The 115,343-nt window shown below is 34.3% G+C and carries 121 protein-coding genes and 1 other RNA gene (2 of these 122 cut by a window edge); 49 read left to right on the top strand and 73 right to left on the bottom strand.

What is annotated here, in order from left to right:
• A protein-coding gene (gene priA / locus ACJJVT_RS06585) for a primosomal protein N' (RefSeq protein ID WP_405397380.1) crosses the window boundary here: on the top strand, nt 1-738 show its final stretch. The gene continues 1,719 nt to the left of window position 1, outside the view; 738 of the gene's 2,457 nt are visible here — the last part of the coding sequence; its start codon lies off the left edge, out of view; it ends in the stop codon at nt 736-738.
• 55 nt (nt 739-793) lie between these two features.
• On the opposite strand, the gene ACJJVT_RS06580 is transcribed toward priA, so the two are convergent.
• Nucleotides 794-1,486, bottom strand: a complete 693-nt coding sequence (locus ACJJVT_RS06580) for a LytTR family DNA-binding domain-containing protein (protein ID WP_027067302.1) — start codon at nt 1,484-1,486, stop codon at nt 794-796.
• A gap of 230 nt (nt 1,487-1,716) precedes the next feature.
• Between ACJJVT_RS06580 and rpsF the strand changes: the two genes are divergently transcribed.
• The 8 genes from rpsF (at nt 1,717) to ACJJVT_RS06540 (ending at nt 9,457) form a co-directional block, all read left to right on the top strand.
• Nucleotides 1,717-2,058: a 30S ribosomal protein S6 gene (gene rpsF, locus ACJJVT_RS06575; protein WP_027067301.1), complete on the top strand. Its 342-nt coding sequence runs from the start codon at nt 1,717-1,719 to the stop codon at nt 2,056-2,058.
• Between the two features lie 5 nt (nt 2,059-2,063).
• The gene (gene rpsR / locus ACJJVT_RS06570; protein WP_027067300.1) at nt 2,064-2,360 is read left to right on the top strand and encodes a 30S ribosomal protein S18; all 297 of its coding nucleotides are present in this window, start codon (nt 2,064-2,066) and stop codon (nt 2,358-2,360) included.
• Between the two features lie 13 nt (nt 2,361-2,373).
• A complete protein-coding gene (gene rplI / locus ACJJVT_RS06565) occupies nt 2,374-2,826 on the top strand; it encodes a 50S ribosomal protein L9 (RefSeq protein WP_299799969.1) in 453 nt (150 codons plus the stop codon).
• Nucleotides 2,827-2,930: 104 nt separating this feature from the next.
• The gene (locus tag ACJJVT_RS06560) at nt 2,931-6,038 is read left to right on the top strand and encodes a carboxypeptidase regulatory-like domain-containing protein (RefSeq protein WP_405397377.1); all 3,108 of its coding nucleotides are present in this window, start codon (nt 2,931-2,933) and stop codon (nt 6,036-6,038) included.
• Nucleotides 6,039-6,099: 61 nt separating this feature from the next.
• Nucleotides 6,100-6,576, top strand: coding sequence for a DUF6495 family protein (locus ACJJVT_RS06555; RefSeq protein ID WP_405397376.1), 477 nt, complete (start codon nt 6,100-6,102; stop codon nt 6,574-6,576).
• Nucleotides 6,577-6,658: 82 nt separating this feature from the next.
• Nucleotides 6,659-8,038 (top strand): histidine--tRNA ligase, encoded by a 1,380-nt coding sequence (gene hisS, locus ACJJVT_RS06550; protein WP_405397375.1) that lies wholly within the window; start codon nt 6,659-6,661, stop codon nt 8,036-8,038.
• A 136-nt stretch (nt 8,039-8,174) separates the two neighbouring features.
• The gene (locus tag ACJJVT_RS06545) at nt 8,175-8,945 is read left to right on the top strand and encodes an SDR family NAD(P)-dependent oxidoreductase (protein WP_405397373.1); all 771 of its coding nucleotides are present in this window, start codon (nt 8,175-8,177) and stop codon (nt 8,943-8,945) included.
• 77 nt (nt 8,946-9,022) lie between these two features.
• Nucleotides 9,023-9,457: an RbsD/FucU domain-containing protein gene (locus ACJJVT_RS06540; RefSeq protein WP_405397371.1), complete on the top strand. Its 435-nt coding sequence runs from the start codon at nt 9,023-9,025 to the stop codon at nt 9,455-9,457.
• A 32-nt stretch (nt 9,458-9,489) separates the two neighbouring features.
• Here the strand turns inward: ACJJVT_RS06540 and ACJJVT_RS06535 are convergent, their stop codons facing one another.
• On the bottom strand, nt 9,490-10,044 hold the full coding sequence (locus ACJJVT_RS06535; RefSeq protein WP_405397369.1) for an NUDIX domain-containing protein: 555 nt from the start codon (nt 10,042-10,044) through the stop codon (nt 9,490-9,492).
• A 42-nt stretch (nt 10,045-10,086) separates the two neighbouring features.
• Nucleotides 10,087-11,175 carry a M42 family metallopeptidase gene (locus ACJJVT_RS06530; protein ID WP_405397367.1) on the bottom strand — a complete coding sequence of 363 codons (1,089 nt, stop codon included), beginning with the start codon at nt 11,173-11,175 and terminating at the stop codon, nt 10,087-10,089.
• 104 nt (nt 11,176-11,279) lie between these two features.
• On the opposite strand from ACJJVT_RS06530, the gene ACJJVT_RS06525 reads away from it, so the two are divergent.
• On the top strand, nt 11,280-11,972 hold the full coding sequence (locus ACJJVT_RS06525; protein ID WP_405397366.1) for a DUF4294 domain-containing protein: 693 nt from the start codon (nt 11,280-11,282) through the stop codon (nt 11,970-11,972).
• Here ACJJVT_RS06525 and ACJJVT_RS06520 read toward each other — a convergent pair.
• The 10 genes from ACJJVT_RS06520 to ACJJVT_RS06475 all read right to left on the bottom strand — a co-directional run bounded on the left by ACJJVT_RS06520 (nt 11,969) and on the right by ACJJVT_RS06475 (nt 23,873).
• The gene (locus tag ACJJVT_RS06520) at nt 11,969-12,208 is read right to left on the bottom strand and encodes a DUF6095 family protein (RefSeq protein ID WP_405397364.1); all 240 of its coding nucleotides are present in this window, start codon (nt 12,206-12,208) and stop codon (nt 11,969-11,971) included. The genes ACJJVT_RS06525 and ACJJVT_RS06520 overlap by 4 nt on opposite strands.
• Nucleotides 12,195-13,115, bottom strand: coding sequence for a DUF4249 family protein (locus tag ACJJVT_RS06515; RefSeq protein WP_405397362.1), 921 nt, complete (start codon nt 13,113-13,115; stop codon nt 12,195-12,197). The genes ACJJVT_RS06520 and ACJJVT_RS06515 overlap by 14 nt, the downstream gene beginning before the upstream one ends.
• A 3-nt stretch (nt 13,116-13,118) precedes the next feature.
• On the bottom strand, nt 13,119-15,518 hold the full coding sequence (locus ACJJVT_RS06510) for a TonB-dependent receptor (protein WP_405397361.1): 2,400 nt from the start codon (nt 15,516-15,518) through the stop codon (nt 13,119-13,121).
• 114 nt (nt 15,519-15,632) lie between these two features.
• Complete coding sequence (locus ACJJVT_RS06505) at nt 15,633-17,849, bottom strand: NADP-dependent isocitrate dehydrogenase (RefSeq protein ID WP_405397359.1); 2,217 nt, start codon at nt 17,847-17,849, stop codon at nt 15,633-15,635.
• Between the two features lie 643 nt (nt 17,850-18,492).
• Entirely contained in the window at nt 18,493-18,843 is a 351-nt protein-coding gene (rplS, locus tag ACJJVT_RS06500; protein WP_027067287.1) for a 50S ribosomal protein L19, read from the bottom strand.
• Nucleotides 18,844-18,979: 136 nt separating this feature from the next.
• A complete protein-coding gene (gene trmD, locus ACJJVT_RS06495; RefSeq protein WP_405397539.1) occupies nt 18,980-19,654 on the bottom strand; it encodes a tRNA (guanosine(37)-N1)-methyltransferase TrmD in 675 nt (224 codons plus the stop codon).
• Between the two features lie 17 nt (nt 19,655-19,671).
• Entirely contained in the window at nt 19,672-20,115 is a 444-nt protein-coding gene (locus ACJJVT_RS06490) for a GNAT family N-acetyltransferase (RefSeq protein ID WP_405397358.1), read from the bottom strand.
• A gap of 32 nt (nt 20,116-20,147) precedes the next feature.
• Nucleotides 20,148-20,771: a tRNA (guanine-N1)-methyltransferase gene (locus ACJJVT_RS06485; RefSeq protein WP_405397356.1), complete on the bottom strand. Its 624-nt coding sequence runs from the start codon at nt 20,769-20,771 to the stop codon at nt 20,148-20,150.
• A 145-nt stretch (nt 20,772-20,916) separates the two neighbouring features.
• Nucleotides 20,917-22,365, bottom strand: a complete 1,449-nt coding sequence (locus ACJJVT_RS06480; protein WP_405397354.1) for a glyceraldehyde-3-phosphate dehydrogenase — start codon at nt 22,363-22,365, stop codon at nt 20,917-20,919.
• Between the two features lie 116 nt (nt 22,366-22,481).
• The gene (locus ACJJVT_RS06475) at nt 22,482-23,873 is read right to left on the bottom strand and encodes a S1C family serine protease (protein ID WP_405397352.1); all 1,392 of its coding nucleotides are present in this window, start codon (nt 23,871-23,873) and stop codon (nt 22,482-22,484) included.
• A gap of 127 nt (nt 23,874-24,000) precedes the next feature.
• Here ACJJVT_RS06475 and dapF point away from each other — a divergent pair, with 127 nt between their 5' ends.
• The 4 genes from dapF to ACJJVT_RS06455 all read left to right on the top strand — a co-directional run bounded on the left by dapF (nt 24,001) and on the right by ACJJVT_RS06455 (nt 27,115).
• Entirely contained in the window at nt 24,001-24,777 is a 777-nt protein-coding gene (gene dapF, locus ACJJVT_RS06470; RefSeq protein WP_405397350.1) for a diaminopimelate epimerase, read from the top strand.
• Nucleotides 24,771-25,295, top strand: coding sequence for a GNAT family N-acetyltransferase (locus ACJJVT_RS06465; protein WP_405397348.1), 525 nt, complete (start codon nt 24,771-24,773; stop codon nt 25,293-25,295). Before dapF ends, ACJJVT_RS06465 begins: the two co-directional genes overlap by 7 nt.
• Complete coding sequence (gene mltG, locus ACJJVT_RS06460; RefSeq protein WP_405397346.1) at nt 25,295-26,338, top strand: endolytic transglycosylase MltG; 1,044 nt, start codon at nt 25,295-25,297, stop codon at nt 26,336-26,338. The genes ACJJVT_RS06465 and mltG overlap by 1 nt, the downstream gene beginning before the upstream one ends.
• Before the next feature lie 147 nt (nt 26,339-26,485).
• Complete coding sequence (locus ACJJVT_RS06455; RefSeq protein WP_405397345.1) at nt 26,486-27,115, top strand: hypothetical protein; 630 nt, start codon at nt 26,486-26,488, stop codon at nt 27,113-27,115.
• A 55-nt stretch (nt 27,116-27,170) separates the two neighbouring features.
• Here the strand turns inward: ACJJVT_RS06455 and ACJJVT_RS06450 are convergent, their stop codons facing one another.
• Genes ACJJVT_RS06450 through dnaA form a run of 3 tightly spaced genes read right to left on the bottom strand, consistent with a single transcriptional unit; the run spans nt 27,171 to nt 29,783 of the window.
• Nucleotides 27,171-27,893 carry an SAM-dependent methyltransferase gene (locus ACJJVT_RS06450; protein ID WP_405397344.1) on the bottom strand — a complete coding sequence of 241 codons (723 nt, stop codon included), beginning with the start codon at nt 27,891-27,893 and terminating at the stop codon, nt 27,171-27,173.
• Nucleotides 27,894-28,346, bottom strand: coding sequence for a low molecular weight protein-tyrosine-phosphatase (locus tag ACJJVT_RS06445; protein WP_405397342.1), 453 nt, complete (start codon nt 28,344-28,346; stop codon nt 27,894-27,896).
• Nucleotides 28,347-28,358: 12 nt separating this feature from the next.
• Nucleotides 28,359-29,783, bottom strand: a complete 1,425-nt coding sequence (dnaA, locus tag ACJJVT_RS06440) for a chromosomal replication initiator protein DnaA (RefSeq protein WP_073244787.1) — start codon at nt 29,781-29,783, stop codon at nt 28,359-28,361.
• A 202-nt stretch (nt 29,784-29,985) separates the two neighbouring features.
• On the opposite strand from dnaA, the gene ACJJVT_RS06435 reads away from it, so the two are divergent.
• Nucleotides 29,986-30,384: an acyl-CoA thioesterase gene (locus ACJJVT_RS06435; RefSeq protein WP_405397339.1), complete on the top strand. Its 399-nt coding sequence runs from the start codon at nt 29,986-29,988 to the stop codon at nt 30,382-30,384.
• Between the two features lie 3 nt (nt 30,385-30,387).
• Here ACJJVT_RS06435 and ACJJVT_RS06430 read toward each other — a convergent pair whose 3' ends face one another.
• The 4 genes from ACJJVT_RS06430 to ribD are packed head-to-tail and all read right to left on the bottom strand — an operon-like array spanning nt 30,388 to nt 33,594.
• Nucleotides 30,388-30,990 carry an IMPACT family protein gene (locus ACJJVT_RS06430; RefSeq protein ID WP_405397338.1) on the bottom strand — a complete coding sequence of 201 codons (603 nt, stop codon included), beginning with the start codon at nt 30,988-30,990 and terminating at the stop codon, nt 30,388-30,390.
• A gap of 17 nt (nt 30,991-31,007) precedes the next feature.
• Nucleotides 31,008-31,892: an EamA family transporter gene (locus ACJJVT_RS06425; RefSeq protein ID WP_405397337.1), complete on the bottom strand. Its 885-nt coding sequence runs from the start codon at nt 31,890-31,892 to the stop codon at nt 31,008-31,010.
• Nucleotides 31,893-32,495, bottom strand: coding sequence for an HAD family hydrolase (locus tag ACJJVT_RS06420; RefSeq protein WP_405397335.1), 603 nt, complete (start codon nt 32,493-32,495; stop codon nt 31,893-31,895).
• A complete protein-coding gene (ribD, locus tag ACJJVT_RS06415) occupies nt 32,488-33,594 on the bottom strand; it encodes a bifunctional diaminohydroxyphosphoribosylaminopyrimidine deaminase/5-amino-6-(5-phosphoribosylamino)uracil reductase RibD (protein WP_405397334.1) in 1,107 nt (368 codons plus the stop codon). The genes ACJJVT_RS06420 and ribD overlap by 8 nt, the downstream gene beginning before the upstream one ends.
• Before the next feature lie 77 nt (nt 33,595-33,671).
• On the opposite strand from ribD, the gene ACJJVT_RS06410 reads away from it, so the two are divergent.
• From ACJJVT_RS06410 to ACJJVT_RS06385, 6 genes are read left to right on the top strand one after another with little or no spacing between them, the layout of a single operon-like run.
• On the top strand, nt 33,672-34,157 hold the full coding sequence (locus ACJJVT_RS06410) for a GNAT family N-acetyltransferase (RefSeq protein WP_405397333.1): 486 nt from the start codon (nt 33,672-33,674) through the stop codon (nt 34,155-34,157).
• 2 nt (nt 34,158-34,159) lie between these two features.
• Nucleotides 34,160-35,029: a peptide chain release factor N(5)-glutamine methyltransferase gene (prmC, locus tag ACJJVT_RS06405; protein ID WP_405397331.1), complete on the top strand. Its 870-nt coding sequence runs from the start codon at nt 34,160-34,162 to the stop codon at nt 35,027-35,029.
• Nucleotides 35,026-35,607 (top strand): TIGR00730 family Rossman fold protein, encoded by a 582-nt coding sequence (locus ACJJVT_RS06400; RefSeq protein ID WP_396634262.1) that lies wholly within the window; start codon nt 35,026-35,028, stop codon nt 35,605-35,607. Before prmC ends, ACJJVT_RS06400 begins: the two co-directional genes overlap by 4 nt.
• A gap of 5 nt (nt 35,608-35,612) precedes the next feature.
• Nucleotides 35,613-37,604, top strand: a complete 1,992-nt coding sequence (gene ligA / locus ACJJVT_RS06395; protein ID WP_405397330.1) for an NAD-dependent DNA ligase LigA — start codon at nt 35,613-35,615, stop codon at nt 37,602-37,604.
• A gap of 6 nt (nt 37,605-37,610) precedes the next feature.
• Nucleotides 37,611-38,849, top strand: a complete 1,239-nt coding sequence (locus ACJJVT_RS06390; RefSeq protein WP_405397328.1) for a cation:proton antiporter — start codon at nt 37,611-37,613, stop codon at nt 38,847-38,849.
• Nucleotides 38,846-39,145, top strand: a complete 300-nt coding sequence (locus tag ACJJVT_RS06385) for a hypothetical protein (protein WP_405397327.1) — start codon at nt 38,846-38,848, stop codon at nt 39,143-39,145. The genes ACJJVT_RS06390 and ACJJVT_RS06385 overlap by 4 nt, the downstream gene beginning before the upstream one ends.
• 8 nt (nt 39,146-39,153) lie before the next feature.
• Here ACJJVT_RS06385 and ACJJVT_RS06380 read toward each other — a convergent pair whose 3' ends face one another.
• The 14 genes from ACJJVT_RS06380 to ACJJVT_RS06315 form a co-directional block, all read right to left on the bottom strand.
• On the bottom strand, nt 39,154-39,579 hold the full coding sequence (locus ACJJVT_RS06380; RefSeq protein WP_405397326.1) for a hypothetical protein: 426 nt from the start codon (nt 39,577-39,579) through the stop codon (nt 39,154-39,156).
• A gap of 150 nt (nt 39,580-39,729) precedes the next feature.
• Nucleotides 39,730-40,632, bottom strand: a complete 903-nt coding sequence (locus ACJJVT_RS06375) for a helix-turn-helix domain-containing protein (RefSeq protein WP_405397324.1) — start codon at nt 40,630-40,632, stop codon at nt 39,730-39,732.
• Nucleotides 40,633-41,152: 520 nt separating this feature from the next.
• Nucleotides 41,153-42,289: a hypothetical protein gene (locus ACJJVT_RS06370; protein WP_405397323.1), complete on the bottom strand. Its 1,137-nt coding sequence runs from the start codon at nt 42,287-42,289 to the stop codon at nt 41,153-41,155.
• A gap of 254 nt (nt 42,290-42,543) precedes the next feature.
• Entirely contained in the window at nt 42,544-43,065 is a 522-nt protein-coding gene (locus ACJJVT_RS06365) for a DUF4269 domain-containing protein (protein ID WP_405397322.1), read from the bottom strand.
• 88 nt (nt 43,066-43,153) lie between these two features.
• Nucleotides 43,154-43,768: a fumarylacetoacetate hydrolase family protein gene (locus ACJJVT_RS06360; protein ID WP_405397320.1), complete on the bottom strand. Its 615-nt coding sequence runs from the start codon at nt 43,766-43,768 to the stop codon at nt 43,154-43,156.
• A 126-nt stretch (nt 43,769-43,894) separates the two neighbouring features.
• Nucleotides 43,895-44,740 carry a class D beta-lactamase gene (gene blaOXA, locus ACJJVT_RS06355; protein WP_405397319.1) on the bottom strand — a complete coding sequence of 282 codons (846 nt, stop codon included), beginning with the start codon at nt 44,738-44,740 and terminating at the stop codon, nt 43,895-43,897.
• A gap of 54 nt (nt 44,741-44,794) precedes the next feature.
• The gene (locus tag ACJJVT_RS06350; protein ID WP_405397318.1) at nt 44,795-46,045 is read right to left on the bottom strand and encodes a hypothetical protein; all 1,251 of its coding nucleotides are present in this window, start codon (nt 46,043-46,045) and stop codon (nt 44,795-44,797) included.
• Nucleotides 46,046-46,147: 102 nt separating this feature from the next.
• The gene (locus ACJJVT_RS06345; protein ID WP_166638576.1) at nt 46,148-46,288 is read right to left on the bottom strand and encodes a hypothetical protein; all 141 of its coding nucleotides are present in this window, start codon (nt 46,286-46,288) and stop codon (nt 46,148-46,150) included.
• A gap of 187 nt (nt 46,289-46,475) precedes the next feature.
• The gene (locus ACJJVT_RS06340) at nt 46,476-47,009 is read right to left on the bottom strand and encodes a hypothetical protein (RefSeq protein ID WP_405397316.1); all 534 of its coding nucleotides are present in this window, start codon (nt 47,007-47,009) and stop codon (nt 46,476-46,478) included.
• A gap of 270 nt (nt 47,010-47,279) precedes the next feature.
• On the bottom strand, nt 47,280-47,645 hold the full coding sequence (locus ACJJVT_RS06335) for a hypothetical protein (protein ID WP_405397315.1): 366 nt from the start codon (nt 47,643-47,645) through the stop codon (nt 47,280-47,282).
• 6 nt (nt 47,646-47,651) lie between these two features.
• A complete protein-coding gene (locus ACJJVT_RS06330; RefSeq protein ID WP_405397314.1) occupies nt 47,652-47,945 on the bottom strand; it encodes a hypothetical protein in 294 nt (97 codons plus the stop codon).
• Nucleotides 47,946-48,423: 478 nt separating this feature from the next.
• Entirely contained in the window at nt 48,424-48,873 is a 450-nt protein-coding gene (locus ACJJVT_RS06325; protein ID WP_405397313.1) for a GNAT family N-acetyltransferase, read from the bottom strand.
• A gap of 14 nt (nt 48,874-48,887) precedes the next feature.
• Entirely contained in the window at nt 48,888-49,793 is a 906-nt protein-coding gene (locus ACJJVT_RS06320) for a bifunctional metallophosphatase/5'-nucleotidase (protein WP_405397312.1), read from the bottom strand.
• 1 nt (nt 49,794) lies between these two features.
• Nucleotides 49,795-50,580, bottom strand: coding sequence for a 5'-nucleotidase C-terminal domain-containing protein (locus tag ACJJVT_RS06315; protein ID WP_405397311.1), 786 nt, complete (start codon nt 50,578-50,580; stop codon nt 49,795-49,797).
• Nucleotides 50,581-50,625: 45 nt separating this feature from the next.
• Between ACJJVT_RS06315 and ACJJVT_RS06310 the strand changes: the two genes are divergently transcribed.
• The 13 genes from ACJJVT_RS06310 to ACJJVT_RS06250 all read left to right on the top strand — a co-directional run bounded on the left by ACJJVT_RS06310 (nt 50,626) and on the right by ACJJVT_RS06250 (nt 63,127).
• Nucleotides 50,626-51,159 (top strand): DUF6913 domain-containing protein, encoded by a 534-nt coding sequence (locus tag ACJJVT_RS06310; protein WP_073244764.1) that lies wholly within the window; start codon nt 50,626-50,628, stop codon nt 51,157-51,159.
• Between the two features lie 2 nt (nt 51,160-51,161).
• The gene (gene dapA / locus ACJJVT_RS06305) at nt 51,162-52,052 is read left to right on the top strand and encodes a 4-hydroxy-tetrahydrodipicolinate synthase (protein WP_405397310.1); all 891 of its coding nucleotides are present in this window, start codon (nt 51,162-51,164) and stop codon (nt 52,050-52,052) included.
• Between the two features lie 119 nt (nt 52,053-52,171).
• Complete coding sequence (locus ACJJVT_RS06300) at nt 52,172-52,999, top strand: outer membrane protein assembly factor BamD (RefSeq protein ID WP_405397309.1); 828 nt, start codon at nt 52,172-52,174, stop codon at nt 52,997-52,999.
• Nucleotides 53,000-53,016: 17 nt separating this feature from the next.
• On the top strand, nt 53,017-53,343 hold the full coding sequence (locus tag ACJJVT_RS06295) for a DNA-directed RNA polymerase subunit omega (RefSeq protein ID WP_133672899.1): 327 nt from the start codon (nt 53,017-53,019) through the stop codon (nt 53,341-53,343).
• A 5-nt stretch (nt 53,344-53,348) separates the two neighbouring features.
• Nucleotides 53,349-54,554 (top strand): bifunctional phosphopantothenoylcysteine decarboxylase/phosphopantothenate--cysteine ligase CoaBC, encoded by a 1,206-nt coding sequence (gene coaBC, locus ACJJVT_RS06290; RefSeq protein ID WP_405397308.1) that lies wholly within the window; start codon nt 53,349-53,351, stop codon nt 54,552-54,554.
• Nucleotides 54,547-55,440, top strand: coding sequence for a DUF4835 family protein (locus ACJJVT_RS06285; protein ID WP_405397538.1), 894 nt, complete (start codon nt 54,547-54,549; stop codon nt 55,438-55,440). Before coaBC ends, ACJJVT_RS06285 begins: the two co-directional genes overlap by 8 nt.
• Before the next feature lie 55 nt (nt 55,441-55,495).
• Nucleotides 55,496-57,163: a DNA repair protein RecN gene (recN, locus tag ACJJVT_RS06280; protein WP_405397307.1), complete on the top strand. Its 1,668-nt coding sequence runs from the start codon at nt 55,496-55,498 to the stop codon at nt 57,161-57,163.
• Between the two features lie 161 nt (nt 57,164-57,324).
• Nucleotides 57,325-58,131, top strand: a complete 807-nt coding sequence (locus ACJJVT_RS06275) for an enoyl-ACP reductase (protein WP_133672896.1) — start codon at nt 57,325-57,327, stop codon at nt 58,129-58,131.
• A gap of 55 nt (nt 58,132-58,186) precedes the next feature.
• Nucleotides 58,187-59,194, top strand: a complete 1,008-nt coding sequence (locus ACJJVT_RS06270) for a glycosyltransferase (protein ID WP_405397306.1) — start codon at nt 58,187-58,189, stop codon at nt 59,192-59,194.
• Nucleotides 59,194-60,159: a hypothetical protein gene (locus ACJJVT_RS06265; RefSeq protein ID WP_405397305.1), complete on the top strand. Its 966-nt coding sequence runs from the start codon at nt 59,194-59,196 to the stop codon at nt 60,157-60,159. The genes ACJJVT_RS06270 and ACJJVT_RS06265 overlap by 1 nt, the downstream gene beginning before the upstream one ends.
• Nucleotides 60,156-60,740 carry a dephospho-CoA kinase gene (coaE, locus tag ACJJVT_RS06260; protein WP_405397304.1) on the top strand — a complete coding sequence of 195 codons (585 nt, stop codon included), beginning with the start codon at nt 60,156-60,158 and terminating at the stop codon, nt 60,738-60,740. The genes ACJJVT_RS06265 and coaE overlap by 4 nt, the downstream gene beginning before the upstream one ends.
• Nucleotides 60,741-60,823: 83 nt before the next feature.
• Complete coding sequence (locus tag ACJJVT_RS06255) at nt 60,824-62,407, top strand: sensor histidine kinase (protein ID WP_405397302.1); 1,584 nt, start codon at nt 60,824-60,826, stop codon at nt 62,405-62,407.
• A 6-nt stretch (nt 62,408-62,413) separates the two neighbouring features.
• Nucleotides 62,414-63,127 (top strand): response regulator transcription factor, encoded by a 714-nt coding sequence (locus tag ACJJVT_RS06250; protein WP_299799918.1) that lies wholly within the window; start codon nt 62,414-62,416, stop codon nt 63,125-63,127.
• Nucleotides 63,128-63,180: 53 nt separating this feature from the next.
• On the opposite strand, the gene ACJJVT_RS06245 is transcribed toward ACJJVT_RS06250, so the two are convergent.
• The 7 genes from ACJJVT_RS06245 to ACJJVT_RS06215 are packed head-to-tail and all read right to left on the bottom strand — an operon-like array spanning nt 63,181 to nt 69,384.
• Nucleotides 63,181-63,669 carry a gluconokinase gene (locus ACJJVT_RS06245; RefSeq protein ID WP_405397300.1) on the bottom strand — a complete coding sequence of 163 codons (489 nt, stop codon included), beginning with the start codon at nt 63,667-63,669 and terminating at the stop codon, nt 63,181-63,183.
• Entirely contained in the window at nt 63,662-64,582 is a 921-nt protein-coding gene (miaA, locus tag ACJJVT_RS06240; protein WP_405397298.1) for a tRNA (adenosine(37)-N6)-dimethylallyltransferase MiaA, read from the bottom strand. Before miaA ends, ACJJVT_RS06245 begins: the two co-directional genes overlap by 8 nt.
• The gene (locus ACJJVT_RS06235) at nt 64,575-65,435 is read right to left on the bottom strand and encodes an ion transporter (protein WP_405397297.1); all 861 of its coding nucleotides are present in this window, start codon (nt 65,433-65,435) and stop codon (nt 64,575-64,577) included. Before ACJJVT_RS06235 ends, miaA begins: the two co-directional genes overlap by 8 nt.
• 1 nt (nt 65,436) lies before the next feature.
• Nucleotides 65,437-66,804, bottom strand: coding sequence for an exonuclease domain-containing protein (locus ACJJVT_RS06230; RefSeq protein ID WP_405397295.1), 1,368 nt, complete (start codon nt 66,802-66,804; stop codon nt 65,437-65,439).
• Nucleotides 66,805-66,844: 40 nt separating this feature from the next.
• Nucleotides 66,845-67,498 (bottom strand): YggS family pyridoxal phosphate-dependent enzyme, encoded by a 654-nt coding sequence (locus ACJJVT_RS06225; RefSeq protein ID WP_405397294.1) that lies wholly within the window; start codon nt 67,496-67,498, stop codon nt 66,845-66,847.
• A gap of 24 nt (nt 67,499-67,522) precedes the next feature.
• The gene (locus tag ACJJVT_RS06220) at nt 67,523-68,413 is read right to left on the bottom strand and encodes a 3-hydroxybutyryl-CoA dehydrogenase (protein WP_405397292.1); all 891 of its coding nucleotides are present in this window, start codon (nt 68,411-68,413) and stop codon (nt 67,523-67,525) included.
• Nucleotides 68,410-69,384, bottom strand: coding sequence for a Gfo/Idh/MocA family protein (locus ACJJVT_RS06215; RefSeq protein WP_405397536.1), 975 nt, complete (start codon nt 69,382-69,384; stop codon nt 68,410-68,412). Before ACJJVT_RS06215 ends, ACJJVT_RS06220 begins: the two co-directional genes overlap by 4 nt.
• Nucleotides 69,385-69,530: 146 nt before the next feature.
• On the opposite strand from ACJJVT_RS06215, the gene ACJJVT_RS06210 reads away from it, so the two are divergent.
• Complete coding sequence (locus ACJJVT_RS06210) at nt 69,531-70,172, top strand: protein-L-isoaspartate(D-aspartate) O-methyltransferase (protein WP_405397291.1); 642 nt, start codon at nt 69,531-69,533, stop codon at nt 70,170-70,172.
• Here ACJJVT_RS06210 and smpB read toward each other — a convergent pair.
• Nucleotides 70,169-70,630 (bottom strand): SsrA-binding protein SmpB, encoded by a 462-nt coding sequence (gene smpB, locus ACJJVT_RS06205; protein WP_299317527.1) that lies wholly within the window; start codon nt 70,628-70,630, stop codon nt 70,169-70,171. The genes ACJJVT_RS06210 and smpB overlap by 4 nt on opposite strands.
• Nucleotides 70,631-70,710: 80 nt before the next feature.
• Nucleotides 70,711-71,253, bottom strand: a complete 543-nt coding sequence (locus ACJJVT_RS06200; protein ID WP_405397289.1) for a SixA phosphatase family protein — start codon at nt 71,251-71,253, stop codon at nt 70,711-70,713.
• A gap of 84 nt (nt 71,254-71,337) precedes the next feature.
• On the opposite strand from ACJJVT_RS06200, the gene ACJJVT_RS06195 reads away from it, so the two are divergent.
• Entirely contained in the window at nt 71,338-72,975 is a 1,638-nt protein-coding gene (locus ACJJVT_RS06195; protein WP_405397287.1) for a PorP/SprF family type IX secretion system membrane protein, read from the top strand.
• A gap of 57 nt (nt 72,976-73,032) precedes the next feature.
• Here ACJJVT_RS06195 and ACJJVT_RS06190 read toward each other — a convergent pair whose 3' ends face one another.
• Together ACJJVT_RS06190 and clpB are read right to left on the bottom strand one after the other, a co-directional pair.
• On the bottom strand, nt 73,033-73,626 hold the full coding sequence (locus ACJJVT_RS06190) for a TetR family transcriptional regulator C-terminal domain-containing protein (protein ID WP_405397286.1): 594 nt from the start codon (nt 73,624-73,626) through the stop codon (nt 73,033-73,035).
• A gap of 111 nt (nt 73,627-73,737) precedes the next feature.
• Nucleotides 73,738-76,338: an ATP-dependent chaperone ClpB gene (gene clpB / locus ACJJVT_RS06185; protein ID WP_405397284.1), complete on the bottom strand. Its 2,601-nt coding sequence runs from the start codon at nt 76,336-76,338 to the stop codon at nt 73,738-73,740.
• 158 nt (nt 76,339-76,496) lie between these two features.
• Here clpB and ytxJ point away from each other — a divergent pair, with 158 nt between their 5' ends.
• Nucleotides 76,497-76,892, top strand: coding sequence for a bacillithiol system redox-active protein YtxJ (gene ytxJ, locus ACJJVT_RS06180; protein WP_405397283.1), 396 nt, complete (start codon nt 76,497-76,499; stop codon nt 76,890-76,892).
• A 29-nt stretch (nt 76,893-76,921) separates the two neighbouring features.
• Here ytxJ and ACJJVT_RS06175 read toward each other — a convergent pair whose 3' ends face one another.
• Nucleotides 76,922-78,106, bottom strand: a complete 1,185-nt coding sequence (locus ACJJVT_RS06175) for a hypothetical protein (RefSeq protein WP_405397281.1) — start codon at nt 78,104-78,106, stop codon at nt 76,922-76,924.
• A 246-nt stretch (nt 78,107-78,352) separates the two neighbouring features.
• Between ACJJVT_RS06175 and glyA the strand changes: the two genes are divergently transcribed.
• Nucleotides 78,353-79,627, top strand: a complete 1,275-nt coding sequence (gene glyA, locus ACJJVT_RS06170) for a serine hydroxymethyltransferase (protein WP_405397280.1) — start codon at nt 78,353-78,355, stop codon at nt 79,625-79,627.
• Between the two features lie 28 nt (nt 79,628-79,655).
• On the opposite strand, the gene ACJJVT_RS06165 is transcribed toward glyA, so the two are convergent.
• The 8 genes from ACJJVT_RS06165 to ACJJVT_RS06130 form a co-directional block, all read right to left on the bottom strand.
• Complete coding sequence (locus tag ACJJVT_RS06165; RefSeq protein WP_299799903.1) at nt 79,656-80,294, bottom strand: hypothetical protein; 639 nt, start codon at nt 80,292-80,294, stop codon at nt 79,656-79,658.
• Between the two features lie 158 nt (nt 80,295-80,452).
• The gene (locus ACJJVT_RS06160; protein ID WP_405397278.1) at nt 80,453-81,121 is read right to left on the bottom strand and encodes a histidine kinase; all 669 of its coding nucleotides are present in this window, start codon (nt 81,119-81,121) and stop codon (nt 80,453-80,455) included.
• 39 nt (nt 81,122-81,160) lie between these two features.
• The gene (locus ACJJVT_RS06155; protein WP_405397277.1) at nt 81,161-83,236 is read right to left on the bottom strand and encodes an ATP-binding protein; all 2,076 of its coding nucleotides are present in this window, start codon (nt 83,234-83,236) and stop codon (nt 81,161-81,163) included.
• A gap of 91 nt (nt 83,237-83,327) precedes the next feature.
• The gene (locus ACJJVT_RS06150) at nt 83,328-83,504 is read right to left on the bottom strand and encodes a hypothetical protein (RefSeq protein ID WP_405397275.1); all 177 of its coding nucleotides are present in this window, start codon (nt 83,502-83,504) and stop codon (nt 83,328-83,330) included.
• A gap of 139 nt (nt 83,505-83,643) precedes the next feature.
• Nucleotides 83,644-84,375, bottom strand: coding sequence for a LytR/AlgR family response regulator transcription factor (locus ACJJVT_RS06145; protein ID WP_405397273.1), 732 nt, complete (start codon nt 84,373-84,375; stop codon nt 83,644-83,646).
• Between the two features lie 144 nt (nt 84,376-84,519).
• Complete coding sequence (locus ACJJVT_RS06140) at nt 84,520-86,064, bottom strand: hypothetical protein (protein WP_405397272.1); 1,545 nt, start codon at nt 86,062-86,064, stop codon at nt 84,520-84,522.
• Between the two features lie 115 nt (nt 86,065-86,179).
• Complete coding sequence (locus ACJJVT_RS06135; protein WP_405397270.1) at nt 86,180-86,566, bottom strand: acyl-CoA thioesterase; 387 nt, start codon at nt 86,564-86,566, stop codon at nt 86,180-86,182.
• 4 nt (nt 86,567-86,570) lie between these two features.
• Nucleotides 86,571-87,626 (bottom strand): glutaminyl-peptide cyclotransferase, encoded by a 1,056-nt coding sequence (locus tag ACJJVT_RS06130; protein ID WP_405397268.1) that lies wholly within the window; start codon nt 87,624-87,626, stop codon nt 86,571-86,573.
• A gap of 133 nt (nt 87,627-87,759) precedes the next feature.
• Here ACJJVT_RS06130 and ffs point away from each other — a divergent pair.
• Both ffs and ACJJVT_RS06120 read left to right on the top strand, forming a co-directional pair.
• An RNA gene (gene ffs / locus ACJJVT_RS06125) (signal recognition particle sRNA small type) lies at nt 87,760-87,858 on the top strand.
• An 89-nt stretch (nt 87,859-87,947) separates the two neighbouring features.
• A complete protein-coding gene (locus tag ACJJVT_RS06120) occupies nt 87,948-88,754 on the top strand; it encodes an SDR family oxidoreductase (protein WP_405397267.1) in 807 nt (268 codons plus the stop codon).
• A gap of 37 nt (nt 88,755-88,791) precedes the next feature.
• On the opposite strand, the gene ACJJVT_RS06115 is transcribed toward ACJJVT_RS06120, so the two are convergent.
• Nucleotides 88,792-90,174: a transaldolase gene (locus ACJJVT_RS06115; protein WP_405397265.1), complete on the bottom strand. Its 1,383-nt coding sequence runs from the start codon at nt 90,172-90,174 to the stop codon at nt 88,792-88,794.
• A gap of 179 nt (nt 90,175-90,353) precedes the next feature.
• On the opposite strand from ACJJVT_RS06115, the gene ACJJVT_RS06110 reads away from it, so the two are divergent.
• Nucleotides 90,354-91,976, top strand: coding sequence for an ABC-F family ATP-binding cassette domain-containing protein (locus ACJJVT_RS06110; RefSeq protein ID WP_405397264.1), 1,623 nt, complete (start codon nt 90,354-90,356; stop codon nt 91,974-91,976).
• 32 nt (nt 91,977-92,008) lie between these two features.
• Nucleotides 92,009-93,133, top strand: coding sequence for a hypothetical protein (locus ACJJVT_RS06105; protein WP_405397263.1), 1,125 nt, complete (start codon nt 92,009-92,011; stop codon nt 93,131-93,133).
• 9 nt (nt 93,134-93,142) lie between these two features.
• Here ACJJVT_RS06105 and ACJJVT_RS06100 read toward each other — a convergent pair whose 3' ends face one another.
• Nucleotides 93,143-93,865: a hypothetical protein gene (locus tag ACJJVT_RS06100; RefSeq protein ID WP_405397261.1), complete on the bottom strand. Its 723-nt coding sequence runs from the start codon at nt 93,863-93,865 to the stop codon at nt 93,143-93,145.
• Between the two features lie 207 nt (nt 93,866-94,072).
• Between ACJJVT_RS06100 and ACJJVT_RS06095 the strand changes: the two genes are divergently transcribed.
• Entirely contained in the window at nt 94,073-94,645 is a 573-nt protein-coding gene (locus tag ACJJVT_RS06095; protein WP_405397260.1) for a fasciclin domain-containing protein, read from the top strand.
• On the opposite strand, the gene pheT is transcribed toward ACJJVT_RS06095, so the two are convergent.
• Nucleotides 94,646-97,075 carry a phenylalanine--tRNA ligase subunit beta gene (gene pheT, locus ACJJVT_RS06090; protein WP_405397259.1) on the bottom strand — a complete coding sequence of 810 codons (2,430 nt, stop codon included), beginning with the start codon at nt 97,073-97,075 and terminating at the stop codon, nt 94,646-94,648.
• 127 nt (nt 97,076-97,202) lie between these two features.
• Between pheT and ACJJVT_RS06085 the strand changes: the two genes are divergently transcribed.
• Entirely contained in the window at nt 97,203-98,426 is a 1,224-nt protein-coding gene (locus ACJJVT_RS06085; protein WP_405397258.1) for a peroxiredoxin family protein, read from the top strand.
• A 1-nt stretch (nt 98,427) separates the two neighbouring features.
• Here the strand turns inward: ACJJVT_RS06085 and leuB are convergent, their stop codons facing one another.
• Nucleotides 98,428-99,546, bottom strand: coding sequence for a 3-isopropylmalate dehydrogenase (leuB, locus tag ACJJVT_RS06080; RefSeq protein WP_405397257.1), 1,119 nt, complete (start codon nt 99,544-99,546; stop codon nt 98,428-98,430).
• 2 nt (nt 99,547-99,548) lie between these two features.
• A complete protein-coding gene (locus tag ACJJVT_RS06075) occupies nt 99,549-100,721 on the bottom strand; it encodes a 2-isopropylmalate synthase (RefSeq protein WP_405397256.1) in 1,173 nt (390 codons plus the stop codon).
• Between the two features lie 145 nt (nt 100,722-100,866).
• On the opposite strand from ACJJVT_RS06075, the gene ACJJVT_RS06070 reads away from it, so the two are divergent.
• Nucleotides 100,867-102,411 carry a hypothetical protein gene (locus tag ACJJVT_RS06070; protein ID WP_405397255.1) on the top strand — a complete coding sequence of 515 codons (1,545 nt, stop codon included), beginning with the start codon at nt 100,867-100,869 and terminating at the stop codon, nt 102,409-102,411.
• 15 nt (nt 102,412-102,426) lie between these two features.
• Nucleotides 102,427-103,287 (top strand): DMT family transporter, encoded by an 861-nt coding sequence (locus tag ACJJVT_RS06065; RefSeq protein ID WP_405397253.1) that lies wholly within the window; start codon nt 102,427-102,429, stop codon nt 103,285-103,287.
• Nucleotides 103,288-103,296: 9 nt separating this feature from the next.
• Here the strand turns inward: ACJJVT_RS06065 and ACJJVT_RS06060 are convergent, their stop codons facing one another.
• The 4 genes from ACJJVT_RS06060 to panB are packed head-to-tail and all read right to left on the bottom strand — an operon-like array spanning nt 103,297 to nt 105,922.
• A complete protein-coding gene (locus ACJJVT_RS06060) occupies nt 103,297-103,827 on the bottom strand; it encodes a DUF4252 domain-containing protein (RefSeq protein WP_405397252.1) in 531 nt (176 codons plus the stop codon).
• A 30-nt stretch (nt 103,828-103,857) separates the two neighbouring features.
• Entirely contained in the window at nt 103,858-104,556 is a 699-nt protein-coding gene (locus ACJJVT_RS06055) for an RluA family pseudouridine synthase (RefSeq protein ID WP_405397251.1), read from the bottom strand.
• Between the two features lie 35 nt (nt 104,557-104,591).
• A complete protein-coding gene (gene lspA / locus ACJJVT_RS06050) occupies nt 104,592-105,059 on the bottom strand; it encodes a signal peptidase II (RefSeq protein WP_405397249.1) in 468 nt (155 codons plus the stop codon).
• A gap of 44 nt (nt 105,060-105,103) precedes the next feature.
• On the bottom strand, nt 105,104-105,922 hold the full coding sequence (gene panB / locus ACJJVT_RS06045; protein ID WP_405397248.1) for a 3-methyl-2-oxobutanoate hydroxymethyltransferase: 819 nt from the start codon (nt 105,920-105,922) through the stop codon (nt 105,104-105,106).
• A 132-nt stretch (nt 105,923-106,054) separates the two neighbouring features.
• Here panB and ACJJVT_RS06040 point away from each other — a divergent pair, with 132 nt between their 5' ends.
• Nucleotides 106,055-106,522, top strand: a complete 468-nt coding sequence (locus ACJJVT_RS06040) for a nuclear transport factor 2 family protein (protein WP_405397246.1) — start codon at nt 106,055-106,057, stop codon at nt 106,520-106,522.
• Between the two features lie 9 nt (nt 106,523-106,531).
• Here ACJJVT_RS06040 and ACJJVT_RS06035 read toward each other — a convergent pair whose 3' ends face one another.
• Complete coding sequence (locus ACJJVT_RS06035; RefSeq protein ID WP_405397244.1) at nt 106,532-107,575, bottom strand: ThuA domain-containing protein; 1,044 nt, start codon at nt 107,573-107,575, stop codon at nt 106,532-106,534.
• A gap of 156 nt (nt 107,576-107,731) precedes the next feature.
• Between ACJJVT_RS06035 and ACJJVT_RS06030 the strand changes: the two genes are divergently transcribed.
• Nucleotides 107,732-108,262 (top strand): hypothetical protein, encoded by a 531-nt coding sequence (locus ACJJVT_RS06030; protein ID WP_405397242.1) that lies wholly within the window; start codon nt 107,732-107,734, stop codon nt 108,260-108,262.
• 8 nt (nt 108,263-108,270) lie between these two features.
• Here the strand turns inward: ACJJVT_RS06030 and ACJJVT_RS06025 are convergent, their stop codons facing one another.
• Complete coding sequence (locus tag ACJJVT_RS06025; protein WP_405397241.1) at nt 108,271-109,311, bottom strand: alpha/beta hydrolase; 1,041 nt, start codon at nt 109,309-109,311, stop codon at nt 108,271-108,273.
• Between the two features lie 118 nt (nt 109,312-109,429).
• Nucleotides 109,430-110,071, bottom strand: a complete 642-nt coding sequence (locus ACJJVT_RS06020; protein WP_405397240.1) for a GyrI-like domain-containing protein — start codon at nt 110,069-110,071, stop codon at nt 109,430-109,432.
• Nucleotides 110,072-110,252: 181 nt separating this feature from the next.
• On the opposite strand from ACJJVT_RS06020, the gene ACJJVT_RS06015 reads away from it, so the two are divergent.
• On the top strand, nt 110,253-111,257 hold the full coding sequence (locus ACJJVT_RS06015) for a sugar kinase (protein WP_405397238.1): 1,005 nt from the start codon (nt 110,253-110,255) through the stop codon (nt 111,255-111,257).
• A 13-nt stretch (nt 111,258-111,270) separates the two neighbouring features.
• Here the strand turns inward: ACJJVT_RS06015 and ACJJVT_RS06010 are convergent, their stop codons facing one another.
• The 7 genes from ACJJVT_RS06010 to ACJJVT_RS05980 all read right to left on the bottom strand — a co-directional run.
• A complete protein-coding gene (locus tag ACJJVT_RS06010) occupies nt 111,271-111,699 on the bottom strand; it encodes a hypothetical protein (RefSeq protein WP_405397236.1) in 429 nt (142 codons plus the stop codon).
• Nucleotides 111,699-112,259 (bottom strand): hypothetical protein, encoded by a 561-nt coding sequence (locus ACJJVT_RS06005; protein WP_405397235.1) that lies wholly within the window; start codon nt 112,257-112,259, stop codon nt 111,699-111,701. The genes ACJJVT_RS06010 and ACJJVT_RS06005 overlap by 1 nt, the downstream gene beginning before the upstream one ends.
• Before the next feature lie 78 nt (nt 112,260-112,337).
• On the bottom strand, nt 112,338-113,645 hold the full coding sequence (locus ACJJVT_RS06000) for an FmdE family protein (protein ID WP_405397233.1): 1,308 nt from the start codon (nt 113,643-113,645) through the stop codon (nt 112,338-112,340).
• 12 nt (nt 113,646-113,657) lie between these two features.
• Nucleotides 113,658-114,632, bottom strand: a complete 975-nt coding sequence (locus ACJJVT_RS05995) for a permease (RefSeq protein ID WP_405397231.1) — start codon at nt 114,630-114,632, stop codon at nt 113,658-113,660.
• Entirely contained in the window at nt 114,625-115,032 is a 408-nt protein-coding gene (locus tag ACJJVT_RS05990; RefSeq protein WP_405397230.1) for an OsmC family protein, read from the bottom strand. The genes ACJJVT_RS05995 and ACJJVT_RS05990 overlap by 8 nt, the downstream gene beginning before the upstream one ends.
• A gap of 10 nt (nt 115,033-115,042) precedes the next feature.
• Nucleotides 115,043-115,282, bottom strand: coding sequence for a thioredoxin family protein (locus ACJJVT_RS05985; RefSeq protein WP_405397229.1), 240 nt, complete (start codon nt 115,280-115,282; stop codon nt 115,043-115,045).
• A 46-nt stretch (nt 115,283-115,328) separates the two neighbouring features.
• Nucleotides 115,329-115,343 carry the 3' portion of an ArsR/SmtB family transcription factor gene (locus tag ACJJVT_RS05980; RefSeq protein ID WP_405397228.1) on the bottom strand. It continues 291 nt past the right edge of the window, so the window shows 15 of its 306 coding nt (coding positions 292-306); its start codon lies beyond the right edge, outside the window — the gene reads right to left on this strand; its stop codon occupies nt 115,329-115,331.

Genomic DNA, 115,343 nt, shown 5'->3' with positions numbered 1-115,343 from the left:
GATACCAAAGGTTTTGGTACCGAGCAAATAGAAAAAGAGGTTTCAGCATTATTTCCAGAAGCTAAGGTTGGTCGAATGGATTTAGATACTACTCGGGGCAAACACGGTTATGAGAAGATAATTACTGCTTTCGAGCAACACGAGTTAGATATTTTGGTAGGTACACAAATGATTACTAAAGGTCTCGATTTTCGAAATGTGAATTTGGTGGGAGTTATGAATGCAGATTCATTACTAAACTTTCCTGATTATCGCGCTCATGAAAGAACCTATCAATTATTAACGCAAGTATCGGGTAGGGCTGGGCGAACCAAAAAAAGAGGTCGTGTTATTATTCAAACTTATAATCCGTATCATCAGATATTAAAACAAGTAACTACTAGTGATTATGAGGGTATGTATACCGAGCAGCTGTATGAAAGAGAGCAATTTAAATATCCGCCGGTAAATAGAATTATTAAGGTAACGTTTAAACATAAAAATTACAATGTGCTGAATGAAGCTGCAGATTGGTTTGCAGGGGCATTACGTACTAATTTTGGTGGTACTGTTTTAGGGCCTGAATATCCGCCAGTGGCGAGAATTAGAAATCAGTATTTAAAACATATCGTAATTAAAGTTCAGAAAGCACATTCATTGGCGCAGACAAAAGCAAATATTAGGCGAATAGAAAAATCGTTTAAAGCGGTGGCAATGTACAGAAGTGTTAGAGTCATTTATAATGTAGACCATATATAAACTAAAAAAGACCGCTAAGTAGCGGTCTTTTTTGAAAGTAAAATTATACCATATATTATACGTTACTTAGCGCTTCGGCTAGTTCTGTCTTTTTATTTCTACTTAGAGGTATTGATCTACCGCTAACTTCAACGTTTTTACTGTTGAATTTTTCAACCTTTTCAAGGTTGATGATGTATGATTTGTGAATTCTTAAAAACTTATCTTCTGGCAATTGCTTTTCAAAAGACTTCATTGTTGATAAGATTACGATATTAGCTTCATCAGTTACTAGTTTTATGTAGTCACCAAGTGCTTCAATCCACTTAATATCATTTAAAATAACCTTTCTTTTCTTCAGGTTACTTTTCACGAAAATGTGCTCTTCGTCTTCATTGACTCTGTGCAATTGTTCGTAGTTCGCAACAGCTCTTTTAACAGATGCGTCAAAACGTGCCATGGTAATCGGTTTATGTAAATAATCCGTTACGTCATAGTCAAATGCTTTAAGCGCATAATCTGGTTTACCGGTAATCAAAATTACCTGAGGACTGTTTTCTAGGGACTCGAGTAGGTCAAATCCTGTGATAATTGGCATCTCAACATCAAGAAATATAAGATCTATCTCATGGTTCTTGATTCCGTTTTTAGCCTCGATAGCATTACTGTATTCAGCTACCATAGTCAAATTCGGATGATTGTTTACCAACTTGGCAACGGCCATCCTTTGCATAGATGAGTCGTCAACGATGATACTTCTTAACTTCATAAGGGTTGATTTGTGGGGTTAAATCATCGACAAAGAACCGAAAAAACATGCTGAACTGCAACAAAAGATGTGAACAATGCACTGTTGATCGTGTAATTGGTAATGATGATATGTTTAAGATTTGGATTAATTTTTAATGTTGTTACCATTCAATAACGAAGAATATTCGTATTTCTTATAATTATTTTAAAAAAATATCTATTTTTGCACTCTTTAAAAACAAATATAATATGAACCATTACGAAACTGTTTTCATTTTGAATCCCGTTCTATCTGATGTTCAGATAGAGGAAACAGTTAAGAAATTCGAAGATTTCTTAATTAACAATGGCGCCAAAATGGTAGCTAAAGAGAATTGGGGGCTAAAAAAATTAGCTTATCCTATTCAAAACAAAAAGAGTGGCTTTTACCACTTGTTTGAATTTACTAACACTGGTGAGGTAGTTACACCTTACGAACAGGAGTTTAGAAGAGATGAACGTGTTATGCGTTTCTTGACCGTTAAGTTGGACAAGCACGCTGTTGCATGGGCAGAAAAAAGAAGAACAAGAAACAAAACCGCTAAAGCTTAAGTATTATGGCAACATTACAACAACAGGCAAAAGGAAAGAAAGATGGAGAGATTAGGTATCTTACTCCATTAAACATTGAAACCAACACTAAGAAGAAGTATTGTCGTTTTAAAAAATCTGGTATTAAGTACGTAGATTATAAGGATGCTGATTTTTTATTGAAGTTGGTAAACGAGCAAGGTAAATTGTTACCTAGAAGACTTACTGGAACTTCATTGAAGTATCAAAGAAAAGTTGCACAAGCAGTAAAAAGAGCTCGTCATTTGGCGTTAATGCCATATGTTGCTGATTTATTAAAATAATAAGAAAAGAATCATGGAGCTTATATTAAAAGAAGACGTACAAAATTTAGGTTTTAAAGACGACGTAGTAAATGTTAAGAACGGTTACGGAAGAAATTTCCTTATACCTCAAGGCTTAGCTGCTATGGCTACTGTTTCTGCTAAAAAAGTTTTAGCTGAGAACTTAAAGCAAAGAGCACATAAAGATAAAAAAGTTGTTGACGCTGCTAAGAAAGTAGAGGAAGCATTAAAAGCTTTAGAATTAAAAATTACTGCTAAAACAGGTACTGCCGATAAATTATTCGGTTCTGTTACTAATGGTGATTTAGCTGCTGCAATTGAAAAAGAAGGTCATGCAATTGACAAAAAATTCATTAGCATTCAAGGTGGTGCAGTTAAAAGAACTGGACCTTACAACGCACAAATTAGATTACACCGTGAGGTGATCGTTGATTTTGGTTTCGAAGTAATTGCGGAACAAAAATAATTAACTATCTAAGTTGATAAATTTAAAAGAGCTATGCCTGCATAGCTCTTTTTTTATTGGTATTTTTGTTAAAGAACTCATAAATAACTCAAAACCAATAAAAAATGAAAAACAACTTGTTTTTTCAAGTACTGTTGCTGCTTTTTGTAAGTGCAACTTACGGTCAGGTTACCACCTCTAATATTCGAGGTTTAGTAATGGATGACCAAAATCTTCCACTATTTGGCGCAAATATTGTCGCTGTCCACACCCCAACGGGTACTAAGTATGGATCAATTACCAATGAAGATGGTAGATTCAACCTTTTAAACCTTCGTGTTGGTGGTCCTTACAAAGTTGAAATCTCGTATGTAGGTTTTAAACCTTACGAGCTTACCGATGTTAATTTGTCATTAGGGCAAACCTTCAATGTTGATATTAAATTAGCAAGTGAAAGTCAAGCATTAGACGAAGTTACTGTAGTATCAGATCGTTCGGGCACTTTTAGTAGCGACCGTACTGGTGCAGAAACAAGTGTAGGGAGACGAGAATTAACGCGTCTGCCAACTATTTCACGTTCTGCTGCAGATTTTACACGTTTAGAGCCTACGGCTAGTGGTAATTCTTTCGGAGGTAGAAATGACCAATTCAATAACTTTTCTTTGGATGGAGCGATTTTCAACAACCCTTTCGGGTTAGATGCAGCTACACCAGGGGGTCAAACAAATTCACAACCAATATCTTTAGATGCGATTGAGCAAATTCAAGTATCTACAGCACCATATGATGTTACCCAATCAGGATTTACAGGAGCTTCGGTAAATGCAGTTACCAAAAGTGGTTCTAATGAATTTCACGGTACGGTGTACGGTTTTTTCAGAAATGAAGATATGACCGGTGGTAAAATCAAAGGTGATGATATCGTAAAACCTAAATTAGATCAAAGTCAATACGGAGTTAGTATTGGTGGTCCAATTGTAAAGAACAAATTATTCTTCTTTGCCAACTTTGAAAGAGATGAGCGTACAGATTTAGGTACTAATGGATGGGTGCCTAACACTGGTTCGGGTGCAATTAATGAATCTAGAGTTTTAGAAAGTGATTTGATTGCGGTTAGAGATCAGCTATTAGCGGTTGGTTATGATCCAGGTGCATATACTGGCTATACGCATGATGCAGAATCTACTAAAGGACTTTTTAAATTAGATTGGAATATTAATGATAACAACAGATTAGCTGTTATCTATAACTTTTTAAATGCTTCAAAGCAGAAGCCTGCACACCCTACGGCAATTCAGTTTAGAGGGCCTAATGCAAACACATTGCAATTCCAAAATTCTGGTTATGAGCAAAACAATGAGCTTAAATCTGTACAGGTTGAGTTGAACTCAACATTGTCTGAAACGGCTTCAAATAAACTTCAAGTAGGCTATACTCATTTTAATGACTATAGAAATCCATTTTCTACGCCTGCTCCTTCAATTAATATCGCCAAAGACGGGTCTAATTATATAATTGCAGGTCATGAACCCTTTTCTGCCAATAACAAGCTTGATCAGAAAGTTCTTCAAATTACGAACAACTTAAATTTTTATAAAGGCGATCATACGTATACAGTAGGTTTTTCTCTTGAAAAATTTATGTTCGATAATTCATTTAACCTTACAGCTTACGGATTTTCAAAATTTGGAAGCGTAGATTTAGCTGATTTCGATGCGACAACTTATGATTTTGCAGGACCACAAGCTACGTTCAACGCGAACAATGCTGTGCCAGATGGCGAAGGTTGGGCATTGGCAGAAACGAATGTTGGTCAATTGGCATTTTATGTTCAAGATGAGTGGAATGTAAACGAGAAGCTTAAATTAACTTATGGTGTTCGTTTTGATAAGCCATTATTCTTTGACTCTGCGCAAAAGGCACAAGATGTTATTGATAGAGGTTTTGTAATTGCAGATCAGCCATATCAAAACCCAAATACGGGAGAAACTGTTTTTATAGATAACACACAAACACCTTCTAACGATTGGTTAATTTCTCCAAGAGTAGGTTTTAACTACGACGTTAATGGAGATAAATCATTGCAGTTACGTGGTGGTTCTGGTCTGTTTACAGGTCGTTTTCCATTTGTATGGTTAGGGAACCAAATTGCTAATCCAGATGTATTTTTCTTGCAGGCAGTTGATCCAGATTACAAATTTCCACAAGTATGGAGAACTAATTTAGGTGCAGATAAACGCTTAGATAATGGAATGGTGCTTACGGCAGATCTATCGTACACTAAAGATATCAATGGGCCTCACGTACAAAACTGGGCATTAACATCGCCATCAGGTAATTTATCTGGCGTTGATACAAGAGCAACTTATACGGCTGGAGATTTATTGAACAGCTTTGGTTTTGGTGCAGGACCATATGTTTTTACGAATTCAAATAAAGGAAGAATTTGGAATGCTTCTTTCAAGGCACAGAAAAACTTCAGTAATGGTTTATATACAATGCTGGCATATAGTTATTTAGATGCCAAAGATGTGAATTCAATTGAAGCGGAAATTACTTCAGATGCTTTTGCAGGTAACCCAATTATAAATGATGCAAATGCAGATATACTAGCGCCATCGAAATATGGAGATAAGCATAGATTCATTGGTGTGGCTAGTAAAAACTGGGAGTATGGTAATGGTAAATGGGCAACGACCCTATCTACGTTCTTTGAATATGCACAAGGTGGTAGATTCAACTATACTTATGGTGGTGATATTAATGGTGACGGTTCTGGTATCAATGACTTAATTTATGTACCTACATCTGCAGAAATAGGACAGATGCAATTTTCAGGTGCTGGTCAAGGAGCAGCTTTTGATTCTTATATTGCTCAAGATGATTACTTAAGTGATCGTAGAGGTCAATATGCAGAGCGTTACGGAGCTTTAGCGCCATGGAGAGGGCGTTGGGATGTTAAGTTCTTACAAGATTATAAAATCACGGTATCTGAAGGAAAAACCAATACAATTCAATTTAGTGTTGATGTGTTGAACATTGGTAATATGATCAGTTCTGATTGGGGCTTGGTACAACAGCCTAACGCGGTGCAACCTATTGGTGTATCTGTAGATCCAGATACAAACGTACCTACGTATACGTTCAGTTCTGATTTGACAGAAACTTTCGGGTACGATGCTAGTTTGTTATCTAGATGGCAAGCACAAGTAGGATTGAGATATATCTTCTAAGTTTTTAAAATTAAGTTGTAAAAGCCCTAACAAATATGTTAGGGCTTTTTATTTTTGCAAAATGAAATATACGAGACTAACAAAAGAGCAGTTGGAAGAATTGCATCCAGAATTTATTAATTTTCTGGCAACACAATCTATTACGGGCGATGAGTGGGATGAAATTAAGAGAGATAAACCAAAAGTAGCAGAAGAAGAACTAGACGTTTTTAGCGATTTGGTTTGGGAAGGAGTGTTGAGCAAGGTTTCTTATTTAGAGAATATTTCAGATAAGCAAATGCACCTATTTCATTTAACCGATAAAGAGATGAAACTGATATCGGTGAAAGTGATGAATCCAGAAATTGATTTAACTACTCCTGTTGGTTTTGACTGGTTTAAAAGAAACTGGCAATCAGACTTCGTAGAATATTTGACCGCAGCAAAAGCGTATACCGATGATAAGAATGTAGATAAGTTTTTGTTGCTACAACAAGGTGCGGTAATTACCAAGGGCGATTTGTACAAGTGGTTCGAAAAAGTAATCGGTACTGCGTAAAACAATTAAAATCTAATATTCATACTATTGAAATATTGTCTTACTTATTTGAAGGCTATATTTGTAATTCAATAAAAAATTAATGGCACAGAAACCATCTATACCAAAAGGAACTCGCGATTTTAATCCATCAGAAATTGCAAAGCGTAATTACATTTTTGATATCATAAAAAAGAACTTTCAAACGTATGGTTTTCAGCCCATAGAAACTCCTTCTTTTGAGAATTCAGATACCTTGTTGGGTAAATATGGAGAAGAAGGTGATCGATTAATTTTTAAGATATTGAATTCCGGAGATTTTCTTAGCAAGGTAGATGATGCCACTTATGCTGATAAAAATTCGAACAGTATTGCACCGAAGATTACAGAAAAGGCATTGCGATACGACTTAACAGTGCCGTTTGCACGTTATGTAGTAATGCATCAAAACGAGTTGGATTTTCCTTTCAAGCGCTATCAAATTCAGCCGGTATGGAGAGCAGATAGACCACAAAAGGGTAGGTTTAGAGAGTTTTTTCAATGTGATGCCGATGTCGTTGGTTCAGATTCCTTATTACAAGAAGTAGAATTAATTCAATTGTATGATGCCGTATTTTCCGAATTAAAATTGGAAGGTGCAACCATTAAAATGAACAATAGAAAAATTTTAGCTGGTATAGCGGAAGTTATCGGAGCTAAGGATTTATTGATAGATTTTACCGTAGCACTTGATAAACTAGATAAAATAGGGGAGGACGGCGTTAAAAAAGAAATGCTTGCTAAAGGAATTTCTGAAGAAGCTATTGAAAAAGCATCTCCATTATTTTTACCTCAAGGTAGTAATGAAGAGCAACTAGAACGTTTAGATGCACTTCTAAAAGATTCTGAAGAAGGTAAAAAAGGACTGGAAGAACTTCGTTTTATCTTAGAAACGATAGCTGTTTTAGGTTTGCAATCTGCTAATTTATCGATTGATGTAACTCTTGCACGCGGACTAAATTATTATACAGGAGCCATTTTTGAAGTTGCAGCACCAGAAGGTGTGAAAATGGGATCTATAGGTGGTGGTGGTCGTTATGACGACCTTACCGGTATTTTCGGACTAAAGAATGTAAGTGGAGTAGGTATTTCATTTGGTCTTGATCGTATTTATTTGGTTTTAGAAGATTTAGGTCTCTTCCCAGAGGCAATTGATCAATCACTTCAAGTTTTATGTGTCAATTTCGGGGATAAAGAAGCTATGGCCGCTTTAAAGCTTGTAAGTCAGTTGCGTAAGGCGGGTGTTAAAGCAGATATTTACCCATCAAGTGCTAAGATGCAAAAGCAGATGAAATACGCCAATAATCGTAATGTGCCTTATGTTATTTTAATAGGAGAGCAGGAGTTGGACAATAATTCTTTCATCGTTAAAAACATGAACGAAGGCTCACAACAAGAGTATAGTTTAGACAATGTTTCTCAATTTGTAACCTTTTTAAGTTAAGTACTTTAAAATCAGATAATATTTTACTGAGTCATTTTTGATTATATTTGGTTAACCAATCTGGTTGTGCAGTTTTCGGCTGTATGATAGGGATAGCGCAAAATCAAAACGAAATCAAGATTTATAATTGAAAATTATGACGAATAGTAATAAATTATCTGGAAAAAATATACTCATAACAGCCGGTGCTCAAGGAATTGGAGAAGCAATTACCAAGCATTTTATCGACAGTGGCGCCAATGTTGCTATTCATTATTTTTCAAGTGCAGATACTGCAAATGAATTAGTAAAATACGCAACAGATAAGGGTTTAAAGGCAATTGCAATAAGTGGAGACCTAACAAAAGAAGAAGACGCCAATGCATTAGTAAAGAAAACAGTTGAGGCTCTAGGTGGTCTTAACATCTTAATCAATAATGCAGGTTCATTGGTTGCGCGTAAAATGCTTAACGAAATGGAAACTGAATTTTGGCACAAAGTTATGGATATCAATTTAACCTCTATGATGTTTGTAACAAGAGCAGCAGCACCATATTTGGCAAAAAATGAAAATAGTAGCATTGTCAACTTGGCATCTTTAGCTGGGCGTAAAGGAGGTCACCCTGGATCATTGGTGTACTCTACCAGTAAAGGAGCTATTTTAACCTATACAAGGGCACTTGCATCAGAATTGGGACCTCAGGGAACAAGAGTTAATGCAGTTGCACCAGGACTTATATTAGGTACCTCATTTCACAATACACATACCACCAAAGAATCTGCAGCAGAAACTACAAAAGGTATTCCTATTCAAAGAGCTGGTAATGCAGATGATGTTGCCAGAGCTGTGTTGTATTTAGCCTCTGAATATGATGGCTTTATTACTGGAGCTACGCTTGATATAAATGGCGGAGTTTACAACATGTAATATTCGATAAAATCATTGTAAAACTAGTCGCTTTAGGGTGACTAGTTTTTAATTCTCATACTTCTTAAAATATAATTATGCTTAAGACTCCGGTTATACACCCTACAATTATGGAAGCGCTTGGGCGCTCAGGTCATTTTGCGCAAGTGGTTATTGCAGATGGTAATTTACCAGTAGGTGCAATGAAAGGACCTAATTCTACAACGGTACATTTAAATTTTCGTCCGGGATTGTTAGATGCACTTACTGTGTTAGAAGGTATATTAGAAGTTTGTCCTGTACAAGGTGCTATAGTAATGGAAAAGCCTGCAGAAGCTAATGCAGAAATTCATGATGCCTATAAAAATTTGCTTGGAGATGTAACTTGGGATGAAATGGAACGTTGGGCTTTTTATGATAAAATAAGAGACCAAAATACGACCTTAATTATACAGACTGGCGAGCAGCGTCGTTTCGCTAATTTAATCTTAACCGTAGGTGTAGTTAAGATGGCTGAAGAATCCGGATTTTAATTAATTCTTTTTCCTTTCTGAAATATTACTTTCTAAATGCTATTTAATCTATTTGATATTTCTTCAAGTATAGTTTCATAATAAGAAGTGTCATGAGGTACATATTTGTAGTTTGAAGTGTCCCTTAGTGCCTTGCTAAAATGTTTTATAGATTCTAGTTTTAAGGCTTCAACTTCACTATCCTGTTTTTGCAATGCGCTAAATGGTGATTTTAGTTCGGTTATAAACGTGTGATGAAATTCATAATCTTTCAAAGTTCCAGAATGATTTTTGACGGATTTGAATATTCCTATTTTCTCTAAGTCAGAAGGAGCTATACACAATCCTATTTCTTCTTGTATTTCACGCACTGCGGATGTTAGTATTGATTCGCCTGCACCAATATGTCCAGCAACAGATACATCCCATAATAGCGGATAAACATCTTTATCTTTCCCGCGTTGCTGCAGTAAAATTTTTCCATCCGAAGTATAGAACCAAATATGAACGGTTTGATGAAACCATCCATTTTTATGCGCTTCAGACTTCATGGCGGTGGTATTCGTCATGTTACCGTCAGCATCTAAAATGTCTATTATTTCATCCATAGCACAAAAAAATCCCTCCGATGAAAGAGGGATTTTATAAATTTAATCGAAGTAGCTAAAAGTTTCTCCGTCTTTAATTGTTAAGAGTGTTTCGTAAATTAAACGAATTACATTTTCTACATCATCTTTATGAACCGTTTCTACTGTTGTATGCATGTAACGTAATGGTAAAGAAATTAGCGCTGAAGCAACGCCGCCATTACTGTAGGCAAAAGCATCGGTATCTGTACCTGTGGATCTAGATGCAGCCATTCTTTGAAATGGTATCTTATTATCTTCTGCGGTTTTAATGATACGTTCACGTAATTTATTCTGTACCGCTGGGGCATAAGAAATTACAGGTCCAGCACCAATTTCTGTATGACCTTGTATAGCCTTATTAATCATTGGTGTAGTAGTGTCGTGACAAACATCTGTTACTATGGCTACATTTGGCTTTATGGTCTGGGTAATCATCTCTGCACCACGTAGACCGATCTCTTCTTGAACGGAGTTGGTAATGTAAAGTCCGAAAGGCAATTTCACCTTGTTCTCGTGCAATAAACGCGCAACTTCGGCAATCATAAATCCGCCAGCACGATTATCTATCGCTCTACAAACATATTTGTTCTTGTTAAGAATTTGAAACTCATCTGGGTAAGTGATTACACATCCTACATGAACCCCTAATTTTTCTACTTCTTCCTTATTTGTGGCGCCAACATCAACAGTAATATTCTCAATTTTTGGAGTTTCCTCTTTAGGTCCCTTTCTAGTATGTATTGCCGGCCAGCCAAAAATACCTTTTACAATACCTTTACTTGTATGGATATTTACCCATTTAGATGGAGCTATTTGATGGTCACTACCACCATTTCTAATAACATGAATTAAACCGTTGTCGGTAATGTAGTTTACGTACCATGAAATTTCATCAGAATGCCCTTCAATAACTACTTTGTATTTAGCATCAGGATTGATAACGCCTACTGCAGTACCATAGGTATCGGTAATGAATGTATCTACGTAAGGTTTTAGGTAATCCATCCATATTTTTTGCCCTTCCCACTCATATCCTGTTGGGGCAGCATTATTCAAGTATTTTTCAAAAAAGTCTTGAGACTTTTTGGTAATTATTTTTTTATCAGCCATCAATGTAAGTTTAAGATACAAACTTAACAATATTAGCGTTGTATTAATAATAACCTTCTTTAATAATCGTTAATTTTGGCAAGACTTTTGTTTAGCTCATGGTAATGAAATATAACTTTTTACTTCTTTTTTTACTCTTCAACGGTATTTCTATTTGTAATGCCCAAGTTGCAGAACAAGAACTTGATTCTATTACAGAAAAGATGATTATTGTTGCTGGTGATTCTCTGGTGCAAAGTTCAATTGCTTTAGAAGAGGCTTATGTTTTCGGTAAGCTTAAGTTTTCATCTTATGATGATAAATTGCGGTATTACATTTTGCGCAGAAAAACGCAGAAGGTATATCCGTATGCAAAGATGGCTGCTGAACGTCTGGTAGAGTTAAACGATAGTTTGGCTGATATGAAGAATAATAGAAAGCGAAAGAAATACACCAAAAAAGTACAGAAGTTTATTGAAGAGGAGTTTTCTGAAGAATTGAAAAAATTGACACGTACCGAAGGTCAAATTCTAGTGAAGTTAATTTACAGACAAACAGGTACAACTGCTTTTGATTTGGTTAAAGACTTACGTAATGGTTGGCGTGCCTTTTGGTACAATACTACAGCGAAGCTTTTTAGTATTAGTATAAAGGAAGAATTTCATCCTGATTTAATAGAAGAAGATTATTTAATAGAAGATATATTACAGCGAGCTTTTTCTAAAGGTAAGCTAGAAAGGCAAGAAACGGTTCTCGATTATGATTATGATAAGTTGTATAATAAATGGAAGAGAACTACAAAAGTACCTAAAGATTAAGATGATTTTGGTTTCTTACCGAACATAGAATCCATTATTGTCATTATACCTTTAAAGCCTGTTCTAACGGCGAAGAATGCCAGAATTATCCCAACAATACAAACAGGCCAGAACAAAAAGTTCTCTTGATTTTTAAATGCTTGATACAATACTATAGGCGCTGTAAACATTAATACCACTGTTATGGCTAGGCGTTTTAAGCCGGTTACCAGCATGTCTTTATCAGTTCGTCTCATCGTTTGTAATTGTTATACTATCCTTGTATTCCTCAATTATTGCAAAATAACCCAAGGCAAAATTATCTGATCTTTCTACATTATCAAAAACCTCGTTATTATCGATACCTGTAATATTTATAATATTGCCGCGTACCGTTGCTGCTGGCGTTTGAAATGGACCTTGGTCACCACCAGACTGAACAATAATTTGGTTCATGTAATTATAAAATGATTCATCTACTCCTAAAAGGCTGATATCGACCACTGAGCTTGTATCTAGTTCTAAATCATTGTCATAAAAGTATGAAAACACAAAAGTTTGACCTTGGTAAAATTCATCTTCGGTTACCAGAAATTCTCCGAAATCTAAATCTAAAAGATAAAAATCATCACTTTCGTCAGGGTCTGTAAAAGTTACGATGACCTCTGTTTCATCACCTGAAAAGAGAGTCTCATCACCTTGAACCAGCGAGTCTATTGGTACCGATTTCACGTAAGTTGTTGTTGCGAAATAACGCTCTTCTTCTGTTTCAAGAATCAACTGAAACACATCACCCTCGTTAATGCTACTAACTCTAATTCGCTGATCACTATCAAAAGAAGGATCAGGCACCCATTTTCCACTACCTACTTCAACTTCTGCTAAGTTTGATATACCACCACCTTCTAATATCTCAGGAGCATCTTCTCTAGGGGTTCCGTAATATATAGTAACGCTTTTTAATGAAGCAATAGTGTTCTCATCAAAGAAAGAACTACTTTGTGAAACCATTATTTCTATAGGTAGATACTCTTGTGTTTCATCAACTCTTATAACTCCGTTTACGATAAGTCTAGTTTCGTTTTCAGGAAGCTCTACATCGATTACGTTTTCGCAAGAAATGAAAGACGTAACAGTTAATAATAATAACAAATAACGTTTCATAGCTTATAATTTAAAGTTGTAGGTAACAGCAGGTACAATACCAAAAATTGAAGTACGCACAGCTTCGTTGACACCAGTATCATCATTTTGTCTGAAGCTAATAGAGGCTGCATTTCTTCTGTTATATACATTGTAAAGGCTAAATACCCATTCTCCTTTTATTTTTTTATTCTTATTCTTTTTGGGTGTTAATGTTGCGGACAAATCAAGACGATTATACGCTGGCAGTCTTTGAGTGTTTCGAAGACCATAATAGGGTACTGTTAAATCTTGAAATTGAAATTGACCAATAGGGTAGTTGGTCGGCTGTCCCGTTTGGTAGGTGAAGTTGCTACTAACACTCCATTTTTCATTAAAATCATAATTCACGAACAAAGACACATCATGCGTTTTGTCGTAAGGCGTGTTATACCAATTGCCAAAGTTAATACCTGATTCTAAATTACTTCGACCGTCATCTGCTGTAGATGCCCTACCAGGCGTACGTTGCTCAGATTTAGATAATGTATATGCTAGCCAACCTTGTAATTTACCCTCATTTTTACGCAACAAAAACTCCAAACCGTAAGCGCGAGCTTCTCCATTTAAAATTACTTGCTCAATGGCATTGTTCGCAATTAAATTAGCCCCGTCAATGTAATCTATTCTGTTTTGAACATCTTTATAGAAAACCTCAGTTTCAACGGAGTAATCACCGTCCTTTAAATTTTTAAAGTATCCGAAGGCATATTGATCCAATAATTGAGGTTTGGTAAACGGTCCGCTTGGTGTCCAAACATCTAAAGGAGTAGGGGAGCTTGTGTTCGAAAGTAGGTGTAAATACTGAGCCAGTCTTGTATAGCTAGCTTTTATTGAGCTGGTCTCATTTAAGGTGTAAGATAAAGATGCTCTTGGCTCAAAGTTACTAAAGTTTGATATTGTGGTTCCTCTACCAGGGTTTATGACATCAATAGGTTCGGCCTCTTTATAGATCAGCAAAAAAGGATCGAACTCAACAGGATTGTTATTGGCATAGACATTCAGTTCATCTTGACCAAGTCTCATAAAGTGGCTAAAACGTAAACCGTAACCTAGGCTTAAATTATCGGTAACTCGGTGTTCAAAATCTACATAGGCTGCAAATTCGTTGGCGTATTTCTGAATTAGCTGTTCTTCAACAATTCCTGATTCGGCATTACTTGGTTCTATTTTACCAGGATTAAACTGATAATACACATTATTCACTCCGTAATTTACCTGTAACTTATCGGTAGCGTAGTGTTTTAAATCGTATTTAACATTGAAATTTCTGATGCCTGAATTCCAGTTGAATCCTACAAAATCTAATTTCAATCCGTAATAGTAATCAGAGTAAATTAGCGATAGGTTAGAGAAAAGTTTGTCAGAGAACAAATGGTTCCATCTGAAATTACCAACGGTATTACCGTAGGTGTTTACGAAGCTATCATTGATGCCGAACACATCTCGACCAAAATAACCGGACAGAAAAATATTATTCTTATCGTTTAATCTGTAGTTTAATTTGGTGTTCAGATCATAGAAATAAGCAGTATTGTCCACATCAAAAAGAGGTAGAAAAAGATGAGCGTACGAAGCTCTACCGCCAATAAGAAAAGCGGCTTTATCTTTTTTTATAGGACCTTCGATCAAAAGTCGACTCGCCACGGCACCAATACCACCATTCATTTTAAACTCCTTACTATTTCCTTCTTTTTGAAAAATATCTAGAACAGAAGAAACTCTACCACCGTAACGCGCGGGAATACCACCTTTGTAGAGTTTTACATCTTTTATAGCATCAGGATTAAACACAGAAAAGAAGCCGAACAAGTGTGATGAATTAAAGATAATAGCTTCATCTAATAGAATAAGGTTTTGATCAGCAGCACCACCACGAACATTAAAACCGGAAGCACCTTCACCTGCATTTGTAACCCCAGGAAGCAACAGAATAGATTTAATAACATCAGCTTCACCAAGAATTACCGGTATTTTTTTAATGGTACCAACCGATAGTGTATTAACGCTCATTTGTGGTTTTCTAATATCCATCTTTTCCACATTCTCGGTAACGACAACTTCTTCTAACTGTTCAGCTTCTTCTTCAAGTGAATAATCGATACGCCTATTTTCGGTAAGGGTTATTTCTTGTAGAATATCTTCAAAACCTAAATAACTAATTAGAATAGTGTATGTGCCTTCTGGTAATGTAATGGAGTAAAAACCATACTCATTAGTAGTAACACCAGTGCTTAATTCAGGTATGGCAACAGTAACTCCAATAAGTGTTTCGTTACTGCTAGATTCAGCTATAGAGCCACTTAAAGTAAACTTTTGTTGACCCCATGATGAAAAAGAGAAGCATAGCAGCGATATAAGAATAAATGGTAAATATCTATTCATCAATTTTTTTTTGTAAAAATACTTAGAAATAGGGGATACTCCTACAACTAATTAATGGTCAAAAAAAATACCCTCAACTTTCATTGAGGGTATTTCTTAATTCAATTTGTATAATTAAATGGAGTCTAAAATACCATTTAAGGTTGTGCTTGGTCTCATAGCTTTTTCAACTAGAATTGAGTCTGGTTTATAATAACCGCCAATATCTTGTTTAGAACCTTGAGCATTGATTAATTCAGTAAGAATCTGAGATTCATTTTCATTAATTTCAGTACTAACTTTTGAAAATATCGATTTCAATTCGGCATTGTCATCTTGTAAAGCTAATGCTTCAGCCCAATATTTAGCTAAGAAGAAGTGACTACCTCTTGTATCAATCTCTTTTACCTTTCTAGAAGGTGACTTATCGTTCAGTAAGAACTTTTCAGTAGCGCTATCTAAGGTATCACCTAGAACTTTTGCTGCAGCATTTGAATTCTTTTCACCGTAGAATTCTAACGAAACCCCTAGAGCTAAAAACTCACCTAAAGAATCCCATCGAAGATGACCTTCTTCTATAAATTGCTCTACGTGTTTTGGAGCAGAACCGCCTGCACCTGTTTCAAAAAGTCCGCCTCCATTCATTAAAGGAACGATCGACAACATTTTTGCACTAGTACCTACTTCTAAAATAGGAAATAAGTCAGTTAGGTAATCACGTAATACGTTACCAGATACCGAAATAGTATCCTTACCAGCTTTCATTCTTTTTAAAGTAAACTCAGTAGCCTTAAGAGGTGACATTATTTGAATGTCTAAACCTTTAGTATCTTCTTGAGCTAGGTAAGTATTTACTTTTTTGATCAGCTCGGCATCGTGTGCTCTATTTTTATCTAACCAAAATATAGTAGGATCATTAGTAGCCTTAGCTCTTGATACAGCTAATTTTACCCAGTCTTGAATAGGAGCATCTTTTACTTGGCACATACGCCAAATATCACCCTCGCTTACTGGGTGCTCAATCAAAACCTTACCAGTTTCTTGGTCTATAACTTGAACTTTTCCGCTTTTTTTAATTTCAAAAGTCTTATCATGAGATCCGTATTCCTCAGCTTTTTGAGCCATAAGACCAACATTCGGTACCGTACCCATAGTTGTAGGGTCAAAAGCACCGTGTTCCTTACAGAAATCTATAGTGGCTGAGTAAATACCAGCATAGCTGCTATCTGGTATAACCGCTTTTGTATCTTGAGCTTTTCCTTCTTTATTCCACATTTGACCAGAATTTCTAATCATAGCTGGCATAGAAGCGTCAATAATAATATCGCTAGGTACATGAAGGTTGGTAATTCCTTTATCAGAATTTACCATAGCCAAATCAGGTCCGTTCTCAAGTGCTGCATCTAAATCTTTTTTGATAGCATCTTTTTCACTCGCAGGAAGCTCTTCAATTTTCTGATATAAACTAGCTAAACCATCATTGGGGCTTATGCCTAATTTATCAAATGTGTCGGCGTATTTATCAAAAACCGATTTTAAGAAAGTTTCAACGACTAGTCCAAAAATAATTGGATCAGAAACTTTCATCATTGTAGCTTTTAAGTGCACAGAAAAAAGAACTCCTTGGTCTTTAGCATCTTTAATTTCTTTTCGTAAAAAATCAAGTAAAGCTGTTTTGCTCATTACTGTGGCGTCAATAATTTCACCCTTTAATAAAGCTAATTTATCTTTTAAGATAGTTTCAGAGTCTTCTGAAACTAATTTTATTTGTACAGCTGTGGCATCGTTCAAGGTCAATGATTTTTCATTAGCTTGAAAATCACCATCACCCATCGTTGCTACATGAGTTTTAGAGCTAGAGCTCCAGGCACCCATACTGTGCGGATTCTGTTTTGCGTAATTCTTTACGGCTCTAGGTGCTCTACGGTCAGAGTTACCTTCACGAAGTACCGGGTTTACTGCGCTACCTTTTATCTTATCGTATTTCGCCTTAATTTCTTTCTCCTCATCATTCTTAGGCTCATCTGGGTAGCTAGGTAATTTATAACCTTTAGACTGTAATTCTTTTATAGCTTCGTTCAATTGAGGAACAGAAGCACTGATGTTAGGTAGTTTGATAATGTTCGCTTCTGGCTGTTTTGCCATATTCCCCAATTCTTCCAAATCGTTGGAAACCTGCTGTTCTGTCGTTAAAAACTCGGGAAAAGTTGCGGCTATTCTGCCGGCTAAAGAGATATCTTTAGTTTCAATTTCAATTCCTGATGATTTTGTGAACGCTTTTACGATCGGTAAAAAAGACGCTGTAGCCAATGCAGGCGCTTCGTCTGTTTTGGTATAAAAAATTTTGGACATTTGCGGTTTGTTTTAATTTAAGCGGAACAAATATACGATTTTCTAAAAGTTTGAAAGCGGGGAGTGGCCTTTATATTTAAGACTAAGAAGGAAGATTTGTTAAATAACAAAAGCCATATCAATGTACGCATACAATGATATGGCTTTTTAGAAAAAGTTTACGGACAGTTTGTTCTAATTTTTCATTAAAACGGCAACCCTTGATTGCACCCGCTTCACTAATTCAACGTTTAAAATGTTTTTCGATTCTCAGGTACGTAACCTAACATCTATACATCATTTCTTTTTTATTGTCTTCATTAAAGATTAAAAACCTAGTATATAGTTTTTTTAAAATTCAATTAATTTTAAGTTTTATGAGCGACAGCAAATAAGCTTAAAATTTACCTCATTTAATTATCATTAAATGAATCGGTCAAACAATAATACGATAGAACGTAAACTTCGTAGTGGCGACAAAATGAATAATTTCTCATTTTCATTTCTTATCCACACCCTAATTTACAAAAAAAAGTAATTCAAACCTTATTTTTGTAAACTTTTATTAATCAACACATTATGAACAAGGGTTGTTAACTTTTGTTCATAAAAAAAGCACCGTATCAAAATGAAACGGTGCTTTGTGTTATTTAGGAAGAGAAATTTATCCTCTTATCTCTTTAATTCTAGCTTTCTTACCAGTTAATTCACGGAAATAGTAAATTCTAGATCTACGTACTTTACCACGTTTGTTAACTTCGATTTTTTGAAGTGCAGGTAAGTTAATTGGGAAGATACGCTCAACACCAACAGTACCTGACATTTTACGGATAGTAAAAGTTTCTGTTGAACCAGAACCTCTACGTTGTATTACAACTCCTTTAAAGAACTGAGTTCTCGTTTTTTCACCTTCCTTAATTTCGTAGTACACAGTGATTGTGTCACCAGAAGAAAATTTTGGAAATTCTTTTTTAGTTACGAACTCGTCTTGTACAAATTTTATTAATGATTCCATTGTATAGTTAATTGGAATTAAATTAAAGCAACATTCACGATTATCGTCAGAGGTTGTTCTAACAGGGTGCAAAAATAATATTTAAATTAAAACACACAAGCATTTATGTGGTTTTTCTTTAATATTCAAAATTAGGCTACTCAAGTAAGTCCGGTCGTAGTTTTTCTGTACGTTCGTACGCCTTATCTTCTCGCCATTCTTCAATCTTACCGAAGTTACCGCTTAATAGAATTTCGGGTACGTTCATACCTTTGTATTCTGCAGGTCTCGTATATACAGGCGGTGCTAATAATCCGTCTTGAAAAGTATCTGTTAGGGCAGAAGTTTCATCGTTCAATACTCCTGGTAATAATCTAATAACAGCATCGCAAAGCACGGCAGCGCCTAATTCTCCGCCAGAAAGCACATAATCACCAATAGATATTTCTTTAGTAATAAAAGCATCTCTTACACGCTGGTCAACACCTTTGTAATGACCACAGAGAATAATGATGTTTTCTGCCAATGACATGGTATTGGCTATTTTTTGGTTCAAGGTAGTACCATCGGGAGTCATATATATAACCTCGTCATATTCGCGTTGCGATTTTAGATCGGTAATACATTTATCTATTGGTTCAATCATAAGCACCATACCCGCTCCGCCACCAAATTGATAATCATCAACATTTCGGTATTTCGTTTCGGTATAATCTCTAAGATTGTGAAAGTGGACTTCTACCAATCCTTTTTCTATAGCTCTCTTTAATATAGAAGCTTCAAACGGGCTGGTAAGTAACTCTGGTAATACGGTAATAATATCTATTCGCATCTTTTGAATTTGCATCATCATTTAACCTGCCAAAAGTAATGAAAAGCGTGGTAATCTTTCACCCATCCTGATTTCTCATATAATTTTTGCGCCGGATTGTCAATGGCGGTTTCTAATGCGAGTCCTTTGAAATTATTCTTCTTACAAAATTCTTGTGCTTTCAGCAGTAATTGTTCTCCAACAGACGCTCCTCGGTAATTAGCATCAACAAACAAATCATTTAGAACAAGAGATTTTTGTAGGCTGACAGAAGAGAAGGTGTAATACAGCTGTACAAAACCAATAGCCTTGTTGCCTTCATATGCTGCGAATATGATAGATTCTTCTTTTGTAATTCTATCATTTAAAAATTTGGCGGCAGCATCGGTATCTGATTCCATTTTATAAAATACCCGGTACCCATCAAAAAGAGGAATTATATCGGTAATCTCGGTTGCTGTAATTCTTCGTATACTTTTCATATCAAAAAAAAGCTCCGTTAAGGAGCTTTTAATTATTTAGTTTTCTTCTGTTTATTTATCTCATCTTGTAGTTGCCTACTAACTTTTTGCTCGCGCTCTAGAGATCTTCTTCTATGATCTTCGTATTCAACCTCTAGTTCAGAAAGATTTTGTTTTGCTTCTTGCGTCAAAATATTACTATTTCTAAATTTATAGATGAACAAACCAAGAGTTAGAAACAATCCGCCAATAATCGTCCAAAGAACAAAATTATATGTTCCTTTAGAAACGGGTAGACCTAGAAAAAACATACTATCTTTTTCTTCGGTTACTGCACCTAAATTAGTTGTCGTTTCCTCTAACTTATTATTTAAAGATGTAATAGTAGTTTCGTGTTCTGCAATTGTTGCCTTAAGCTCGCCGGTTTTTTTATTCATGGCAGCTATAGAATCTAAAACATTCTTACGAATCTTAAATAGATTAGTTTCTTTTACCACTTCATATCTAATACCGTCAGCTCTATAATTTCCTGAACGCTTCGCGATATAATCAAACTGATTACTGATAGGTCCTTCGTCTAAAGATAGTTTATCGTCCTCTTCTTCAGTGTCTTGCGCAAATTGTGTATTACTAGCTAAAAGCAATGCCAGTAGTAAAAGTATTCTATAGAACTTCATGTAATAGATTCTTAGGTTAATTTGAATAATTTAGAGTTGACTAAAGTACTTTATAATTGTCGAATTATAAAATAAAGCACAAAGCTAAAAAACCTTTATTTATCTACGTAGCATATTAATAAATAGATGTTATAATTTAAATAAATTAATAATAAGTGAAACGACGAACTTTGGCGATATACTTTGCCAATCGAATTACCTGATGCGAATAACCATATTCATTGTCATACCAGATGTAAAGAACAATATTTTTCCCGCTTTCTGATACAATTGTCGCCATGCTATCATAAATAGATGGGGCAGAGGTACCGACGATATCAGAGGATACCAACTCTTTATCTAACGAATATTTTATTTGTTCTACCAAATCACCTTCAAGGGCATATTTTTTAATCATGCTGTTAACACCTTCAAGAGAGGTTTTTTGGTTTACATCAAGATTTAAAATAGCCAAAGAACCATTAGGTACAGGAACTCGAATAGCGTTAGATGTCAATTTACCTTTTAAAGATGGTAATGCTTTAGTTACAGCTTTTCCTGCTCCTGTCTCAGTAATAACCATGTTTAAAGCAGCTGCGCGACCTCTTCGGTATTTACCATGCATGTTATCGACTAAATTTTGGTCGTTAGTATATGCGTGTATAGTTTCTAAGTGACCTTTTTCGATTCCTAAAGTTTCTTCAATGGCTTTAAGAATAGGAGTGATGGCATTTGTGGTGCATGAGGCAGCTGAAAATATTTCAGTTTCATCAGGACTGTATTCTAAATGATTTACGCCGTGTACAATGTTTGCAACTTCTTTACCTGGTGCCGTTAATAGCACTTTTGATGCTCCTTTAGCTTGTAAGTGTCTTTCTAATTGTTCTTTGGTTCTGAATGCACCAGTATTATCAATAACCAAAGCGTCATTAATGCCATATTCAGTATAGTTGATCTCTTCTGGCATGTTCGCGTAAATAACATGTACTGTAGTGCCGTTTATAATAAGTTTAAGGTTAGCGTAATCTACTTTTACTGTACCGTTAAAAATACCATGAACAGAATCTGTTCTCAATAAACTGGCTCTTTTTTCAAGATTTTCTATGCTTGGCTTACCTCTTACTACGATTGCTCTTAATCGTAATTGATTTCCTTTGCCGGTTTTAGACATTAATTCTCTGGCAACTAATCTTCCAATACGTCCAAATCCGTACAACACAACATCTTTCGGTTCAATGCTTTTGAAATCTTGTGCAGATTGTAATTTATCAATTACAAAAGATTTTACATTGTTTAAGATGTTTGTGTCAGAATGATATTCATACGTTAATTTACCGATATCTAGCTTAGAAGGTGGTAAAAGCATGTCTGAGATAGCGCGTAAAATTTCAACCGAATCAAAAATTGATATTGGTTTTTGTACAAATTCACCAGCATACTCGTGTAAATGAATAATGTCACTTACATTTTTGTCGATAACCTGATTTTTAAAAAGGACAATTTCAATAGATTTATCATACCATAAATCGCTTACGATTTTGATAAATTCAGTCGTAGCTTTTCTACGGTCTGCTTGAAATGCCAGCTCTTTTTCAAATGTGGTCTGTGGAGCCATAATTAGTTGATTATTTTTATAATTCGCACAAAACTAGAAAAATTAACCACTTAAAATAAATATTTTTCAAAAAAAAGCCTTCGTTTTTGCGAAGGCTGTATTTTTTACACTCTATTTTATTGAAAGATTAATCGATCTCGCTCTCCGTTTGAGCCTACCATAACGATAACTGTTTTTCCGTATTTAGAAATACTACCAAAGGCAGTGTAGGCGTCGTCAATATTTCCTATCTCATGATCGTCTACCTTAATAATTACTTTTTCAGATAAACCATAACCTCTGTATCTTTCAGGCACACCGGTGATTTTTACTCCCGATGTTGTTTTGTACACCTTCTTGTCATGTTCGGTTAGGTTTCTTACTTCTAAGCCCATTTCAGGTACAACTAAGGCTTGTCTTTCTTTTAAAACTAACGGTAGCGTTAATAGCTCTTTGTTTCTGTCAATAACAAAGGCTAAAGTATCTCCAGGTCTTTTTGTTGAAAGGTATCCGGTTAAATCAGGGTATTTATGCACATCTATTTCATCGACTTTTTTAATAATATCACCGACAACTATTCCAGCTTCCTGTGCCGCAGACTCTTCTTCTACCAATTCAATAAAGACACCGTCAATATTATTAATACCTTTTTCAATAGCATCTCTAGTGTTTACTGGCGCAGGACTTATTCCCATAAATCCTTTCTGAACATTACCGTATTCCAAAATGTCTTGAACTACTTTTTTTGCAATATTGCTAGGTACGGCAAAAGAGTAACCAACATAAGATCCGGTCTGTGATGTAATCGCGGTATTAATGCCCACTAAATCTCCATTGGTATTTACTAAAGCACCACCTGAATTACCAGGGTTTACAGCGGCATCGGTCTGTATGAAAGATTGATTTTTTCCAAGATTACGAGCTTTAGCACTAACTATACCTGCAGTAACTGTGGAAGTTAAGTTGAAAGGATTGCCTACGGCTAACACCCACTCGCCAATTTTAGTATGGTCAGAATCGCCAAAGGCTAAATAAGGCAGTTTTTCATTTGGATCAATCTTTATAAGCGCAATGTCAGAATTTGGGTCGGTACCAATAAGCTCTGCATTATACGTTCTATTATTGTTTAAGGTAACCTGTAATTGAGTTGCTTTATTAATTACATGGTTGTTGGTTACGATATATCCATCTGAAGAAATGATGACTCCCGATCCCGTACCAACTTGTGGTGCGGCAGTTCTACCGGTACCATAAAAAACGTCAAATATAGTTGTAGGCCCTTTGCTTAGGGTGATATTTTTAACGTGTACTACGGCATTAACTGTATTTTCTGCAGCAGTTGTGAAATCAACTTCATTGATGCCTGCACCTCTTGCAGACGTTGGGGTGTAGCTCGCATTTATAACACCACCATTATTTTCTTGACTAATAATGGTGAAATTTTCTTTCTCGAAAAACAGTTTGTAAGCACCCAATGTAATTGCACCGGCAAAAACAGATACGAACAAGAGACTTGCTAATCTTTTCATATTCATTAAAGTTTTAACGTATTCTGCACAAAATTACTTGTTTTTATGCTATTTCATAAGCGTTTAACTACTTTTTAACTACCAAACAAAACCTAATTATGTGCTATCTTTGAGTCTTTATTATCTCATGGAAAACACATTTTATAAATATCAAGGAACAGGCAATGATTTTGTGATGATCGACAATCGCAAAGGGCAATTCTCTAAAGGCGATACCGAATTAATCGCAAAAATCTGTAATAGGAGGTTTGGAGTAGGTTCTGACGGACTTATTTTGCTAGAGAACGACGAAGCTACCGACTTTAGAATGGTCTATTTTAATGCAGATGGAAATGAAGGGAGTATGTGTGGAAACGGCGGTAGATGTATCGTTGCTTTTGCTCATTTTCTTAACATAATTAATAAGGATACTACATTTATAGCTGTAGATGGTTTGCACGAAGCAACGATTGTTGGTGACGTTGTAAGTCTTAAAATGACAGACGTTAGTGAGATAAAAGAGAAATCTAGTGCACTTTTTATGAATACGGGTTCGCCACACCATGTTCAAATGGTGAAGGAATTAAAGTCTTTTGATGTTACTAAAGAAGGAGCGCGTATGCGTTATGGTATCTACGGAGAAAAAGGGAGTAATATTAATTTTGTGGAAGCAAATGCTGAAGGCGGATTCGATATTAGAACTTACGAACGTGGTGTTGAAGATGAAACTTTATCATGTGGTACAGGGGTAACGGCAGTTGCATTGAGTATGTATCATTTAGGCAATACTAAAAATAAAACTATTGCAGTAAATGCACTTGGGGGTAATCTTGAAGTAACTTTTGAAGAAGATCAAGGGGTTTATAGTAATATCTATTTAAAAGGTGAAGCAAAACAGGTATTTAAAGGAGAACTAACGTGGTAACATTAAAAGGAGAGCAGATTTATCTAAGGGCTTTAGAACAAAAAGACCTCGATTTTCTGTATGCACTTGAGAATGATACCGATGTATGGGAAGTAAGCGGTACCGTAACGCCGTATTCTAAAGATGTATTGCAGCTTTATCTAGATAGTGCTCATCGAGATATTTACGATGTCAGGCAATTACGTTTAGTTATCTGTTCGCAAGAACACCAAGCTATAGGTTTAATTGATGTTTTTGATTTTGAACCTAATCATAAGCGTGCGGGTATTGGTATTATTATACTCGATAAAAATCTAAGAAATAAAGGGGTAGGGGCAGAAGCAATAACATTGCTGTGTAATTACTTATTTGAAGTTTTAGGTCTAAGGCAGGTTTATGCCAATATTTTAGAGGAAAACGCGCCAAGCTTGCATTTGTTTAAAAAGTTAGGTTTTCAAGAAATTGGAATGAAGAAAGATTGGGTACGTTTTAAGGATACCTATAAGAATGAAATATTATTGCAAAAAATAAATAGTTAATGAATATCAAGCGTATTTTATTAGGTGTAGTACTTTTAGGTTTAATTGGAGGAGGAATTTTTGGGTACACGTTTTATGGTACTTTTTTTACTCCGAATACTAGTTTTGATAATGAAGAGGCAGTTGTATATATTCCTACCGATGCAACAATAGATGATTTAAAAGAACGACTATCCACTGTGTTAGAAGATTTTGATTCATTTAAGGCTGCTGCAGATAGAAAAGGATATTTATCTAATATAAAAGCAGGTAAATATAAGTTAGGTAAAGGAATGAATAACAATGAGATTGTAAACTCATTGCGAAGCGGGAATATACCGGTAAAAGTATCTTTCAATAATCAAGAAAATATTAATGATCTGGCAGGTAGAATTGCAAGTCAGATCGAGGCTGATAGCGTATCGCTCGTTGCTGCGTTCGATGATCAAGAGTTCTTGAAGGCTAACGGATTTGATGATGCAAATAAGATATCACTTTATATACCTAATAGTTATGAATTCTTTTGGAACACATCTGCAGAATCTTTTAGGGGTAAAATGTTGAAAGAATACAATCGTTTTTGGACAGATACTCGTAAAGAGAAAGCAAGTGCACTTGGTTTAGAGCCGAATGAAGTAATTGCTTTAGCATCAATCGTACATAAAGAAACGGCAAAGGTAGATGAAAGACCTACTGTTGCTGGGGTGTATTTGAATAGATTAAGAAAGAGAATGCTGTTACAGGCAGATCCTACTGTTATTTATGCTATAAAAAAAGAAACCGGCAATTTTGATACCGTTATTAAAAGAGTGTTGTATAAAGATTTAGAGTTGGATTCTCCTTACAATACTTATAAATATGCAGGTCTACCACCAGGACCAATTGCAATGCCCGACATTACGGCTATAGATGCTGTTTTGAATCCGAAAAAGCATAATTACTACTACTTTGTAGCAAATGTTGAAAAGTTCGGTTATCATATGTTTGCAGAGAATTTAACGCAGCACAACCGAAATAAAGCACAGTACATCCGATGGATTAACGCTCAGAAAATCAATAGGTAAGCTTTCATCCGAATTTTAGAACTTCTTAACTAAATCTGTATTCTTTTAACAGAACCTTCTTAAACTCTTATAATTTCAGGTCTACCTTTGCCGCAGAAATTTAAGCAAGCAAATAGTAATCGCTATAAGTCTTAAGAAATATATGATATGAGAAGATGGATATTAGCAAGTTGTCCTCTTGTTGCGATGTTTATTTTATCTGGTTATGGGTTTAAGCCTTTTACGGTAGAAGTGCCCAAGCAGTTAAAAGTGAAGGAATCTTTTTTGGTTTCTTATCCTCAAGAAGAGGCTATATTGGCAAATTATCAAATCGCTCCCCCCTTTCTTGGTAGTCAATTTATAGGTTTTAAAGAAGCGTTAGCTTTTAAAGAATCTCAAGGCAATTATTTTGTCACTAATACTTACGGGTATTTAGGAAAATATCAATTTGGTCTAGGTACGCTAGAGTTGGTTGGTGTTTATGACGGTAATCGTTTTTTAAGAAACCCTGTGTTACAAGAAAAAGTATTTCAAGTTAACACATCTCGAAATAAGTGGATCTTAAGAAGAGATATTAAACGTTATGTAGGTATTAGAATGAATGGTATTCAGGTAACGGAATCTGGTATTCTAGCTGCAGCACATTTAGCCGGACCTGGCAATGTAAAGCTATATCTAAGGTCTCACGGTCGAATGGAGATTTCAGATGGTTACGGAACTAGTATTTCAAACTATATGAAAAAGTTTGCGGGTTATGATGTCTCTATGGTAGAGGCTAAAAGAAATCCGAGAATATAAGAATTTACGTAGATATGAAAATGGGAAACCTTGGCATTTGTTTGTCAAGGTTTTTTTATGCCTGTATGATAAAAATGGCAGGTCTTTTATGTAGGTCTACATTCTCTTTTTTCCAGTTTATGGCAGTTTTTGTTTTAATATATTCTGTGGGTAATGTAATATCTGCTGCCACGCAAATTCTGGTACTAGGGGCTAAAGTTTTAATAAGCTCTTCTAGCATTTTGTTGTTACGGTACGGAGTTTCAATAAAAACCTGCGACTGGTTGTCTTCTTTCGACTTACGTTCTAAGCTTTTGATATATTTTTTTCGCTCAGCACCATCTATAGGTAGATAGCCATTAAAAGCGAAGTTTTGACCATTCATGCCACTTGCCATTAATGCCAAAAGAATAGAAGATGGGCCAACTAACGGTACAACTTGAATATTCTTGTCATGGGCTATTTTAACTACAGCGGCACCAGGATCTGCAATGCCTGGGCAACCGGCTTCAGAAAGTATACCGACATCAAAACCTTCTAAACAAGGGTTTAGAAAGCTGGGAATCTCTGCTGCTTCGGTAAACTTGTTTAATGCAAAAAGCTTTAAGCTAGGTTGAGATTTTCTAGGACTAATTTTTTTTATGAAATGTCGAGCGGTTTTTTCATTTTCAACGATGTAGTGGTCTAATTTCTCAATTGTTTGCTTAATTGAAATTGGTAAAACCTCTAAAGGTGGCATATCACCTAATGTTGTAGGTATTAAATATACTTTTCCTATTTTTCCGTTTTGTACGCTCATCTATTTGCTTTGTAATCTTGTGGCTATGCTATCACAAGCTTGGTCAATCATTTGAAAAACATGTTCAAATCCGTCTTCAGCATCATAATACGGATCTGGAACTTCTTTATCTGAAGGGCTTATTTCATTTAAAATAAGCTTCACTTTTTCTACATCATCATTATTTCTTGCTAGACTTATGATATTGGTGTAGTTGCTTTTGTCCATTGCATAAATGAGGTCAAAAGAATCAAAATCAGAAACGGTAAATTTTCTACAGACTTGAGCGCTTATGTCTAAGCCATGCTCATGTGCTACTTTGATTGATCGTGGGTCTGGAGCATTACCTATATGATAACCACCGGTACCTGCCGAATCAACAAAAATTTTGGTAGCGTCAACTTTACTTTTTAGAATGCCTTCTGCTAATGGAGACCTGCATATATTACCTAGGCAAACCATCAACACCTTCATGCAACGTAAGTTTTAAGAAAATTTCTTAGTTAAGTCATCTATGTATTTGCGAAACTGCTTATCGGTTTCGGCAAGATTATCAACTGTTTTACATGCATGTAAAACAGTAGCATGATCTCTTTTGCCAATTTGTGAACCAATACTAGCTAATGAAGCTTTAGTGAACTTCTTCGCAAAGAACATAGCTAATTGTCTCGCTTGTACAATGTGTCTCTTTCTAGTTTTCGACTGTAAAGTAGCCACATCCATTTCAAAGTAATCAGAAACTACTTTTTGTATGTAGTCAATAGAAACTTCGCGTTTGGTATTCTTTACGAACTTTTCTACGACCTGTTGTGCAAGTTCAATAGTAACTTCTCTTTTATTCAAAGTAGACTGTGCGATTAAAGAAATAATGGCACCTTCTAATTCTCTAATATTTGTTTTAATATGTTTAGCAACATATTCTATAATATCTTCAGGTATTTCAACACCATCTCTATATAACTTGTTCTTTAAGATAGAGATTCTTGTTTCGTAATCCGGACTCTGTAATTCTGCCGATAATCCCCATTTGAAACGAGAAAGTAAACGTTGTTCGATATCCTGCATATCTACAGGCGCTTTATCTGAAGTCAGTATTACTTGTTTTCCATTTTGATGCAAATGATTGAAAATATGGAAGAATACATCTTGCGTACCAGATTTACCTGATAAGAATTGTACATCGTCGATAATCAATACATCTATTAATTGGTAGAAATGAATAAAATCATTCCTGGTATTTTTCTTAACAGACTCTATATACTGTTGCGTAAATTTCTCAGCAGAAATATATAAAACGGTACGTTCTGGATATTTGTCTTTTATTTCAACACCAATTGCATGCGCTAAGTGTGTTTTTCCAAGACCAACACCACCGAATACCAATAACGGATTAAAAGATGTGCCACCTGGTTTGTTAGCAACTGCCATACCAGCAGATCTTGCCAAACGGTTAGAATCACCTTCTAAGAAGTTGTCAAAATTATAATTAGGATTTAACTGAGATTCTATCTTGATATTTCTAATACCTGGAATTACAAACGGATTTCTTAATTCAGGATTTTTAGATTTGATAGGAACATCCATTTCTTGAGCTGCCATTGCACCTCTGTTTGAACTCGGAATCTTTTCGGTAAAAGGTTCTTTGTTACCGTAGGTGTTTTCCATTCTAATGATGTACACCAACTTTGCAGATTCTCCTAATTCTTTAGTGAGGGCAACTTTCAGAAGTTTAACGTAATGCTCTTCTAGCCACTCGTAAAAAAATTTACTAGGTACTTGAATACTTAATGCGTTCTCAGATAGTTTGACCGGTTTAATAGGTTCAAACCAAGTCTTGAATGCCTGCGGTTGGATATTATCCTTAATAAAAGCCAAACAGTTTTTCCATACGGAATTTGCAGTAACACTCATAATAAATTTTACACTTTTAATGGTTAGCGTTGAGCTATAGGCGATTATAAAAAATCAGTATAGGTTCTCTTTCAACTTGGGCAAATATGTGAACAAATTATTGAAAAAAAAAATCGATTGTCATTGAATTTGACCTTTTTTTTTCTCATGTTCGCTTACTCAATAGGGGAGCTTTTAAATATATACTTTTTACTTCAAATAAATGCGTACAAACGAAATTTCTTTTCGAATTAGATATAGTGAAACCGACCAGATGGGTGTTGTCTATCATGGCAACTATGCTCAATACTTAGAATTGGCAAGAGTTGAATGGTTAAGGTCGTTAGGTATTTCTTACAAAAGTATGGAGGAAGGCGGTATTATGCTTCCGGTGATAAGTTTGTCGATAAAATATTTAAAGTCAGCTTTGTATGATGATTTAATAACTGTTAAAGTTATTTTGAAGAAAAAACCTGCTGTTCGAATAGAATTTGACTATGAAATTACGAATGAGGCAGCAGAATTATTAGCAACGGCTAATACAGTTTTAGTTTTTATGGATATGAAGCGCAAAAGACCGACTAGATGTCCGCAATTACTTTTAGATAAATTAGACTATTAGAAACTATTCGATTTCTTTAATTTCTAATTTGTGATGAGCTTTTAAAAGTTTCATTGTCTCTTTAAAATCACTTTTATTGATAGACAATATCATTTTACATTTTAGATGTAAATCTTGAGATACAATATTCAGTTGGTGTTTTTTTACCAAGCGCATTACAATATCCATTTCTGAATACTCAAAAGTTACCGATAGTTGTTGTTGTAAAACTCTGGTAACTATTTTAGCGTTTTCTAAAGCTAACTTTGCGGCTTCTTTGTAAGCACTTATTAATCCGCCGACACCTAATTTGGTTCCACCGAAAATACGAACAACAGCAACTAAGGTATTAGTCACATCAAAAGACTGCAACTGACCATAAATGGGCATACCAGCAGAGTTGTTTGGTTCGCCATCATCATTAGCGCGGTACGATTTTGTTTCAATACCCATTTGCCAGGCATAGCATACGTGGTTTGCTGTGGGGTATTCTTTCTTAAGCGCTTCTATATGTTCTTTAATGGTGTCTTCATCAGAAACCGGAAAGCAATAGCCATAAAACTTGCTCTTTCGCTCTTTGAACATAATGGGTTCAGATGGTTTAGAGATTGTTTTATAAGCGTCCATATAGGTAATCGTATTTTTTAAATGTATGTCATTAGTTGCTGACCGAAAGCTACCAGTATAATACTAAAGATAGCCAATCCTATTCCGAACCAGTTTTTAACCGTTAAACGCTCTCTAAACAGTATAATACCCAAGAGCGTAGAGAACATTACAATTGCCACATTATTAATAGTGAAAACAGATGCACTGTTCCAAGTAGGGTGTTGTAGTGCTTTTAATAAAAAGTAGATGGAAAAATAATTAGGAATTCCCAAGCAGATACCGCCAAGTATATTTTTGAAATTTACTTTTAATCGCTGTTGAGTAGATTTGAATGCGATGAAAAATAAACCGAATATACCTGCAGATGCAAAAACCGTAGCAGAGAATAGGGCATATTCCTCTTCGGGCATATGTGCATCTTGAAAGTATTTTATGCTGGTATCTATGGTTCCCGACCCAAGAAAAACTAAAACAGGTAATGCGAAAGCCCATTTTTCTGCTTTTAATTTCTTTTCCTTTAACGATGTAAAATAAACAGCTAATAGGGCAAGTAAAATTCCTATAATTTCTAATATTCCAAGAGATTCTTTATAATAGAACACTCCGAATAAAACCGGAATGGTTAACGACATCTTAGTCGCAACCGAAGCTACCGATACACCCAGCTTTTGTGAAGTTGCTGCCATCAAATTAAATATTAGTATGAAAAGTAGACCTAAGGCGACACTTCCCCAAAACCAGCTTTTCTGTGGTATGGCGGCAAGGTTTATAGGTTCATTGTAATAGAGAAGTCCAACAGTGCAGGCAACAAAATAATTGGTAATTATCGCATATATGGTTTGAACCTGATATTTGGCATATAACTTAAAAATGACAAAAATTAAGCTTGAAAATAGAATGCTAAACGCTAAATATATCATTTAGAGATGGCTTAAAGTTTCAAGAACATCTTCCTTGCCTACTTGAAGATTCCAGCAATGTATACCTAGTTTAGACGCGGCATCTGTATTTTCTTTAGTGTCATCTAAAAAGAAGGTCTCATTTGAATTTAATTCATTTTCGTTCAAGACGAACTCATAAATATCAGCATTAGGTTTACGCATTTTCATTTCTTGAGATAGGTAGAAAACCTCAAAGCAATTTTTGAATCTATTGAAACGCTCTAATCCCATAGATTCTTTAACCTTATCAATATGTAAATCATTAGTGTTGCTTAATAAGAACAATCGGTATTTATTATCGCTCTTTAATTTTTCAATGAATTTTAAGCGTTCTTCAGGGAAATCTAAAATAATAGAATTCCATGCGTTTTTAATTTGATCTTTGGTAGCATTGGTGAAAATAGCTTGTAATTGATTCACGAATTCATCAGACTCCATTAAACCCATTTCATATGCTTTGAAAATGGTATCTAATTCAGGAGTCAATTCGGTGAATCCGAATTTTGCCATTTCTAATAAAGGGGCTTGCTTATCTAGATTGATGAATATGTCACCAAAATCAAATATGATGTTTTTAATCATTTCGTACTATGGTTAGTTGGTCGGTTAAAATTTGAACTTGTTGTTGGGTATGCCCTGCTATTTTTGGTGCAGCGATACCTTTTGTAAAATTGGTTGCTCCTTTAAAAATTCGAGCCTCATCCCAAAGGTTAGCATTAATAAAACTTTGCAGTGTATGTGAGCCACCTTCGATTATGACGCTTTGTATTTGTTCTTCATACATCACATTACACAGCTGTTGCGGTACATCAGCATTAAAATTGATGATTTTATAAGTTATTCCAGCTATATCATCTTTGCGATCAGTTATTTCGGTGCAAATTATGGTCTTTTGTTTTCCGTCAAGCACGTGATAGTCTCTAGAGATCTTTAGGCTTCTATCTAAAACAATTCGTGTAGGTGCTTTGCCCGACCAATCTCTTAGGTTTAATTGCGGATTATCAGCAAAGACAGTATTCGTACCTACTAAAATACCAGCCTCTTCACTGCGCCATTTATGCACTAATTGTCGCGATTTAGTATTGGTAATCCAATAAGGTTTCTTTTCTTCTCCTCGTTTCAAAGGTTCAGGTGCAATAAATCCGTCAGCTGTTTCTGCCCATTTTAAAATTAGATATGGTCTTTTTTTAGTGAAAAAGGTGAGAAAGCGTTTATGATGTTCTTCACATTCTTTTTGAAGAATACCTACTTGAACAATGCATCCCGCAGCCTCTAATTTTTTGATTCCGTTACCAGCTACTTTTTCATATGGGTCTTTAAGACCAATAACTACTCTAGGGATTCCCATTTTTACGATCAAGTCTGCACAAGGCGGAGTTTTACCGTAATGAGAACAAGGTTCTAGGGTAACATAAATGGTAGATGATTTCAAAAGGGAAACATCAGAAACAGAGTTAATAGCATTAACCTCAGCGTGAGAGCCACCATAGGTACTAGTAAATCCTTCGCCTATAATTTTACCATTATGCACAATTACGGCACCAACCATTGGGTTGGGCGCGGTAGTACCTAATCCGTTCTTTGCTATCTGTAAACAACGAAGCATAAATGTTTCATCGGTAGAAAGCGCATCTCTATGTAACGGCATCGAATTGTTGGTATCTAGATTATTAATGGACATCAAACTTTAACATTATACGCATATCACGTATCTTCACACCTCAAAAATAGTACTTTAAAACCTATTGCCTTATTGATATGGAAAATGTCGTAATCCGCGAAATTAGAAAAGAAGATAATCCGCAAGTAGCCAAAGTTATACGGCAAGTGTTGGCAGACTTAGGTGTGCCAAAAGTAGGTACGGCTTATGAAGATCCTTCTTTAGATAGCATGTTTGAGCATTATGAGAAGCCTAAGGCTACTTATTTTGTTGTGGAAGAAAATGGGGCTATTTTAGGTTGTGCCGGTGTAGCTCAGTTAGATAATTATGATGGCAATGTAAGTGAACTTCAAAAAATGTACTTTTTAAAAGAAGCTAGGGGTAAAGGTGTAGGTCATAAAATGATTACGGTTTGTTTAGAGCGTGCCAAAGAATATGGTTTCACGACTTGTTATTTAGAGACCATGCCAAATATGGAGGCTGCCCAAAAATTGTATAAGAAAATGGGATTTGAATATATAGATGCTAGAATGGGCGATACAGGTCATTACTCTTGTCCGGTGTTCATGCTAAAAACATTTTAAAGGTGCTGCTTAAAGAAATTAAAAACATTTTTCATTTAGAATTAGATGCTATTTATGGTAAGGAGGAAGTAGATAGCTTTTTCTATTTACTTATTGAGCATTATTTTGATTTAGAACGCTTTGTATTAGCAATGCAGCCAGAGTTGATTATAGATAAAGAACAGGAGACTGTTATATTTCAAGCCTTATCTGAATTAAAACTAGAAAAGCCTATTCAACATATTATTGGAACATCATATTTTATGGACCTAGATTTTAAGGTCAATGAACATGTATTAATACCAAGACCTGAAACTGAAGAATTGGTTCGTTGGATATTGGATGATGTAAAAGATGTAAGACAATCATTGACTATTTTGGATATGGGTACAGGTAGTGGCTGTATTCCAATTTCTTTGGATAAAAATTTGACGAATGCAAAAGTATTCGGGTTGGATATTTCTTCGGATGCTTTAAAAGTAGCAGATGAAAATAACCGATTAATTGGTGCTAACGTAAAGTTTTTCAATGCAGATATACTTTCTCTAGATAAAGAAACGGCAACAAAAGAATTAGACCAGAAGTTTGATATCATTATATCTAATCCGCCATATGTGCGAGAATTAGAAAAAGAAGAAATGCAGAATAATGTCATAGACCATGAGCCTGGTTTGGCACTTTTTGTTCCTGATGAAGACCCGTTAAAGTTTTATAGCGCCGTAGTCAATTTTGCAGCTGACCATCTAAATGAAGACGGATGTTTGTTTTTGGAGATTAATCAGTATTTAGGTAAAGAAACGATGATTTTATTAGAAGAATCTAATTTTAAGACTATAGAGTTACGGAAAGATATGTTTGGCAATGACCGCATGATAAAAGGAATAAGAAAATGAAAAGTATTGTAGTTTTTTGCGGTAGTAGTGAAGGTGTTGATTCTGCATATGGTTTACAGGCATCAGAATTAGGAGAGACTTTTGGGAAGAATAATATTCAATTAGTTTATGGTGGTGCTAAAATAGGCATCATGGGTAAAGTAGCTGAAGGAGTATTGAACAATGGAGGAAAGGTGATAGGAGTAATTCCTGTATTTCTAAAAAAGAAAGAAGTGGTTCATGAGGGCTTGACAGAATTAATAGTTACCCAAAACATGCATGAACGTAAATTGAAGATGCATGATCTATCTGACGGAATATTAATGCTACCTGGCGGATTTGGAACCTTGGAGGAATTTTTTGAAATGTTGACCTGGTCTCAGCTAGGGCTACATCAATATCCGATAGGAATATTAAATACAAACGGATTTTATGATTCCCTTTTAAAGATGATGCATGACATGGTCAAAGAAGGTTTTGTAAAACAAGAACATATAAATACTATTTTGGTGGACGATGATATAAATTCATTACTAGAAAAAATGGAAAATTACATTCCGTTACCAACACCAAAGTGGATTAATAAAGAGCAGCTTTAAGGATTATGAAGGCAAAAATAGAAGCACTAAGAACAGCGTTACGAGAGCATAATCATAATTACTATGTGTTGGATAGTCCGACCATTTCTGATTATGATTTTGATATGAAATTGAAAGAATTACAGGATTTGGAGGCAAAACATCCAGAATTCTATGATGCCAGTTCCCCTTCACTTCGGGTTGGTGGAATGATCACTAAGAATTTTGCGACCGTAGTTCATGAGCACAGAATGTATTCTTTAGATAATTCGTACTCCAAAGAAGATTTAGAAGATTGGGAGAAACGTATTCAGCGTAACCTAGGAGATGTGCCTGTTGCTTTTACCTGTGAGTTAAAGTACGATGGAGCATCTATCAGTATAACCTATGAAAAAGGTAAGCTGGTAAAAGCAGTTACCCGTGGCGACGGAATTCAAGGAGATGATGTTACCAATAATATCAAAACGATTAAATCGGTACCGTTACAACTAAAGGGGGATTACCCAGATAAATTTGATATTCGGGGAGAAATCGTTTTGCCTTTTGAGGGGTTCCTAAAAATGAACGAAGAGCGAGTAGCAAATGGTGAAGACCCGTACATGAACCCTAGAAATACAGCATCTGGTAGTTTAAAGCTTCAAGATAGCAGTGCGGTTGCGCAAAGACCGTTAGAGTGTCTGTTATATAGCATTGTAGGTAGAAACCTGAATATAGACTCTCAGTATCATATGTTAGAGAAAGCTCGTGAATGGGGTTTTAAAGTGCCAACCGTTGCAAAGCTTTGCCAGACCACAGATGAAGTTATGGCATTTGTAGAAGAATGGGACGTAAAACGCCATGAATTGCCTTATGAGACGGACGGGGTGGTAATCAAAGTAAATAGTCTTCAGAATCAAGAAGAATTAGGTTTTACCTCCAAAGCGCCGAGGTGGGCAATGGCATATAAATTCAAAGCGGAGCAAGTTTCTACTACGCTTAATGAAATAACGTATCAAGTAGGGCGTACAGGGTCAATAACTCCTGTAGCGAACTTAGAGCCGGTGTTATTGGCAGGTACAACTGTAAAAAGAGCATCGTTGCATAATGCAGACCAGATAGCAAAATTAGATATTCGTGTTGGTGATACCGTTTTTGTAGAAAAGGGAGGAGAAATCATTCCGAAGATTATAGCTGTCGACTTCACCAAAAGACCGGCAGATTCCAAGCCTACGGAGTATATTCACGAATGTCCCGAATGTGGAACAGAACTTACCCGTTCAGAAGGTGATGCCAAACATTACTGTCCGAACGAATATGGTTGTCCGCCACAGATAACAGGTCGTATTCAACATTTCATTTCTAGAAAGGCAATGGATATTGAAGGTTTAGGTGGTGAGACTGTAGAGTTGCTATTTAAAGAAGGTTTAATAGATGATTATGCCGATTTGTATAAGTTGACAAAAGAAGATGTTTTACCGCTGGAGCGAATGGCAGAGAAGTCCGCCGAGAATTTGGTGAAAGGAGTATCCGAATCCGTACAAGTTCCTTTCGAGCGTGTACTATTTGCTTTAGGTATTCGTTTTGTTGGGGAGACTGTAGCAAAGAAATTGGCAAAGGCTTATAAAAATATAGATGCCTTGAGAGAAGCTACCCTAGAGCATTTGACTTCGGTTGATGAAATAGGTGAGCGTATAGCGCAGAGTGTTATTGACTTTTTTGCGAACGAGAAGAATATCGATGCTATAGAAAGATTACGTAGTTACGGCGTACAATTAGCTATATCTGCAGAGAAGTTAGAAAACCAGACCGATATGTTGGCGGGAAAAACCTTTGTAGTGTCAGGTGTGTTTGAGATTCTAAGTAGAGATGAGCTTAAAAAGAAAATAGAAGATAATGGCGGTAAAGTAGGATCTTCTATATCATCAAAGACTAGTTTTTTGGTTGCAGGTGATAAAATGGGGCCAAGTAAGCGTACCAAAGCAGAGAAGCTAGAAATACCAATTATTAGTGAGCAAGATTTTATAAATATGATAGCATAAACAACTATGGACATTTTTACAATTATTTCAGTATTAGTATTTCTATCGGCAATATTCGGCTATATAAATGCGCGTTTTCTAAAGCTACCAAACAGTATCGGCCTAATGCTGATTACAATTCTATTTACCTTGGCGGTTTTCTTAATAGGTTATATTGATGACACCTTAATTAATGCAGAACGTTATATAATTACCCAAATAGATTTTAAATCTGTATTGTTAGATATTATGTTGAGTTTTCTGTTGTTTGCAGGTGCACTTCACACCAATTTTGAACAATTAAAAGTACAACGCTGGCCTATATTGGTATTTTCTACCTTGGGTGTATTGGTATCGACCTTTTTAGTAGGTACAAGCATGTATTATTTGTTACAGGTTATAGGGATGGAAATTTCTTTTATCTATTGTCTACTGTTTGGGTCATTGATTTCACCTACAGATCCTATTGCCGTATTAGGTATATTAAAGAAAGCAGGAGCGCCAAAGAAACTAGAAACTAAAATTGTGGGTGAATCTTTGTTTAATGACGGAGTAGGAGTAGTTGTTTTCTTAACCATTTTTCAACTGGCATCGGCAACTGACGTAGCGGTTAGTCCATTAGATATTTTAGAACTTTTTGGTGTTGAGGTCATTGGTGGGTTGGCATTAGGTCTAGCCTTAGGTTGGGGAACATGGAAGCTTATGAAATCTATAGATGATTATGATATAGAAGTAATCATCACCTTAGCTACCGTTATGGTAGGTACATTAATAGCTCAGAAATTTCATTTATCAGCTCCTTTGGCGATGGTAGCAGCAGGTTTAGTGGTAGGTAATGATACGGTGCGTGACTCTGCAATGTCAGAAACTACAGAGACCTATGTAGATAAATTTTGGGAGCTTTTAGATATTCTTTTGAATACACTTTTATTTGTTCTGATAGGGATGGAAATGCTCGTATTATCCTTTAAAACAGAATATGTAATTGCTGGGTTATTGGCAATTCCATTAGTATTGATTTGTCGATACTTGTCGCTATTAATTCCTATTAAGTTCTTTGAGAAGAAATTGGACTTTATACCGAGAACCAATTTGGTAATGACCTGGGGCGGATTGCGTGGCGGAATATCCATAGCATTGGCATTAGGCTTATCTGATGAAATGCATAGAGATGCATTTTTAGTAATTACGTACATAGTAGTGGTATTCTCCATTATAGGGCAAGGATTAACCGTAGAAAAGCTAATAAAACGTGTAGTAAAATGATACCAAAGAACTACCTAGAATTTGAAAAGAGTTTAGAGTTATCTCAAGTACCAAAAGAATGGCCTGACGGACTAAAATCGGCATGGTATGATGCCAAGGGAGATTGGGAAGCTTCACATAACATAGCCCAAGAAATGCACAATACTTTGGGCAGCTGGCTACATGCATATTTACATCGTAAAGAAGGTGATCGTTTTAATGCAGGGTATTGGTACGGTTTAGCGAAAAAAGAATATCCAACAATTACCTTAGACGAAGAACTTAAGGTAATTGTGGAATATATAATTATAAATTAAGCTGAGTTCTAATTCGTTTCATCCAATGCTACTACATGAGTTAACTCTACGCTTCCTTTAGAGTCTTTAGCTTTCACTTTAAAAACAGCATCTCCATTAAAATCTGAATTAAATTTAAAGGTAGCAATAGATTTTAAAGTAGAATCAGTTGCACTTTCTTCAATATTAATAATTTCTATACTTCCAGATTCAATAGTCCATGTAAAAGTTGCTACACGAGCATTGAACTCCGCAGCGAACGTAATTGTTTCATTAGGTAATGCAAAATCTGCACCATTGAAACACATCTTAGTGCTAGTAGGAGAAAAATCACCTATATCACAAGAGGTAAAACTTTTTTGGTTTAAACTTGCCTCGTTGTCATCATCACTAGAACATGAAAATTGAAAAGTAGCAATAGCGACAAGAAGTAATAGTTTAATTGATTTTTTCATTGGTGGAGTTTTATAGGTTTGTATTAAAAAATTACAACTCTAAAATAGGAAAAATAGTACATAAACCTTTCTGTTTAACATTAATCTTTATATACGATTATTGTTGATTAATAAGTTTAAATTTTATTAGAAAAATTAATTTTACATATGCTAAGCACTATTAGTATATTCAACAACACTTGAATTGGATAATCTCTCAAAAGTCTTCTCGAAATCACTTTTGCTACTGAATCCGCATGCGGAAATAAGCGCATATAGATTATTCGATTCTAAATATCCCGAATCAATCAGCTCCTTAGCTTTTTCTACTCTAATTTTGTTTCTATAAGAAGTAAAACTGATGCCCTTCGTCTGATAGAAAAAATAGGCGGCATGATATGGTGGTACATGTAGAAGTTCTGCACACGCTTTTAGATTGAAACCTTGTTTTAAAAATGCTTCCTGTTGTTCTATAGCTGTTAGTGAATTATTTAGTTCTTGATTATCTAATCCGTACATCTGTACTTTTGAATTTTTATAATTTGAAATAGATGATGAAACCAATAACTGATTTTTTGGAAATCCGTAGAGAATAGAAGGGAAGTATAACGGAGCTATGCTAATTAATAACAAAACTAGAAATAATATAATCTGTAAACGATATAAACTTGAGTATGATACATTTAAAGTATTGATACCTAACATTCGTTCAATACCAAAGAAAAGGGTAATTAGTGCCATTAGGGTTAATGCCGTATAAAACAGAAGCAGCCATCTATTTAGAATAACTTTTAGTTTGTCATTTGGGTTTATATCTAAAAATCGTCTTAACAACGGTAGTAGAGACAGAAGGTATATTAATTGCCATAAATGACGTAAGCTATAGTGTTCATTTAAACTTAGTAGACCGTATTGCGCATTAAATCGCTCTTTCGGGAAAGTAATAGCATCTTCTACAATCTGATTATAATAGGATGCTGGTTTAGAAAAGACAATGGCAACATCTATGATGCTAAGTAGAAAGGGGATAAATAGTAAAATGTATTGCCATTTCCACGTAAACTTATCGTCCATAACTGTTTTAAAATAGAAATATACAGGTACGCTTATTACGCTATATAATAAGAGTGGCCAAAAGTAAAACCATTTAAATTGAGTTAACAATCCATCAGTAATAATGTAGGTTTGAAGGTTGTAGATGGAAAAAATAAAATAAAAAGAAGCAAGAAATTGCTGAGGTAATTTATTTACATTTTTTCTTAAAAGCAATACAGTAGTTAAGATAAATCCGAAGATTGCTATTAACAGAAAAACAATGTTCATTCAATAACTTTTAGAAAAAGTACAAAAAAGTGTACGAATTTACAATTTAATAAGTAGGAATATATAGTTGAATTGATTTTTGAACTACCGTAATTTTTGCCTAATCTTTAGTAAAATAATTTTTAGTTAAGTAAGCTTATTCGGTTTATGATTTAGAATAAAAACACCATATCATCTAAACCGAATTAGATGATATGATGTAATAATAGTGAAATTAGGTTTTAGCCAAATAAATTGGCAGAATTATTTATGTAAATTCTGTGTTGGTAAATTATTCTACAGTAAACTCGAAAATGTTGGACTCTACAGGCAATTGACCATCACTAAAATTAAATGTCAATTGTGCTGTGTATTCCCCATCGAGCATTTGGTATATTTCGGCAGTAGCCACATTTCTTTGATGATAGCGAAATAGCCCTTCGTCAAGTACTTGTTGACTTACAATACTTAAATAAAGCTTACCGCATTCAGTCGTATAATTATCATAATCTTGAAATAAAGAAGCGTATAGTTCACCGTTGGCGTCGTAAATATTGATAGTAGCACTTTCAGGGGTCCAATAATACTCATCCCAATAACCTAAATACTCACCAATAAAATGAAGTTTTGTGTAATTGAAACACCCACTGTCGTAAGGTCCAACAACAGTTAAAGATCTAATATTAGGTTTGGTGTTGAAAATCTTTAGCTTTAGTAAGCCTTCATCGCCTGAAACGGTATGACCACTAATTGAATTGATCCAAGCATGCTTATTCAATAGATATTGATAAGTATCATTAATCTCTAATCCAATATACATTTTCTTGAATTCTTCTCTCGGTGATTGTGATACAAAATCTTCTGGTATTGTAAAGCTTAAAGAATCTGCAACTATCGTTGAGGTCATTTTTAAACTATCAGTTCTATCTTCATTTACTAGGTATAGTGCAACATCTGTATAGTCACTTAAACCTTCTGCGTGTATTACTATTTCCTTATTGCCATGCGCAAACATTTCTAAATTGTTTATATATCCTACCAAATCATCAGATAATAATTTTTCATAATCAATTTCAACTGCTTTGGTAGTAAAGTAATAGGTTTCGCTATCTAGGCTAGTACTGTTATTAGAAACTTCTGCCTTGACTTCATAGCTAGTTGCTTTTTCTAAGCCGGTTAAGGTGGCGTAAAAACCTTCTAAAGGAATTGACTGATAAGAATCGTTAGAATTTTTTTCTCGATACAGAATCATACTATTCTCACTAGAATATCTTCCGGTCATTTTAATGTTTGCTGAGGTAAATTCTACTTCTGAAATTGTCATTTCAAAATCTACAAACTCTAGTTCTGGTTCTGAATCTTCTGAACTACAAGATGTTAGAAAGATAAAGGCTGTTAAGTAAATAAAATAATTAAATGTTTTAAGCATAATAGTGGGTTAAGGTTTAAAAAATTGGGTTCTAAATCAATCTTTTACATAACGTTTATGCTTGTAATTTATTTAGTTGGTCGCTAATTTTTTGAAGAATTTTCTGTAATTAATTGTAAGTTAAAAAGTTGAAGATTAATTTTCATTTTGGTTAACCAATTTAGCAAATTTTTCCAGATTTTTTATAAGGAACTTAGGGGTAGGTCCTACGTAGTTTAAAGCATTGGGCTAAGGTACTAATTCGTGTATTTCGATTACAACTTTAAAAGTTCTTCGTAAGGGTCTCCTTTTAGTCCTAATAGATTGGCAAATGCAGGCTCGGTTTTTAAACCACTAGCTTTTAGTTTTATAATTTCTTGCTGAAAGCTATTTCCTTTTTCTTTTAAAATAGCATATTCAATAATCATATGCAGGTATGCATTTTGTTTTTTGGTAGGCGTGTTTTGAGCAAATATTTCAATTAAGAATTTCTCTGTTTTAAATTCAGCAATAGTGACTTCTTTATCGTTTTGCTTACTTCTGTAAATATGAAAACCTTGCATCTTAGAAAAGTGATGCGTTACAACAGAAGCGAATTCGTTATGCTCGTTACATTCACAAATAATATCAATATCACTTTCGGGTATGTCTATTTGAATGGGGATGGTACCGGTTACAATAGGCGAGTATAATTTAAGATGGTCAAGAATCTTGTACTGTATAAGATCATTATAAGCATTTACTTGTCGCTCATTTCCGATTTTTAAATAATCTATATTTTCAAAATCAATGCTCAATTGCAGTCAACTAGGTTAAAGATGTAAAATCACGATTTATAAGTGCATATGAAATGAAAGTATACATCGTGATTCATAAATCTAATTTTTAAATCATTTTGAAATCTAATAATAACTCTCCTTCAATAGAAGCTTGTAAATGATCACCTTTAAAAGTTTCACCTGCACCGATTGCTGGTGTTCCGGTGAATATCATATCACCAGGGTTCAAGGTCATGAATGTAGATACAAAGCTGATAATTTCAGCAAAGTTATATATGATATAGCCTGTGTTGCCTACTTGTTTCTTTTCGCCATTAATCACTAGATCAAAGTTGATATTATCTAATTCAGGGAAATCGCTTACCGGTTTAAAACCAGCAATAGGTGACGCACCATCAAAACCTTTTGCCAATGCCCAGGGACCTTTTTTCTCTCTACTTGCGGTAAGTACATCTTTTGCAGTATAGTCAATACCTATACCTATTTCAGAAATATATGAGTTTGCTTCTTCTACGGTAACATTTTTAGCCGTTTTTCCTATTTTAACTACCAATTCTACTTCGTAAATCAATTGATTGGTAATAGCAGGAAATGCTACATCTTTACTATCTGTGACTAAAGAAGAATCTGGTTTGGTGAAAATAAGTTGCACATCATTTTTTAATCCGTCAATTTCAGATTTATCAACTACGTAATTCTTTCCTATACCTATAATTTTCATGCTTGTGGTGTTAGTGTATTATTTATGTTAAGTGGTAAAATTAAACATTATAGCAAGTATAGTGTTGTGTTTTACTTGAAATCACATTAAAGCTACTTTTTGTTTGAAGACTATAGAACAAAATGTTCATTCATTGATAACCTTCATTTTTTTTAAAGCGGATAGTGTAACATCTTTTCTTTTTTTAATGAAATCTTGTAGGTTGATTTTACTATTTTTTGGTTCTAGATTGGTAGCAAAGAAATAAACATTTTCTCCGACTTCAATAAAACCAACATACCAACCATTGTATTGGTCTTTGCTATTAGATAACCCTGTTTTACCACTGAGCTTGTAATTTTTTGTTTCTTCAACAAGCATGATATCTAGAACTATATTTTTTGTTCTTTCTGATATGGAAAGCTGGTTGTTGTAAAAACGTTTTAAAAAATCTATCTGTTGCATTTGACTAATACGAGATTTGCCCTCTAACCAAAAATTGGTGATGTTCTTAGCGTTAATATTTAAGTTTCCGTATTGTAATTTTTCAACATATTCGTTCATACGTTGCGTTCCAATTTTTGCAGCGACTTGTTGGTAACATGGTACACATGAAAACTGAAAGGCATCTCGTAAAACTAAATCTTGCTCCCAAAGGTTTGACCATTTTTCTTCACCATCCCAATTAAAGATTGTGCTGTCGCTTTCAATGACTCCCGTTTCCAATCCGATAATGGTATTTGCAATTTTAAAGGTAGATGCCGGTAAATTACCGGTATTAGTCCAATTAAAATCGTTGGAATAATAGGTGTCGTCGTTTAAATCATAAATTAGAATAGCACCATTAATGTCTTCAGAATCAATTATAGTTTGAAATTCAGACTTAATAATTTTGTCATTTTTGATTTCTAATGAAATCGAACTATCAGTATTCTTTTGTTCTTTACAAGAAGTGATGCAAAAGATTGTGAGTATTAGCAGATGAAGCTTCATTTAGTAAGTGAATTATATTCAAAATAGAGCATTAAATATAATCAAACAGATCATTTACTTCAGTTCTTCAATCGGAGTATTCGCTTTTGAATTAGAAATTAAAATGGCATAGTCGATAAACTCCGTTGTAGATTTTCCTTTGACGGCATCTCCATTAGAAGTGTCATCTTGCATAACGACTTCTATTAAATCTGGAATTCCGTCGCTATACGGCGTGTCGGTAGCATTTAAGCGGAATAAAGTCATGTCAGATAATTTAGACTTTTTCAGGTGCTCAATGCCGAGAAAATATTCTTTCTCGTAATCTCCGATTCCGAATCCCCCTTCTGTGGTAAAATATTGATATTCTCCGTTGTCATTATACACATGGTCCCAAAGTACACGGCTATCTGTAAAGTAGCCAATAACCGAAATTACCTTATCTCGCGGGTAAATATTATTTTCTATTAATCTGGTAAAAAATGATGGATTATTGCCCTCTCGCTGTTTCTCTAAATGGAAAAAACCAAACCTTAGAAATTGAGGTTTTTGTTTGAAGTTGTAAATGGAGTCTAAGTGAACATAATTATTAAAGATCACTTCTTCTCGATTAATTTTAGGGTTAAAGGAATACTTCAAATCTTGTATGATGTGATTAAAAGCAAAAGTATCTTTAATGGACTTTGAGTACATTGCAGCATTTGTCTCGTAGAATGCTACAAAAGCTTTCATCACACCTTTAGAGTAGCTGTTGTAATATGGCGAATAATCTGTAGTATCTAAGGCAACCATCTGTTCTAAATTACGTACAGCTGTATCTTTAAACGTATTGGTTGGTATTAATTCTAATAGGTATTTAGAAGTGTATTTATAGGTAACCAATTGATCTACGCCCACGACAATTAATCTGTCTTTTTCTGGGAGTTTATCGTTGAGGTGCTTAATGCTTTTCCACTTCTCATAAGTTTCAATACTTCGCTCTTGTGGTACTCTAGCACCATAATTACTTACTAAATCTTTTAGTAACAAGGTGTCACCAGTTTGTAAGTATGTGTTAAAGAAATGCCCAAGACTAAAATCTGTTTCGGGCAAGTAATATTGAATAGCACCAGCTTTAGTTAGCGAAGTAAGAAGAGCGTGTTCTACAGCCTCAGTTTTTACGCTGCCATGATAAGCACCAAAACCGATGATGTTGAAGTCTTTTTGAGGGAAATCAAAATTTGGCTCCGTCATATTAAATCGATTATTTTCTAAGTAATCAACTTTTGATTGGGAGTAGGAGTGAAGCGATAACAACGTAAATAAAACTGTAAATAATCTTTTCATGGTTTGGTTTTCAATAGAGATAACCAAACCATGAAAATGTTACAGTAACCCGTTCAGAAGATTTCCTTCTTATGTTATTTACAGCATTATGTATTGATAGAATTAGTAAAGGGTCCCCATAACTTGAGTTTTCTTTTCAAAAAACATCTCCTTACCATTTTTCAATTCATTTGGCTTTTCTAAAGCATTCAATTTAATGTTGTTTTTGATAGAATACTTTTCCTGTAAAATGTCTACTTGCATAATATTGAGTTTAGATGAGTATCTAAGATAAAAATTAATCATCTGAAAATCATTTATTTACGTGTAAATAGTGTAGCTATAGCCAAGAAATGCGAATATGATTTTTTTGGGTAGGTTTAATTATTGAGCTCGTTTTTTAGAGGTGCTTTTTTTGAGAATTCTTATTAGAAGATTGATTGATGTTGAATTAATACTTCAATTCAACATCTTTTCCGATTTCAACTACAGCTTTAGCTTGTTTACTTTTTTTACCAGGTGACAATGCAAATACATCGATATACATTTTATTGCCATACCAAGAAAAGCCAGATTTTCCAGAGCCATCTTTCACCTCAATCATTTCATATGGTGTGCCAATAGTTTTTTCAAATTCTCCAATGGTTTTTGAAGATTGTTTTATAGCCTTTTGATATAAATTATCACCAATAAAAGTTTTTGAGATCACTATAGTTTTTAGTCTTTCTGTAGTATCATCAAAATAAAGAAGAATATTATCGAATTTAGAATCGAATACGTTGTATAAGTCAATATCTGAAGGGAAATATTCAAAACTCAAATATCCTTCAGGTGCAAGGTTTACTTGTTTCAGGTTGCTGAACTTTTTCATTTTTGTTCCAATCTTTATTGACTTAAATCCGTCGAGTTTGTTTAGTTTAATTTTTTGTCCGAAAGAACTTAAAGAAATAAAAATTATAATGATTGAAATTATTTTTCTGGTCATAATAATTAGTTAGCATCTTAAATTTAGAAAAGTTTGTTCGTAAAACACTGATTTTTTTAAAGGATAAATTTTAAAGTCTATAAGATGGAGTATTTACGTTCAAGCCGGTTTTATATTTTTTTTCATGCCTGTGCCTATGCCTAAACTAAATGTACAAACTTGTAAATATGAGGTTTAGTAATTTTAGATTCTCACCAGAAGGCTTTTATATAAGACTTTTCGCGTTAGTTTTAAAGTTGGCATAGCCTTCAAGTTTTTTGGGAAAATATTTTAATTTCTATTCATTTGAGATTTTCCTGCCATAGCGGTTATTAGTCCACCAGCAATCGGTCCGTAAGCTAATATGCCAATTCCTTTAAAGTCTAAAAATCCTGTAAAAGTCCCTATCGTGAATATCACACCTAATAGCGCCACCATTAATCCGCCATAAAAAAGATTTTTCCCACTGTCGTTTATTTCTTTCATCCTAGCTGCTCGAGTAACTCTTTTATCAACCTGTCTTAAAACAATATTTATTTCTTCAGATTTCAGACTTTGATTTTCAAGAACTTTTCTTAAATGAGAAAATTCCATTTGTCCTGAAATTATTTTATTGACGAATTTCTTGATAGTTTCAGCTCTATTATAATTTGTCATCGGTTTTTATTCATTCATTAATATTTCCAATTCAATTTTATGTCCGTTATAAATATTAAAAAAATCAATTGGGCTGTCAGCTATTAGTTGAGCTCTTTCTTTGTGTTCGTGATTAAGACGATAAACTTTTCCTTGTTTATTTACTGCAATATAATTTCCGTCTTCCATATCTAAAATAGTAAAGACATGTTTATCCTCAAGCTCAATTTCAAAGGTGTGTTCTAATTCCAGAAGTGCAATCTGCTCTTTGGTCAATGATTTTAGTATTTTTTCAGCGGTCTTTTGATCGGGGTTTTCCATTTTCAAATATTCAAGGTTTAATTCTCCTTTCTGAATTTGGCTTAAGTCAAATGTTTTATGAAATAACTCTGGTTTTTCAATTTTAATTTTAGTTAATCCATTTGATTGATAGTATAGTGAGATAGGTTGATAGCGTTTCGTTTTTATGTTAAGGATAGAAATTCCAGTCAGATTGAAACAATTTTTATGGTCTCTATTTATAATTTCAAATTCTTTTGATTAGTAACCACGAGAAATATATATCCTTTTAGGTTTGTGCATAAAACTAATTCCATAAATTTTAGAAAGTCCAATGGCGGTCGTAATTTGTGGCATTTCAGGTTGCAATAATTCGGCAATCTTAAGACCGAATTGTTCAATATGCTTTTTTTTTATCTTTCTGTTGAATAAGTTCATTTAAAATATTGCCTTACGTAATAATTATTATATCAGCAAGTAAGATACAAATTCAGAATAATTTTGTTTTTTATAATCCATATTACAACACCTTCCTAAAACAAACACTATTAGCCATATGCTCATAAGGGGCATAGTTATCGGTAACGGTGTAATTATTCTTTTTGTAGAGTGCAATGGCTTCCGGTTGTCGTAATCCTGTTTCTAAGACGGAGTAGCTGTAATTCAATTCTTTTGCCCATTCTTCTAATACTACGAGTACTTTTGAGGCAATTCCTTTTCCGCGGTAATCTGGTTGTACGAACATTCGTTTAATCTCTACGGTGTCTTCGTTAAACTCTTTAAAAGCACCACAGGCAACAAGGGTTTCATCCGAATAAAAGATAACACAATTTTTCAACGTATCAATACCATTAAATTGTGCATAGAAAGTATTCTCGTCTCCATCTCGTAATGCCAAGTCTGCATCAAGTAATGCAACTAATTCTTTGAAGTTTTGGTTATCGCTAGAGCAACGTTTGTAGAATAGCATAAGAGGTCTGTTTTTTAGACTTTAATTGTATACCCGTTCGCGTTAACAGTGCTGTTATCAAAATAAAAATCAATTCTACCGAGGTGTACTCCAAAACATCCTACTTGATTTACCAATATATCACGCTCAGCAGCATTAGTAACAATGGTCGGTTTGTCTAAAAATGTATGGGTATGGCCACCAATAATTAAATCGGTGTATTTTGTTCTTTTGGCAAGTTTTAAATCATCGGGTTTTTCAGTGCTATATTCATAACCTAAGTGAGAAAGGCAAATGACCAAATCGCATTTTTCTTCTTCTTTAAGTTTGGTTTCCATATCGGTTGCCAGTTCATAAGGGTCAAGAAATACAGTCTCTTTATAGAGCTGTTTTGTAACCAGTCCGTCCAACTTAATTCCTAATCCGTAGACACCAACTTTAATTCCGTCTTTCTCATAAATTTTATAGGGCTGTGTTAATCCGTCTAAAACCGTATTAGAGAAATCATAATTGGCACTGATAAAATTAAATTTAGCGTATGGCATTTGAGCTAATAATCCGTCAATACCATTATCAAAATCATGATTACCAATAGTTGTAGCATTGTAATTAAGCATGCTCATTAATTTAAATTCCAACTCACCACCGTAAAAGTTAAAGTATGGAGTACCTTGAAAAATATCACCGGCATCAAAAAGAAAAGTATGTGGATTCTCTTTTCTAATACTATCTACCAAACCTGCTCTACGTGCCAACCCACCCAACCCTGGGAAATCTGCATGATCGTTAGGGAAAGCGTCAACATGACTGTGTACATCGTTGGTATGTAAAATTGTAATATGCTTTTTAGTAGCTACGTTGCAAGAGTTTAGACCTAAGCCACCAAGAGTCAACAGACTAGACGATGCGGCAGTATTTCGTATAAATTTTCTTCTTTCCATTTTACTGTAATTGATAGTATCTTAAATCTACTTTTGGGGCAAGGGTATCCACTTTAGAAAAGAAATCTATCATGGCATTTCGTATTTTATAATCGGTTTCTGTCTTAGAAAGTGCTTCTTTGAAAAAGCTCATATTATCGCCACCAGTTACTAGGTAGTCAGAAGTAGCAACATAATAAGACTTGTTTTTGTCTACAGGTTTTCCGTTAATTGTAAAAGTATTGACCGTGTTATCTTTATTTAAAATAAGCTGTATGCCAGCAACAGGGTGCGCTCTTTTAGATTGTATTAGGTAGTCGACCATCTTTAATAATGCATCGCCTTTAAGTTCAACGACGACCACAGAGTTTTCGAATGGCATTACTTCGTATGCAGTTCTTGAAGTAACATTACCCTTAGAGATAATAGAACGAATACCGCCATGGTTCAATAATACCAGATCAATTGTTTGCCCAGTTCGCTTATTGAATATTGGGTTGGTTTCGCTTAATACAATATCTGCCATTAAATTACCCGCTGTTGTATTGAATTTGCCATCGGTTTTAGTGATTACAAAAGGTGCATATGCCAAAGTACTGTCTAAAATACTTTCAACGCGATCATGATAAGGCTGAATAAATTTTTGAATACTGTCAACTGATGTAAAACTGGTGTCGATAGGTATCTGCTTGCCAGTCAGTTCTTTTAGTTGCTCAGGGTTGTTATTGCAAGATGCTAAATTGAGCAATGTTAAAAATATAACAAAATGTTTTATTTTTAAAATACCAAAGTGTTTTAACTTCGCCATAGAGTTGCAGGGATATTATTTACATTTGTCAAAATGTAAAAATACATGTTTTTAAAAGGAATTAAGGACAAGTTTAAACGGAAATCTGGCCGTAAGATATTAAAACAGTTGGTGGCAACACCAGTTGCTGTAACGCGTGAGAGTAAAGGAATACGTTCTGTAGGTTGTATTGTGGATCTAGATAAGTTTGAGAAAACTGAATTGTTTTTTCAGTTTCAAGAAGAGCTATCATTGCATCCGAATGCGGTTAAGATTATTGGGTATAAACGTTTTTATGATAAAAACTCACCATATGCCACTCCTGTTTTTTCAGATAAGGATTTAGGGTGGAATGGTGAAATAGAAAACAGTTATGCCCTTGAGTTTTTAGGACGAGAATATGACCTTTTAGTGAATTATTATAATGAGGATAGCCTACTGTTGAATTTAATGTCGGTAAAGGCAAAAGCTCGTTTAAGAGTCGGGTTTAAAGAAGTGGGTCCGACTTACAATGATTTAATGTTAGATACGCCGTTAAAGGACTTTCAAATATTTAAAAAAGAATTAAAAAAGTACTTGGGCATTTTTAAAGAGATTTAATTATGAGAGATTTAAGGGGAGCAGGAGTAGCGTTAATTACGCCTTTTAAAGAAGATGGATCAGTAGATGTAGAGGCTCTTAGAAAAATTGTAGCTTTTAATATTGAAGGCAATATAGATTACTTGGTAGTATTAGGTACTACTGCAGAATCTGTAACACTTTCAAAAGCAGAAAAGCAATTGGTTATGCGCACTGTTGAAGAGGCGAACCAAGGAGCTTTACCATTGGTTATCGGTATTGGTGGTAACAATACTATGGCTTTAGTAGAAGAGCTGAAATCGGCTGACTTATCTGCATATGATGCAATTTTATCTGTTTCTCCATATTACAACAGACCTACACAAGAAGGTATTTATCAACACTTCGCAGCGCTTTCTCAAGCATCGCCATTACCAATCATTTTATATAATGTACCTAGTCGTACCGGTAGTAATATGTTACCAGAAACCGTAGTACGCCTAGCAAAGAAATTTGACAATATAGTAGCAGTAAAAGAGGCTTGTGGCGATATGACCCAGGTACAAGAACTAATATCAAAAAGACCAGAAGGATTTTTAGTACTTTCTGGGGATGATATCACGGCATTGCCAACAATAGTTGCAGGGGGTGACGGAGTAATTTCTGTAATCGGTCAAGGTTTGCCAGAAGAGTTTTCTAAAATGGTACATGAAGGATTAGATGGTAATACCGAAGTAGCTTATAGTTATCATTATAGAATGCAAGATGGTATGAAGTTGATTTTCGAAGAAGGAAACCCAGCAGGTATCAAAGTAATATTTGAATACTTAGGTCTTGCAAAGCCTTTTGTAAGATTACCATTAATTACTGCGAGTGATGCCTTAAAGCATAGAATTGTTTCATTTATGGAATCGATGATACGCATACCAGCATAAATATTCGTTAAATCTTCACTTAGTAGGACATTCGTGTGCTGTAAAGCCTGTATTTTTATTGGTTTAAAATGTTTTTTAAATCCATTGATAATCACTAATTTTGCAAAATGTTTTTTAAAATGAGGAGAGTTTTTCCGATACTATTGATTGCCATTGCTTTACAATCGTGTAGCGAGTACCAAAAAGTACTTAAGAACGATGATGTAAAAGCGAAATACGATATGGCCGAAACTTTCTACGAAGAAGGTGATTTTAGAAGAGCCAATAGGTTACTTGAGCAGATAGCACCTAAATATGTAGGTAAGCCGCAAGGTGAGCGTGTTATGTTCTTTTTATCTAATAGCTACTTTCAGCGAGAAGATTACAATATGGCAGGCTATCAGTTTGAGCGTTTTGTAAAATCGTATCCAAAAAGTGATAAGGCTGTTGAAGCTACTTTTTTAGGAGCTAAAAGTTTCTATAAATTATCTCCAGAATATTCTTTAGATCAGACCGATACCGATAAGGCATTATTGAAATTACAGAATTTCATTAATACATATTCTGAATCTGAGTTTTATGCCGAAGCCAATACTATGGCGCAAGAGCTTACAACAAAAAAACAAGAAAAGGCGTTTGAGATATTAAAGCAGTATAACAAATTGGGCGAGTTCAATTATGATATGCTTAAATCTGCGGTAGCAGCGAGCGATAACTTTGTGTCAGACAACCCTGGTTCTCCTTTTAGAGAAGAAGCAATGTTCATTAAGGTTGAAGCATTAACGCATATGGCGGTAAATAGTTTTGAGCAATTGAAAGAAGAGCGTTTAAAAAATGCGAAGACTGCTCATGCAGCAATGAAAAAGCAGTTTCCAGAATCTAAATTCGATAAGGAAGCTACAGATTTAATTGAAAAAATTGATAAAGAATTACAACGTATGCAAGCGCAGGTCGTTGAATCAAAATAAATAATTTAATTATGAATATGAACGATTTAAAAAACTCTAAGGCATCGGTATCTACGGTAACTATTAACCGTAATGAGTTCGATGCGCCTACTGAAAATATCTATGAGGCTATTTCAATCGCTGCAAAGCGTGCTGTTCAGATCAATTCTGAAATTAAGAAAGAGCTTTTAGAGAAATTAGAAGAGTTTGCTACTTATAGCGATAGTTTAGAAGAGGTTTTTGAAAACAAAGAGCAAATTGAGGTTTCTAAGTTTTACGAAAAATTACCTAAGCCACACGCAATGGCAGTAGAAGAGTGGTTGATGGATAAAATCTACCATAGAAACACAGAAAAAGACGCTTAAGTTATATGTTGAACGGCAAAAATATTCTTTTAGGAATTACAGGAGGAATTGCCGCTTACAAAACAACATTCTTAGTTCGTTTATTTATAAAAGCTGGTGCTAACGTTAAGGTCATACTTACCGATAGCGCCAGCTCTTTTGTTTCCCCACTTACGTTAGCCACTTTGGCTAAAAACCCAGTAGTGCTTGATTTTGTTAAGACAGAAGACAATACAGTCGACTGGAACAATCATGTAGAAATGGGGCTATGGGCAGACTTTATGGTGATTGCGCCAGCCACTGCGAATACCATGTCTAAAATGGCAACGGGTAATTGCGACAATATTTTAATGGCTACCTATTTATCGGCTAAATGTCCGGTTTTTGTTGCTCCGGCAATGGATCTTGATATGTACAAGCACCCAAGTACCAAAAGTTCTTTAGATGCGCTTACTTCTTTTGGTAACATGATTATACCGGCAACAAGCGGCGAGCTTGCTAGTGGTTTACATGGCGAAGGTAGAATGGCAGAGCCAGAAGATATTGTAACTTTTATTAAAAAGCAGTTATCTGATGGATTTCCATTGTCAGGTAAAAAAGTATTGATTACTGCAGGTCCGACTTACGAGGCAATTGATCCTGTTCGTTTTATAGGTAATCACTCCTCAGGCTTAATGGGTTTTGAGCTCGCTAAAACAGCGGCAGGTTTAGGTGCAGAAGTATATTTAGTGACTGGTCCCACACATTTGTCTGTGGCACACGATAATATTCATGTAGTCAATGTAGTTTCGGCAGACGAAATGTATCATAGCGCTCAAATGTATTATGAGACTTCAGATATTGTAATTTGTGCAGCAGCTGTGGCAGATTATAGACCTAAGACCGTAGCAGAGCAAAAGATTAAAAAATCCGAAGAAAACTTCACTATTGAATTGGTGAAGAATAAAGATATTTTAAAAACCTTCGGTGATCATAAAAAAAATCAATTCTTGGTCGGTTTCGCCTTAGAAACTGAAAACGAAATTGAAAATGCAAAAGGTAAACTGAAACGCAAAAATCTAGACGCCATTGTATTGAATTCTATGCAAGATAAAGGCGCTGGTTTTGGCGGTGTTACCAATAAAGTTTCATTTATAGATACCAATTCTAACATTACTGCGTTTGAACTAAAGACCAAGGCAGAAGTTGCCGTGGATATCTTCAATGAAATTATTAAAAGACGGTATGCGTAAGGCTGTATTTCTATTACTTTTCACCTTTATTAGTTTAGTTACAAATGCTCAAGAATTAACTTGTGCGGTTACGGTCAATTCTGACCAATTATCTCGTGGCGACCAGCAAGTTTTTAAGACATTAGAGCGTTCGTTAAATGATTTTATCAATAAAACAAAGTGGACAAATAGAGTGTATAAAGAGAACGAAAGGGTAAATGCTCAAATGTTCATTACCATTACCTCTTACGAATCAAACAATTTTAGTGGTAATATTCAAATACAATCTTCTAGACCAGTTTATAATACTTCATATTCATCTCCGGTTTTTAATTATAAGGATAATGCGTTCAATTTTCAATACATTGAATTTCAGCCTTTGATTTTTAATGAAAATCAGTTCGAATCTAACTTGGTAAGCGTTATGGCTTACTACGTGTATGTTATGTTAGGTTTAGATGCAGATACCTTTTCTTTAGAAGGAGGAACCGAGTTTTATAGAAAGGCACAGAACATTGTAACCCAAGCTCAAGGTAGTAATTCTGCAGGATGGAGCCAGTCTGCCGATTCTAACAGAAGTAGATTTGAATTGATAGATAACCTTTTGTCAAATACCTACAGAGAGTATCGTATTGCGATGTATAACTATCATAGAAAAGGACTTGACATGCTTCCGGATAATAATAGTACGGGCAAGCAGGTAATCGCAGGTACGATGAATTTGTTTCAGACGATGATCAATAGAAGACCAAATGCATTTTTAATTTCTACATTCTTTGATGCAAAATCTGAAGAGATAAAAAATATTTTTTCTGACGGACCAAAAGTGGATATCGTAAAGCTTAAGGAAACCCTCAATAAAATAGCACCTTTATACGCAACTACCTGGAACGATATTAAATATTGAACCATTTTACAAAACGGAATTATAGATTACCTTTGTGAATCTAAAATTCTAACGCGTGCTATCAACCCTTTCCATTTCTAATTACGCATTAATTGATCGTCTAGAAGTAGACTTCAATAAAGGTTTCACGGTTATTACCGGTGAAACAGGTGCTGGTAAATCTATTTTACTTGGTGGTTTATCTTTAGTGCTTGGTAAACGTGCAGATTTATCTTCATTAAGAGTTAAAGATCAGAAATGCATTATTGAGGGTACTTTTAAAATAGACACCTACGGACTCCAGAATTTCTTTGAAGAAAATGACTTGGATTATGAAGATAGTACAGTTATAAGACGAGAGATTTTACCTAGTGGTAAATCGAGGGCGTTTGTAAATGATACTCCGGTAACATTGGGAGTCTTATCAATCTTGGGAGAAAATCTTATTGATATTCATTCTCAGCATCAGACCATGCAGCTCACCGAAAACGACTTTCAGTTGAAATTGGTCGATGCATTGGCAAATAACCAAAAACGATTATTAGAATATAGAAAAGGACTAAAAACCTATCGTAAAGCGCAGAAGGAATTAGAGAAAATTATTGAAATTCAAAGCACAGCGAACAAAGAACAAGATTACAATACGTTTTTGCTGGAAGAATTAGAAAAAGCACCGTTAAAAGCAGGAGTAATTGAAGAGCTGGAAGAAGAATATGAACAGCTGAACAATGTGGAGTTGATTATGGAGCAGTTATCTAAAGGAGACCAATTGTTCAATGATGAGCAAATAGGGGTTTTACCTCTAGTAACAGAAATGCGCCAATCACTTTCAAAACTGATAGATTTTGGGTCTAGCTACAAAGATTTGTTTGAGCGTGTAAAATCTGTAATGATAGAACTAGATGATGTGAGTTCAGAATTGCAGCGTCTTCAAGAAGGGGTAGAGGCGAACCCTGATCAGCTAGAACAGGTGAATAATAAATTACAGCTGCTGTATAATTTACAGAAAAAGCATAATGTCAGCGATATAGCTGAGTTGATTAGCATTAAGAACGATCTTGCTGATAAAGTTTTTGAAACTGCCAATTTAGATGATAAAATTACAGCTAGAGCAAAGGAAATAGAAGAGATGAAAGCTGTCTTGGAATCAAAGGCTGTTCTGTTACGAGAAAAAAGAAACTTGGTAATTCCACAACTTAAGAAAAAATTGGAATCCGATTTGGGGCTATTAGGTATGCCAAGTGCATCGTTCGAAATAAAATTAAGCGCTGCCGAGGCGTTTACAGTTACAGGTAAAGATGAGCTTTCATTTTTATTTACCGCCAATAGAGGTGGTAGTTATGGCGAATTAAAGAAAGTAGCATCTGGTGGGGAATTGTCTAGAATAATGTTGGTGATCAAATCCATACTTGCCAAGTATGAAAAGTTACCGACTATTATGTTCGATGAAATAGATACTGGTGTGTCAGGGGAAATATCTGACCGCATGGCAGATATTATGAAAGATATGAGTGCGGATCTACAAGTATTTTCTATTACGCATTTACCACAAGTAGCATCAAAAGGAAACAACCATTTCAAAGTCTTTAAAACCGAAGGTAAAGAGCGTACGATGACCAATTTAAAGCAGTTGACCAATGATGAAAGAGTGGTAGAGTTGGCTCATATGCTAAGCGGTAAAGATCTTTCTGATTCTGCATTGGCACATGCAAAAGAACTTTTAAGTGCATCTTCAAGTATATAAAACATTACATTTTTTAAAAATGTGATTGGTCTTGTGTCGATTGAGATTTTATGCTACTACATTAAGACTGTTGTTTTAGGGTTTTTAAGTAGTACTTCAATTCTCTATTAACATATTTTGGATATCTTTGAATTTTAAATCTAACTATAGAATCAACCATCATGGGATATAACTTATTAAAAGGTAAAAGGGGAATTATTTTTGGAGCATTAGACGAAAATTCTATTGCGTGGAAAACAGCTCAAACGGTACACGCAGAAGGCGGTACTTTTGTTTTAACAAACGCCCCAATTGCTATGAGAATGGGTCAGATAGACCAATTGGCAAAAGAAACAGGATCAGAAATTATACCTGCAGATGCTACAAGTGTTGAAGACTTGGATAATTTAGTTGCAAAGGCAGTTGAAATTTTAGGAGGAAAAATCGATTTCGTATTACATTCAATCGGTATGTCTGTTAACGTACGTAAAGGTCGTGCTTACACAGATGAAAAATATGATTTTACGGCTAAAGGATGGGATGTTTCTGCGCTTTCTTTTCATAAGGTATTACAATCACTTTATAAAGCGGATGCAATGAACGAGTGGGGTAGTGTTGTGGCTTTGACTTATATGGCTGCGCAAAGAACATTTCCGGATTATAACGATATGGCAGATAACAAAGCGTATTTAGAATCTGTTGCCCGTAGCTTTGGCTATTTCTTTGGTAAAGAGAAAAACGTACGTGTAAACACTATTTCTCAATCACCTACTGCAACAACTGCAGGACAAGGAGTAAAAGGTTTTGACGGCTTTATCAGCTATGCGGAAAAAATGTCTCCGTTAGGTAATGCTTCAGCTCAAGACTGTGCTGATTATACTATTACCTTATTCTCTGATCTTACCAGAAAGGTAACCATGCAGAACTTGTTTCATGACGGTGGTTTCTCTAATACAGGAGTTAGTCAAGAAGTTATAGAGAAGTTTTAATCAAGATTTTAATATTCCAATTTCATTGGAGCCTATTCATTTAAGGAGCGTAAAAATGGACTTGTCGTTTTCTTTTATCATTCCCGTATACAATAGACCCAACGAGATTAAGGAATTGTTGGATAGTCTACGTTTACAAACCTATGACAAAACTTTTGAGGTGGTTATCGTCGAAGACGGTTCTACTATTTCATCTGAAGAAGTCATAGGTGAGTATGTAGATGATCTAGCTATTTCATATTATAAAAAGCCAAATTCTGGTCCTGGTGATTCTCGGAATTACGGTATGGCTAGGGCAAAAGGCAATTACTTTATAGTATTGGATTCTGATTGTATTTTACCACCACAGTATCTTGTTGCTGCAGAAAAGAGTTTACAAGAAGATTATGTGCATTGCTATGGCGGTCCGGATGCAGCACATGAATCTTTTTCTACCGTTCAAAAAGCAATTAACTATGCTATGACTTCTTTTTTGACCACAGGCGGAATTCGTGGTGGTAAGAAATCAGTAGATAAATTTCAGCCCAGAAGTTTTAATATGGGTATTTCTAAAGAAGCTTTTAGTACAGTAGGCGGTTATGGAAATATTCACCCCGGTGAAGATCCGGATCTAACCATACGCATTTGGAATAAAGGGTATAGAACTAAATTGATTTCAGAAGCATTTGTGTATCATAAAAGGCGAATAGACTGGAACAAATTTTATATTCAGGTGAATAAATTTGGTATGGTACGCCCTATATTAAATAAGTGGCATCCAGAGACCAAGAAGATTACCTATTGGTTTCCAACTGTATTTTGTTTAGGATTTGTGGTTTCGGTATTATTGGCATTAGTAGGTTTCAAAATTCCGTGGTTTATATATTCAACATACTTTTTAGTTTTGTTTATAGATGCGCTTTTAAAAACTCGTAATTTAAAAGTAGCATTTTTATCACTGGTAGCAACAGCGATACAATTTTTTGGATATGGATACGGATTTTTAAAATCAACCTTGTATATTAATTCTTCAAATAAAAAGGCAGAGGAAATTTTTCCGAAATTATTTTTTAGAGTGAATTGATGGAACGTTTAGTAGAGTGGATAAAAACAGGACTAAAGAAAAGAAAGGTAAAAGTCTTTCTTGTGTTCTTGTTGTGTGCTTCACTCGCTTGGTTAATTAATAAGTTATCGCTTACTTATACAAATAACACTACTTTTCAAGTGGAATATGTAAATATACCGGACGAATTCTTATTGGCAAATACTCCAAAAGATGAAATTGAAGTACGTCTTCAAGCAGCTGGATTTCAATTTTTAGGATATGAATTAAAACCCAAGCAGGTAAAGTTAGATGTTAGTAAGGTGATGCATAAAGATGGAGCCTACTATTTAACATCAGATCAAATTAGGATTCAGTTAGAATCTCAGCTTAATAATTATAGCATACTAACAGATTTTGATAGTGATGCTATATATTTTGATTTTACATCTTTAGAAACAAAGAAAGTACCAGTGAAAGCAATGGTAGATATGACCTTTGCATCAAACCACATTCTGGAAGGGGAGATTGAAGTAGTGCCGGATTCAATTCAAATTTCAGGTCCTAAAAGTCAAATTGATACTATAAAACAAATCAGAACGACATTGTTTAAGTCTGATTATATAAATACTTCATTCTCAAATGAAATAGCGTTACAATTACCTGAACAATTAAAAGGAACAACTTTTTCCAATAAAAAAGTTAGACTCTCTGGTAAGGTGGTTAAATTTTCTGAACAAGTAATAGAAGTTCCTGTTCAGGTAATCAACCTACCAGAAAATGTAAAGGTTCGTACTTTTCCAGAAATAGTTGAAGTCCGGTGTCAGGGTACTTTAGAGCATTTGAAGGAATTGGAAGTAGGAGATTTTTCTGTAGAGGCAGATTATGCTACGCTCTCAAAAGAGAACGAGAATACCTTGTCCGTAAAATTGGTAAAATATCCAAGAAGTTTAAACAATGCTGTAATCAGCACAAATGAAGTTGAATTTATACTTCGAAGAGAATGATAATAATAGGTTTAACGGGTGGAATTGGTAGCGGAAAATCTACGGTAGCTACTATGTTTAAAAAGTTGGGTGTTCCGGTTTATGATTCGGATCAACGTGCGAAATACTTAATGAATACTTCCAAAGTTATACATGACCAATTAGTTGCATTATTAGGGGAAGAGGCTTTTAAGGATGGTACGTTAAACAGATCATATATAGCTGGTAAAGTTTTTAATGATGCAGAGTTATTGGCAAAACTCAATAATATAGTGCATCCTGTGGTGAGGCAAGATTTTATAGATTGGTCAAATGATCAAGATGCCAACTATGTAATTCAAGAAACAGCTTTGTTGTTTGAAAATAAGGCTCAAGAACTCTATGATGATGTCATATTGGTAACCGCTCCCAAAGAAGTCCGTATCAATCGTGTGTTAGATAGGGATAACACTACAAGAGAGCAGGTTGAAGCACGTATGAACAATCAACTTGATGATGAAACAAAATTAGAATTAGCCAATTATGTAATTGAAAATACTGACTTAGAAAGAACTAGGTCAAAAGTGCTACAAGTTCACGCATCTATCCTCTCTGACTGTTAGTAATTTAGCAATTTTAACATTTTTGTTAAGGTTAGGTTAAACGTACTACCCTCTAACTGTTAAATCTTTAATTTTAACACCCAATGAACAAAAAGTTATTTGTGCTCTTAGTGGTTTTAATGAGCCTTTCACTTATTGGTCTGATTTTCGTTCAAAGTTTCTGGATTAGCAAATCCATAGATAGTGGAGAAGAACAATTCTCTAGCAGTGTTTCAGAAGCATTGAACAGCGTCACCAATAAGATTACAGAAAGAGAATCTAAAAATTATTTTGACAGGTATTTAAATGCGAAGGATAGTATAGGAGGGGAGCTTAAAGGTACTCAGCTTACTAATTTTTTCTTTATTGATAGAGATGTTAATTCTAATGAAATTTTACTGTATGAACACGGTATTTTAGAAGAGGATTACGGTATTTCGTCTACGTTCTTTGATAGTAGTGATGGTGCAGATACTACCATCATTAAAAGTTATACTAGTAAGCGCACGACTTCAATTTTTAGAGAAGATATTGACTTAGAGGGTAACACGCCACGTTTAAATCCGATTCAAAGATTTGAAAAAATCGGAGGATTAAATAAGATGGAAAAAGCTGCCATGGAAGATGTTTTTATGGTTTATGCCAAGCGTGTTCCTATTCATAAGCGTGTTTCTAAACAAGAAATTGAGTTGCTTTTACAGCGAGAGTTAGAAAATAGAGGGGTTGATATAGCATTTGAATATGGAGTGTATAGCAATGGTTTACCGACCAAAGTGAAATCATCTAAATTTAAATATGCAGAAGCGAACATCTATAGATCACCCATGTTCGTAGATTATGAAGGAGTTTCAAATTTCGATTTGTTAATTTCCTTTCCTAAGAAAAAGCGATTCTTGGTACAATCTATTTTAGGTCTCGCAATGCTTTCGTTATTGTTTACCTTAATAATAGTGGTGGCTTATGCAGGAGCGATTTATCAACTAATTCGCCAAAAGCAGATATCTGAAATAAAAACGGATTTCATAAATAATATGACGCATGAGTTCAAAACTCCGATTGCGACTATAAATCTTGCAGTGGAGGCGATTAGGAATCCGAAGATAATTAATGATCAAGAAAAGGTTTTAAGATATCTACAGATGATTCGAGATGAGAATAAAAGAATGCATGCTCAAGTGGAAAATGTATTAAGAATCTCTAAGCTTGAAAAAAATCAGCTAGATATTAGTAAGGATAGGGTCAATGTTCACGACATTATAGAAGACGCTATTACTCATGTACAATTAATAGTTGATGATAGAGGTGGATATATTCATACACATTTAGATGCAGAGCGTTGTGAAGTTTTAGCAAATGAAATGCATTTTACCAATGTAATCGTCAATATGTTGGATAATGCGATTAAGTATTCTGAAGAGGCTCCTAAAATCGATGTGTTTACAGAAAGAGCTAAAAATTATATTATTATTAAAGTACAAGATCAAGGTGCTGGTATGAGTAAAGGTGTGGTTAAGAAAGTGTTTGAAAAATTCTATCGAGAGCATACAGGAGATATACATAACGTAAAAGGACATGGATTAGGATTGTCTTACGTTAAAAAAATAGTAGAAGACCACCAAGGCGAAGTTTATGCCGAAAGTGAAAAAGGAAAAGGAAGTACATTTTACATAAAACTGCCGTTAATATAAAAATATATGGAAACAATAAACAAGAAAATACTTTTAGTAGAGGATGACCCGAATTTTGGGATTGTATTGAAGGATTATTTGTCAATGAATGACTTCGATGTCGTTTTGGCGAAGAATGGAATGGAAGGTTTTGAGAAGTTCAAAAAAGATAATTATGATATCTGTATTTTAGATGTTATGATGCCTTACAAGGACGGTTTCACATTGGCGAAAGAAATTCGTGAGAAGAATGAGAATGTTCCAATTGTTTTTTTGACGGCAAAAACAATGAAGGAAGATGTTCTTAAAGGATATAAAGCTGGTGCAGATGATTATTTGAACAAGCCTTTTGATTCTGAAGTTCTACTTATGAAATTAAAAGCGATTCTTCAAAGAAAAGCTTCTAACGGATTGGCTGATAGCAAGAAATTCGAATTTACAATAGGTGGTTTCCACTTAAATTCTAAATTGAGATTCTTGAAATATAAAGATACCGAGGCAATTAAGCTTTCTCCTAAAGAGAATGAATTGTTACGTCTATTGGCTTTACATGAAAATGATTTAATGCCAAGAGAATTAGCTTTAACCAAAATATGGAGAGACGATAACTACTTTACGTCTCGTAGTATGGATGTTTACATTGCTAAATTACGTAAGTATCTTAAAGTTGATGATACGGTAGAAATATTGAATATTCACGGTGAAGGTTTCCGTTTGGTGGTAAAGACCGAAGGAGAATAATTTTCAACAAGAACGAGTATAAAAAAGCATCCTATTAGGATGCTTTTTTGTTTTTATAACTTTTCGATAATATCGTTTACAATGTCTTCGGGTGTTTGATCTATTGAAACGGTAAGGGCATCTAAGGGAGTTTCAAGGTCGTCGAATTGAGATTGCAATAATCCCGCAGGCATGTAATGGTTCTTTCGTTCGTTCAATCGAGTGTTTATAAGCTCAAAACTACCTTCTAAATAAACAAATTGATGATTGTTCTCTAGGTTTTGTCCTAGTATGGTTCTATACTTTTGTTTTAGGGAAGAGCATACAATCACCGCTCCAGTAGATAAATTCTCGATACCAACTTCGTTCAGTTTCTCTAACCAGCCCTGTCGATCATCATCGTTTAATGGATGACCTTCTCTCATTTTCTTTACGTTCGCTTCTGGATGAAAACTATCGCCGTCAAAAAAAGGGAATTGTAATTTGTCAGCGAGTAGCTTACCAATAGTAGATTTTCCACTACCTGAAACACCCATTAAGAATAAGATTTGTTTTTTAACCATTTTTTAAATTTACAATATCATTATCAATTTCAGGTAATAGTGTCTTAGGGTCGTAATCGTATTCAACCCACTGAGTGTCTTTGTTTCTTAAAAACCACGTCAATTGTCTTTTTGCAAATCTTCTGGTATTTTTCTTAATTTCAGATATAGCGAAATCTAAAGTCCATTCACCATCAAAATACTTAAAAAGCTCTTTGTATCCAACCGTTTGCAAGGCGTTTTGCTCTTTGTATGATAACAAGCCTTTTGCCTCTTCTAAGAGTCCGGCTTCGATCATTAAGTCTACACGTTTATTAATGCGCTCATATATTAACGGGCGTTCAGCTTTCAATCCAACAGATAAAACTTTAAATTCTCTATCTGCTTTTGGTTTGTTTAAAAACGAAGAATAAGGGCTGCCACTACCAATAGCAACTTCTAATGCCCTAATAACCCTTTGAGGATTATAGGTGTCTACCTTTTCAAAATATATAGGATCTAGTTGCTTTAGTTTCTTTTGTAGTGGTCTTATACCATCTTCAGCTAGTTCTAAATTTAACTTTTCACGAATAGATGGGTCTACTGTAGGGAAAGTGTTTAAGCCATCGGTAACGGCATTTACATAAAGTCCGCTACCACCAACCATAATTACTACATCATGTACTTTAAAAAGGTCGGATAGTTTTTGAATAGCTTCCCGTTCAAAATCACCGACGGTGTATTCTTCTGTAATGCTTTTGTGTTGTATAAAATGATGATTAGCTTGTTCTAGTTCTTCTAAACTAGGTACAGCAGTACCAATGTTCATTTCTTTAAAAAACTGTCTAGAATCAGCTGAAATAATTTCTGTTTTATAGTGCTTGGCTAAAAGTATAGCCAATTTGGTCTTACCAATGGCTGTTGGGCCTACTACCGATATAAGTATTTTATTCATTTAATATGGATCCGCAATTATAACAATGAGTAGCATCGTCTCTATGACCTTCTTTGCTACATGTTGGGCAACATTGTGTGTTTACATGAACATAGCTGCCAGAATTTTTTAAATTAGAAGTGTCTTCTCTGTTTTGTTTTGAAAATTCAGCCGTAACCATGCCTGTTGGTACGGCGATGATGCCATAACCTAAGAGCATAATAATAGTGGCAATTGCTTGTCCCTGTGGAGTAATTGGTGCAATATCGCCATAACCTACCGTGGTAAGTGTAACGATGGTCCAATAGATACTTGTTGGTATACTGGTAAAACCAGCTTCATCACCTTCTATTAAGTACATGAGTGTACCCATCATAACCGAAGCAATAAGTACGGCAAATAGAAAAACGGTAATTTTTGCTCTACTAGCTTTTAAAGCTCTTTTTAATTGCGAGGCTTCGCCAAGAAAACGAGCAAGTTTTAAAATACGAAATACACGTAATAATCTAAATGCACGAACGGCTAAAAGAACTTGTGATCCTGCAAAAATATAAGATATGTATAACGGAATAGTGGATAAGAAATCTATAATACCATAAAAACTAAATATATAGGCACTTGGTTTTCTTATAGATATAATTCGTGCAATGTATTCAATGGTAAAGAAGATGGTAACAATCCATTCTAGCACAAAAAGAATTTCGTGGTACTCTGCATCGATAGCTTTAACGCTTTCTAGCATGATAAGAATAACACTGAAAATAATAATAATGAAGAGAATAATATCGAACAATTTACCCATAGGGGTATCTGCTTCATAAATTATTTCATGAATTTTATGTTTCCAGGGTGATAGTTTTTCGTCTTCCTTCAAACTAATCGTTTATTTCTACTATTTTAAGTACTCTCTTCTTTCTTAAATAAGATTCAATAAGATAATTAGCATCGCGAGTACCGTTCATAGGTGTAATTATGCTTTCTAAGATATGAATATTATTTATTTGATAGTTAAGATCATAGAATCCGAAGCCAACTAAAGAGCCATTTTTAATTAAAATAGCACTTTGTTCTCCAATTTCTCGACCCTTATCTACTATCACAACGTTCTTACCATTAATATTGTTTTTGGTAGTTGCGGTAATAACACGTTTATTGTATGCTTCGACATCTTCTTGATTAATGCATGCACCTTTGCAATTGCCTTCATCGTAACCAGAACAATTGTTACGAGCTTCGCTTATGCCGTTTACTTTCTCACATAAATCGAATTCTTTCGTTATTTTATACAAATAATTCTTGGCGCTAAATACTCCGTTAAAAAGCCCTAATGGTTCTTTACATTCTCTGTAAGGTTTTATTTCTAATGAATAATATCCATTTTCATTAACACTTTTACAAATAGCGTGACTATACATTCTTTTTTTAGGAATGATACTATACTTGGGTCTAAGCTTTAATAGCTCTTCATGTTCTTTTAGTATAGCGACAAGTTCATTTCCGGTTAGTTCGAAAGTAACTTTTTTAGTGTCCTTAGTAAGCTTTCTTGATTTATCGTTGGTTTTGGTGAAGATTTGATTGACTCTCTTTTTTATATCACTCGATTTACTAAGGTGAATAATATCTCCATCCTTATTATGCATATAAAAGACCCCCGTTTTATTGGGTAGGTCTCTTACAATATCTAATTGTTTTTCAGAGAGCTCACCTTGGGTTTCTTTTCTAATAGTATCTTTTATGATAATTTTTTCAGAGTCTTTGGCAAGTAATAATTTGAATAATTTGATGGTTGCCAGGGCATCACCATTAGCCCTGTGTCGATCACTTACGGGTATACCTAATGATCTAACTAGTTTCCCTAAACTATAAGATTCCGCATCTGGCAATAATAATTTAGAAAGGTCAACAGTACAAAGGGTTTTGCGTTCAAAATTATAACCTAAACGTCTAAATTCTGTTCTCAAAATTCGGTAATCGAACTGAGCGTTGTGCGCTACGATAACTGTATCTTCTGTAATTTCGATAATACGCTTAGCTACCTCGTAAAATTTAGGTGCTGTTTTAAGCATTTTACTGTTGATGCCAGTAAGTTTAACAACAAATGGTTGTATGTCCCTTTCAGGATTTACTAAGCTTATAAATTTGTCAACTACTTTTTGACCATCGAATTTGTGAATAGCAATTTCAGTGATTCCCTCTTCATTAAATTTCCCGCCAGTAGTTTCAATATCTAAAATTGCGTACATGTATTATAATATAATTTATGGGGTGGTAATGTTTTAGATATTAATTTCTAGACCCAAAGATACTACTTCCTATACGTACCATGGTGCTGCCTTCTTCAATTGCGATGTTATAATCACCGCTCATACCCATAGAAAGGGTAGTAAAATCTGCATAATTACTTTTAAGTTTTGTAAAGAGTGATTTAAGGCTAGCAAATTCTCTACGTACTTGATTCATGTTATCGGTAAAGGTTGCCATGCCCATCAATCCCACTATTTTTACATTTTTGAAAGCTTTAAATTCTTCGTTAGCTACTAAATCAAGTAATTCTTCTTCGTTAAACCCGAATTTTGTGTCCTCTTCTGCAATGTGTACCTGTAATAAACAAGAAATAACTCTGTTGTGTTTTTCTGCTTGTTTGTTTATTTCTGCCAATAATCTTGGGCTATCAACACCGTGCACTAATGAAACGTATTCAGCCATATATTTGACTTTGTTACGTTGTAAGTGTCCGATCATATGCCATTCAATATCTTTTGGCATATTCTCCCACTTTTCAGTCATTTCTTGAACCCTATTTTCCCCAAAAACACGTTGCCCCTCATCATACGCTTGTTGAATGTATGAAATGGGTTTCGTTTTCGATACGGCAACCAAAGTTACAGTGTCGGGAATGTTCTTTTTAATGGCTAATAGATTTTCTTTTATAGACATATAACTATGAATTCTTAAATGCTTCTAGTTTGTAAATTGGTTTGATACTACTTCAGCTTTTCTGCTTTCAGCGTAATCATAAAAGCCTTCTCCAGATTTCACGCCTTTTTTACCTGCCATTACCATATTTACTAGTAAAGGAGATGGTGCGTATTTTGGATTTTTGAATCCGTCATGCATCACATTTAATATAGATAGACAAACATCTAATCCTATAAAATCTGCTAACTGTAACGGTCCCATAGGGTGTGCCATACCCAATTTCATTACTGTATCTATTTCTTCAACACCTGCAACGCCATGATGTAAGGTTTCAATTGCCTCGTTGATCATAGGCATTAAAATTCTGTTTGCAACGAAACCAGGGTAGTCGTTAACCTCGGTTGGAGTTTTTCCTAATTTCTTAGAAAGCTCCATTATTGCAGTAGTAGTTTCGTTAGAAGTGCTGTAACCTCTAATAATCTCTACCAATTTCATAATCGGAACAGGATTCATGAAATGCATACCAATAACCTTTTCAGGTCTACTCGTTTCGGCAGCTATTTGAGTTATGGAAATAGACGAAGTGTTAGATGCTAAAATGGTATTTGCATCACAAACATCATCAAGCTCTTTAAAAATTTTGAGCTTGATTGGTACATTTTCTGTGGCAGCTTCAATGGCAAGGTCAACTTTTGATACACCTGCTTTCAATTCTGTAAAAGATTTAATATTCGCTAGTGTATTTTCTTTATCAGTTGTAGTTATTTTTTCTTTAGCTACCATTCTGTCCAAATTCTTGGCTATGGTGGCTAGACCTTTATCTAAGGCTTCTTTAGAAACATCAATTAAATGTACCTGAAATCCGTTTTGAGCAAATACATGGGCTATACCGTTACCCATTGTACCTGCGCCTATAACTGCTATTGTATTCATATTTTCTTTGGATTAAATGCTGCGATAATTTGTAAAGCAACTTTTAGTGCTTGTGTACCTTGTTTTAAACTTACTACTGGGATTGTATCGTTGTTGATTGCCTCTGCAAAAGATTCAAGTTCATCTAAGATGGCATTGTTGGTCTCTATAGACGGATTCTCAAAATAAATCTGCTTTTTAATACCTTCAGCATTCTGTAAAATCATGTCGAAATCTCCAGGTGCTTCTGGTGCATCTTTCATTTTTACAACTTCAACTTTCTTTTCTAGAAAATCTACCGAGATGTACGCATCCTTTTGAAAGAAGCGCGATTTTCTCATGTTTTTTAAAGAAATTCTACTAGCTGTTAAATTGGCAACACAACCGTTTGCAAACTCTAATCTAGCATTTGCAATATCTGGCGATTGACTAATAACTGAAACTCCGCTAGCATTAACCTGTATGACTTCAGAATTTACAACACTTAAAATAGCATCGATATCATGAATCATTAAATCTAAAACTACAGGTACATCTGTACCTCTAGGGTTAAATTCAGCCAATCTATGTGCTTCAATGAACATTGGTTCGTTGATAGCGTGTTTTACAGAAGTAAAAGCAGGATTAAAACGTTCTACATGTCCCACTTGTCCTTTCACTCCATATTCTTTTTCTAAGGCAAGAAGTGAGTTAGCTTCTTCTAAGGTATGGGTGATGGGTTTTTCGATGAAAATATGCTTACTCTTTTCGATAGCCTTTTTAGCACAATCGTAATGTGAAAGCGTAGGAGTTACGATATCAACTACATCAACGGCATCAATTAAATCATCGAGGTTTTTAAAATAAGTATATCCGAACTCTGAACTTACTTTTTCTCCGTTTGAACTATCGGCATCGTGAAACCCTATCAGTTCATATTTTTTAGATTCGTTTAGAAGTCTAAGGTGGATTTTACCTAGATGCCCAGCTCCTAAAACACCAACTTTTAGCATTTGTTTCGTTTTCCCCAAAAATACGCATAGTTAGGTACTTTTATCCTATGCGGTATTTCAATTTTATAAAAAATAAAGATTAGTTTTCGTTGCTTCTTCCGTCGTTTGAAGAACTTTGTTAACTTTGAAGGACAAACCGACTACCATTGAAAGATACCTTAAAACACAGGGGAATGCGCAACCATTTAGCGCAAGTATTGATAGACAAAGGAATAGCTGATAAAAAAGTGCTAGATGCCGTTAGGGAGATACCTAGACATTTGTTTATTGATAGTAGTTTTGAGGGGCATGCCTATCAAAACAAAGCCTTTCCTATTGCTGCAAACCAAACGATTTCGCATCCATACACCGTAGCTTTTCAAACAGAATTACTAGAACTCGAACCCGGACAAAAAGTTTTGGAAATTGGTACGGGTAGTGGGTATCAAACTGCCGTTCTTTTAAAATTAAAGGTTAAAGTGTATACTGTTGAAAGACAGTTAGAGCTATTCAAGAAAACGAATCTCTTTTTTAAGAAGATGGGTTACAGACCTAAACAAGTAATTTTTGGTGATGGTTATAAAGGCCTGCCTAAAGAAGCCCCATTTGATCGTATAATAGTAACTGCCGGTGCGCCAGCAGTACCAAAAGCATTATTAGCTCAACTAAAAGTAGGGGGTAGGTTAGTGATACCTATTGGTTTTGAAGAACAAATAATGACTTTATTTGTGAGAACCACAGAAAAAGAGTTCTCGAAAACAGAGTACGGTTCTTTTAGATTTGTGCCTTTACTAGAAAATAAAAATTAATTATTGAAATTCTTTTTAATGCGATCAAGGTCTCTCTTGTTATCGCGATCCTTAATAGATTCTCTTTTATCGTAAAGCTTTTTACCTTTTGCTAATGCGATTTGCATTTTTGCAAAACCTCTTTCATTGACAAATACACGAAGTGGTACAATCGTTAAGCCAGATGTGTTTACTTCTTTACTGAGTTTTTTAAGTTCTCTTCTTTGTAAAAGTAATTTACGCTCTGCTTTTGGCTTGTGGTTAAAATGAGATGCATGAGAATACTCATCTATTTGCATATTAATTACAAATAGTTCATCTCTATCGTTAAACTCGCAAAAACTTTCTGAGATAGAAGCTCTGCCTTCTCGAATAGCTTTGATCTCGGTACCCGCTAGAACGATACCTGCCGTATATTTATCTAAAAGCTCATATTCAAAACGAGCTCTTTTATTCTTAATGTTTATTGTATTCTGCATCTTAGGCAAAAGTAAGAACAATTAAAAGAATGTCTTAGCCTTTTAAAGCTAATTGCTGTTGTTATTAAAAGATGGAAATATTAGTCGGGACAGTTACAGTTAAAAATAAGTTTTTCTACCGAAGATGTACCATTAATAATTTTGACAATAAATAGGGTTCCGTTCTCACTATCATCAATATCAAAATATTTTTGCTCGTCAATTAATTTGTTGACAAACTCAGGCGTAGTATTGCTGTGACCAACAACTAAAACATTATTATTTAAATTGTCTTTTTTGAATTGCGCAATATCGATCATGCTAGGGTCGTAATATTGAACATCGATATTTTGCTTTACAGAAGTCGGTGCAGCAGTCATTGCGGTTCTGTTGTAGTCCGTAGAATAAATAGCGTTTAATTCTGTATCGGCAAGAATTTCTGCCCAATGCATAGCTCTACCTAAGCCTTTTTGGTTCAGCTCTGGGTCAGAATCATCGAGATTACTTCTATCCTTTTCTGCATGTCTTATAAGGTAAAATGTGGAAATTGAAGTTTGTTCTTGTGATTTATCAATTACTGGTTCATCTTTGCAAGAAAGATTGATTGCTAGCAAAATAAAAAGAACAATTTTGAATGCTTTCATGAAATTATGTTTGGTGTATTAAATTAATAACTAAAATTACTTCAAAATAGTACTATAAATAGTCTATTTTTTGTTTTTTTGCATATGAAAAATTTTTGTGGGGCGCTTCTTATCGGATTTGTAGTTCTAGGTCTTAAGGCTCAAGAAGTCGTTTTACCTACTGATTTTAGGCAGCAAAACCTCACGGAGTATAACGGGAGCTTGATAAATCCTGCTTATAGTTTAGATCACAATAACCCTTCTTCAGTAGCTTTATGGGCTAGATGGCAATGGCAATCTTATGATGGTGATCCAACTTCATTATTTTTAAATTATACAACAAGACTTAATGATGTTTCTGCAGCCGGTGTTGGTTTTTTTCAGCACAATACAGGAATTTTCTTGAATACAGGTGCGGCTCTTAATTATGCTCATACGATAGAATTGAGTGAAGGTATTATTTTAGGTGTTGGTTTAAATGTATTTGCATTTCAGCAGAAGTTAGCAGATGATCGCTTTTTTGTACCTAACCCAATACAGACTACTGCAGAGAATGATTTTATTCTGCAAATGGCGCCAGGAGTTAATTTGAGTATCGATAGATTTAATATTGGTCTAGTCTCAGAAAATTTATTCGATTATAATTTCACTTCTAATGAGCGTAACTCTAGTCCTGATGATAGAATGTTTCAGGCTTTGGTAAGTTATGATATTCCGGTTAGCGTTTTAAATACAGATGATAGTTCGATTTTAAGACCTATGCTATATTACAAGACAATACCGGGTTTAGATAATCAAGTAGGTTTAACGGGGTTATTAACAACCAATAAATATTGGGCACAGGCAGGTTACAATAGTTTTTACGGATTCTCAGGAGGTGTTGGAGGTCGTTTCTTTAAGCGATTCTCTTTTGGTGCGCTAATTGAAGTGGGTACTAGCTCAGATTTAAAAGGTCAAGACCCTTCTTTCGAATTGGTAACATCATATAAGTTAGGTACACTTCAAACACCTGAAGAAAAACTCGAAGAACAATTAATTGCTGGAGAGGAAAAGCAAAAAGAAGATGCACTTGTTAAGCAAGAGGAGAAAGAAGTAATGTCTAATGAATTAACAAAGGCAGAAAAGTTAGCTTTAAAACGTGAATCTAAAAAGCAAGAGCGTTTGGCACTTATTGAAAGTAATAGATTAAAAGATTCAATTCAGTTAGCTTCAAGAAAATCTGATTTGGTTGTAAAAGAATCGAAAAGAGATATCAGAAGAAAAAGAGATTCTGTAGAAAATGCAAGGGCAGCACAAGCATTAGCTTCTGCAAAAGCATTGAGGCAGCAGAGACAACAAGATTCAATTGCTACGGTAATGAAGAGAGAATCTGAGGCAATTGCATTGGCTCAAAAGCAGCGTCAAGATTCTATAGCTCAAAGTGAAGCTTTAGCAATGCGAAATGAAGTTGTAAAGGTTAAAGCTGGTGAGAAGTATGAAGAAGTAACCAAAGAAGGTTCTTTAGAGCCTGGTTATTACTTAATTGCCAATGTATTTGGTACTAAGAAGTATTTAGACGCTTTCTTGGTAGATATGCAGAAAAAAGGAATCAATGCAAAATCATTCTTTAGGCAAAAGAATAAGTATAATTATGTTTATCTAGCAAAATACAACTTCATCAAAGAAGCTAGAGAAGCTAGAGACTCCAAATTAGGAGGGAAGTACACTGATAAAATCTGGATATTCAGGGTTACGGGGGAGTAGTAAATCTAACTAATCTAGTTTGTACCGTTTAGAAAACTTAAAGAGTGATACAAAGGTTTATTTAAGTTCTCTCTTAATTAATACATCTAAATAAGTTACTGTATTCAGTAGGTATTTACGGTCTTTTGTAATCGTAGCCATTGCAATGGCACCTTGAATAATCGTAAATAATTGTTTTGAGAATTGTAATGGAGAAACCGGTAGTTTAAGCTCTCCTTTATTTATTCCGTTTTCAAAGACTAAGGCTATTTTTCCTTCAATATCCTTTATGGTTTCCTTTGCGGCGGCAGCAAGTAGTTTGTTATTGTGTTGTGCATCTATACCAACGTTTAAAATAGGGCAACCACCCATTTTCATGGTGAATATGTCGTACTTTTTATAGAACTCAATAAGATTCTCAATTTTGGCCATAGCCTTACCTTCAATTGATAAATGTTCATCGATAGCAGTTAACAGTAAGCTTCTGTTGTATTCAAATGCCGCTAACGCTAATGCTTCTTTATTTTCGAAATTACCGTATAGCGCACCTTTGGTTAAATTAGTTGCATCGGTTAAATCGCTCATACTTGTGCCTACATACCCGTGTTTATTAAAAACGGGTGCGACAGTCTCAATAATAAATGCGGTAGTTCTTTCGGCTTTGGTTGACATAATAGACTGTTTTATGTAAAGATAAATAATCTATACTGTATGGTATATACTGTTAATAAAAAAAAGCGCTCATATATTTCATATGAACGCTTTTCTAACAAATTTTAAAAATTATACTGTAATTTCCTCTTGATTTCTAAAAACTAAACTATTGTCAAAGGCGTCAAGTAAAACAACGCTGTCAGCTTTAATTTCACCACTTAGTAACGCTTTAGACATGTTGTTTAGAACTTCTTTCTGGATAGTTCTTTTAACCGGTCTTGCGCCAAATTGAGGGTCGTAACCTTTCTCTGCCAAATAATCTATAGCTTCTTCTGTAGCGTCTAAAGTAATTTGTTGTTTGTCTAACATTTTCTTTAAACTTTCCAATTGTAGTCTTACAATTTCTTTGATGTTGTCTTTAGTCAAAGGTGTAAACATTACAATATCATCGATTCTATTTATAAACTCAGGTCGAACCGTTTTCTTTAAAAGGCCCAGAACTTCAACTCTGGCAGTCTCAGCTGCACTAACAACATCTACTGCATTTTCAAATGTTTCTTGAATAATGTCACTACCTATGTTACTTGTCATGATAATAATTGTATTCTTAAAATCAGCAACACGACCTTTGTTATCAGTCAATCTACCTTCGTCTAATACTTGTAATAAGATATTGAAAGTATCTGGATGCGCTTTTTCGATCTCATCTAAAAGCACAACAGAATAAGGTCTTCTACGAACCGCTTCAGTCAATTGTCCGCCTTCATCATAACCTACATATCCTGGAGGTGCACCTACAAGTCTACTAACCGAATGTCTTTCTTGATATTCGCTCATGTCTATTCTTGTCATGGCATTCTCATCATCGAATAAGTACGACGCCAAGGTTTTAGCAAGCTCAGTTTTACCAACACCTGTAGTTCCTAAGAAAAGAAACGAACCAATAGGTTTTTTAGAATCTTGGAGTCCGGCTCTACTTCTACGTATAGCATCAGAAACTGCTTCAATAGCTTCTTCTTGACCTACCACGCGTTTGTGTAAAACTTCTTCAAGTTTCAATAGCTTTTCGCGTTCACTTTGCAACATTTTAGTAACAGGTATGCCTGTCCATTTTGCAACTACTTCTGCGATATCATCACTAGTAACTTCCTCTTTTATTAAAGTACCCGCATGTTGTTGCTCTGCTAAGTCATCTTGTAGCTTCGTTAAACTCTCTTGCGCTTCTTTAATTTTACCGTATCTAATTTCTGCTACTTTGCCATAGTCGCCATTTCGTTCAGCGCGTTCAGCTTCAGCTTTAAAATTTTCAATGTCGAGTTTTGTCTGTTGAATATTATCAACTACAGATTTTTCACTTTCCCATTGTGCAAAAATTTCATTTCGCTCTTCTTTTATGTTGGCTAAATCTAGATTTAATACCTTAAGTTTTTGCTTGTCATCTTCACGTTTAATCGCTTCGATTTCAATTTCGATCTGCATTATTTTACGATCAAGCACATCAAGCTCTTCTGGTTTAGAATTAATTTCCATTCTAAGTTTAGATGCAGCCTCATCCATAAGGTCAATAGCCTTGTCTGGCAAGAATCTATTGGTTATATACCGTTGTGATAATTCAACAGCAGCAATAACCGCCTCATCTTTAATACGTACTTTATGATGAGCTTCATACTTTTCTTTTATACCTCTAAGGATGGAAATAGCACTTTCAGTATCGGGCTGGTCTACAACCACCTTTTGAAATCTTCTTTCAAGAGCTTTGTCTTTTTCAAAATACTTTTGATATTCATCTAAAGTAGTTGCGCCAATAGATCTTAACTCGCCTCTTGCAAGTGCTGGTTTTAAAATATTAGCGGCATCCATAGCGCCTTGTCCGCCGCCTGCACCAACAAGCGTGTGTATCTCGTCAATGAATAAGATGATATTACCATCGGCACTAACAACTTCTTTTATAACAGCTTTTAGTCGTTCTTCAAATTCACCTTTGTACTTGGCACCAGCAATTAAAGCTCCCATATCTAAAGAGTAAATTACTTTATCCTTTAGGTTTTCAGGAATATCGCCCTGAATAATTCTATGTGCTAAACCCTCAACTATAGCGGTTTTACCCACACCAGGTTCACCTACTAGAATAGGATTGTTTTTAGTACGTCTTGATAAGATTTGTAAAATTCTACGTATTTCTTCGTCACGCCCAATTACGGGATCTAGTTTGCCGCTATCTGCTAATTCATTAAGGTTTTTAGCGTATTTATTAAGTGAGTTATAGTTGTCTTCAGCACTTTGTGAAGTAACCTTGTCGCCATTACGCAATTCATCTATTGCAGCCATTAAATCTTTCTCGGTTGCTCCTTGATCTTTTAAGATTTGGGATATCTTACTTTTAGATTTTAAGATGGCTAAAAATAGATGCTCTATAGAAACATATTCATCTTCCATTTTTTTGGCGATGATACTGGCTTCATTTAAAGTCTTACTGGCTTCTCTAGAAAATTGTAAGTCACCGCCTTCAACTTTAGGAAAGCTTAAAAGTTCTTTTTCTAAAATTTGTTGAACTAGTGAAAAATTAATCCCAAGCTTTTTAATTAAAAAGGGCATTACATTTTCTTCAACTTCGGTAAGGGCTTTAAATAGGTGTTCGTTTTCAATTTGCTGATGTCCGTTATTTTGGGCAATCAGCTGGGCTTGTTGAATAGCCTCCTGTGATTTTATTGTGAAATTATTTATATTCATATTCTTTAGGTTTTAGTTAATTGTAATACTTTTGATAGGTAATATTCAACAATCTTACCAATTAAGATTTCAGGACAAAATGGCTGAAAAATCAAAAAATAGACTGACAATTAGTCAGCTTAGATGTGTTGAAATGACAATATTAAATTAAGAATTTTATGGGAATATTTGGTGGTTTATTTGGAGGTTCTAGCGATGGTGATGAAAAAAAATCATCAGGCATACCGTGGATACCTCTGAACTCTGTGGCTCAGTTAAGTGATATCAAAGAAGTGTCTAGTAGTAGGCCGCAGCTCATATTCAAACATTCCACATCTTGCGGAATTAGTAGAATGGTGCTGAATATGTTCAAAAGTAGTTACGGGCTAGAAGAGGGACAAATGGATCTTTACTTTTTAGATTTGTTGGCGAATAGAGATGTTTCTAATGCCGTTGCTGATGAGTTTGGTGTAATGCATCAATCTCCTCAGCTATTAATAGTAAAGAATGGGGTAGTGGTAGTGCATGATTCGCACAATGCAATATCTAATATTGAGCTAGAACAATACATATAAAAAAAGCCCCGGAATTACGGGGCTCTTTTTTAATTGAAACTTTGATTGTTCAATATATTTTTAAGATTATTCTTTAAATCTTCACCGGCATCATAAACCATTTGTTCATTGCTGGGGAATGGTACTCTTGCGAGTTGTAAAAGAGAAACCAGGTCATTGTCCAACGCTCTTTTATCGCCATCGTAATTAGCATAAATATGTTCGAATATGAATTGACTGGTTAAAGGATATTGATTTATTTTTTGTTGTTTTTTTAAATCAATAAAATTTACGACACCAGTTACCTGTGCACTTTTAAACTGTGTAAACTGGTAAAAATCACATCGTACCGTTTTAAATTTGTCAACTTTAATGCTATTGCCTAAACTGTCAGAAACTACATTGCCATTGCGGTCTTCTACAAAAGTATAACCATCTTTAATTTGTCTTTCCTTGCTAATTTGTTTCTCCTTAATTTGTTCAGGAGAGATGTTTATGTCTTGAAAAGAAACTTCCATTTGATAATCATACACTTGATTTTGTATTCTGTTCGTATGGTATTCCGTCCAGTTAGAGTTCAGTCCGTATGTATTCAAATTTAAAAGTTCATCTTCTAACCTTTTTGGTATAATCTGATTTGTATTGTTTGTCATATCAACAATTACATAATCTAAGCCTTTTTGATATGCTTCATCTATTTTTGAAATAACATCTTTATAATTCGGATTTATTTCCTGTAAATAATTTAAATCATTGTACGCATTTCTAAAATCAGCTTTATAGTTAGCGTCAGTTAAAAGTGTATTTGCCTTGTTATATAAAAACTCAGATAATTTAGATTTTGCGGCAATGATATCATCATCGTAATTTTTAAAGCTGAATTGCGCTCTTCTACCCTCATCTTGAATTTGTAACGGCAGTAAGGGGCGAATTCGCTCTTGAATAGATTTAAGCCTACCGTAGGCATTGAAAATCTCTTCATAGTTTGCAGCGTTACCATCCTTTTTAAGGAATTTAATGTGTTGCAGCTCTCTTTCGGTATTTTTTTTATATCCTTCCTCAAGAAGAATTATATATTGCTGATTGCTTTTTTTGGTCTTATTCTCTGCAATATTCATTACTGCTTTATTAATAGCAGTCTCGTAATTACCAGAGTTCAGAGCCTCCTGCGTTTTTTTGACACCACTACAAGAAAGTAGTAGGCCGATAAAACTAAATAGTAGAAATTTTTTCATGTCTATTATTTTTATGATTTATAATAGCTATTCAACAGCCGTGCCATAAAAGGGTTATTATTAAACGTAATAGGATGATGAATAGTATATATTCGATGAGATGCATGAATTCAATAATTTTTAAAAAGCTATAAGAGTATAGTTATTAACTAATTTTAATAAATAAGTTATGTGTTTGTGTTCTTTTTTGCATTTCAATAGATGCGCTATTTGTATTTTTGCAACTTATTTAAAAGAAATATTATCATGCAACGCGACACCACTATTTTTAATTTAATTGAAGGAGAGAGACAACGTCAAATCAATGGCATTGAATTAATTGCCTCTGAAAATTTTACTAGTCCTCAGGTAATGGAAGCTCAAGGCTCAGTACTTACAAATAAGTATGCTGAAGGGTATCCTGGTAAAAGATATTACGGCGGTTGCGAAGTAGTAGATAAAGTAGAGCAGTTGGCTATTGATAGAGCAAAAGAGCTATTTGGAGCGGCATATGCAAATGTGCAGCCTCATTCTGGTTCTCAAGCTAATGCTGCGGTATATCACGCATGTTTACAGCCAGGTGATAAAATTTTAGGATTCGATTTATCGCATGGTGGTCACCTAACACATGGTTCGCCTGTTAATTTTTCAGGTAGATTATATAATCCTGTATTTTACGGGGTAGATAAAGAAACTGGAAGGTTAGATTATGATAAAATTCAAGAAGTAGCTACAAAAGAACAGCCAAAGCTTATTATAGCCGGAGCTTCTGCATATTCTAGAGATATGGATTTTGAGCGTTTTCGTAAGATTGCAGATAGTGTGAATGCTATTTTATTAGCAGATATTTCTCACCCTGCAGGATTAATTGCTAAGGGTCTTTTAAATAACCCAATTCCTCATTGTCATATTGTAACAACAACAACACATAAAACATTAAGAGGACCAAGAGGTGGACTGATATTGATGGGGGCTGATTTTGAAAATCCGTTTGGTATCAAACTTAAAAATGGAAATCTTAGAAAAATGTCTGCTTTATTAGATTTAGCTGTTTTTCCAGGAAATCAAGGTGGTCCATTAGAACATGTTATCGCTGGTAAGGCAATTGCCTTTGGTGAAGCGTTAACAGAGTCATACGCAACGTATATAGCTCAAGTAAAAACAAATGCCGATGCAATGGCTAAATCTTTTGTGAAACGAGGTTATAATATCATTTCTGATGGTACAGATAATCACATGATGCTGATAGATCTAAGAAATAAAGATATTTCAGGTAAAGATGCTGAGAAAGCATTGGTTTTAGCAGATATTACTGCTAATAAAAATATGGTACCATTTGATGATAAATCGCCATTTGTAACTTCTGGTATTCGTTTTGGAACAGCAGCAATAACTACAAGAGGTCTGGTTGAAAGCGATATGGAAAAAGTAGTAGATTTTATTGATCAGGTAATTACAAATCCTGAAAATGAAACTATTATAAAGGAAGTGAAAGGAAAGGTTAATGCAATGATGAATACAAGACCAATATTTAATGCATAACTAGAGGTTAGTAATTGATTTAGAGTTTTTATTCAGATAAAAACTCTAAATCACCACTAACATAAGTATTCTTATTTACGTCGTAAATAGAAGCCTCATCATCTTTATCTAAGTAAATTCCCCAAAATTCTGAATAAGATTTTGGAGCCATATTTAATTGGTCATCATCTGCATCAATATTCTCGATATAATCTTCGAATATTGGAACAAAAATTTCGTAAGGTTTTTGAGTAAGTCCTCTTGTTAAAAACACATAATTAAATGCTATTTGTTTTAAAATATCATTTAGTTGCGTTGATATGCTTCTGTCATAAATTCTTTTTATTACAATACTGGTGTCATTTAAGAATAGTGTAAATTCTTCAATATCAATGTTGTATTGATTTTTTGTATCAAGAGTCTCTAAAGCAATATGTAATGGAGAATCTTCTTTTCCACTATTTCCCCATCTACCTGTATTAAAGTGGGCAAGTAGTTCAAGTAAATCCAAGTTGCAGGTAACTTCTAAAACTAAACTGATAGAATTAAAGGTAATATGCTGGTTGTTAAGCTTTACACTAGAAAAGTAATGAAAACCAATAGCACTTAGAAATTCATCAATACCAGAAATCTCTTTGGTATATTCTAATTTTGAATTATTAATAAAATTTTCGTAGTTAAACGGCATAAAGGTGGAAATTTATAGCATTCTTTAACATAAAGATACTTTTCTCACTTTGCAATTTGACTTAGGAAAACCTTAGAATTTCGGAGGATATTATGATAAAATGAACTTAAATAACATAAATACATGACATTCAGTAAGTTATGATTTCGTGGAGTATATTATAAAAAGCCTCGTGTTTTTGCTTCGTTTATTAAGGCAAGGTCATTACCATTTTTAACGTCGAATAAGGCTTTTAGCTGTCGTTTTCTAGCTTCTACAGTAGTATTTGCAGATCCAATTAATGGTGCAATATCTCTAGTGTGTATGCCTTGAGATAGATGGTAAAGAATCTTTTGATCTTGTTCATCAATAACGATGTTGGTTGACATTCTGCGACGTATTGCAGATAAGGCACTAGCAGTATAATAAGGAGATTCGTTAACAATGGTTTCTACCATTGTTTTAAGCGACATTTCGTCTATTTCAGATTTAACCATATACCCATCTGGATTTACGGTTTTAAAAATGTTGTTTATTCTATAATTGTCACTGTAAGAAGACATGAATACTACCTTTGAATTGGGTACTTCGTTTCTGGCAACAATACCTAAGTCAATACCTGTTCTAGGGTCTTTAGATTCTGGAGAAAATAATTGAATATCTAATAAAATTATATCGTAAGGTACGGCGCGTTTTGAAGTTTCGATCTTCGTTTTGCCCTTTTCAAAACTTGTGGCAATTTCTACCTTAACATTAAAATCATCAAATTCAGAATCCTCAAGAATATATTTATATCCAAGAGCAGTCATTTCGTGATCATCTACCGCTAAAATTCGTACAGTGTTCATAAATTACGATTCTATTGTAATTTACTAAACGTTTTTATATTAGGTATTATTATTAGCGCTTTTTTTAATCTTCATATTTACCGGAATATTAAGAGAAATTGTAGTGCCTTGTCCTTCAGTAGAATCTATATGAAAGGTGCCATTTAGTTTATCTATTCTAGAGGTAATATTTCTAATACCAATACCTTTTTTGCCCTTATTAATGTTGTAGCCAATTCCGTTATCGCTCATGATAACATTGAATTGATCGTCATTTCTATAAAAAGTGACTTCGAAGTATGTACATTTCGAATGTTTAATAGCGTTTTGAAACGTTTCTTGTATTATTCGGTACACATTAATTTTAATATCGCCAGCTAAGCTATCCCAATTTTCATCTTCGTTAAAATGAAAGATTGTTTTAATGTTCGCATTTTTGTTGTTTGCCAGAAGGGTTTCAACAGAATCTGTAAAATTATTTATTTTTTGATAAGCACTATGGCTAAGCTCGTGAGATATTGATCTTATTTCATTCTCAATTTCTTGTAAAGACCCAAGTGCTTTAGATTTTTCTTGAATCGCCTCGTCTGTAGCACGCTTATTTAAGCCTGTTAATATCATTCGGGCACCTAGCATTTTACCAAGTACACCATCATGAAGTTCTTCTGATATTCGCTTTTGTTCGAGTCGTTTTACTTCATCAACTTTTTGCTTTTGCATTAACATGAGGTTGAAAATCTCTTGATTGTTTGCTTGCTGCTGCTGGTCAAACCTAAGTTTTTGATTTTTTGCACGCTGATTGATTATAATATAGACAGAGAGACCAAGTAAAAAGAATCCGGTGGCAATACCGATCCAAATTTGCTTTTGTTTAGAAAGTACTTCTTTCTCGCTTTCAAGCTCTATATTTTCGGCTATGAACTCATCGGTTTCAAAGCGTATGCGAGCAAATTTATTTTGCTGCTTGCGGTCTTCTTTTTGTAGACTATCGTTAAGTGTAGTAAACTTTTTAAAATAGTCTGAAGCATATTGTTTGTCTAAGATTGCTAAATATTGCCATGTTTTTAAAAGCTGCTCATTAGAATTTCCTTCGTATGCTAACCTTTCAGATTCTTTGGCTTTGATTATAGCATTTAAAGTGTCTTTAGCGAATGCCTTGTATTCTGCGTAATTATAATAACTTGAGGCTAAACTACCTAGGTCATTCTCTTTCTGCTTAATTTCAATTGCTTTGATTAAAAGGTTTTCAACATCAACGGTATCTTTATTGTATAATTTAGAAGTGGCAAGATTGCTTAACGCCTTGGCGTACAGTGAGGGATTTTTTACGAATAAGTTATTAGTTCTTAAAACGTCTTCAAAATTTTCAATCGCTTTCAGGTACTGTGCGTTGTTCCTATAGGTTACTCCAGTATTATTAATGAGAGTGGATTCTTCAATATTAGAATTAGAAGTCTTTTTTAGGTAAAATAATGATTCTTTGTAATAGGATAGTGATTTGTCATATTCTTCTAAATCGTTCAAAACAATACCTAAAAGATTATAGCTGTCAGATAGTTTTTTGTCATCCTTAATCAATTTAAATTTTTCTATAGCTTTTACAGTATTTGCTTCGCTACCTATGTAATCTTTAATTTTCATTTGAATAATGGCCATTTTCAAATACAATTGACCAATGCTGGATTTATCATCTATGGCATTAAAAAGATCTAAAGCTTCTGAATAGTTGTAAAAGGCACTATCCTTAACATTATATTTTTCAAAAAAATATGCCAAATCCCAATAGGCATTGCCAATAGCAGATGAATCTTTAATCCGCTGGTTAAGCAAAATAGCTTGTTTATTTATTTTCCGGTATAATAAACTGTCAGTTATAAAATTAGTGTTGTAAGAAAGGTTTGAGAAGTATAGCGCTTTTAGAGAGTCATTGCCTATATTTTTAGCAAGATTAAATGCTTTTAATTGTAAGGCTAACTTATCTTCTTTTTTTATTTCAGGTTTATTGCTTTCAGATGCCCAGATAGAAATACTGTCTAAAGTTGTAGGTGTTTCTTGAATTACCTTTTCAGGTTTTGTTTTTGAACAACTGAGGCAAAGTAGAAAGAGTATTATTATGTAAAAATAAGACTTGTTCAAAAAAATGATTTTATAAGGATTAAAAACCAAGGTATAAAAAAATAGCCTTTAACATGATTGTTAAAGGCTATTTTTGTTTTATAGAGCTTATTTATGCAATACCTTTTGGCGGTTTTCTATCATCTGGTGGCAAAGCACAATCATTACAAGTTAAGGCTTTTGAAATGTCGTTCATGAAGTCAAATTCACTAGCTGTGTTTTGAATAATCGATGTTGCCATACCTATAGTCATTATCGCAACTGCTAAAATACTTGTAACTTTTTTCATACTGTTTCTGTTTATTAGGGGTTTTTGGTTTATGATACAGCCAAAGTACTACCGTTCGTTAAGCAATGAGGAACGTATTTTAAGTCTTAAGTAGATGACCTGATTCTGTTAGTAAACGAACCAATTGTGAGAGAATTCTTTAATTTAAAGAAGAAAAGGTGTTTTTAGACAGAATATTCTTAAGGTTGTTCATATTCTCTCTGTATGTCTTTGAGAAAGGAATATTCTCGTTTACCGCTTTAATTGCGCAGATAGATTTTCCGAAGTTGATACGAGATACATAACTTGTGTTTACAATATAACTTTGGTGAACACGCATAAAATTATCTGGCAAGGTATTTTCAAAAGTCTTTAACGTTTTATAGGCGTTGATAATTGTACCGTCTTTCATGAAAAATTCGGTGGTATTGTTATCTGCCTTTAAGTAGAGGATATCGTTGGTGTTTAGGTATTGAAAATCGTTATATGATTTTAGGCATATAGTAGCGGGCGCCTTCTCTTTTGGCATTCTTTTTTGCAGTTTCAATAATGATTTTCGAATATCGAATTCATTAAATGGTTGTAGCCAGTAATCGAAGAACCCATTTTTTATAGCATCGTAAGCGTAATTCTTTGTAGATGCAATACCAATTAAAATAGGTAGCTGATTCATATATTGATGTATTTCAGTAACCATTAGAAATACAGATGAATAGTCATTATTAAGATTGATAAAAACAATATCTGGAGTGTACTTTAAAATATCATTTAATCCGTCTGAAGGGTTGCTGGTAGTATTTATGCATTCAAAGTCACCATATTCATCTAAAAATGCATGTAACTGCAAATTAGAAACAGCATCAGAGTCGATTATGGTGTAAGTATAATTCAAATGAAATAGCGTATACTACGAAATTAAACATAGGTAAGAAAAGCTAGACCTAGAATGTCCTTATAAAAAGGGAGGACATATTGATAAAATGAGTGTTTACGGGACTTGTGAGAGAAAAATCTTTCATTTATTCCCGAAATACGATTAAAAATCTTTCTCTTTTGCTTGATAAGCGCCTAAATCTGGCTTAGGTATTCTTACTGTTTCAATGATATCTAACGGAGTAGAATTTGCAATATTTAAATCACCTTTATCGATGACTTCAGAATCTAGTCCAATTCTAAAATCATTATCAAATGGATGAAAATAATCCAATTCTCCATTTAAAATAACATTAGGGTAGTGGGCTTCATCTTCGAAATCGTAAAATATATTATTTTCAGCGGAAGACTGATTTTCGTTGAATTTGATATAACAATTTTGAAAACTAAAGTTGAAAGAATTTTGATTATTGCTTTGAAGTAAAATTTCATTAGCACTATTTCCGTCGATGATGCAGTTCTTAAAATCTGCAACCAATAAATCAAATCCGTTATTTGAGTTGGTAATCGAAGTGTTGCTTATAGCTAAACTAGCATTAAATCGAAACCCTTTGTTCCAGTAGTTAGCAATTGTTGCATGTGTAAATGAGTAATTACCACCATTCTCTATAAAAAGAGAAGAGCTGCCTGCGCTGCCTAATATGAGATTGGCAGCATTTACGTGGGCATTTTTAGTCCACAGATTATAAGTTGAGCTATTAACTATCTGGCTGTTTGTTATGGTCAGGGTTTCTTCTGGTTCATTCTCTAGTCCTTCAACAAATAAGCCTAATTCAGCATTTTTAATAGTTAAATGATTGATGTGGTTATTCTTGCTTCCAGCACTTATCCAAATAGCTCCCCATTGCCCTGGTATATTGTTGAATTCGGTTTCAAGTCTGTCACCCTCAAAAATAACTTCACTTTCTAATAGTTCTTCATTTTCACTTAATTCCCCGTTGATACTAATCGTACCACCATTTTGCACTAAAATTCCAGAGTTTTGATGAAAATGCACACGCGCACCTGCATCTATAATAAGTTCATGTTGGTCTGGGACTATTGCATAACCATAGATAACGTAAGATTTATCTTTTGTGAAATTCAAATGTTCATCAGGTACTGTAAAACCCTCTATTTCAATTGGGTTTCCTGATTCATCATTATAAAGCACAATAGCTTCTGTGCTGTTGTTCTGGTTTATATTAGGATAGAGTAATATGGCATCTTTTGCTAAGGTCACTAATTCAACAGATTGCTGAAAGGGTTCGCTATCAAATTGAATGGCATCGGTGTATAAGAGTTCGTTTAATGTATTGTCATTAATCTCAATGGTTGTTTCGACTAAAATAAAAAGGCTGTCTTCAGCGTAAAGCGGAATGTTTTCAAATTCTTTGCCCGCAACACCGTCAACATTTAATCTATAAAAACTTTCATCACCTTTTTTAAGGGTAATAGTAGGTATGATGATATCATCTTTAGTGTCGTTATAAACTTTTAATGTATACGTGCTGCTACCAATATTAGAGAAAACGGTGTCTAGGTAAACGGTGTCTTTAGAAAACGAAAGATGACCGTTACTTGGGGCATATTCAAAATCTTTTCTACAAGAAGTGCTCCAAAGAATAGTAAATAAAATAGTGAGTACAGTTAAGATTCTAAGGCGCACGTTAATAAGGTTTTACTCGATAATCGAGGTTTAAATACTCCGAGGCTTGTCTCGAAAATTAAAGGTCGTTTTCTTACGAATGCCTCGTGGGCTTGTCCCGAGGTTGTTTACTAAATTAAAGAAATATTTGTTTAATTTCTTCAGGTATTCGTGTAGGTCTGTAAGATGTACTATCAAGAAGACACCATTCTGTGCTTGATCTAACCAATAACTTTTTGGTCGTGCCGTGTTTCATCTCTACAATTCTAACACATTTGGCACCAGAGCTAGATTCTATGTGTGTTGATATAACAATTGGATCATCTAGTACTGCTGCCCGTTTGTATTCAATGTGATGAGTTAATACTACCCATATGACAACTTGCTGCATTTTTTCAGTTGCTACGGTTTGCCAGTGTTCTTTAGAAATGTTTTGTATCCACTGTACATAGCGCACATTGTTTACATGGTTTAAATCGTCTAAATCATCATGCGAAACAATAATCTCTTTTTGAAATGCCATATTGCTATTTTTTCTCTATTTGCACTTCAAACATTTTGTCCCAGAATTTACCGGTAACAAAAAATGTCTTACGTTCTGGGTGATATGCAATGCCATTAAGCACGTAGTTTGTTTTATCCCAATTTTCAGTTTTAGTAATAATTTCACTTAAACCGCTAAAATTGATAACACCTTCTATCGCACCAGTTTTGCTATCAATAATCATAACACTTGGTTTTTGATAAACGTTGGCATAAATTTTTCCATCTACATATTCTAATTCGTTGGCTGAATTAAATATTGATGAATTTGTTACTGTTTCTATATAGCCTTCCTCCGTCATCGTATTTGGATTCACAAACCATATTTTTTCTGTTCCATCGCTTTTAAAGATTTTAGAGCCGTCGTTAGTTAATCCCCAACCTTCGCGACTTTTTCCGTATTGAAAATTGTCTAATTTTTTAAAAGAGTTTAAATCATATATAAAACCAAGCCCACTTTGCCATGTAAGCTGATAAATTTTATTGTTTAATATAGTGATGCCTTCTCCGAAATAAGTTTCGTCTAAATCTATTTGTTCAAAAACTTCTCCAGTTTTAAAATCTAATTTTCTTAAGAAAGATTGTCCCTTTTTTCCTGTTGACTCATATAGGGTATCATTATGAAATTCTAAGCCTTGTGTATAAGCTTTAGTATCGTGTGGGTATTCGTTAATGATGGTGTAAGTATAAATTTCAGGAGCTTTGTCAGAAAGTACTTTCAGGTTTTTATTAATATCGACGGTTTCACCATCAAAAGTAATTTTTGCCGTTAGAATTTTGTTTCCTAATGTGGGTAAATCTATTTTGATTTTATCATTATTGACCGGAATTGTGGTGCCATCAATGCTATATTCAATACTTTCTATCTGTTTTTCCTTTTTATTTTTAATACTAACACCGATTTCTTGGTTCAAATTAACTTGACTTGCATTTTTTTCTAAGTTAATTTCGAATAGAGATGATGGTTTTTGGTTGCCACTGCCGCAAGCGGTAAACAAACTGGTAATAAGAGCGATACAGAAAAAATTTACGATTTTCATTAAGAAAATGGGTATTTAAGTTTAAGTAATACGTGAGTACAAGAAGAGTTTCTTTTTATTAATGGGCAATTTAATTCATAAAAATTAGAAACTAAAGGATTGTCAAAGTTTTAAAAGATTGTATATTTGCACCTGGCAAGTCCTACACGACCAGCTCCTGTAGAATCCCCCAGGGTGGGAACACAGCAAGGGTATATGGTCGTAGCGGTGCGATGTAGGTAGCTTGCCTTTTTTTGTGCCTTAAAGTGAAATTTTTAAATTTAAGGTAACAGATTCAAAACCAATTCTATATAACGTTTAGCATCGCTTATTTTCTATAAAATGAAAAAAAAAGTAGTACTAATTACAGGCGGATCTTCAGGTATTGGCAAAGCAATAGGTATACATTTAAAAGAAAAAGGGTATAAGGTTTACGGTACAACACGTAGCAAAAGTAAATATCCTTCATTTTCAGATTTTCCACTTTTAGAGATGGATGTTAGAAATGTAGAGACCATAAAAAGTTGTATTACATCATTATTAGCGCTTGAAAATAGAATTGATGTATTAATTAATAATGCAGGCGTTGGTATAACAGGACCAATGGAAGAAACACCGCATGAAGAAGTTTTAAAAGCCTTTGCTACCAATTTCAACGGACCATTAAATGTGATGAACAATGTTTTGCCCGTTATGCGTGAGCAAAAAGATGGACTTATTATTAATATAACCTCTATTGCTGGTTATATGGGGTTACCGTATAGAGGAATATATTCAGCATCGAAAGGAGCATTAGAAATTGTAACCGAGAGTTATAGAATGGAGACGAAAGCTTTTGGCGTGAAGCTTACAACATTGGCGCCTGGCGATTTTGCTACTAATATTGCTTCAGGTAGATATCATACTCCTGTATATGAAAATTCAGCTTATAGAAATGCTTATAAGAGTACTTTAGAAGCTATTGATGCAGATGTAGATAGTGGTGGTGATCCAGCTGATGTAGCTAAGAAGATTGCTAAAATTATTGAAACCAAAAATCCTAAACCTCACTATAAAGTAGGTTCATTTATTCAAAAATTCTCTTTAACGCTCAAGAATTTATTACCAGGCCTTTGGTTTGAGAAGTTACTTGAAGGGCATAGTTCTTAATAATCTAGAATAAAATTTACAGAAAAAATTAAGATTACTAATTCTTGTAGATGTTAGAAAAACCGTCTACTATTACCGAATTTTCAGTTATAATAGCTTTGTTCATAGGGTAAAGTACTAACTTCTCGGTAAGCTCTTTAAAATCATTGCTATGATATTGTGCTGAAGGGTCTACACCGAGCGTGGCTATAATAGTTTTCCATTGGTCATAATCGGTTTTAATATTAATACCGATAAGCTCATGGTCAGGTTTCTTTTCTTTAAGGATAGAAACTCGTTTAAATATATCTAAGTATTGCTTTTTGTTGGTGCCAGACCAGAAATAAAATAAAACCTTCTTGTTGGCTGCAATTTCAGTTAATGTCTTGCTTTCATTGTTAAAGGTAATCACCTTTAAATCGGGAATAACCTTGCTAGGTTGAAGATTTGCAATACCTTGATAAAGGTTTTCAATTTCTTCTAAATGCATATTGTTTTTAGAAACTTTCTTAAATTCAGTTAAGAAGATTTCTGTGTTTTCAGGCGCATCTTTTTTCTTTAATAAATAATCAAATGCTACATTTCTAAAAAGATTATCTCTTAATTCTTTTTCAATTACGAGACTGTCAATTAAATGTAATTTATGTTTCTTGTAATGTAATTGCTTGCTTTCGTCTTCATGGGCATTCTTGCACTCAGTTTTACAACTCATATATGATAAGTTGCCAAAATGAGCCTTCATGAAATCGTAATAAGGTCTAAGATAAGTTAATGTGTGATCACCGTAATTTATTTGATTTCTATACGCGTAAAAGTCTTTTGGTAAATCATGAAAATTTTCCTCAGCAGTTTTTCTTTTATGTTTAAAGGGGTATATTTCTTTATATCTATTGTAAGTGTAATCTATACTGCCGGTTAATAATTTAATAGCTTCTTCAGAAATTAAATTTTCTGAATTTAATTCGTTTAGTATAGCAATTTTGTCTTGCCTTAGAGATTCTATTTTATTTGCAAAGTCTAAGGGTTCTAGTTCGTAATACTCAGAATACATAGCAGAATCTTCTTCTTCAGTTGCAAGAAATAGCTCCAATAAAAAATTATTGGTTTCTTCATTACTGCCAGAAAAAACTAAAGACTCATCAAAATAGATAGTGTTAAGCCTAACCATAAGACTATCACCTTTTTCTAGGTAAACATATTGATGTTCTGGAGCCAAATTAAAGTGATATAAACCGTTTTCAATAGATGAAAGCTTAAACTTAAATCGGTTTTTGTCATCAATTTTTGCGGAATCGACCTTTACGCCGCCTTTCAGCAAAATAACTTGATCACTCGTAGGGTTCACTATTTCACCAGCAAACAGTATCGTTTCAGAATCTTTTTTTGTAGAGGAACAACCTAATATTAAGGCTGCGCATGCAGAGAGTAAAATTCTTGTCATATAGTATATGGGACTGGTGTTAGCCAAAAATAATAAACCTAATCACCAGATGTTGTTAATAGCTAGTTAAATGTTGTGAACCGCTAACTTAAGAATCTTTTGTCGAATTTGATGCTAAACTAGGTAGTGTAAGCCTAGAAATTCAGTATTTTTGCACGGATTTTTAAAATTTTGTTTCTATGTTATCTGTTTCTAATCTTTCTGTTCAATTTGGTAAACGAGTATTGTTCGATGAAGTAAACGTTGCTTTTACCCAAGGTAATTGCTACGGTATTATTGGTGCCAATGGTGCTGGTAAATCTACTTTTTTGAAAATTCTTGCAGGTCAAATGGATCCAACTTCTGGTCATGTTCATTTAGAGCCAGGTAAGAGAATGTCAATATTAGAACAGAATCATAACTCAGCTGATGACTTTACGGTATTAGAAGCGGTGGTAATGGGAAACAAACCACTTTATGAGATAAAGAAAGAAATCGATGCCCTTTATGCTGATTATGATGATAAAAATGCAGATAGAATAGGGGAGTTGCAGGTGAAGTTTGAAGAAATGAATGGTTGGAACGCAGATAGCAACGCTGCAGCATTACTTTCGAATTTAGGTATTAATGCAGATCTGCATTTTACGTTAATGTCTGAGTTAGATTCTAAATTAAAAGTACGTGTACTTCTGGCACAAGCGTTATTCGGTAATCCTGATGTTTTGATTATGGATGAACCTACCAACGACCTGGATTATGAAACAATCAGTTGGTTAGAGAATTTCTTGGCAGATTATGAAAATACGGTTATAGTTGTAAGTCATGACCGTCACTTCTTAGATACGGTGTGTACTGATATAGGTGATATTGATTTCGGAAAATTAAATTTATATTCTGGTAACTATACGTTTTGGTATGAGAGTAGTCAATTAGCCGCTCGTCAACGTGCACAACAAAACAAGAAGGCAGAAGAAAAAGCAAAAGAATTACAAGAATTTATTGCTCGTTTTAGTGCAAACGTTGCAAAAAGTAAGCAAGCTACTTCTCGTAAAAAAATGCTTTCAAAATTAAAGATTGATGATATTAAGCCTTCTAGCCGAAGATACCCAGCAATTATTTTTGATAGAGAGCGTGAAGCTGGTGATCAAATTTTAAACGTAGAAGGACTTTCTGCGTCAACCGATGAAGGTGAACTATTATTTAGCAATGTAAACATCAACTTGGCAAAAGGTGATAAAATTGCGATAATATCGAGAGATTCTAGAGCTACTTCAGCATTCTATGAAATCATAAATGGAAATAAAAAAGCTGATAAAGGTACTTTTCAGTGGGGTATAACAACTACACAGTCTTACTTGCCTGCAGATAATTCAGATTTCTTTACTGGTAACATCAATTTGGTTGATTGGTTACGTCAATACGCTAAAACAGAAGAAGAGCGCGAAGAAGTATACATTCGTGGTTTCTTAGGAAAGATGTTATTTAGTGGAGAAGAAGCACTTAAAAAGTGTACTGTTCTTTCTGGAGGAGAAAAAGTGCGTTGTATGTTAAGTAGAATGATGTTAATGCGTGCTAATGTTTTAATGTTAGATGAGCCAACAAACCACTTAGATCTAGAAAGTATTACGGCATTTAATAATTCACTAAAGAATTTTAAGGGTACTGTAATGTTAACTACTCATGATCATGAGTTTGCACAAACTGTTGCGACTAGAATAATAGAATTAACTCCTAAAGGCAACATTGATAGGTATTCAACGTTTGATGAATATATGTCTGACAAGGCATTGAAAGATCAGCGTAACAAAATGTACGCCAATTAAGCATAGAATAGATTAACCCAAATCGATGTTTTATGAAAACCTACAAATATGTGGCTTGTTTTGTGCTGGCCTTTAGTTTCTTCGCATGCGAAAAATCTTCAGAACAAGTTGATGAAGAAATCGCTGTTAATGTACAAGCTGATTACACAGTTTTTTTAGAAAATAACAACCAGTTAAATGGTGTTGTTGTGGCATCTGCGAATGATGAATTTGCTGTAAAAAGCACCGTAAGCTCATTTGCTAACATTCCGTCAAATGCTTTAAAATATCGAACAACAACCGATATTGGGTATTACTCCACTACTAATTGTCAAGCAACATTTCAATGGTTTAATTCAGAGGACTCTTCTTCAGAGTCAGTCGCTCTATTTAGTGATTTAGATGTATGTTCAATAAGTGTACTTGCAATGGCGTATTCAAGTGAACTTGTTGCTGTTGCTTATGAAAGAGAGTTATTGGGTAAGGACAAACAATTTGTAATCCGCATAAATTCACTAAATAAGGTAGCAGATGGTCCTGCTGAAATTTCTTTAGATAAGAAACCAATAGATATTGTTGTGTCATCAAATCGTTTATTTGTTTTAACGTTAAATGAGTTTGTAAGTGATGAATTTCATTTATCGGTAATTGATTTGGATGATAATGAAGTTTTAATGGAATTAGATTTAGGTTTAGATGCACAGCGTTTATTTACTAATAACGCTGGTAAAGTGATTATTAGTTACCCAGAGTTACATACTATTTTAGATCCCTTGACTTTAGAAAAATCGTATACTACATATGGTGAGAATACAGAACCAGGATTCGTTACAACACAAGATTTTTTCTTAGATGGCGCTGGTAAATTTTATTTTCAAAAAAATATACCAAATGCAGAAATTGAAGAAGTGCCAGCGATATATGACTTTGAAAAGAATAGTACTGTAGTTTATCTGTTTGAAAATTTCTTGACTGAAACTGAATTGAATATGAAGTACAGTATAGTTCAAACAACATCAATAGCATATGATGAGCAGAACAATTATGTTTTAATAGGTTATCAGAAAAAAGGACAAGTAGATAAAGGTGGAATTCTGAGAATAACTCCTGCTCCCGATTTTAAACTTATTGATAATATTGATTTAGAGGGTGTTCCAAAAACCATATTTGTAAAATAGCGTTTGTAATTAGCTATTAAAGTATTTACTGTTCCAAATAGCTGGGTTAAAGTTTTTGCCCATGGCAAATCCGTAAAATATTACCACGGAAGCAATACACTTGAACATAAAGAAGAATAAAATCCAAAACTGAGCATTTGTATTCGATTTAGAGAAAAGTCCATCTGGTATCAGCAACGTTGTAGCAAAACTCATCAGCAGAACTAAAAAGGCTAGATTTACAATACTTTTAAAAGGCCACATCAATAACTTTCGTAATGGGTGTAGGTCATTTCCCCATTGGTGTATTAAATAATGATATCCATTCCCAATAGGGGCAAATAGCAAAGGATCATCTTTATCTTCGAGTTTGAAAAGTTTAGAAGGTGCTATTATTTTAAATCCCTGTATTTCTAAGTTATGTGCTCTTTCAAGACTTTTAATTTTTGACAACGCTTCAGCGGGTATTGTTCCTTTAAAATATTTAGTATCTAAAAAGCGTAAACGATAATCTATACAAATTTGTTTGATTTCGTCTATATGATAAATTTTAGAGCTTTCTAATAGGTCTATATTGAAATTATTGTTAGGTATACCTTTACTTTTTATTACATTTTTTTCAATTCTATCTAATTCAGCGTCTACATTTGAAAGAATTTTATATACCTCTTTCATTCTTTCATCTTCTGATAAAATCTGCTTATTTCTAACTTTAGAAAGTTTCTGTTCAATATTTGTTTTAGATAGCAACATTTTCTTCTTTTTTAGCAATACACTCAAAGTTAGTTAATTAGTTATTTCATCAGATTCTTGTTTAACTTAATTAAAAGTTAATAAAATGTTAAAATTGTTCTATTGCGCAATATCGGTTAGGTGTCAAAGACATCTAATTGTATATTGACGACGAAATCGAACCGTTTATCGATTTTAAGAACATTTGCCCCTTAAGAACCACCTATTATGAAAAAATGGACATCCCTCATGTCCCTGTGTGCCCTATTTTTAGGGCTTCAGACCTATGCACAGGACAATGCGATTGATTTTAAATTTGAAAACTTAATATCAACTATTCAATCGGAAAAGTCTATTATAGAACGTACTGCAACCTTTGAAAATCATTCTTCATTATTAAATGCACTTAGAGCTACAAACCTAGATAAGGTTTTGGATTATACCGGAGAATTTACGGTTTTTGCACCTTCTAACCTTGCATTTGAAAAGCTGTCAAAAGCGACTATCGATAAGTTATTTGACCCAGAAAATAAGAAGGCATTAAAAGCAATGCTTTCTTACCATATTATAGCAGATAAGTTATCGGCATCTAGTATTTTAAAAGCGATGTGCAGAGGTAATGGTATCGCAAAATTTACTACCATACAAGGAGATAAAATAACTGCAACGATGAAAGGTATAGACATTGTACTTACCGATAAATCTGGTAATAGTGCTATAATCACAACGGCAGATTCTAATCAATCAAACGGCATCATACACGAAGTTGATACCGTTTTTGTTCCAGAAAAAATGTTTTAATTAACGAAGTGTTGCACCTAAATTACGTTCGTAAGTACTTTGTAATTTAGACATAATCTTTTCTATTTGCTTTTCGGTCAATGTGCTTTTATCATCTTGCAAAGTGAAGCTCACTGCATATGATTTCTTGCCTTCTGGTAATTTTTCACCTTCATACACATCAAAAAGAGTCATGTCTTTTAAATATTTACGCTCTGCACCAAAAGCAAGGTCATGAAGTTCACGATACGTAGCTTTATTATCTAAAAGTAACGCAAAATCTCTTTTTACTTCTGGGTGCTTAGGTATTTCTTTAAAGGTAACAGGTGTTGTTGTAATTTGTTTTAAAACAGCTCCCCAATCAAAATCAGCGTATAATATATCTTGTTTTATATCAAAATGTTTTAGAATAGACTTTTTAATCAGCCCGAAAGAAACCAATTCTTTTTTCTTGTTTGTAAATGTTAAGCCTTCTGAGAAAATTGTAGAAGTGGTAGGTTCGCTTTTTAAATCAGATAAACCAAGTCTTAATAATACCGATTTAACAATAGACTTTAATTCAAAAAAGTTCGTAGGCACAGCTTTTGTTGTCCAGCTATCTTGAACAGAGTCTCCTGTTAATAAAATACTCAGATATTTTGGTTCTATTCGTTTATCACCTTTGGTGTAATATGTTTTACCAAATTCGAACAATTTTAGATTACCTCTTCTTCGGTTAATATTATAACTAGCACTTTCTAAAGCAGAGAACAACGAAGTTCTACGCAATACAGAAAGATCACCACTTAACGGGTTAATAATCTCAATAGACTTACGTTCCTCATCTTCATTTTCTAATAAGGAAGTATAATCAGGATTCGTTAAACTATTGGTTAAAATTTCATAATAACCTTTTGCGGTCAATGCATTACCAATGGTGTTTTGAATGGTATGGTCTGCAGTTGCTTCTGTAGTAGCAATTGATGCATTTAACTTTTGGCTGAAAGCAACATTGTTATAACCATAAACTCTTAAAATTTCTTCGATAACATCTACCTGGCGTTGTACATCAACACGGTAAGATGGTACTTCAAGACCCATACCGGCTTCGGTAACATTCTTAACCTTAATGTCAAGAGATGCCAATATTGATTTAATAGTGTCTTGCGGAATTTCTTGGCCTATTAGCTTGTTGATTTTTTTAAATGCAAGAAAAACTTCAAAATTAGGATGCTTTTTAGGGTAGAGGTCATAAACGTCAGAGGTAATTTCTCCGCCAGCAATTTCCTTTATTAATAACGCAGCACGTTTTAAACTGTATTCTACATTTTCAATATCGATACCACGTTCAAATCTAAATGAAGCATCAGTATTTAAGCCATGCCTTTTGGCCGATTTTCTAATAGAAACCGGATTAAAGTATGCACTCTCTAAAAATATAGATGTAGTTTCTTCTGTTACTCCTGAACCTAATCCGCCAAATACACCAGCTAAACACAAAGGTTTTTCGGCATCACAAATCATTAAGTCATCTTCATGTAAAGTTCTCTCAACTCCGTCTAAGGTTGTAAATTTTGTCCCTTTTGGTAAAGTCTGAACTAAAATTTTATTACCCTTTATTTTTGCGGCATCGAAAGCGTGTAACGGCTGCCCAAGTTCGTGTAGCACATAATTTGTAGCGTCTACAACATTGTTTTTTGGCGTAAGACCAATCGATTTAAGTCTATTTTGAAGCCAAGTAGGCGAGGGTTGAACAATTAAATTGCTTAATGTAATACCACAGTAACGCGGAGCGAGTTCCGTTTTTAATACATCAACATCGATTTTAAGTGATCGGTCGTTAATATTGAAATGACTTGTAGAAGGTGTAATCAGTTCTTTGGTGATTTCCTTTTGTTTAAGTCCTGCTTTTAAATCTCGAGCAACGCCGAAATGACTCATGGCATCAGCACGATTTGGTGTTAAGCCAATTTCAAAAACTTCATCCTCTTCAATATCAAATACCTCTGAACAAGGTGTTCCGACTTTTAGATTTTTATCAAGTACCATTATGCCATCGTGACTGCTACCTAGACCTAATTCATCTTCGGCGCAAATCATTCCAAAGCTTTCTTCTCCTCTGATCTTTCCTTTCTTAATGGTCCAAGCTTCACCTTCAGCGGTATATAGTGTTGTGCCTATTGTGGCTACAGGTACTTTTTGTCCGGCAGCTACGTTTTTAGCTCCACAAACAATTTGTACAGGTGCTTCTAAGCCAATATCAACCATAGTGACATTTAGCTTATCGGCATTTGTGTGTTTTTCGCAACTTAGTACGTGACCTACAACAATACCTTTTAATCCGCCTTTAACAGATTCAAATTTCTCAACACCTTCGACCTCTAAACCTAAATCGGTTAAAAGTTCTCCGGTTTTTTGTGATTCCCAATCTATTTGTATGAACTGTTTAAGCCAGTTATATGATATTTTCATTCAAAAAATTTATAGGTTGCAAAGATAAAACAATGCCCTAATACATTCAATAAGCTATGAAGTCTTTATTTTAATTTTTAATTCTGCATTTTTAATTGTTTATTAGAAGTTAAATTAAAAATTAGGTATGAGATATAGTATTGCAGTGCTATCCGTTTTAATGTTATTGGTTGGGTGTAAGCAGAATACGCCGAAAGTAAATTTGTCTGAGGGTATTTGGCTTGTGGAGCTAGATGTAATGGACAGCCAAGTGTTACCATTTAATTTAAAAGTCAATAAAAAAGCAGACGGAAGTTATGCAATGCAAATTTTTAATGCGGAAGAAGTTATAGATGTAGATGAAATTGAAATTAAAGGTGATTCAATAATTATGCAGACCCCTGTTTTCGAGGGTTATTTGGCGGGTACTTTTACCGAAAATAGAATACAAGGTCAGTTTATTAAAGAAAGTTTAGATAGAATAGTACCATTCAATGCTGTATATGGTACTGAAGATAGATTTGAAGCTAAAAATGAGCGCACTGAGAATAATGTAACGGGTGTTTGGGAAACCTATTTTAGTCCAGATTTAAAAGAGGAATATGTAGGTAAGGGTATTTTCTTGCAAGAAGATAATAGAGTTACGGGTACTTTTAGAACAACAACAGGAGATTATAGATATTTAGATGGCATACTTGATGGTGATTCTTTAAAATTATCTGCTTTTGATGGGGCTCATGCATTTCTGTTCAATGCAAAAGTTACCGATTCTAGTATGAATGGTGTTTTTTATTCTGGTAATCATTTTAAAGAACCTTTTGTTGCTACTAGAAATGATGCTTTCGAACTGCCAGATCCTGATTCTTTAACTTTTTTAAACGAAGGGTATGATAAATTAGCTTTCACTTTCCCAGATGTAAAAGGTAATATGATTTCTTTAAGCGATGAAAAATATCAAGGTAAAGTGGTCGTTGTTCAGTTAATGGGGACATGGTGCCCGAATTGCTTAGATGAAACTAAATTTTTGGTAGATTATTTAGAAGATAACAATGATATTGAAGTTGTCGGTTTGGCATTTGAATCGGCAAAAACCAAAGAAATTGCAATAAAAGGCATTGAACGATTAAAAGATAGAATAGGGGTGAGCTATCCTATTTTATTGGCGCAATATGGTACTTATGATAAGCAAAAAGCACAAGAAAAATTACCGATGCTTAACCATGTTTTATCGTACCCAACCACTATATTTATTGACAAAAAAGGGGGTGTTCGAAAAATTCACACAGGATTTAACGGTCCTGCTACAGGTGAGAAATTTGTTGAATTCAAAAAGGATTTTAATGAATTGATGACCGAATTGATCAGTGAGTAATTTATATAATAGTAGATTTTCCTAAGCCGATATTTTCATCATTTATACTAAAATTACCATCTAATTCCATGATATTGTCGGCTATAAAATCACCTACGTAGTTGGTGCCGTATTTAGAACTTCCTAAAATATCTGGAGTAACTATTTTCTTAGAAAATGATTTTAAAACTGCTGCTACAACGGCATCAGATTCTTCATTCATTTTAAAATGTTGTAATAACATGGCCATGCTTAAAATAGAAGCTACTGGGTTTGCAATGTTTTTACCTGCAGCATCTGGGTAAGAACCATGAATTGGTTCGAACATAGCATGCTCAAGTCCGACAGAGGCTGATGGCAATAGTCCTATTGAACCTGCAATGACGCTACCTTGATCAGAAAGAATATCTCCGAACATATTATCGGTTAAAATGACATCAAATTGAGCCGGATTTAAAACCATTTGTACGGCAGCATTGTCTATCAATTGATAGTTAAGCTCTACATCTGGGTAGCTTTCGGATATTTGCGATACAACACGTCTCCATAATCGCGAAGTTTCAAGTACATTGGCTTTGTCTACCAAGGTTACTTTCTTTTTTCTGGAACGAGCAGATTTGAACGCTAAATGAGTAATTCTACTAATTTCAGATTCACTATATGAACATATATCTGTTGCGATATTTTTTTCCTCGTCAAAAGTTTTTTCGCCGTAGTAAATTCCTCCAGATAGTTCTCTGAAAATTACTAAGTCTGTATCTTTTACTTGAGCTTTTGATAAAGGGGATTGCTTAACTAAAGAAGGAAATACTTTAACAGGTCTGATATTTGCAAATAGACCTAGTTTCTTACGTAATTTTAATAACCCTTGTTCTGGCCAAATTTTTGCTTTGGGGTTGTTATCAAATTCGGGTAAGCCCAAAGCACCGAATAATGTTGCGTCGGTACTTTTACAAAGTTTTAGAGTTTCTTTTGGTAATGGACTACCGGTTTGCTTAATCGCAGAAGCACCAATGAGTCCTTTTTGAAAAGTAAAACTATGACCAAAAGTTTCTTCAACAGAACGTAGGCACTTAATAGATTGTGCTACGACCTCAGGTCCAATTCCGTCTCCTTCTAAAACAGCAATGTTTAAATGCATAATTAGCTAATACTTTGTAAATCTATATTTGAAGTCTCAATAATTTGATGAATATCATCATCTTTTACTTCTTTTCTTGTGTCGGCATACTTTAAAAATTCTTGATAAACATCGTCAAGCTGTACTTTAGATAACTCATAACCTACAATTTTTGCTCTGTAAGCTAGTGCGGCTCTACCACTCCTAGCAGTTAAAACAATAGACGATTCAGTGACGCCAACATCTGCTGGGTCAATAATTTCATAGGTTTCTCTATTTTTTATAACACCATCTTGATGAATACCTGAGCTATGTGCAAATGCGTTAGCACCAACAATAGCTTTATTTGGTTGCACCATCATACCCATTTTATTAGATACCATTAAGCTAGTATCATAAAGTAATTTGCTATTTATGGTAGTGTCATAATTTAAATCTGGGTGTTGGCGTAAAATCATTACAACTTCTTCTAAAGATGTATTGCCTGCACGTTCACCAATACCATTAATAGTACATTCAATTTGTCTTGCACCATTTATGACACCAGAAATTGAATTTGCTGTAGCCAAGCCTAAATCATTATGACAGTGACAAGATAAAATAGCTTTTTCTATGCCTTTTACATTTTCACTTAAATATTTTATTTTGGCACCATATTCGTCTGGCAAGCAATAACCAGTGGTATCTGGTATATTTAAAACAGTAGCACCTGCCTTTATAACCGCTTCGCAAACACGAGCTAAAAACTCGTTATCTGTACGACCGGCATCTTCGGCGTAAAATTCAACATCTTCTACAAAGGTCTTTGCGTATTTAACCGCATCGACTGCACGCTCTATAATAGCATCTCTGTTAGAATTGAATTTAAATTTAATATGAGAGTCAGATGTACCAATACCAGTATGAATTCTTGGCATTTTAGCATATTTAAGAGCTTGGGCCGCAACTTCAATATCATTTTTGACCGCACGGGTCAATCCACAGACTGTAGCATTTTTAACGAGCTTGGCTATGGCTTCGACAGATTGAAAATCTCCCGGGCTAGAAACAGGAAAACCGGCTTCGATCACATTAACACCTAGTAAATCTAGGCGTTCAGCGATGACCAATTTTTGTTCCCGGTCTAATTTACAGCCCGGTACTTGCTCTCCATCTCTTAAAGTAGTGTCAAATATTTGTACTATCTCTTTACTCATTATATTTACGTAGTTTTACTCGTCAAACGAATATATAACCTAAAATATAAGTTACTTTAATGTTGTTAACTTGTTTACAACGTTAAGTCAGTTTTTTAGGTATGTAAAGAACTGATTAACAACTATTTAAACTCTTATTATTACGATGACAAATGCGCATAAAGATGCTTTGTTCGTTTTGGTTAAGTCACTTTCTAAATCTGAAAAGCGTCAGTTTAAGCTTTATGTGGGTCGATTAGGTGTAAACACAGATGCCAAATTTTTGGCGCTCTTTAATCTATTAGATAAAATTAAGCAATACGACGAGAAAACTATTTTGGAAAGTGGTATTGTTAAGAAGGCCCAACTTTCTAATCTAAAAGCACACTTATATAAACAGATTTTAGTGAGTCTAAGGCTAAATCCTGTGAACCAAAACATAAGGGTTCAGATACGTGAGCAGTTAGATTTTGCTACAATATTATATCAAAAGGGACTCTATAAACAAAGTTTAAAAATTTTAGACAAGGTAAAGGGCATTGCTATAGAGAATGAAGAGAAGAATATAGCGTATGAAATTGTTGAGCTTGAGAAGATAATTGAAACTCAGTACATTACAAGAAGTATACCCGATCGTGCCGATGAACTTGCTATACAGGCAAAAGAATTATCTGGACATAATGTAATGACCAGTAAGCTGTCAAATCTTTCTTTACAGCTCTATGGAATGATGTTAAAAGTTGGGTACGTTAGAAGTGATGAAGATTATCAAAAAGTGAAAACTTATTTTAATAATCATTTGCCATTATATAATATTGAGGACTTAGGGTTTCGAGAAAAATTATGGTTGTATAAAGCCTATTTATGGTACAGTTTTCTTACTCAAGATTTCTTATCATGCTTTAAATATGCCAGTAAATGGGTGGATCTGTTTTATGATCATAAAGACATGATCTATTTAAATCCTGTTTTCTTTTTAAAAGGGAACCACTATTTGCTAGAATCCCTTTTTTATGTGCAATACAGTTCTCAGTTTAAAGAAGTTTTAGAGCGTTTAGAAACGACTATTAAAGAGAAAGATTTTCCTGATAACGATAACATCAACTCCTTGGTATTTATGTATTTAAATGCCAATAAGTTAAACTTGCATTTTCTTGAAGGTACCTTTGAAAAAGGCTTGTACTTGGTAAAGATTATTGAATATGGTATAAATAAACATAGAGATCGAATAGATGTGCACCATGTTATGGTACTCTATTATAAAATAGCCTGCCTGTATTTCGGTATTGGAGATAACAAAACCTGTATTCAATATCTTAAAAAGATTATTGATAATAAGAATTTAAAAATGCGTGAAGACTTAATGTGTTTTGCACGTGTTTTGAGTTTAGTTGCTCATTATGAGGCGGGTATGGACTATCATTTAGAAGTTCAATTAAAAAGCACCTATAAGTTTCTTTTAAAAATGGACGATATGCATGCTGTGCAAAAAGAGATGATTAAGTTTCTTAGAAGTCTAGGTGGTATCTATCCTAACCAGTTAAAGGCAGAATTTCAGAAGTTATATAACGAACTTAAAAAGTACGAGGATCATCCGTACGAAAAGAGGGCTTTCTTGTATTTAGATATATTATCATGGTTAGAGAGTCATTTACAGAATAAACCAGTTTCTCAAATTATGAGAGAAAAAGCGCTGGCTAAAATACGCTAGGCGTAATTTGTGTAGATGAAAAGTAATCACGTTCAGCATTTATTAGAAATTAACCTTGCTATGCTCTTTGTAGCCACTTCTGGCGCATTAGGGCGTTATGTTCAGCTACCAGTGCCAGTTGCTATCGGTTCAAGGGCGTTATTAGCTTTTGTTGCGTTATTTTTATATTGTAAATGGAAGGGTTTCAATTTAAAAGTTGATAAAAAAGACATTCCGGTGATATTGCTCAGTGGGGTGTTAATGGGTGTGCATTGGGTCACCTATTTCTATGCTTTAAAGTTGTCTAATGTCGCGATTGGTATGCTTTCTATATTTACATATCCTGTAATAACCGCGTTTTTAGAACCCATTCTTTTAAAGACAAAGTTTGAATTAATGCATTTACTACTAGCATTTTTGGTGCTTACGGGTATGTATTTTTTGAGTCCTACATTAGATTTTGAAAATTCATATACCATAGCTATTGGTTTCGGGGTGTTTTCTGCTTTTGCATATGCACTTAGAAATATACTTTTGAAAAAGAAAGTGGCGAAATATAATGGGTCTATGCTAATGACTTACCAAACGGCAATTGTCGGAGTTATTTTATTCCCATTTTTATTTACTGTTTCAGCAGATACAATTATAAGTCAATGGGAAGTTCTTGTTGCACTTGCCGTTTTAACTACAGCCATTGGTCACACGATGTTTTTAATGACCTTCAAGCATTTTAATATTACGACAGTAAGTATATTAAGCAGTATACAGCCGGTTTATGGTATCATAATCGGAGCGTTTTTTTTGTCGGAAATACCGAAGGGAACTACTATTTTAGGAGGAATACTAATTTTAAGTTCCGTGGTAATAGAAAGCATACGTTCTAAAAAACCAACTTAAAGATTCGTTTTAATTTTGAGAGTTTATACCTGGTGTACTAGCTCCAAACTGACTGATTATATTATCTCCGAATTTAGTGAACTGTTCGTTTTTAGCCATCTCTCTAACTTTTGCAGGGTCAAAATCACCATTGAAATATAAAAAAGAACCTGTTTGACTGTTGTTATTATAAATCAGAATTTCTTTGACTAGATTTTTCTTCTCTCTTACTGAAACAACATTACGTTTTAAATCATCGTTCTTTCGAAAAACTTCAATAAATGAGTTTCCGGTAATACCGTTCATTTGTTGGTTCAAAAACTGAGTTTTACTCGCTGTAGCACTCGGAAACTGCATATAACGCAAATCTTTGGCATTACCGACCATAGCCTTCATCTCTGGTGAAATCTCACTAATCATTGAAAGCATAAATTTCGGAACTCGAACAGCGGTTACTTGGTTGTCATTTTTATGGGCATTATAAAAGGTGTCAATAGAGTTGTAGCTGCCGCACGAAGTAATTAGTAGTAATACGCTTAGTGCGTAAATTTTCTTTAACATGGTTATAGTGTTTCTTTAAAAGTAGTGAAATTAAAGACACGCATTCCAAATAGGGTCATTTGGCGGTGGAGCAATAATTTCTAAAGGTTCTTTTTTTACCGGATGCATTAAACGTAGTTTTCGAGCATGTAAATGTATACTTCCGTCAGCATTGCTTCTATCAAACCCATATTTTAAATCCCCTTTAATAGGACTTCCTATTGCAGTTAGTTGCGACCTAATTTGATGATGGCGACCTGTTTCCAAATCAACTTCTAAAAGAAAATAGCGATCTAATTTTTTTAAGATTCTATACGTTAAAATAGCTTTTTTACTGTCAGGAACCTCTTTAATATTAGCATAAGACTTATTCTGTTTGGTGTTACGCTTCATCCAATGAACTAATCTTTTCTCAGGCGCTTCAGGGCTGTTTTTTACTATTGCCCAATATGTTTTCTTAGCATCTTTTTCTGCAAACATTTTATTTAGCCTAGGTAAAGCTTTAGAGGTCTTTGCAAATACTACGATACCCGATGTTGGTCGATCAAGACGGTGCACAACGCCTAAGTAAACATTACCTGGCTTGTCATACTTTTTCTTTAAAAATGCCTTAACGGTATCGCTCAATGGCTGATCACCGGTTTTATCACCTTGTACAATATCGCCAGGGCGTTTATTAATAACAATTAAGTGGTTGTCTTCAAATAAAACTTGAAGGTTATTTACTGTAGAGTGTTCTTTTTTTGACAAAATGTAGTCTTAATATTATTTGATTATTGCACTATCTAAATTGCTAATTTCTTTCCTCTTGCTATTAAAAAAATAAACATAATTACACCCAGAGTTACAGCAACATCTGCGATGTTGAAAATTCCTGTTCTTAAAATCCCTAATCTAATTTGAAAGAAATCTGTTACCGAGCCATATGCAATTCTGTCGATTAAATTCCCTAATCCGCCACCTATAACGAAAGCAAAGGCAATAATAAGAAATAGGTTTGTGTTGGGTTTCTTCATTATTCTATAGAGCATTATCAATAGCAATAACATTGGTAATGCCTGTAAAAGAAATCTTTTTAAAATAGGAGGGAAGTCGTGCCCGAAACCCAGCATTGCACCTGTATTTTCAACATTAGTAAGAATTAAATGATTCTTAATTACGGGAATAAAAGCTTCAGGTGCTACTTTTTGGCGTGTCAATTCTTTCGATACCTGATCGCAACCAACTGTCATTAAAACAATGATTAGAATCAAGAATCTAGAAAAGTATTTAGAACGCCTCAAAAAGAATTTATTAATTAATACTGCTCATCATCATTAGGGAAATCTTGACTTTTTACATCGCTAACATAATTAGATATAGCATTACCCATTTCTTCATATAAGTTCATATACCTACGTAAAAAACGAGGGTTAAATTCATGCGTCATTCCTAATAAATCGTGCACTACAAGTACTTGACCATCAGCATGTTTTCCGCCACCAATACCTATAGTTGGTATAGTTAGACTTTCAGAAACTTTTTTGGTAAGCTCAGCTGGTATTTTTTCAAGAACCAAACCAAAGCATCCTAGTTTTTCTAGAAGTTTAGCGTCTTCCATTAATTGTTCGGCTTCCTCTTCTTCTTTTGCTCGAACGGTATATGTTCCGAATTTATAAATGGACTGAGGTGTTAAGCCTAAATGACCCATAACAGGTATACCGGCAGCAAGAATTCTTTTTACCGATTCTTTTATCTCTGCGCCACCTTCTAGCTTTACGGCATGTGCACCACTTTCTTTCATGATTCTTATAGCAGAACGCAAAGCTTCTTTTGGGTCACTTTGGTAGCTTCCAAAAGGTAAGTCAACAACAACTAATGCTCTGTCAATAGCTCTAATAACAGAAGATGCATGATAAATCATTTGATCCAAGGTTATAGGTAATGTGGTCTCATGACCTGCCATGACATTACTGGCAGAATCACCTACTAAAATAACATCAACCTTAGCGGCATCTACAATTTTTGCCATTGAATAGTCATATGCAGTAAGCATAGAGATTTTCTCTCCATTCTTCTTCATATCCACTAGTGATTTTACAGTGACCCTTTTATATTCTTTTTTAGCTACAGACATATTCTAATATTGATTAAGAGCTATAAAAGTAAGGAGTTTTACTGAGATTAAGCGTTCACTATATAATCCATTTAAAAGTGAGCAATTTAAATTTATCTATTTTTAGGTTTGCTAGTTTAAAGAAGTTGAAATATGAAATATATTTATGTCTTAATTGCAATATTTGCGTCTAGTTTAGTTAATGCACAAATAGAGGAAGAAGTCAAAGTTAAATATGCAGTAGAGACTTTTTTTTACGCTTTTAATGGAAAAAATGAAAGTGCCATAAAACGTGTTGTGAATACTGATATTAAAATGCAGACGGTAAATTTAAATGCGGTAGGCAATATGGTTGTTCAAAACACAAATTTTAATGATTTAGTAAACTTTATGATCACCACGCCAGATTCTATACCTTTTCATGAAAAGATATTGGATTATAAAATACAAATAGATGGTGGTATGGCGCACGTTTGGGCGCCATATGAATTTTGGTACAATGGTGAATTCAGTCATTGCGGCGTTAATTCTTTTCAGTTATACAAAGAAAAAGATGCTTGGAAGATCATTTACTTAGTTGATTCTAGAAGAAAAGAAGATTGTAGTCTGGTTTCTGAATAAACTATAATTCTATTTCCAAGATCTTGAAATTGAGGCATCCGCTGACGGAAAATCTTTTGGCACTTCTTGAGTAACTTTTCCTGTAGCTGCCCATTCTGTTCCTCTTTGTAAAGTGGTAATAAACCCTACACATTCCATAGAATAATCAAAATGCCCTAATGTGGAATGAAAAACACGACCTTTACCATAACTTATAGCCATTAATTGAGGAACATTTTGCCCCAATCCCGTTACATTAGGATCCCATGGCGGAGCATTTTTCTCCACGTCTGCAAAAGCGGTTGCCAATATTGTAGCATTTTCAAACGGACCTCTCATGCGCTCGTACATTTCATCTGGCGTATGTAACCATTTTTTGGGTATGCCTTTCATTATAGGGTGTTCTGGTGCTCTAGTAGTTAATTGAAATTCATATTCAGGTCCGTGAGAACCACAAACACCTTCTGCAGGGTCTTTTACTAATTCACCAGCATCATTGTAATATACGTAAGGTCCAGATTTTTCATCTCGACCTCCCCAAGCACCTAAACCGATCATTTTATTAAACTCATCCCATTCACCCCAAGCATTATCCGCAGCATGTACCACTACTAAACCACCACCATTGTTCATATAAATTTCAAAGTCATTTCTGGTTTTCTCAGGCCATAAAGGAGAATCAGCGCCAAGGTTAGAAATGATAACATCGTAATCATTGAAATTAAATGCAAAGTCTGATGTCTGAACCACACTCTCAGATGTATGATAAGTCTTATCATTTAATGGATAAGTTTCTATAAATGAATGATAGGCTTCTGGTCTATCCTTATTGTATTTAATACCCAACCACATAGAGTCCATTCTTTGAATATCTACCGTAAATAATTCGGTTTGTTCTAGATAATCTTTCATCATCATGGTCGTTTTTGGCCAGACGTAATGATTGTTCTGACCATCAATAATCAAGGCTTTAAGTTTCGCTACAGGTTGAACGTTTTCGGCTACTTCTTTCTTTTTTTCTCCACAAGACGTTAGCATTAAACTTAATAATACAACTGCCATTAAATTTTTCATGTTGATGGTTTCATATAAATGTTGACTTTAAATGTACATGAACTAGATAAGATGACAAAAACCAATTTAAAAATAAGTTAGATGTAAAAAATGTAATTCTTGTTGCGGATGAAAAAAACTGCTATTAAATTAGCGTAAAACAAAAGATAGCATACAATGAAATTATTAGGAATAGGGTCTCGAATTCTACATAAAGAATTAGGTAAAGGGGTAATTACAAATGTCTCTAGTACCATGTATTGGGTGACATTTATGGATAATGGTTTAGAAACCATTGATATAGATTCTGAATATGAGGTGATAGATGCTATTGAAAATGAGGTAGATACCGTAAGTTTTTTCGATGTAGAAAGTTCTTTGGTTGCAATTCTTCAAAAGTGGAGCGATGCTACGCAACGTGTTGCCATTGCAGATAAATGGAAAGGTGGCAATATAGTTTTAGAGCCTGGTGAAAGCGGCGGTAGTAATAAAGAAATACCGATAAATACCTTCTTTCATAAAATAGTGATGGTACGTGATCGCATACGTGTTATGGAACAAAAAATAAATTCGAGTAAGAATTTAGATGATCAAGAAAAGGTTGATTTGCAACAATATATTACCCGTATTTATGGGAGTTTAACAACGTTTAATGTACTTTTTAAAACCAAAGGAGATCAGTTTATTGGAGAAAAAGGAGGGAAGTAGTTTTTTTTTTAATTTTGAACGCTAAGCGCTTTAACAATTTCGTATTGTTTATCAATTATAGCTTCGTTAAAACCATGGGCTGCATTAGAAACAGTGTAATATTCTTTTCTAGGAGCCCTAATTTTTTCGAAATATGGCTTGTTAAGTTCTGTAGAGCATAATATATCATGCTTGCCTTGAATCATAAAAACGGGTAATCGAAAGACAACTGCGGTATTATTAAGGTTAATATTGCTAACCATTGATTTTACTCCAATACGTTGGTCTCCAACAAGGTTTAGAAATGAGTAATCATCACCATTATATCGATCCCTACTATCTTTATTATTTTCGTATTCGGGAGCAATTTTCCACCAGTTAGAAGGTGCAGGTGTTGAATGTTCTTTTTCAAACTGTTTTACTACACGTAAAAGCTGACCGTAGTTTTTGGCAATTTGGTATGGCGGTGGACCTAAATCTTTAAGTTTTAATAGCACTTGTTTGTCTTCATTTTCTTCAGCCAATTTGTATACTTCTAAATAGGCATTGATTATGTTTTTAGAAAAATTTACAAATTGTGCATGACCAACATAGGCATGAAATAAATCTGGATTCTTTTGTGCCATCTGTGTAGCTAGAATAGAACCCCAAGAAGTGCCCATTAATATTACTTTTCTTTTGTCTAAACGTTTCAGTAAATATTCGGTAACAGCAATGCCATCATTAGTCATATCTGCTACAGATAGCAGATTATTAGCATAAAATTCTTCATTAATTTCTTTAGGGAAATTTTTACCAAACGTTTTACCGGCACCTCTTTGATCCCAGTGAACAATAGTAAATTCTTTCATCCATTCAGCATATACATCATCTTTATAATGACTCATAGTACTACCTGGTCCGCCATGAATCAGTAGAACTACTGGGTTACTGGTATCACTGCCATTAATGGTAATCCATTGTTCAATACCACCTATGCTTATGAACTTATTTTCTGCAATTTTATTTTGACTAAAAGATGTATTAGCTGTCAATAATAGAAAAAGAAAAAACGAGGATTTTAACTGCATGTTATTGATGATTTGATGATGAATAAATAAGATACGAAGATATCTTTCATTATTCTATTTATAGGTATAAGGTGGCTGTCTTAACTTTTATTTTGCGTATGGTGTGTTTTATAAAATTTTAAATTTCTAATTGAAAACGTAATACAGTTTTTAGCTTTTCTTCTGCCACCTTTCTAAAATCAGATAAATAAATTTCTTTATGAACCTTAGATTTCCTTTTTAGATTTTTTGAAATGGCGAAAGCTTCCATTTGTTCAAAGGTTTTAATTTCATTGTCATAGCTACCCACATGAAGCATTTGAATACATGGTCCTTCTATAATTTCTGTAAATTGTATCTGATCTAAAATTCTTTGAGGCTTCTTTTTCTTTGTAAGCTCAAGCATTTCATTAAAGAAATCAATAGCTATAAATTCCGGCTGCCTAATCATTAAATTGTAAACCAGTTCATCTTTATTTAATACACCCTTATAATTCTTTTTGGCACTTTCAGAAATATCCCATATACCTTCTAATGGGTAAACCGTCCAATCAGTATAGTTTTCAGGTACTGTAGTGATTTTTTTTAATGTCATTTTAATAGCATAGGCGACACTGTATAAAGCTTGAATATGTTCTGTAAAAAGTGGACTATTTGGATTTCCCTCTCCGTGTATACTCAAGTATTTAAACTTTGGAATGGTAATTAGTTCGGGTGTATTCTTGGGTATATAAATACTTTTCTCCGTTTTTCTCCATTCATGTTTTACAGTCGGCTTCATATAAACAAAGTAAATAAATAAGACAGAAGGTTGCACCAATTACATAAGTATTATACAAAATGTAGCTTTTTAATATAGTTTTGTTGCATAGTAATCATTCATTTAACTCTTGTTTTGATATATTTTTTAACAACCATGGTTATTAATTGTGCATTGGTTATTTTAGGATAAAATTTATAATATGGGTCAGGTCATAACATTCGGTGAAGTATTAATGCGAATTTCTCCAAGAGGTAACAAGAAGTTTGTTCAATCTAATATTGTAGAATTTTATTTTGGAGGAACAGAATTGAATGTAGGTATCTCTATCTCTAATTTTGGAGGAAGCGTAAAACATATTAGTGCAATTTCTGATGACTTTATTGGAGATACTGCAATGACTTATATACAAAAGTTTGGTGTAGATACTTCGGCAGTGGTTAAATCAAAAAGACCTTTGGGTGTCTATTTTCTCGAAGTAGGTGCGGTTATTAGACCAAGTATGATCTCTTATAACCGATCACATTCGGCATTCTCTGAAATTGAACCTTCAAAGGTAAATTGGGAAAATGCATTAGAAGATGGCCAATGGATGCATTGGACAGGAATAACGCCAGCCTTGTCTCAAGGAGCTTTTGACGTTTTAAAAGACGGATTAAAATTAGCACGGCAAAAAGGACTTACCGTTTCTGCAGATCCAACGTACCGTAGCGGACTCTGGAAATATGGTCAAGACCCAAAAGAAGCGCTCATAGAACTATTACATTATTCTACAATATTTATTGGCGGTGTAAATGAGATTAATGAGGTATTAGGCACAGATTTTAGCTACAGTAATGAAGATTTTATTGAAGCTAGTAAGCAGCTAATAGCAGAGTTTCCATCCATAGAAAAAGTATTCGATAAAATAAGAACTTCTTTAAACTCTTCATGGCATAAAATTAGAGCTAGAATGTGGAATGGTATTGAATTTAGAGAAACTGAAGATATTGATATTACCCATGTAGTTGACCGTATTGGTACAGGTGATGCTTTTGCGGCAGGTTTAATTTACGGATTGCAACAATATGATGATTATAAAGCAATGGAGTTTGCAAGTGCCGCATGTGCTTTGAAACATACGTATGAAGGTGATGTAAACTTTGCTACCGTTAATGAGGTCAACAATATTATTGCAGGAAATATTACCGGTAGGTTAATGCGTTAAGTTATCATTAGAATTATTTCCACTTACGTAACCTTAGTATCGCTTTTAGTTTATGAATACTTTTAGAAAAAGCAAATGAAAAAGCAAAGGTGGTTAACAGCGCAATAAATGCTAGAGCACCAAGAGCACCACCAAAGCCTTGAAATAAATTATTCTTATTAATATATATAATACTAAATAGGCAGCCTGCTATTGCTAAATGAATATAACTTCTTCTGGTTGTTGTTGAAATCATACCTATAAAAGAGGTTCCTATGAATACAACAGGTATATTTTTTGTTAGGTAAGTATTCAGCAAATCAGGGAAACAATAAAAAAACAAGCCTACCAATAATGATAATAGTGCAGATGCTCTTACTGCACCTTGATTGTGATGATGACTCACGTAAAAAGTCATTGTTGCACCTAAAATGCCGATAACTATTATGATGAAATTATTCATTACGCCATGAGATTAATTAGATAGACAATAAATACACCAAGAAAAGCCATTGTACCTAGCTTACCGCCAATACCAATAAATAGATTTTTAGATAGTAGAAAGAATAATCCTGCTAAAATACCTGCAGATAAAACAAAGCCTAAGGTTGGTGTAATGGTATTACTTGACATACCAACAAATACTCCGCAATAAATGGCTCCAGGTAATTTCTTTAGATAATTAGATTGCTTATTTAATATGGGAATGAACGAACCTAACGTGCCAATAATACCTGCCGATAAAACGCTGCCTAGTCCATAATTAACGTTTAATATATGGCAAGCAATGGCACCTAAAGGCACCCAAACGACAACAGATAATTTTTCATAATCATATTTGCTATGATGTAGGTCTAAATAGTTATGGCTAAATAAGACAACAGCTGAAATTAATAAAATAGCAATTATTGCAAAATAGTTATTAGTGTGGTAATTGTTTTTTGCAATTAAAAGCAGAAATATAATTTGTATAATTAAAACAGTAGCTAACGTAAACGTACGGATTGCTTTGTTTTTCTTCATCAGGTAATTAGTATTTTACGATTATAGTAAAATCATTTTAAGCTCATTTGCAAAGTTTAACAATATGTTTAAGTTCTCCTATTCACACTTGGCTTTATTTTTATTTAAAATGTCAGTTTTTAAATAATCAGTTTTTAAAATAGGATTCCATTTAAAATTGGTTATTTCTGTAACAGTAAAATTATTTTTAGGATCGGTGGTTAAGAGTTTTTCGGTAAAATCATCTTCCAATCCCTTTAGTCTATCTAACTCACATGAAGGTAAATCACCTTTAATAGCTAATGTACCCAGTTCATCAATTTCATAAGGTTTTAAACCAGCCTTCATGCTAACGGTTACAGTTCTTTTAGTATCTATTCTCTGAACTGTAAATAATTCTTGCATTGTAGAAGAAACATAAAAAGTATTAAACTGAAATCTACCACCTGTAATGTAAATAGCGGCATCAGTTAAACAAGGAGAGGGCTTACTTACTATTCTAGTATTTGTACGGTCTATAACGCCATCTGGGTATAATTCGAGAAGAGCTTGTTGCAGGGCGAGATGACCCACAACCAGTCCGTCACAAAAATGACCGTGAAACTTTGCAAGATCTTCTAAATCTATATTTTGAATATTTCCTAAACGACCTTTTGAGAAATCAGTATCGTTAACTCGAATTATCGTGTTTATAATTTTTTTCTTCTTTGGTAAGTATAGTTTGAATGAACGGTCATTGGTTTGAATTTTGTCTAGATGTCCCATGAATGTTAGGTCATCTCTTAAGTAATGAACATGTACAAAATTCTTTGAGCCAGTAAAAACACCTTGATGTCTTTCAGAATAAAAACCTAACAGTTGTCCTATATCATTGTTTAAATTAAAGTTTTGAGATTTTACATCAGGCTTATAACCTACAACATCACTATTTCTTGGGGTTACTATATGAAGTGTCATTTGGTCAAATTCACCGGCTATTCTAAAAGCAAAAGGATCTTTTAAGTTATATCCTTTTTCAGTAGCAATCTTAGCAACTTTGTTTTGAATTACCTCAATACTGTTCAACGGACCTTCAATTTCAAATTCTTCCCACTCTTCAATATTGCTATAAACAAAAAAAGGAGATCGAATATCCCAACTTTGACCAACCACAGCTTTACCTTCAATAAATGCCGAAGCATAAAAAGGCTTACCGTCAAAAACAGTTATCTCGCCTTTCATTCTATCATACGGCCCCATACCGTACATATTAGGCTTGATGGGTAGCGTGTCTAACCATACTTTTGTTTGGTAAGTATTACCCATGTCTTTCATTGCACCAATAGCATGTACTTTCGGAATAGATTGACCAATTGCAGTTTGTAATAGTAGAACGAAAACAAGAATAAACAAATTGAGATATTTCATTGCGGTATGTTGTTATAGAATGAGATTAAATAGATATCCTGAAATAATTATGCATAGTGTTACCACACTAAAAAATATAATAATCAACTTTATAGACATTACTTTTTTTAACAAGGTTGCTTCAGGAATAGATAAACCAACAGTTGCCATCATAAAAGCTATAGCTGTACCCAGCGGTACTCCTTTTGCTACGAACACTTGAACTACGGGTACAATACCAGCAGCATTCGCATACATGGGTACGGCCAAGAGAACAGCTAAAGGAACTGTCCACCATTGATCACCGCCTAAGTAATCGTTAAAGAAGTTTTCTGGTACATAGCCATGCATAGCAGCACCAATAGCAATACCTATAATCACATAAATTATCACTCCCTTTACGATATCCCAAGCGCCACGGGTAATTTCGGGTAGACGTTGGTAAAATGTAAGATGTTCTCCTTGAAATTGCGATTGTTGTTGTTTGTTTTCAAGAATTTCTTTCACCCAATCAGAAAGTAAAGGTTCTAGGTTAAATCTACCAAGAAGCCAGCCTCCAATAGTACCTAAAACAATACCTGAAATGGCATAAATTAAAGTTGCCTTTATACCGAACAACCCTAAAAACATGGCAACTGCCACTTCATTTACCAAAGGCGATGTAATCAAAAATGCAAATGTCACGCCTAACGGAATTCCGCCTTGTACAAAACCGATGAATAAAGGTACAGATGAGCAAGAACAGAAAGGTGTAATTGCCCCAAAGATAGAAGCGAAAAAATATTCTAAACCGTACAATTTTTTCTTGTGTAGATAATCTTTTAAGCGTTCAATTGGGAAATATGCATTTACAATTCCCATTATAAAAACGATGATAAACAAAAGAATAAGAATCTTAAGTGTATCGTACACAAAGAAATTCAAAGCATTACCTAAGTGAGAGCCTACTTCAATATTAAATACAGAATATATAAGCCAATCAGCAAAATGTTGTAACCAGTTAAACATTGGGTGTTCTTATAATTGTTCCATCAATTTGGCAAACTTGTTTTACCGTATTATAGATGGTTCCGAATTTTTCAATATTTTTCTTTAGTAATTCTATATTCAATTTATTGTCATTACTATAGATATTAAGGTTGTAAACGATGTGATCCATTCTTGGAGGGTGATCAAGCCTTACAGCATTAACCTCTAAAGTGGCACGTTCATATGTAAACTGCATCATTTCAGAAAATCGTTCAACATTTTTTAGCATACAGGCAGCAAATGAACCCAAGAATAATTCTGCAGGGTTTGGCATTACTTCTGATGTTTTAGCAGTGGTTCCAAAAACTATATCTGATTTCTTGATATGAATTACTGCGTCATTATCGCATTTGGAAGAAGCTTCTATTTGATAATTCATATTGCTTTTTTTAATTATTTAAAAGGGCAAGAACTTCAGCTTTAGTTGGCACTCGTCCTTTTATAGTAATAACACCGTCGATTGCTAATGCGGGTGTTGTCATCACGTTGAATTTCATAATTTCCATAATGTCCTCGACTTTTTCAATAGTGGCATCAATGTTATTTTCAGAAACCACTTCTTTTACAACACCAGTCATAGATTGACATTTTGCACAACCTGTTCCTAATATTTTTATAGATTTATTCATAATTACTTGTTTTAATTAATGTCGTTAGCCTATGTATTCTTAATTGTTATTCTAGAAATTG

The organism is Maribacter sp. Asnod2-G09, from assembly GCF_045063795.1.
In the GTDB taxonomy this organism is placed as follows: Bacteria; Bacteroidota; Bacteroidia; order Flavobacteriales; family Flavobacteriaceae; genus Maribacter.
This window is presented reverse-complemented; position numbering and strand designations above follow the sequence as displayed.

Excerpts from the sequence above, each read along its gene's own strand:
- ACJJVT_RS06060 (WP_405397252.1), bottom strand. The coding sequence starts at position 103,827 with ATGTTAAAGAAAATTTACGCACTAAGCGTATTACTACTAATTACTTCG.
- ytxJ (WP_405397283.1), top strand. The coding sequence starts at position 76,497 with ATGGGAATATTTGGTGGTTTATTTGGAGGTTCTAGCGATGGTGATGAA.
- ACJJVT_RS06390 (WP_405397328.1), top strand. The coding sequence starts at position 37,611 with ATGGACATTTTTACAATTATTTCAGTATTAGTATTTCTATCGGCAATA.
- ACJJVT_RS06360 (WP_405397320.1), bottom strand. The coding sequence starts at position 43,768 with ATGAAAATTATAGGTATAGGAAAGAATTACGTAGTTGATAAATCTGAA.
- ACJJVT_RS06040 (WP_405397246.1), top strand. The coding sequence starts at position 106,055 with ATGAAATATATTTATGTCTTAATTGCAATATTTGCGTCTAGTTTAGTT.
- ACJJVT_RS06445 (WP_405397342.1), bottom strand. The coding sequence starts at position 28,346 with ATGAAGGTGTTGATGGTTTGCCTAGGTAATATATGCAGGTCTCCATTA.
- panB (WP_405397248.1), bottom strand. The coding sequence starts at position 105,922 with ATGTCTGTAGCTAAAAAAGAATATAAAAGGGTCACTGTAAAATCACTA.
- ACJJVT_RS06110 (WP_405397264.1), top strand. The coding sequence starts at position 90,354 with ATGTTATCTGTTTCTAATCTTTCTGTTCAATTTGGTAAACGAGTATTG.
- ACJJVT_RS06485 (WP_405397356.1), bottom strand. The coding sequence starts at position 20,771 with ATGAAGTTCTATAGAATACTTTTACTACTGGCATTGCTTTTAGCTAGT.
- ACJJVT_RS06380 (WP_405397326.1), bottom strand. The coding sequence starts at position 39,579 with ATGAAAAAATCAATTAAACTATTACTTCTTGTCGCTATTGCTACTTTT.
- ACJJVT_RS06275 (WP_133672896.1), top strand. The coding sequence starts at position 57,325 with ATGGGATATAACTTATTAAAAGGTAAAAGGGGAATTATTTTTGGAGCA.
- mltG (WP_405397346.1), top strand. The coding sequence starts at position 25,295 with ATGAATATCAAGCGTATTTTATTAGGTGTAGTACTTTTAGGTTTAATT.
- rpsF (WP_027067301.1), top strand. The coding sequence starts at position 1,717 with ATGAACCATTACGAAACTGTTTTCATTTTGAATCCCGTTCTATCTGAT.
- clpB (WP_405397284.1), bottom strand. The coding sequence starts at position 76,338 with ATGAATATAAATAATTTCACAATAAAATCACAGGAGGCTATTCAACAA.
- ACJJVT_RS06555 (WP_405397376.1), top strand. The coding sequence starts at position 6,100 with ATGAAATATACGAGACTAACAAAAGAGCAGTTGGAAGAATTGCATCCA.
- ACJJVT_RS06320 (WP_405397312.1), bottom strand. The coding sequence starts at position 49,793 with ATGGAAAGAAGAAAATTTATACGAAATACTGCCGCATCGTCTAGTCTG.
- coaBC (WP_405397308.1), top strand. The coding sequence starts at position 53,349 with ATGTTGAACGGCAAAAATATTCTTTTAGGAATTACAGGAGGAATTGCC.
- ACJJVT_RS06580 (WP_027067302.1), bottom strand. The coding sequence starts at position 1,486 with ATGAAGTTAAGAAGTATCATCGTTGACGACTCATCTATGCAAAGGATG.
- ACJJVT_RS06265 (WP_405397305.1), top strand. The coding sequence starts at position 59,194 with ATGGAACGTTTAGTAGAGTGGATAAAAACAGGACTAAAGAAAAGAAAG.
- ACJJVT_RS06175 (WP_405397281.1), bottom strand. The coding sequence starts at position 78,106 with ATGAAAAAATTTCTACTATTTAGTTTTATCGGCCTACTACTTTCTTGT.
- ACJJVT_RS06420 (WP_405397335.1), bottom strand. The coding sequence starts at position 32,495 with ATGATTAAAAACATCATATTTGATTTTGGTGACATATTCATCAATCTA.
- ACJJVT_RS06350 (WP_405397318.1), bottom strand. The coding sequence starts at position 46,045 with ATGAAAAGATTATTTACAGTTTTATTTACGTTGTTATCGCTTCACTCC.
- ACJJVT_RS06520 (WP_405397364.1), bottom strand. The coding sequence starts at position 12,208 with ATGAGACGAACTGATAAAGACATGCTGGTAACCGGCTTAAAACGCCTA.
- ACJJVT_RS06025 (WP_405397241.1), bottom strand. The coding sequence starts at position 109,311 with ATGCAGTTAAAATCCTCGTTTTTTCTTTTTCTATTATTGACAGCTAAT.
- ACJJVT_RS06425 (WP_405397337.1), bottom strand. The coding sequence starts at position 31,892 with ATGATATATTTAGCGTTTAGCATTCTATTTTCAAGCTTAATTTTTGTC.
- ACJJVT_RS06410 (WP_405397333.1), top strand. The coding sequence starts at position 33,672 with ATGGAAAATGTCGTAATCCGCGAAATTAGAAAAGAAGATAATCCGCAA.
- rplS (WP_027067287.1), bottom strand. The coding sequence starts at position 18,843 with ATGGAATCATTAATAAAATTTGTACAAGACGAGTTCGTAACTAAAAAA.
- ACJJVT_RS06200 (WP_405397289.1), bottom strand. The coding sequence starts at position 71,253 with ATGAAAGCATTCAAAATTGTTCTTTTTATTTTGCTAGCAATCAATCTT.
- ACJJVT_RS06300 (WP_405397309.1), top strand. The coding sequence starts at position 52,172 with ATGAGGAGAGTTTTTCCGATACTATTGATTGCCATTGCTTTACAATCG.
- ACJJVT_RS06525 (WP_405397366.1), top strand. The coding sequence starts at position 11,280 with ATGAAATATAACTTTTTACTTCTTTTTTTACTCTTCAACGGTATTTCT.
- ACJJVT_RS06540 (WP_405397371.1), top strand. The coding sequence starts at position 9,023 with ATGCTTAAGACTCCGGTTATACACCCTACAATTATGGAAGCGCTTGGG.
- ACJJVT_RS06340 (WP_405397316.1), bottom strand. The coding sequence starts at position 47,009 with ATGACCAGAAAAATAATTTCAATCATTATAATTTTTATTTCTTTAAGT.
- ribD (WP_405397334.1), bottom strand. The coding sequence starts at position 33,594 with ATGTCCATTAATAATCTAGATACCAACAATTCGATGCCGTTACATAGA.
- ACJJVT_RS06295 (WP_133672899.1), top strand. The coding sequence starts at position 53,017 with ATGAACGATTTAAAAAACTCTAAGGCATCGGTATCTACGGTAACTATT.
- ACJJVT_RS06105 (WP_405397263.1), top strand. The coding sequence starts at position 92,009 with ATGAAAACCTACAAATATGTGGCTTGTTTTGTGCTGGCCTTTAGTTTC.
- ACJJVT_RS06250 (WP_299799918.1), top strand. The coding sequence starts at position 62,414 with ATGGAAACAATAAACAAGAAAATACTTTTAGTAGAGGATGACCCGAAT.
- ACJJVT_RS06160 (WP_405397278.1), bottom strand. The coding sequence starts at position 81,121 with ATGAACACTGTACGAATTTTAGCGGTAGATGATCACGAAATGACTGCT.
- ACJJVT_RS06510 (WP_405397361.1), bottom strand. The coding sequence starts at position 15,518 with ATGAATAGATATTTACCATTTATTCTTATATCGCTGCTATGCTTCTCT.
- ACJJVT_RS06385 (WP_405397327.1), top strand. The coding sequence starts at position 38,846 with ATGATACCAAAGAACTACCTAGAATTTGAAAAGAGTTTAGAGTTATCT.
- ACJJVT_RS06100 (WP_405397261.1), bottom strand. The coding sequence starts at position 93,865 with ATGTTGCTATCTAAAACAAATATTGAACAGAAACTTTCTAAAGTTAGA.
- ACJJVT_RS06345 (WP_166638576.1), bottom strand. The coding sequence starts at position 46,288 with ATGCAAGTAGACATTTTACAGGAAAAGTATTCTATCAAAAACAACATT.
- glyA (WP_405397280.1), top strand. The coding sequence starts at position 78,353 with ATGCAACGCGACACCACTATTTTTAATTTAATTGAAGGAGAGAGACAA.
- ACJJVT_RS06130 (WP_405397268.1), bottom strand. The coding sequence starts at position 87,626 with ATGAAAATCGTAAATTTTTTCTGTATCGCTCTTATTACCAGTTTGTTT.
- ACJJVT_RS06505 (WP_405397359.1), bottom strand. The coding sequence starts at position 17,849 with ATGTCCAAAATTTTTTATACCAAAACAGACGAAGCGCCTGCATTGGCT.
- ACJJVT_RS06450 (WP_405397344.1), bottom strand. The coding sequence starts at position 27,893 with ATGAGCGTACAAAACGGAAAAATAGGAAAAGTATATTTAATACCTACA.
- ACJJVT_RS06535 (WP_405397369.1), bottom strand. The coding sequence starts at position 10,044 with ATGGATGAAATAATAGACATTTTAGATGCTGACGGTAACATGACGAAT.
- ACJJVT_RS06015 (WP_405397238.1), top strand. The coding sequence starts at position 110,253 with ATGGGTCAGGTCATAACATTCGGTGAAGTATTAATGCGAATTTCTCCA.
- ACJJVT_RS05995 (WP_405397231.1), bottom strand. The coding sequence starts at position 114,632 with ATGTTTAACTGGTTACAACATTTTGCTGATTGGCTTATATATTCTGTA.
- ACJJVT_RS06325 (WP_405397313.1), bottom strand. The coding sequence starts at position 48,873 with ATGCTATTCTACAAACGTTGCTCTAGCGATAACCAAAACTTCAAAGAA.
- ACJJVT_RS06400 (WP_396634262.1), top strand. The coding sequence starts at position 35,026 with ATGAAAAGTATTGTAGTTTTTTGCGGTAGTAGTGAAGGTGTTGATTCT.
- rplI (WP_299799969.1), top strand. The coding sequence starts at position 2,374 with ATGGAGCTTATATTAAAAGAAGACGTACAAAATTTAGGTTTTAAAGAC.
- ACJJVT_RS06075 (WP_405397256.1), bottom strand. The coding sequence starts at position 100,721 with ATGAGTAAAGAGATAGTACAAATATTTGACACTACTTTAAGAGATGGA.
- ACJJVT_RS06030 (WP_405397242.1), top strand. The coding sequence starts at position 107,732 with ATGAAATTATTAGGAATAGGGTCTCGAATTCTACATAAAGAATTAGGT.
- ACJJVT_RS05990 (WP_405397230.1), bottom strand. The coding sequence starts at position 115,032 with ATGAATTATCAAATAGAAGCTTCTTCCAAATGCGATAATGACGCAGTA.
- ACJJVT_RS06285 (WP_405397538.1), top strand. The coding sequence starts at position 54,547 with ATGCGTAAGGCTGTATTTCTATTACTTTTCACCTTTATTAGTTTAGTT.
- ACJJVT_RS06070 (WP_405397255.1), top strand. The coding sequence starts at position 100,867 with ATGACAAATGCGCATAAAGATGCTTTGTTCGTTTTGGTTAAGTCACTT.
- ACJJVT_RS06190 (WP_405397286.1), bottom strand. The coding sequence starts at position 73,626 with ATGTCAACCAAAGCCGAAAGAACTACCGCATTTATTATTGAGACTGTC.
- ACJJVT_RS06370 (WP_405397323.1), bottom strand. The coding sequence starts at position 42,289 with ATGCTTAAAACATTTAATTATTTTATTTACTTAACAGCCTTTATCTTT.
- ACJJVT_RS06065 (WP_405397253.1), top strand. The coding sequence starts at position 102,427 with ATGAAAAGTAATCACGTTCAGCATTTATTAGAAATTAACCTTGCTATG.
- ACJJVT_RS06220 (WP_405397292.1), bottom strand. The coding sequence starts at position 68,413 with ATGAATACAATAGCAGTTATAGGCGCAGGTACAATGGGTAACGGTATA.
- ACJJVT_RS06115 (WP_405397265.1), bottom strand. The coding sequence starts at position 90,174 with ATGACAAGAATTTTACTCTCTGCATGCGCAGCCTTAATATTAGGTTGT.
- ACJJVT_RS06270 (WP_405397306.1), top strand. The coding sequence starts at position 58,187 with ATGGACTTGTCGTTTTCTTTTATCATTCCCGTATACAATAGACCCAAC.
- smpB (WP_299317527.1), bottom strand. The coding sequence starts at position 70,630 with ATGCAGAATACAATAAACATTAAGAATAAAAGAGCTCGTTTTGAATAT.
- ACJJVT_RS06530 (WP_405397367.1), bottom strand. The coding sequence starts at position 11,175 with ATGGCTGATAAAAAAATAATTACCAAAAAGTCTCAAGACTTTTTTGAA.
- ACJJVT_RS06195 (WP_405397287.1), top strand. The coding sequence starts at position 71,338 with ATGAAAAATTTTTGTGGGGCGCTTCTTATCGGATTTGTAGTTCTAGGT.
- ACJJVT_RS06135 (WP_405397270.1), bottom strand. The coding sequence starts at position 86,566 with ATGGCATTTCAAAAAGAGATTATTGTTTCGCATGATGATTTAGACGAT.
- ACJJVT_RS06335 (WP_405397315.1), bottom strand. The coding sequence starts at position 47,645 with ATGACAAATTATAATAGAGCTGAAACTATCAAGAAATTCGTCAATAAA.
- ACJJVT_RS06020 (WP_405397240.1), bottom strand. The coding sequence starts at position 110,071 with ATGAAGCCGACTGTAAAACATGAATGGAGAAAAACGGAGAAAAGTATT.
- ACJJVT_RS06245 (WP_405397300.1), bottom strand. The coding sequence starts at position 63,669 with ATGGTTAAAAAACAAATCTTATTCTTAATGGGTGTTTCAGGTAGTGGA.
- ACJJVT_RS06000 (WP_405397233.1), bottom strand. The coding sequence starts at position 113,645 with ATGAAATATCTCAATTTGTTTATTCTTGTTTTCGTTCTACTATTACAA.
- ligA (WP_405397330.1), top strand. The coding sequence starts at position 35,613 with ATGAAGGCAAAAATAGAAGCACTAAGAACAGCGTTACGAGAGCATAAT.
- leuB (WP_405397257.1), bottom strand. The coding sequence starts at position 99,546 with ATGCATTTAAACATTGCTGTTTTAGAAGGAGACGGAATTGGACCTGAG.
- ACJJVT_RS06035 (WP_405397244.1), bottom strand. The coding sequence starts at position 107,575 with ATGAAAAATTTAATGGCAGTTGTATTATTAAGTTTAATGCTAACGTCT.
- ACJJVT_RS06515 (WP_405397362.1), bottom strand. The coding sequence starts at position 13,115 with ATGAAACGTTATTTGTTATTATTATTAACTGTTACGTCTTTCATTTCT.
- ACJJVT_RS06255 (WP_405397302.1), top strand. The coding sequence starts at position 60,824 with ATGAACAAAAAGTTATTTGTGCTCTTAGTGGTTTTAATGAGCCTTTCA.
- coaE (WP_405397304.1), top strand. The coding sequence starts at position 60,156 with ATGATAATAATAGGTTTAACGGGTGGAATTGGTAGCGGAAAATCTACG.
- ACJJVT_RS06225 (WP_405397294.1), bottom strand. The coding sequence starts at position 67,498 with ATGTCTATAAAAGAAAATCTATTAGCCATTAAAAAGAACATTCCCGAC.
- ACJJVT_RS06010 (WP_405397236.1), bottom strand. The coding sequence starts at position 111,699 with ATGAATAATTTCATCATAATAGTTATCGGCATTTTAGGTGCAACAATG.
- ACJJVT_RS06480 (WP_405397354.1), bottom strand. The coding sequence starts at position 22,365 with ATGGCTCCACAGACCACATTTGAAAAAGAGCTGGCATTTCAAGCAGAC.
- ACJJVT_RS06230 (WP_405397295.1), bottom strand. The coding sequence starts at position 66,804 with ATGTACGCAATTTTAGATATTGAAACTACTGGCGGGAAATTTAATGAA.
- ACJJVT_RS06005 (WP_405397235.1), bottom strand. The coding sequence starts at position 112,259 with ATGAAGAAAAACAAAGCAATCCGTACGTTTACGTTAGCTACTGTTTTA.
- rpsR (WP_027067300.1), top strand. The coding sequence starts at position 2,064 with ATGGCAACATTACAACAACAGGCAAAAGGAAAGAAAGATGGAGAGATT.
- ACJJVT_RS06455 (WP_405397345.1), top strand. The coding sequence starts at position 26,486 with ATGAGAAGATGGATATTAGCAAGTTGTCCTCTTGTTGCGATGTTTATT.
- ACJJVT_RS06435 (WP_405397339.1), top strand. The coding sequence starts at position 29,986 with ATGCGTACAAACGAAATTTCTTTTCGAATTAGATATAGTGAAACCGAC.
- ACJJVT_RS06215 (WP_405397536.1), bottom strand. The coding sequence starts at position 69,384 with ATGCTAAAAGTTGGTGTTTTAGGAGCTGGGCATCTAGGTAAAATCCAC.
- dapA (WP_405397310.1), top strand. The coding sequence starts at position 51,162 with ATGAGAGATTTAAGGGGAGCAGGAGTAGCGTTAATTACGCCTTTTAAA.
- ACJJVT_RS06545 (WP_405397373.1), top strand. The coding sequence starts at position 8,175 with ATGACGAATAGTAATAAATTATCTGGAAAAAATATACTCATAACAGCC.
- ACJJVT_RS06560 (WP_405397377.1), top strand. The coding sequence starts at position 2,931 with ATGAAAAACAACTTGTTTTTTCAAGTACTGTTGCTGCTTTTTGTAAGT.
- ACJJVT_RS06310 (WP_073244764.1), top strand. The coding sequence starts at position 50,626 with ATGTTTTTAAAAGGAATTAAGGACAAGTTTAAACGGAAATCTGGCCGT.
- miaA (WP_405397298.1), bottom strand. The coding sequence starts at position 64,582 with ATGAATAAAATACTTATATCGGTAGTAGGCCCAACAGCCATTGGTAAG.
- trmD (WP_405397539.1), bottom strand. The coding sequence starts at position 19,654 with ATGCGAATAGATATTATTACCGTATTACCAGAGTTACTTACCAGCCCG.
- ACJJVT_RS06165 (WP_299799903.1), bottom strand. The coding sequence starts at position 80,294 with ATGCCGTTTAACTACGAAAATTTTATTAATAATTCAAAATTAGAATAT.
- ACJJVT_RS05985 (WP_405397229.1), bottom strand. The coding sequence starts at position 115,282 with ATGAATAAATCTATAAAAATATTAGGAACAGGTTGTGCAAAATGTCAA.
- ACJJVT_RS06430 (WP_405397338.1), bottom strand. The coding sequence starts at position 30,990 with ATGGACGCTTATAAAACAATCTCTAAACCATCTGAACCCATTATGTTC.
- ACJJVT_RS06375 (WP_405397324.1), bottom strand. The coding sequence starts at position 40,632 with ATGGACGATAAGTTTACGTGGAAATGGCAATACATTTTACTATTTATC.
- ACJJVT_RS06475 (WP_405397352.1), bottom strand. The coding sequence starts at position 23,873 with ATGAAAAGATTAGCAAGTCTCTTGTTCGTATCTGTTTTTGCCGGTGCA.
- dnaA (WP_073244787.1), bottom strand. The coding sequence starts at position 29,783 with ATGAGTGTTACTGCAAATTCCGTATGGAAAAACTGTTTGGCTTTTATT.
- ACJJVT_RS06150 (WP_405397275.1), bottom strand. The coding sequence starts at position 83,504 with ATGAAAAAAGTTACAAGTATTTTAGCAGTTGCGATAATGACTATAGGT.
- dapF (WP_405397350.1), top strand. The coding sequence starts at position 24,001 with ATGGAAAACACATTTTATAAATATCAAGGAACAGGCAATGATTTTGTG.
- pheT (WP_405397259.1), bottom strand. The coding sequence starts at position 97,075 with ATGAAAATATCATATAACTGGCTTAAACAGTTCATACAAATAGATTGG.
- ACJJVT_RS06120 (WP_405397267.1), top strand. The coding sequence starts at position 87,948 with ATGAAAAAAAAAGTAGTACTAATTACAGGCGGATCTTCAGGTATTGGC.
- blaOXA (WP_405397319.1), bottom strand. The coding sequence starts at position 44,740 with ATGAAGCTTCATCTGCTAATACTCACAATCTTTTGCATCACTTCTTGT.
- ACJJVT_RS06085 (WP_405397258.1), top strand. The coding sequence starts at position 97,203 with ATGAGATATAGTATTGCAGTGCTATCCGTTTTAATGTTATTGGTTGGG.
- ACJJVT_RS06315 (WP_405397311.1), bottom strand. The coding sequence starts at position 50,580 with ATGGCGAAGTTAAAACACTTTGGTATTTTAAAAATAAAACATTTTGTT.
- ACJJVT_RS06330 (WP_405397314.1), bottom strand. The coding sequence starts at position 47,945 with ATGGAAAACCCCGATCAAAAGACCGCTGAAAAAATACTAAAATCATTG.
- ACJJVT_RS06095 (WP_405397260.1), top strand. The coding sequence starts at position 94,073 with ATGAAAAAATGGACATCCCTCATGTCCCTGTGTGCCCTATTTTTAGGG.
- ACJJVT_RS06490 (WP_405397358.1), bottom strand. The coding sequence starts at position 20,115 with ATGAAAAGTATACGAAGAATTACAGCAACCGAGATTACCGATATAATT.
- hisS (WP_405397375.1), top strand. The coding sequence starts at position 6,659 with ATGGCACAGAAACCATCTATACCAAAAGGAACTCGCGATTTTAATCCA.